Genomic DNA, 92,446 nt, shown 5'->3' on the forward strand with positions numbered 1-92,446 from the left:
CCTCCCCCTTTGCATCCCCCTCCCCTTGCTCCTCGCACCAGGACGCATGGGAAACCGGATGCTTACAGCTTCATCTCCCACCGAGGCGGCTTCGCTTCGCTGGCCGCCCGTTCGCAAGTGCAACTGACTTTGAGGCACCACCAAGTGCCTCAAAGTCATTCGGTTCGCGCTTCGCGCGGCGGGATTCGCTGCGCTCTCCCGCGAACGGGCGAGATGTTGCTCCCCGCACGGGACGCGAACTAAAAAGCTCGAGACACTTGGTGATGCCTCGAGCTTTAATCTTGCCACGGGTCACGGGCGAGCGAAGCGATGCCCGCTAGTGGGCCAAGGGGTCCAAATATCCGGTTTCCCTCGCGAACTGGAGCGAGGAAAAGAGATAGGGGTTCCAAAGGGGGAAGAGGAAGGGAAACTTCCCTTCCTCTTCCCCCTTTGATTAGTGTTGATGAATATCGATAGTCTCCGGGTCATACGACACTTCGCCGCGCGCAATCTCCTTGAACGCCATGGAGAGCGGCTTGGTGTTGTTCGCCTTGGCGATCTCCACAGCGCTCGAAAGTTCAATGGCGCGCTCGCGCTGACCGCGCATCATGTCGTTGATATCGTGGGCGCGTTTGGAAGCCAGGGCGCACAGCAGGAAACGGTCGTTGTCGGTCTCGTCCAACAGGACGTCGATCTTAGGGTCGATGATGCTCATGCTTATCTATTCCTCGTCTGTCTCAGCGGTTCGTTCGATGTAAGACACCAGCTCGTCGGTGCATTCATCGAGGTTGTCGTTCACGAAACGGATATCATACTCCATTTTGCGGCTCATCTCCAGCTTGGCATTGCTCATGCGCAGCGCGATAGACTCCTCGTCCTCGGTGCCGCGACTGCGCAGGCGCCGCTCCAGTTCCTCAAGCGAAGGCGGCTCAATGAACACCAGATGCGCCTCGGGAACGCGCTCGCGAACCTGAAACGCTCCCTGGACGTCAATCTCAAGGATGACCTGGCATCCCGCGTCCAGATGCTCCCTCACCAGCTGCGCCGGCGTGCCGTATTTATGGTCATGGACCTGCGCCCACTCGAGAAATCCGTCCTGGGCCGCAAGCTCATCGAAGCGCGCATCATCAAAGAACAGGTAGTGCACGCCGTCGATCTCGCCCTCGCGCGGATCGCGCGTGGTCACCGAGATGGAAAGCCATGCGTCGGGCACCCTCTCCATGATTCGGGACACAAGCGTTCCTTTGCCGGCGCCCGAAGGGCCGGAGATGACGAAGAGGTTTCCGCGGCGCATGGTATCGACAGCCTTCTACTAGCCCAGACGCTCGAGCAGAGCAGCCTCCTGGCGCTCGCCCAGACCCTTCAGACGGCGGCTCTCGGCGATCTTGAGCTCGCCCATGATCTTCTCGGCCTTGGCCTTGCCATAGCCGGGCATGGTCTCGATCAGAGTAGAGACCTTCATGCGGCCCACCACGGGATCGTCCTTCATGTCGAGGACTTCCTTGAGAGAAAGCTTGCCGGACTTGAGGTCGTCGCGGACCTGCGCACGCTTGATGCGAGCAGCCTTAGCCTTCTCGAGGGCGGCCTGACGTTCTTCAGCACTCAGTTGAGGGATAGCCATCGGTAGTTCACTCCTTCATAGTTCAGCCGCCCCATCTAGACGGCGATTGGCGATAATACCACACCAGACGCGTGTTTCAAGATTTTCATCCACATTGCGCGCGACGCTTTCAAAGATTGCGCAAAAATGCGCCACATTGCCCATGACCTGTGAATTTTCCGTGGTCAGAGCAAGGTTGCACGCCTTGCGCCCTACAGCTCGGCAGCGATGCGCTCGAACGCGGCCACGGGGTCGTCGGCCTGCGTGATAGGACGGCCCACCACGATATGCGACGCGCCCGCGTCAAAAGCGGCCTTAGGCGTCGCAACACGGCTCTGGTCGCCCAAATCGGCGCCGGCGGGGCGCACGCCCGGAGTAACGATGAGGGCGTCGGGGCCCAACAGCTCGCGCAGCATGGCGGCCTCCTGCGGAGAGGCGACCACGCCCGAAAGCCCTGCCTCCTGCGCGCAAAGAGCCAGTTGCTTGACCTGATCCTGCATGCCGCGCGTAACGCCGGTGGCGGCAAGGGTGGCGTCGTCCATGCTCGTGAGCACCGTGATGGCGAGCGTATCTGCGTCGGTCCCCGATTCGTCCACCGCGTTCTGGGCGGCCTCCATCATAGGCACGCCGCCCACCGCATGCATGGTGATCATGTCAGCGCCCGCCTCCACGGCAGACGCGGCGGCGCCGGCAACCTGGTGCGGAATGTCGTGGAACTTAAGGTCCAGAAACACCTTGTATCCCAGGAGCTTGAAGATCTCGACGATGGCGGGGCCTTCCGCGTAGTAGAGCGTCATGCCCACCTTGAGCCACTTGGCCTTGCCCTGGAGCTTTTTCGCCAGGTCGAGCGCCGTAGCGCGGTCGCAGTCGAGCGCCACGATCACGCGGTCGGCGCGCGGGGCGCTCTCGTATGCTGCTAGCATTGCAATCCTCCGATCAGCTCATTCACGTCGCTCACGCCAAAGCGCTCGCAGTATTCGATCATGCCGTCGAGCACGTCGTTGACGGCATGGGGGTTCACGAAGTTCGCCGTGCCCACCGCCACCGCCGTGGCACCGGCCAGCATGAACTCGATCGCATCCTCGCCCGTCATGATGCCGCCCATGCCGAGAATGGGAATCTTCACGGCGTTGTGGCACTGCCACACCATGCGCAGGGCCACGGGCTTGACCGCCGGGCCCGAAAGACCGCCCACCACGCGCGCCAGCTTGGGACGGCGCGTCTTGGCGTCGATCGCCATGCCCAGAAGCGTATTGATCAAAGAGATGGCATCGGCGCCCGAGGCCTCCGCTGCGCGAGCGATTTCGGTGATGTCGGTCACGTTGGGAGAGAGCTTGACGATCATGGGCTTGGTTGCGGCGACGCGACAGGCGCTCACCACGGCCTCTACGCTGGGCACATGCGTGCCGAAGGTAAGACCGCCCGCATCCACGTTGGGGCAGCTGATGTTGATCTCGTACGCATCCGCCTGCCCGTCGGCCTCGAGCGCCTCCACCACGGAAACGTATTCCTCGAGGCTGTGGCCCGACACGTTGACGATGGCGGGCACGCCCTGGCTCTTGATCCAGGGCAAATCAACCTCGCACAAATGCGCCACGCCAGGGTTCTGCAGGCCGATGGAGTTCAGCATGCCGCTGGGCGTCTCGGCGATGCGCGGGGCGTCGTTGCCCTCCCAGCCGTTGAGCGACACGCCCTTCGTGGTCACCGCGCCCATGCGGGAAACATCGCAGTATGCGGCGTACTCGCGCCCCGCGGCAAAGGTCCCCGAGGCGTCGGTAACCGGGTTGGGCATGATCAGGCCGCCCAGATTCACCTGCATGTTCACAGCCATTACCACACCACATCCTTTGCGTTGAACACGGGGCCGTCCACGCAGGAGCGGCGCTTGCCCTCATGCGTCTCGACCACGCAGGAAAGGCATGCGCCTACACCGCACGCCATGCGTTTTTCCATAGACACCCAGCAGGCCACGCCCGCCTCGCGAGCAATGCCCGCCACGGCGCGCATCAGCGGTTCGGGGCCGCAGCAGAACACGCCCGCATACTCTCCGGTAGCAAGCTGCGCGCGCACCGGCTCGGTGCAAAAGCCCGCATGGCCCACGCTGCCGTCATCGGTGGCAAGGACAGCCTCACGACCAAGAAGCGCCGCATAATCGCCGCGCGTCACCAGCATGCTCTCGGTCTGCGCGCCCAGCACCACCTCGAACGGGTGGCCGGATTTCGCAAGCTCCTCGGCGAACATGAACAAAGGCGCCGCTCCCACGCCGCCGCCCACGATGAGCAGCTTGCCGTCGCAGGGCTGCCAACCGTGGCCGAGCGGCCCCATGATGGAGCATTCGACGCCTGGCGCGTAGCCGGTCATGTAGTTCGTTCCCTCGCCAACCGTCTGATAGATGATCTCCACGGCCCCCGATTCGGGCAGCACGCGATAGACCGAGAACGGACGGCGCAGAATATGCGCTTCGAAACCGGTCAGCTGCATATGGACGAACTGTCCGGGGCGCACCGACCGCGCCATGCGAGGAGCGTCAAGCGTTATCTTGTAGAGACGCGGGCCCACCTGCTCGTTCCCCAGCACGCGGGCACGCTCGTCGAAGGCCTGGGCCTCGTCGGTCGTGCACATAGGCAACCACTCTCTTTCGTCACTTCGTCTTGCGCGCGACGCCGCGCCGCGCGCCCGGCACATGCCGGATACTGGCTATTGTACGCAAAAGGCGCCACGATTACGCGCGCGGGCGCAAAAAACGGGCCGCATGCCATGCATACGGCCCGTTTGCTCAGCGAGACGGCGAGCGCTCGCTAGTCGACAACCTTGCCGTCAACCATCGTGGCGACGCCGCCCACGTACACATCGGTGGCGCGACCGGTGAGAGCGGCCCCGATGAAGCCGGAGTTATGAGCCTTCGATTCGAAGCCCTCGCCGTCGACGGTCCACTCGATGGTCGGATCGAACACCGTGATGTCAGCCACGGAGCCCTCGGCGATCTTGACGGGCTCAAGGCCCAGAATCTCGCGCGGGGCGATAGCCATGACATCGACCATCTTGCCGTAGTCGATGATGCCCTTGCCCACCAGATTGGTGAGCACGAGCGCCAGGCTGGTCTCAAGACCGGTCATGCCGAAGGGCGCATATTCGAACTCGTGCGCCTTCTCCCAATCGGCGTGCGGAGCATGGTCGGTCACGATGCAGTCGATGGAGCCGTCGGCTACGCCCTCGATAAGCGCATCGCAGTCGGCCTGGGTGCGCAGCGGCGGATTGACCTTGAGCGAGGTGTTGTAGGTGCCGTCAAGCGCATCCTCGGAGAGGAACAGGTGGTGCGGCGTGACCTCGCAGGTCACGGGCAGGCCCTCTTCCTTGGCGGCGCGCACCAGGTCAAGGCCGCGGGCGGTGGTGATATGCTGGATGTGCAGCGGGCAGCCGGTGAGGCGGCACAGCGCGATGTCGCGAGCGATCTCGATCTCCTCGCCCTCGGCAGGCCATCCCAGAAGGCCCAGGCGAGTGGACACCACGCCCTCGTTCACCTGGCCGGCGCCCACCAGGCCGTCATCCTGGCAGTGGACCATCATAACCTTGCCGAACATCTTGCCGTAATCCATGACGCGGCGCATCATGCCGCTGTCCTGCACGCCGCGGCCGTCGTCGGTGAAGGCGACGGCACCCTGAGCCACCATGTCGCCCATCTCGGAGAGGATCTCGCCCTTGAGGCCCTTGCTCATGGCGCCAGCGGGGTATACGCGGCACTTGCCCACCTCGGCGGCTCGGGCGCGCACGTAGCCCACGGCCACGCCGTTGTCGCACACGGGATCGGTGTTGGGCATCGCGCACACGCCGGTGAATCCGCCGTGGGCCGCGGCGCGGGTGCCGCTCTCGATGTCCTCCTTGTGCTCGAACCCGGGCTCACGCAGATGCACATGCATGTCAACCAGGCCGGGCACGAGGTACTTGCCGGTCATGTCGCGCACCTCGGCGCCTTCGGCCTTAAGGCCCTCGCCTACGGCGGCGATCTTGCCGTCTTCGATCAGAACGTCGGCCACGCCGTCAAGCTCGACCACAGGGTCAACGATATGGGCGTTTTTAAGAAGCAAGGCCATTGTCGGCACCTCCCAAGAGCAGATACATCACGGCCATACGCACGCAGATGCCGGCGTAGACCTGTTCCAGAATGACCGAGCGCTGCGGATGGTCGGCCATGTAGCTGTCGAATTCCACGCCGCGGTTGATGGGGCCGGGGTGGCAGATGATGGCGTCGGGCTTCATGAGCTGCTCGCGGTTCTTGGTCAAACCGAACAGCTTATGGTACTCGCGCAAAGACGGGAACGGTGCCCCCTCGAGGCGCTCGCGCTGGATGCGCAGCATGTACACCACATCGAGCTCGGGCAGCGCAGCGTCCAGGTCGGCCGTCACGTGGTCGGCGCCCAGGACATCGGGGCGAGCGGGCATCAGCGTGGCGGGGCCGATAAGTGTGACCTCGGCGCCCATGATCTTGAGCGCAGGCACCAGCGAGCCGCACACGCGAGAGTGTCCGATATCGCCCACGATGCCCACCTTGAGGCCCTCGAAGTTCTGCTTGTGCTCCCAGATGGTGTAGAGGTCGAGCAGCGCCTGCGTGGGATGCTGATGCTTGCCATCACCGGCGTCGATAACGGCGGCGGGGCTATGCTGGGTGATGATGTGCGGCGCGCCCGCATGCTTGTCGCGCACGATGATCATATCGATCTTATAAGAATTAAGCGTGGCAACCGTGTCCACCAGGCTTTCGCCCTTCACCGTAGCGGTGGAGGAGCCGCCGAAATTCAGGCTGTCGGCGGAAAGGCGCTTCTCGGCCAGCTCGAAGGAAGAGCGGGTGCGGGTGGAGGGCTCGTTGAACATGTTGACGATGGTCTTGCCCTTAAGCGTAGGCACCTTCTTGATGGCGCGCTGGTTGACCTCGGAGAACGCCTTGGCGGTTTCCAGGATGGTCATGATGTCTTCACGGGAGTACTCCGTGATGTCGATCAGGTGCTTGTGGTTGAAAGCCATTGCGACTATTCACCTCCCAGAGGCGCCGAACCGGCACGGCTGCCCGGCGCTACGTCCAAAATCTCGACGGCGCTACGACCGTCCACTTCTTCAAGGAACAGACGAACGTTCTCGTCGTGCGCCGAAGGCACGTTCTTGCCCACGAAATCGGCGCGGATGGGCAGCTCGCGATGACCGCGATCAACCAGCACGGCCAGCTGGATGACGGAGGGGCGGCCAAGGTCCATGAGCGCGTCGAGCGCGGCGCGGATGGTGCGCCCGGTATAAAGGACGTCATCCACCAGCACGATATGCTTGCCGTCGATGTCAAAGGGAATGTGGGTCGCATGGACCGCAGGGGCGAAGTTGGTCATGAAATCGTCGCGATAGAAGCTGATGTCGAGGCTTCCCAGGTCGACCTTCACGCCCTCGATCTCTTCGATCTTCTCGACCAAGCGCTTGGCCAGAAGATCTCCTCGGGTGACGATGCCCACGATGGCCAGATTATCGGCACCATGGTTCGCCTCCAGGATCTGATGGGCGATACGCGTGAGCGAACGCTCGATCTCCGCGCCATCCATGACGACGGATTTCACCTGGCAGGTGTCTTTCATACACACTCTCCTCTCTTCGTGTACGAGTGCGTACAGACCCGACCTTGCCACCCGCGCGGCCCGTCTGGGGCTCTACGGGCTGCCTCCCGAATCAGGGCATAAAAAAACGCCTTGGCCAGGAGGCGAAGGCTTCATGTGTGGGCGCCTATGTGTGGTTCGCGTTCTTATGCGGCGCCGAACGCAACAGCCTTGCCGGTCTCTCTGTACCGTCTTAAAGGACTGCGGCCAGTATACACGCCCGTGCGCCAATGTCAAACCGGCAATTTAACCGAGTTTTCCTGTAGACAGAGGATAAACGTACGATTGAGGGCGCACGATTCCCCGCAAGCGATGGAGGAGACGCACGGTTGAAGATTCGGCACACGAAAGGAGTCTTCATGCTGCAGTTTTGCTAGCACCTCTCCAGTAGGACGCTTCAAGCTGAATCGTTTTCCCAGGTCACAATAGCCTGGACGCATTCGATACTTGCTCCCACCCGAAAAAACTGCAGCATGAACGACGCGCACGCATGTGGGACTCAACGACGGCAGCCTTTTCGACGGTGGCCTCAAGCGCGGCGTGCGCACTTCGATGCGCACTTCCTGCCGCCATGCGCACTTCCCCATGCGCCCGGTGCTGCCACTTCCTAGCTCGTACGCGTGGAGTTGCTGGGATCGATGGACATGCTCTGGAAATGATGCTCCATGAACTCGTTGTCGTAGTGGTCGGCCATGAACTGCTCCACCGCGTTCTGGATGGGGTCGCCCGCCACGCGCTGGTACCAGCAGTCCAGCGAAAGGAGCGTCATGCCCGCGTCGAAGATCATGAGCGCGGCGCACACGGTGGTCAGGCTGTATCGCCACTTCCACGGAATCATGTTCACCAGCTTGAGCAGGCGCGGAAGGATGAGCTTCACCCATACGCAGCCCAGAACGCCCCACATGCTCATGAACATGCCGTTCGTGCGGCCGCCGATGGAGAGGAACGTACCTGTGTAGTCCCACGCCACGATACCGAAAGCAAACTGCAGAAACCAGCTGACCAGATACTCGAACGCACCGCCGATAACGGCGCTCACCAGGAATATCACGATGAAGTTGGCCTTATGGAAGCGGTTGAGCGCCACGGTCATGAGCACCGCGCCCACGCCGTAGATCGGCGAGAACGGCCCCCACAGCATGCCGGTGCGATCCTGGTACACGCCCGGGTCCACCACTACCATGTGGTAGATGGTTTCGATGACAAGACCGAGCACGCTCGCCACCACAAAAATCCAGAACAGGTTGAAGAAGTCGAGCTCGATATAGCCTTTGCCTGTCTCGTCGCGCCCGAGCGTCCCCTCCTCGGCGCGTTCGCGGGTCTCCATGTCACGCAGCTTGCGCTTGAGCTGGCGCTCTTCCGAAAGCGAGGGATCGATATACACCATGAGCGCCACAGCGAAGACGATGCGCACCAGTGCCCAAATGTCGAGAGAAGAGAGACCCACAAGCATGATCTCTCGCACAGAAGCTGGGCTATTGAGAGCGTGATGGTCAGCTCTATAAGCTGACGGGCATAGCGACGCCTGTCGCGAAGCATGTTGACGCCCAGCAACACGTAGAGCACGCCGGTCACAAGCATGAGCACCAACTCTGCAACCACCAAGATGATGGTCATCGTGCCGTACGTCTCGCTCACCTGGCTGAACACGAAGGGCATGCCCACCACGACAAGAGCGATCAGCGGAACGGAGAGCACGCCGATGACAATCAGGATGACGGCCAGAATCTTAAGCAGAAGAGGCAGCTTCTGCTTGGGCGGCTGTACGAGCGACACGGGTTGTTCTTCAGACATGAATCCTCAATTCACAAAATCGACCCAGTGCTGCGACGGGCCACGGATGAAATCTACGCTTTCGCACAGCGCGCCAGCGATGCGCGATATGCGGCGAGCAAAAGAGGTCCGCATTGAAAACGGCTAATCGGAAATGGTACCGGACAAAAGCGCTCGGTAGGTGGCGAATAGGCAACAGTTCGACGAACTGCCCGAAGACGCCGCGGCGTATGGCGCCCCTACCCCATCGCAGCCAGCATCTCCGGATTGATGCACAGGTTGTAGTAAGTCGCAGCAGCAAGCGCAACCGCGGCAACAACAGCCATGGCGACAGCCCAGATTCGCTGACGTCGCAGATACGTCTCCTTCGAGATGCCCATATCCACCGCGCGGTGGAGCGCAAGCGGCTGCGAGATGATGGAGAACGCAAGCGTCATGGCGAAGAGCGCCACCGCCACAATCACGGCAAACGCAATCGAAAGCGGAGTGCGAGCGACAAATGCCCCCACGAAACAGTTGTCGGCCAGAAGCCACAAGGGGTAATAGAGAATGGTGACCCAGATACCGTGAGCAGGGCCCCAGATGGCGGGCATGAGAAACGCCGCGATGTTCACGCGCGGCACGCCCTTGAGGAACTTTTCCTCAGCGCGAATCTGCTCGTCGCTAAGCTCGGACACTTGTGCGGTTTGTTGCTTGGTTTTCTTCGACATGCGCTATCCCTCCACCGCGATCGAGGCGGGGCTGTTCGCAAATGAATCCGCGTTGCGGCAGGAACGCTCCGAAGCCGCCAGTTCCACCTCCGCGGAATCGCCGCACGAGACGGGGGCGGAATGCAGGCGCCCGCCGGATTCCGTAGGGGGAACAAACGGCGTCCCGTCGGCATTGTCAAAGGAAACGCCCCGCTCAATGAGATGCGCGAGCACGGCATCGCGCAACAATGGCAACGCGTCATACACCTTCGGCGTGAGCCCCTCGGTCACAACAGCGGGATTCATGTTGGCCACCTGCACGCCGAAGCACATGCCCTGCGCGTCAAAGCCCAGAAGCGCGGCGGCGTTGAGCAGGTCGATAAGGCGCATATCGTGCAGCGACTGCATAACGCCGTGTCCTGCGATATCCTCCGGCGAAAAGCGAAACACCGTGCCGGGCTCCTCGCCCGTGCCATCCACCGCATCGACGGTAATCAGATAGTCGTACGACTTGACCACCGGGAGCAAATCCATGGTCATGCAGCCCGCATCAATGAGGTTCACGTTGTCGGGAAAGCGATAGTTCGCGTTCAGCTCGTCGTAGATGGCGGGACCCGCGCCGTCATCGAGCATCAAACGGTTGCCCACGCAGATAATTGCTATCTTTTCGGTCGTATTCATGACGACCATTATACGGAAGCGCCCTGCACCCGCCCGAGCGCATCGCCCAGCGCCCCCAAAACCTCCGCAAGCGCAACGCGCATGGAGCGCATGCGCCCGTCGCACCCCGACCGGAACAACGGCTCCGCAGCACTCCGCCGAGGACGAAAAACCGCCAGTCGAGAAGCAGAAGCGCACCGCGGAGAATCGATTATCGCGCACAATCGGGGCGGCACGGACAACGTGGAGAAAATCAGCGGCCATTACCAGGTCTGCGGCAAAAGCTCATCTCCCAAAACGGCCATCGTATAGGTCGCCTTGAAAGCTATCTTTCCATCGGGCCTGGTCATAACCACCTCAATCACCATTGTACGGCGGCCCACATGCACCGCAGTAGCCTCAATGTCAAAGTAGTCCACGTCCACATCCACCGAGCGGAAGAAGTTCGCAGAAACGGTCATGGTCGCGTTTGATTTCCCGTAGCTATCTGCCGCGCCCGCCGCTGCCATGTCGGCCAACGCAAGTAGAAAGCCCCCGTGTACCGTACCCAGGTCGTTCACGCAGCCGCGGTCGGGATGGGCTCGCATAACGAAATGCCCCAATTCGACCGAGATGCATTCCGTGCGGTCGAATCCCTTCAGGTCGCGAATGTCGTTCTTGCAATACTGAACAATGAAATCATCAAGCATGGAGCACTCTCCCTCGTGTTCGGTGACGAATGGTTAAATTAACCCAAAACCGCGCAGACAATGCAATATGCCTATCGATGTTTTCTGCGGATGAAAAGGAGATACGCAAAAGATATCAGAACAAGCCGCAGGTGAATAGGAACTCGAGCGATTTGAGACGCGATCCCACATGCTCGCGAACCCACGCCTGGCACAAATGGAGCACCTCGAAGGTCAGTCGACGGCTTTCAGGGGTGGCCGCGATCTCCGCGAAGGTGGCATGGAGCAGGCGGTTTGCATGGTTCAGCACATCGGCCTGAATGCGGCGCGAATCTGAAAACAGCAAGCATCCAGAACATGCCACGCCGCCCTCGGCAGGCGAAAACGAAATGGCCCCGGATAAAGCCGAGGCGCCGGCGAGGTCGATGCGCGACCCGCACACCACGCAGCGGTCGAAGCTCGGGCGAAACCCCGCAAAGGAGAACGCCTTGAGCAGATGGGCCGCGCACAGCGCGAGAGCGGCCGACGCATCCGTTCGTTCCATGGCAGAGAGGACCGCCGAGGTGACCGCGAAAAGCCGCGGAGATTCGAGGTCGGGCTGGGCGAGCCGCGCCACAAGGTCCACTACGGGAGCGGCCGCAGCCGCATGCTCCACGTCCTCGCGCACGCCACGGTGCGCGTTTACCAGGCGCGCCTCTTTTACAATGTCGAGGCTCTTCCCCCGTACGAGCAGCAAATCCACCTCGCAGAACACGTCTAGACGCGCGGCGAAAGACGACGAAGGCTTGCGTGCGCCCTTCGCCACGGCCTTAAGCAGACGGCCATCTTCGGCAAGAAGGGTCACGATAAGGTCGGTCTCGCCCAGCTTTGTCTTGCGCAAGACCATCGCCCGTGCCGGATACGTTCCCGCAGCCATGTCGTCCCCTCCTTCGCTCGTTCTCATTCATATAATCAAAGGCCGCCGCCGCATAAGCGTTTCGCCGCCCCGCCGCGCTTAATGCGCGAAAGGAGCTTGGCCGCATGCAAAAAGCCGCCCTTTCGAGCGGCTTGTGGTCAATCCCAACGAAAAGCCGGTTAGCTCGGCGCCCTTATGCGCGCCGGAGCTCGGCACCTTTATGCGCGCTCGGCGATCTCCTTGGTGATCTGCGCGATGAATTCCTCCACCGCCATAGGCACGGTCTCGTTGCTGCGGTCGCGCACCGAGATATTGCCCGCCTCGGCTTCCTGCTCGCCCAGAATGAGCATGTAGGGAACGCGATCGACGCCGCGAGCCTCGCGAATCTTGTAGCCGATTTTCTCATCGCGGTCGTCCACCACCACGCGCACGCCGGCGGCCTCGAGCTTGTCGGCCACCTCGTGAGCATACGCACGCGACTTCTCGGACACGGGCAGCACCTTCACCTGGCACGGCGCGAGCCACGTGGGGAACTTGCCTGCAAAGTGCTCGATCAGGATGCCGATGAAGCGCTCAATGGAACCGAAGGCCACACGATGCAGCATGATAGGACGCTTTTTGGCGCCGTCGTGATCGGTGTACTCAAGGTCGAAATTGAGCGGCATCTGGAAGTCCAGCTGCACAGTGCCGCACTGCCAGGTGCGACCCAGCGAATCCTCGAGATGGAAGTCGATTTTGGGGCCGTAGAAGGCGCCGTCGCCCTCGTTGACCACGTAATCCTTGCCCAGTCGCTCAAGCGCCTCGCGCAGGCCCGCCTCGGCGGCAGCCCAGTCCTCGTCGGAGCCCATGGAATCCTCGGGGCGCGTGGAAAGCTCGAGATGGTAGGTGAAACCGAACTTCTGGTATACAGAGTCGATCAGGTTCACCACGCCCACGATCTCGTCGGTGAGCTGGTCGGGGCGCACGAACAGGTGGGCATCATCCTGGTTGAAGCAACGCACGCGGAACAGACCGTGCAACGCGCCGCGCATCTCGTGACGGTGCACCAGGCCGATCTCGCCGGCGCGAATGGGCAGCTCGCGATAGCTATGCGGCTTCGACTTGTACACAAGCACGCCGCCCGGGCAGTTCATAGGCTTGATGCAGTATTCCTCGCCATCGATCTGCGTGGAGTACATGTTGTCCTTGTAATGATCCCAGTGGCCGGAGGTGTGCCACAGCTCGGCGGACATGATCTGCGGCGTGGAGATTTCCACGTAGCCTGCCGCATGGTGAATCTCGCGCCAGTAGCTAAGCAGCTCGTTTTTGAGAATCATGCCGTTGGGCAAGAAGAACGGGAAGCCCGGAGCCTCGTCGCGCATCATGAACAGGTCCATCTCGCGGCCGATCTTGCGATGGTCGCGCTTCTTGGCCTCCTCGAGCACGCGCATGTGCTCCTCGAGCTCCTCCTTCGTGGCGAACGCGGTGCCGTTGATGCGGGTGAGCATCTTATTCGCCTTATCACCTTTCCAATAAGCACCCGACACCGCCGTGAGCGCAAAGGCCTTGAGCGCCTTGGTGTAGCAGATGTGGGGGCCTACGCACATGTCGATGTAGTCGCCCTGCTGGTAGAACGTGATGCGGGCGTCTTCGGGAAGGTCGCCGATATGCTCGACCTTGTACTTTTCGCCACGCTCCTCCATGAGAGCCACAGCCTCTTCGCGCGGAAGTTCGAACGTGGTGAACTTAAGGTTCTCCTTCACGATCTTTTTCATCTCGGCCTCGATGGCGGGAAGGTCTTCCTCGCTGAGCTTCGTGTCACCCAGGTCAACGTCGTAGTAAAAGCCGTTGTCGGTGGCGGGGCCGTAAGCGAAATCCGCCTGCGAGTACAGTCGCTTGATGGCCTGGGCCATGATATGCGCCGCGGAGTGGCGGACAACGTGCGTGACCTCTTCTTCAGGAAGCTCGGCGACGGTTCCGTCGTTGTATAGGGCCTTCATGGGAATATCTCCTCTCATTAGCACGTTCCTGACTGCTTCGCATTCAGAAACGCCTCGCGGGGCAAAGCCCGCTCCCGTTCGGGGATTCAGCATGTTCGAGAGCACGCCATCCCCTCGAATAATAAACAGATATCAAGGCAGAATCTAGATTCGGACAGTTCCATATAAGGGGGATTCGGCACCGCTCGCCTTACCGCGGAAAACCTCGCCCCACAAGCCTTTCGCCCGACATACCGCCGAACAAAAGGCAGGCCGCCCCAAGGGACGGCCTGCGAATGCGTGCCAGACGCGATCTATTGAGGGCGACGAGCGCCCTGTGCCTGGCCGGCCGCATCCGCACGTGCCGCCATGGCAGTCTGACGAGCAGGCTGCTGCTGCGGCCTGCCGGTAGTTCGAGCGCCACGAGGGGCTGCGCCGCCAACGGGCGTTGCGCAGTACGGGCACACCGTCCACGACGGATCGAGGGCGTGGCCGCACTTCGCACACTGGTTTTTCAGGCGCTGATGGCAATTGGGGCACAGGACGTAATCCGCCTCAACGGGATAGCCGCAGTTGGCGCACTCGCCGTACTGCATGAGCTGACGCTGCTTGAGCGCCACCTCGAGCTCCTGCTCATCTCGATCGATCTGCAACAGGGGCGGACGCAGCAGGCAATAGGCGATGACGCCCAGCAGGGGCACCAGGGCAACGATGGCCCAGATGTACCAGAACGTGCCGCGCAGATACGCGTCGCGCACCACCCATACGATGGAAAGCACGTACAGAACAACCAGAAACACGATGAACACCGTGAGCGCCATCTGGAGCTCAGGGGTCCAAAGCTGGGAAATAATCTCGTCCATGTCACATCCTTCTTACGCCCCGTCTTGCGGGTGATGCCTTGTGGCGCCGATACGCCGATTGCTCATTGTAGCAAAGATGCGCACGATGCGCCCGAAAACTCCCGATACGAACCGCACGCCATGAAATGCCCAGAAGCCATCTGCCCGTTGGCGGGCAGCTTACATCCGCAGGAAAGCCGGCGACCCGCCCCATCACCCGCATCCGCCCATACATGGATAATCTCGCGCTTTTGCTGCGAGCCGCTTCGCCTCGTCGGATGCACCCGCCCGTTCGTGGGCAGCTCGCACCTTCCGGCGAGGCGCACGAGGCTTTAACCCTCACGCGCGGTATCATTTTCCGAATATGCTTCGCGCCCTAAACGCCTCGGGCGCCGTCGGCTTTAAACGTCGTCCGAGGGGAAATGCGGCGAGCATTCCGGGCGACCAGAGGAGGCACCATGTCCATCATCCAGCCATTCACATCTGATTACGACGAATTCCTTCGCGACGAATCGCGTTCCGTGGGTACGGCGAGCTGCATCGCCTTCACCGAGAGCGAATCAGACGTGGCAGCCATCATGCGCGAGCTTCACGGACGGGGCACGTCCATCACCATCCAAGGATCGCGCACGGGCCTGGCGGCAGGAGCCGTACCCCAAGACGGCTGCATACTCAACCTTTCGCGCATGAACCGCTACCTTGGCATGCGGCGCGACGCGGAAGGGCGTTTCTTTCTGCGCGTGCAGCCAGGGCTTACCCTCATGGAGCTTAACGCCGCCCTGAGAACGCGCACCATCCCGTCCGAGGGCTGGGATGCCGAATCGCTCGACGTCCGCCAGGCCTTTCTCGATGCGCCGCTCCAGACGTTCCCCACCGACCCCACCGAGACTTCCGCGAGCATCGGCGGCATGGCCGCATGCAACGCCTCGGGCGCACGCAGCTATCGATTCGGCGCCATGCGCGGCCATGTGAATGCGGTTCGCCTGGTGCTCGCCGACGGCGACGTGGTTTCTGTAGCGCGCGGAGAGGTCGTGGCCCATAACGGGCTGCTGACGCTCGCGACGGAAGGCGGACGCACCGTACAGGCCCAGATCCCGTCGTATGCCATGCCGCACGCCAAATGCGCAAGCGGCTATTACGCAGCCGAAGGCATGGATGCCATCGACGCAATCGTGGGGTCCGACGGAACGCTCGGCGCGATTACGGAGCTCGAGCTAGAGCTCATGGAGGCTTCGCAGTCCGTATGGGACGTTGCGTGCTTTCTTCCCGATGAGCAATGCTCCCTGGATTTCGTGGCGCAGGCGCGCCGTGTCGAGCACGTGACCTCCATCGAGTACATCGACGACGCCGCGCTCGACGTCCTTCGCGACCGGGCAACAGGCGATGTTCCTCTGCCGCCCGACGGGCCCTGCTGCTGCGTTTCGATAGAGATCGGAGCCGATGACGACGAAGAGGCAATGGATTCGCTCGAAGCCTTAATGGAGGCGCTCGAGAAAGCCGGCGGTGACGCCGATGCCACCTGGGTGGCGTCCACCGTGGCGGAACGCGAAGGCCAGCGCGCGTTCCGCCACGCCGTGCCCGAGAGCGTGAACCGCATCATCGACGAGCGACGTCGCGAGCATCCCCGCATCACAAAGCTGGGCAGCGACATGTCGGTGCCGTTCGACCGCCTTCCCGAAGCCGTAGCGCTCTATCGCTCCACGCTTTCGCGCGAGCGTCTGCAGGCGGCCACCTGGGGGCACATCGGAGACGCCCACCTGCATGTGAACATCCTTCCGCGCGATATGGACGAATACGCGCGAGGCAAGGCGCTTTTCGCCGAATGGGCACATGAGATCACAGCCATGGGCGGCGCCGTTTCCGCCGAGCACGGCGTGGGCAAGCTCAAACGCGACTTCCTGGAAATCATGTACGGCAAAGACGCCATCCGAGAAATGGCTCGCTTCAAGCTTGCCTTCGACCCCAAGGCGCAGCTGGGACGAGGCAACTTCTTCAGCGAAACGCTGCTTGATTTGCTCAAAGATTAAATCAGCAGGACGGCGCAGCCGCCTGTCTAAAAAAAATCGTCCCCGTTTCCTGCACGCGAGGAACGGGGACGATTCACTTTGGAGGTATCGAGCGCTTCGCCGTTGATACGGCGCTACAGCCAGCCGGTCTTAGCCCAGCTCGGCGAGCTGCGTGGCGATGAGCTCAAGCTTCGCCGTAAACTCGTCACGCTTGGCCTTCTCCTTGGCGACCGCCTCGGGTTTTGCCTTAGAGATGAAGCCCTCGTTCGACAGCTTCTTCTCGGTCTTGGCGAGGTCAGCCTCGAGCTTATCGCGCTCCTTGGTCAGGCGCGCACGCTCGGCATCGAAATCGACCAGTCCGGCGAGCACGCAATACACCTCGCAGCCCTCGACCAACGCAGCCGCACTGCCCTCGGGTTTGACGAACGTGGGAGAATCCTCCACTACGGTCAGATTAACGCGCGCCATGGATTCGATGAGATCCTTCTGCGCAGTAAGCGCCTCCGCATTGGAAGCGGGCACTTTGGCGACCACCTCAAGCTCCTGCTTGGGCGAGATGCCAAAGCGGGCGCGGGCTGAGCGCACAGCCGAAACGGTGCCGCACACCATATCGATGGCGCGCTCGGCGGCCTCGTCGCTCCAGCAGGCAAGCGTTTCGGGCTCGGGCCACGCGGCCACCATGAGCGCCGGCGCTTCGTCGCTCTCGCGAGGCAGCTGCTCCCAGATGGCCTCGGTCACAAACGGCATAGCGGGATGCAGCAGGCGCAACGCGCAGTCGAGCACGTACACGAGGTTGCGCTGCGTCTGCAGGCGAACCTGCGCATCGGCGCCTTCGCGCAGACTGGCCTTGCAGAACTCGATATACCAGTCGCAGAACTCGTTCCAGAAGAACGCGTGCAGGGCACTTGCCACCTCGCCGAACTTATAGGTCTCGATGCCGCGGGTCACATCCTCGGCGAGGCCCGCCAAACGCGACAGAATCCACGCATCGGCGGGCGTCGCCGCCTTCGCAGGGCCGGGCACGAACCCTTCCAGATTGCCCAGGACGAAACGGCTTGCGTTCCAGATCTTGGTCACGAACGCGCGTGCCGCCTCGGTGCGTGGGCTGCCGATGAGTTCATGCGTCTTGGGGTCGATATCGGCGTCGAAGCGAACGTCCTGGTTATTGGTCACCAACGTGAGCAGGTTGAAGCGCATGGCATCGGCGCCGTACATGGCGATCAGATCCATGGGGTCGACGCCGTTGCCCTTGGATTTGGACATGCGGCTGCCGTCTTTGGCCAGGATCGTGGCGTAGATTACCACGTCGTGGAACGGAATCTCGTCCAGGAAGTACGTGGACGACATGACCATGCGGGCCACCCACAGCGCGATAATGTCGCGTGCGGTAACAAGGGCCGTAGTGGGATGATGCCCCTCGAGCAGCTCGGGATGGTCGGGCCAGCCCTGCGTGGCAAACGTCCACAGCTGGCTAGAGAACCAGGTATCGAGCACGTCCTCGTCCTGATGCACGTGACCGCCGCACTTGGGGCACTCGTGCACATCCTCCATGCACGCGTCCATCCAGCCGCACTCGTCGCAGTAGAACACCGGAATGCGATGGCCCCACCACAGCTGGCGCGAGATGCACCAATCCTTGAGGTTTTCCATCCAGGTGAGATAGGTCTGGGTCCAGCGCTCGGGATGGAACTTCACCGCTCCGCTGGTCACTGCCTCGGTGGCGGGGCCTTTGAGCTTGTCCACGGCAACGAACCACTGCTCGGACAGCCACGGCTCGAGCGCGCTCGGGCAGCGGTAGCAGTGCATAACGGAGTGCTTGTGCTCCTCCACGTGGTCGAGCAGACCGTGCTCCTCGAACCATGCAACCACCGCCTCGCGGCATTCTTCACGGCTCATGCCGCTGAACTGGCCGTAGCCTTCCACCACATGCGCGGTCTCGTCAAAAATGTTGATCTTTTCGAGGCCGTGGCGCTCCCCCATCGCGAAGTCGTTGGGGTCGTGAGCGGGCGTGACCTTCACAAAACCGCTTCCGAAGCCCGCGTCCACGTAGAAATCGCTGAAGATGGGGATCTCGCGATCCATGATGGGCAGCATGACGGTTTTGCCCACGAACTTATCTTTATCGTGATCTTTGGGGCTTACGGCAACGCCGGTATCGCCCAGCATGGTCTCGGGGCGCGTGGTGGCCACCACGATGTACTCCTGGCCGTCGACCGGCTCGGTGAGGGGGTAGCGCAGATGCCACAGATGGCCGTCCTCCTCCTGGTACTCCGCCTCGTCGTCGGAGATGGCGGTACCGCAGGTGGGGCACCAGTTCACGATGCGCTTGCCGCGATAGATGAGCCCGTCATGGTACCAGTCGCAAAACACCTTGCGAACGGCCTTGGCGTAATCAGGGTCCATGGTGAAGTGCTCGTCGGAAAAATCAACCGAACAGCCCATGCGCTTGATCTGCTCTTTGATGGTGCCGCCGTACTCACGCGTCCAATCCCAGCAAGCCTCGATGAACTTCTCGCGGCCAATCTCACGACGGGAGATGCCCTCGGCGGCCAGTTTCTTATCCACTTTGGTCTGCGTGGCGATACCGGCGTGATCAGTGCCCAGAATCCAGCGCGTAGACACGCCACGCATGCGGTTCATACGCACGAGCGTGTCTTGAATGGTATCGTCAAGCGCGTGCCCCATATGCAGCACGCCGGTCACGTTGGGAGGCGGAATGGTGACCGTGCAATCGCCTACGCCGGGGTTGCGGCGGTAGTATTCGCCGGCCATCCACTTGTCGAGCATCTGCTGCTCGATAGCGGCTGCATCATAGTTCTTGGAAAGCTCTCCCATGGCTTACCTTTCTTCTTGCGCTATCCCACCGCAAAGGCGCGAGGGCAGGGTTCCATATTCAAAAAAATCAATAGTACGTTCGCCCCACCACGTAGGCGTTCAACAAGCGTCCGCCGACGCGTCCTTTCAGGTGCAGAAATCAGGGACTAAACAGGCCACCGACCGCTCATCGTGCGGAACAGCGCGTGGAACCCTCCCTCGCGCCTCCGCTTCATATTTAGATATGCGCACGATAGCACAATCCATATATGAGAGCATTTCAAGAACTACGAAAGGCCCGTTGAACCAAATGAGTCGCCCACGCTCGCAGGACCCGGCGAATATTGCCGTCGCAGCCTGCGGGCGATGGGCGACCCGCTTCAAGAAGGACCCAAGGCTAAGCCGCGGGCTCCTCGTCGTTGAGGCGAACGATCTCCGGCTTCGTCTCGCCCGTAATGTCGGTGGCGCGCAACACCACGCGCGTGCCCGGCTCATGCTCGGGCAGGTCGAACATCACATCCTGCAGCACGCGCTCGCAGATGGAACGCAGTCCGCGGGCGCCGGTGCCGTGCTCCACGGCCTCATGTGCAATCGCACGGAGCGCCTCATCGGTGAACACGAGCTCGGAATCCTCGAACTCGAACATGCGCGTGTACTGCTTGACCAGCGCATTCTTCGGGTCGGTGAGGATATGCACCAGGTCGTCCTCGGTCAGCTCATCAAGCGAGCAGATGACCGGGATACGACCCACGAATTCGGGAATCATGCCGAACTTGTTCAGATCCTCGGGCAGAACCTTTGACAGGAGCTCGGCCTCGGCGTGCTTCTTGGATTCGGGCATGTCGTTGGTGAAGCCGATGCCCGTCTTGCCCACGCGCTGGCCGATGATGTCGGCCAGGCCCACGAACGCGCCGCCCAAGATGAACAGGATGTTCGTAGTGTCGATGTGGATGAGCTCCTGCTGGGGGTGCTTGCGCCCGCCCTGCGGAGGCACGGCAGCCTCGGTGCCCTCGACGATCTTGAGCAACGCCTGCTGTACGCCCTCGCCCGACACGTCACGCGTGATGGAGAGATTCTCCGCCTTACGGGCGATCTTATCGATCTCGTCGATGTAGATGATACCGATCTGGGCGCGCTCGATATCAAAGTCGGCGGCGGTAATCAGCTTAAGCAGGATGTTCTCCACATCCTCGCCCACATAGCCCGCCTCGGTCAAGGTGGTTGCGTCAGCGATGGCGAAAGGCACCTGCAAGGTGCGCGCCAGCGTCTGCGCAAGCAGCGTCTTGCCGGAGCCAGTGGGGCCCAGGAGCATGATATTGCTCTTGGCGAGCTCCACATCGCCCTCTTCGGCGGCAGCATCCAAGCTGATGCGCTTGTAGTGGTTGTACACGGCCACCGAAAGCGCTCGCTTGGCGGCATCCTGCCCCACCACGTGCTCGCTCAGTCGCTCATAGAGCTCATGAGGCGTGGGCAGATCGGCCAGCACCTGCTCGGCCGTAGGCACGTCATCCGCCGCGGGGGCCTGGGCGGCTTGAGCCGCATGGCGCCCGCGCAGCTCGCCGGGCTGCATGTAGCCGCCCTGCTCGAGCACATCGGAGCATACCTCGATGCATTCGCTGCAGATGCACACTCCATCGGGGCTTTGAATCATGCCGCCCACCTGGTCGGCCGTTTTGCCGCAGAACACGCAGCGCGCGTCTTTGGGGTCGATCGTTGAATTGCCGTCGTTACGCATGGCTTCTTATGCTTCCTTCTTGCTCACGGAGCGGGAGGTAATGATCTCGTCCACCAGGCCGTACGCGACGGCCTCTTCGGCGGTCATCCAGTGGTCGCGCTCGGAATCGCGGTGGATGGTCTCGATGGTCTGGCCGGTGTGCTTGGCCAGGATGCCCTCCAGTCGGTCGCGCGTCTTGCGCATCTCCTCGGCGAGGATCTGGAAATCGGTCTGCTGGGTGTGCTCGCCCGAACCGCCCATGGGCTGATGAATCATGATTTGCGAGTTGGGCGTGATGAAGCGCTTGCCCGGCGTGCCGCAGCAGGTGAGCACGGAGCCCATGGAAGCGGCCATGCCGATGCATACGGTGGACACATCGCAGCGGATGAACTGGATGGCGTCATAGATGGCCAGACCAGCCGACACGCTTCCTCCGGGAGAGTTGATATAGAGCGAGATGTCCTTATCGGGGTCGGCGCTTTCCAGGTGGAGCAGCTGCGCCACTACCACATTAGCCACGTTGTCATCGATCGCGCTGCCCAAGAAGATGATGCGGTCGTTGAGCAGACGGGAATAGATGTCATAGGAGCGTTCGCCGCGCGGCGACTGCTCAATGACGTAGGGAATGGTGTAATCGTTACGAAAATCCATGTCATACCCTCTTTCAGAAAATACAACCCTGGCTCGCCCCCGTGCGGCGGGAACGAGCCAGAGTACTGTATCACGCTATGCCGCGCACGCGGCCCGTGAGAGAACGCACGCTATCGTACGTCCATATATATCGCGTAGGAACGGCTCCACCGCGCGCTATTCGGCGGCAGGAGCCTCGGCGGCCTCCTCTGCGGGAGCCTCCTCCTTCTTAGCGGCCTTCTTCTTGGAGGTCTTCTTGGCGGGCTTCTCCTCTTCCTCGGCGGAGCTCAGCTTCTCGACCTCGACCACCTCGGCGTCGCGCAGAACGGCCTCGAGAGCCTTGCCGCGCAGGATGCCTTCGCGCACGATGTGCAGACGGCCCTGTGCCTTCCACTCAGCGTACATCTTCTCGGGCTCCTTGGCGCCGGAGGTCTTGAACTCCTCTTCGACCTCCTCGTCGGTCACAACGATGCCGTTCTTGCGAGCCCATGCGTCGAGCGCGAGGTTCTGCTTGACGGAATCGGCGGCCTGGAGCTTGATGTCCTCCTTGAACTTGTCGGGGGTGATGCCCTGCTGCTGCAGGTACACATCAAGCGTCATGCCCTGGCGCTGGAGCTGGGTGAAGAAGTTCTGCAGAAGCTCGCCCTCGGCCTCGTCCACCATGGATGCGGGGGCTTCGCCCTCAAGGCGCTTCTGAAGCTCGTACAGCGCGTTGTTCTCCAGGATGCGGGGGATCACGTCGCTCTTCTGGAGCTCGATCTCGGAGGCCACGCGCTCGCGCAGCTGCTCAACGGAATCGACGCCCAGCTTCTCCTTGGCCCACTCGTCGGTCACCTCGGGGACGATCTTCTTCTTGACGGCCACAACGGTGGCATCGAAGGTGATGGTCTTGGTCTTGTCCTTGAACATCTGGGTCATCATCGAGGAGTTCTCGGTGATGTCGACGGTCACCGTGGTGCTCTCGCCCTTCTTCAGACCCACGAGGGCCTCATCGAGGGCGGCAGGGAACAGGCCGCGACCGAGCTCGTAGATGCGCTCCTCGGCGGCGAGAACCGAAATCTCCTCGCCCTGATCGTCCTTTGCGGACAGGGTGATGTCGATGGTGCTATCCGGCTTGACCTTGGTGTTGGCCGGAGCGTTCTTGAAGTCATGGTAGTAGTCGGCAAGCGCGGCGACCTGCTCGTCGATCTCGGCCTCGGAAGCGGTCTTGAAGGGAATCTCCACATGCACGGGCGAGTAATCGGAAAGCTCCAGCTCAGGCTTGACCTCGAACTCGGCGGAGAAGGTGAAATCCTTGCCCTCCTCCACGAAGCCGTCGACGTCGCTGAACTTCGCCTGCGAAATGGGATTGAGGTCGCACTCGTCGATGGCCAGAGGGAACGACTCGTTGAGCATCTCCTCGGTCACCTGCTGACGCACGGCGTCCTTGCCCAGGTGGCTATCGATGACAGGACGGGGCACATGGCCGGGGCGGAAGCCCGGGAACTTGTACTTCGTGCCGAAGTCCTTGTACGTCTTCTTGATGCGGCGGTCGATGTCCGCGGCCTCGATGGTCACCGTGAGCTTGGTGGCACCGGACTCGAGAACCTCTACGTTCGTTTTCAACTGTATCCTCCATCATTCTTCTTCAGCCCGCCGCAGTCGCGACCGGCAGATTACCGAAAACAGGCCGCGCGTAAGCGGCGATGTTGGTGCGGGCGAAAGGACTTGAACCTTCACGGGGGTTACCCACCAGAACCTAAATCTGGCGCGTCTGCCAATTCCGCCACGCCCGCATATCAACATATTTCGCGAGCCACCTTGGACACGCAACGGTACATGATAGCAAAAACAAAGCCCGGGAAACAGACGGCATCTGCGAGAACACGAGATTGCCTACACCTTGTCCTCAAGATCGAGCTGCATGAGCGCCACGTTCTCTCTCATGTATTTGGCCATCGCGCGGCTGATGCGCCGGCTTTCATACATGCGCTGGATGTGCTCAAGCTCAAGAGCGTAGCCCAACCGCCTCACCTCGGTGGCGCGGTCCTCCACGCGCGCGACCGTGCCTATGTCGCGGCCGATGCGCTTGCAGCGGCGCAGATCACGCTGGACCTCCACCATGAGCGCGCTTACGTCCTCGGTGCGATACGCCGGGTCGTTGAGCAGCTCGCGCAGCTTGGACATGACGCTCTCCAGGCTTTTCGCCTGCAGCTCGCGCATTTCGCGCTCCTCGTCCGATGCGCTCATCATGGGCACCTTGTCCACCAGGAAACGCTTGATGGAGTGGACCTCCATGGAAATGCGGCGGCGCGCAACGCCGAGGAGCCATTTGATATCGCGGTTGTGGTTCATGAGGGCCTCGGTCTCGGCAAGGCGGTTGAGCATGCGATACCCCGTCATAGGCGACACCTCTTCGGCGTCGATCGCGTGCTGCACGAAATCGCGCTCCCATTTGAGCACCAGCCTGCGCATCTCGGCATCGTCCTCGTCCGGCTCGTCGTCAAGGCCTGACTTGATGCGGGCGATGCGATCGGAATACTGCTTCATGACCACCTGCGTGGCACGGCGGTTCTCCTTGGTTTGGCGCGCCGAAAGGTCCTCGATCACGGCGCGCAGCACGTCGATCACGGCCTGGGTGTCGGTCTCGAAGCCTTCCTCCTCCCGCTTGGGAAGAAGCAGCGGCAGAGCGAAGTTAGCAAGCAGCAACGTGAGCACGATGACGCCGCAGGCAAGGAATATCAGCAGATCGCGTTCGTGGAAATATTCCCCGCCCACCATGTACGGAAGCGTGAACATAATGGAAAGCGAGATGGCGCCCTTGGGCCCCGCCAGCGCCAGCGCGAACGCCTCGCGCAACGATTCACCGGTCACGAACTTCACGGATTTGAGCACAGCGCGCACCTGTTCAGGCGTGCCGCCGCTGTTCTTTTGCTCCTCGCGGGCACGCTGTTTCCGGCCGACGAAATTGATGCCCTGGAACCATATCGTGCGCATGATGATCGAGGCCGCGCTGATGGCGAGCACCAGCCCCACGAGCTCGAGATTGCCGATGGAGCGATCGGCCCAGCTGTCGCTCATCGCGAAGGGCAGCTGCATGCCCAGCAGCACGAACACGATGCCGTTGAGCACGAAGGTGACTACCTGCCATACGCTGGATGAGACGATTTCCATGCGGGCGACATCGGGACCGATCCGGTGGTTGAAAAACGACATGATGAGCCCGGCGGCCACTACGGCCAGGATGCCGGACACATGGACCGCCTCGGCAACCAGGAAGATAAAGAAGGGCGTGATTACGTCTACGAGCACATGGAACGTGGTGTCTTCCAGCCCTAGATCGCGCACGCGCGCGACGGCGAACGAGAGCACTGCCGCAAGCGCAAGCCCCAAAAGGATGCCGCCGAAGAAGCTCACGGCAAACGACGCCGAAGCGTCCACAAGCGAGAACGCGCCCGTGGTAAGCGCGGCAACCGCGAATTGGAACGACACGACACCCGATGCGTCGTTGATGAGCGATTCGCCGGAGAGGAGAATCTCTTGTCGTTTGTTCAAGCCGGCGCTCTGCCCCAACGCCGCCACGGCAACCGCATCGGTGGGGCCGAGCGCGGCGCCCAGCGCAAAGGCTGCAGCAAGCGGGATGGACGGCTGGATGGCGTTGAGAAGGAATCCCACCACCAGAATGGTCACAATCACCAGTCCGATGGCGAGCGACAGTATCATGATGCGGTTGGACCACAACGCAACCTTGTCCACCGAGCGGGCCTCCTGGTAGAGCAAGGGGGCGATAAACAGCACGAGGAACAGCTCTGAATCGACCTCGAAACCGGCGACGGTCACGCCGCACAGCGCGAGCACGGCCCCGATGGCGATTTGGATGAGCGGCATGGAAACGCCGCGTACGAGTTGGTCGAACACGGCCGATGCAAGCACGGCTGCGGCAAGGACGAGGCAGAAATACAGAAGGGTCATAGACGGGCCCTTTCACGAGCGAAGAGAACGGTCAAGGCTTGGGGGTCGGTGCGGATGTCGAACGTGGAGCCCTCGATGAGCTCGCCGTCGATCTGCACAGGAGGAGGACAATCGAATTCAAGGTGCAGGCGCTGCGGGCGGGCCAGAACGAGCGAACGCTTGGCAAGGCGCAGATGGCCTCCCTCTTTGGAGCTTAGGAGCATGAGCGCCGTTCTGAGAAACCCCATGGGCGGGCGGGCGATGCACACGTCGAAACGACCATCGGCAGGATCGGCATCGGGGCAGATCCTGAAGCCGCCGCCGTAGGTTGGCCCCACCTGCACGGCGAACAACAGCATACTCCCCTCCTGCGAAGCGCCGCCGTCGAACGAACAGACGTAATCGTATGCCGTACGGTTGCGCGCAAGCTGCGAAACGCCCTCTTCGACAAACAGGAGCGTTCCGCGCGTACCCGTGCGCCGACGGCGCTCGTGCGTGCCCAGCGCGATAGCGGCATCGAGTCCAAAAGAAAGCGTTTGCACGAAAGGCTCGCCGTTGCATAGCCCCACATCGACCGGACGAGCCTCGGCGAACACCAGCCTCGAGAGCGCATCGCGCCAATCGAGCCCCATGCCGAGCGTGCGGGCATAATCGTTGCCGTTGCCGCAAGGTATGACGCCTAGCGTAGGGCGCTCTTCGCGCGGTAGCTGCATGAGGCCGCCCACCGCCTCGTGAATCACGCCGTCGCCGCCCAAGACGAGCACCGTGTCGTATCCACGCGCTCCAGCGGCATCGCGGGTGGCCTGCCCGGGCGATTCCGTCATACGGAAATCGAAGGCCTCAGAGGAAAGCGTGGCTGAAGCAGAGCGCACGTACTCAGCCGCACGCTTACCTTCGCCGTTTCTTGCCGCCGGATTGGCAATGACAAGCACCTTCCCAAGATTCTGCACACACGCTCCTCTTCGCCGCATAGTTACCGCACAATGTCCGATACGTCACGTGATTATACCGACAACCCGCCCGAATTGACCTTATAACAAAAAAGGGCGCTATGCGCCCGGTTTGATTACTTCCCAGTTTTGAAGAAACGATTCGCTGCTTTCGTAGGGGCAACGGCACTTACCCTGACCATCGCTGACCTCGACCCAAAAGCCGTCGCGACCGAATTTGCGCTCCAGGGGATCAATTGTATAAATCTGACCCGGCTCGAGGCTCACGCCCGTCACCAGAGCGCGTTTACCAATGTAACGCATCGTTTCACTCATATCGAACCCTTTCGACGGGCGGCCGCCCCCTCCCCCGGGTTGCGCTTCCGCGATAGTCGGTTTCGCCCGAATGACATATCCGGTAATAAAAAAGGCCAGGACAAACCTGACCGAAAGTTTCATGGTGGACCGTCGGGGACTCGAACCCCGGACCTTGGGATTAAGAGTCCCCTGCTCTACCAACTAAGCTAACGGTCCAAGAAAAACTATGTAAAGGTGCTTTCCGAAAAAGCGCTTGGCTATTATACCAACCTCTTCGAGATTTGCAAGTGCTAATTTCGAAAAGTTTTTCGCGCTGGGGTGGGTGATCGGATTCGAACCGACGACCTCCAGAGCCACAATCTGGCGCCCTAACCAACTAGGCCACACCCACCGTGATGCGCGAGGAGATAGTATAGGATGCTTCTCCCTGTTGCGCAAGAGGGGATTTTTGAAATTTTCAAATATGTCGGTTCGCAAGGACAGCGCACCGATCCTTCGCTATAATGAACCGCGCTGTGCCCCCATGGCTCAATGGATAGAGCACCGGACTTCTAATCCGATGGTTGTGGGTTCGAATCCCGCTGGGGGCACCATACTTCATGACAGTCGATCCCGCGCCCAGCGGGATTCGAACCGATGAGGTGGAACCGCGTTTAGAAAACTGCCCAGTGGGCAATTTTTAGCGGTTCGCCCGAGGGCATAGGCCCGAGGGGCGGAGCGTCCGCCCAAGCGGACGCGGGAATCCCGCTGGGGGCACCATATTTCTACGCTTCCCACTCCATCAGATATTCCTCATGGCCCGTCGCTTCGTCGATTCGCGTTTGCACAACGGCAAATCCTTCACGAAGATACAACCTCGCCGCACGCTCGTTTTGCGCGTACACGCACAGCATGAGACGGTCTTGCCTCGATTTCGCCAGGTCAAGCAAGCGGGTGCCCACGCCCTGCGAGCGCGCTGAATCGCGCACGAACAGCCCTTCTATATGGTGGCCGGAAAGCCCGATGAATCCGAGGACCTCGCCCGCACGCTCGCACACGAACACATCCGCCTGCGGCAACGCCTCCCGCACAGCGGCAGCATTGCCCTCCCAATACGAAGCGTCCACGAACGGGTGCGCCTGCTTGTTCCCCTCGAGCCAAATGCCTATCACATCATCCAGATCGCCTGCCGCAAGAGGACGAATCGAGCAATCGGACATACAATCCCCCCTATCCCCGCCGCCTCTTATGCGCTTGACCGTTTGGCGGCGGAAAACTCAAAACCAAGAATGTTTACGCCATGCACATGCTTGACAATGCTGCCCCTGAGGACAAGCAAGAAGTCTGCTTCGGCCTCTTGCGGGCCACACGTCTGGCCTCTATTCATCTGCCGCGCCGCCGTCGGTGCGGCAGGGATGCCACATTTCGCAAGCCGCCTCTACGGCAGCTTGCGCGGCGAAACGTGCGGCATAGGCGGGAAAGCCCCGACGCTCGAATATCTCCGCAACCTCCGCAGCAAGGCTTTCCTCGTCAAGCATAGTGCCGCATGAAACATGCCCGCCCCGGGAAACCCCTGACCCGCAAGACGCTTCGCCGAACTCCCTCTTCTTGTCAAACGAGCCCTCAGACATATCGGGGCACGGCCCCGCAACCGATGCGCCCTCGAACGCGCACGCATCCCCGGCATCGCCGAAGCATGCGCCGCATCTCACGCAATCATCGCCGCACAGGAGCACCTCGTTGATGCGGGAAGCGGCAGGAGCGGGCTCAAACACGAGGCGGTCAGCCTGGTCGATAGATTCCTCGAACGAAAGCTCGCCCGCCTGACAGGGCGACCCTTCGGACGAAAAATCCACCTCGTCGATAGACTTCTCAAATGCGAACGTATCAATGCGCAGAAAAGCGCCGGAAGAATCCTCCTCCGGCGCCTTGTCCAACGCATGTGTCGCGGCGAGCCTCGACATGCCCGCTCCCCTATTCTCCGCCTGCGAGCACGCGCAGCATGAGCTGCGTTGCCTGGCAAGCATATTCGGACGCCTCATCGGCGTTTTGGGCATACGAATCGAAGCCCGAAAGCGCCGGCGTATCGGTGATGCAGCGCACCGCTATGAAAGGGATCCCGTTTGCTGTGCACGTCTGTGCCATCGCCGCCGTCTCCATATCCACGGAAAGCGGGTTGCAGCGCGCCACGATGCCATCGCGATTCGAGTCGTCCACGAAGCACTCGCCCGTGGCGGTGCGCCCGAACACAAATGGCTTGCTCCATTCAGCGGATGCTTTTTTTGCCGCCTTAAGCAGCACCTTATCGGAGGCGAACTCCTCGCCGTCGTAGTACGGATAGGAATCGGGGAGCACGAACCCGGGCACGTCGTGATGCACGCAGGTTTCAGACACCACCACGTCAAACAGCTCAAGGGAGGCATCGGCGGCGCCCGCGGCGCCCGCGTTGGCCACGCCCCACACTCGGTAGCTGTCGATAAGCTGCTGGGTGGCCATGGCAGCATTCACCTTGCCAACGCCCGCACACGCAACCACGACATCGCATCCCGCGAGTTCGCCCTCGAAGAACGATCGCGGGCCGCGCCTCACCTCTCGCTCCACCTTCATATGGCGCAAAAACGGAACCGTCTCGCCCCAGGTGGCAGTAAGGATGCCAAACGGCATGCCTCCCCTCATGCACCTGGCTGCATCAAGCGGCTCGGGCGGCTCGGCGTCGCACACGCCGGAATGTAGACGGCCGCTCTCCACGTCTTTCACCGCACCCTCGCCTTGGACGACGGATGCTTTCGATGCGGTTTCCACGCTAATCATAGAATGGGTCCTCCCCTTCATACGCAGGATGCCGGCCTCAGATATGCGAAAACCGGCATCTTCTGTCCCTCAAACAGGGAAATCTCTTGTAGCCCAGCCATCGGAGGAGTCCAACGGCCGATGGCGAATAGCCACCGCGAATGCGCGCCTAGCCTTCCTGGGACGCATCCCCCTCGGGCTCGAACGGCAATGTGGGCGCGTCGTTCCACACCTCTTCGAGGCGATAGTAATCGCGGCCCTCGGGCTGGAACACGTGCACCACGAAATCGCCGTAGTCCAAAAGCGCCCAGAAGCCCTCCTGCGCACCCTCGATACCGATAGGCTTTACACCCGCCTGTTTGATTTCCTGCTCCTCGATCTCGTCGATCACGGCTTCGATCTGACGATTGTTCTGCGCCGTCACGATCACGAAGAAATCGGTGACGCTCACCAGCTCGCGCACATCTTGGATGATGATGTCGACCGCCTTTTTGGAATCGGCCGCACGCGCCGCGATGAGCGCCTTTTCGGAGGAGGAAAGACCCTTGTCTTTTGCCATGTGGTTGAAAATCCTTTCACGTTCATGCCCCCGCGCAAACGCAGCGCCGCTCCGCTGGCACGAGAGGCTGAAATCCATTGCGGCTCGCGCAGGACGAGCCGTTATTCGATAGTGATGATGCGCGCGCCGTTCGGACGCACGTTGCGCACACAAGCCGCCTCGGAGGCGTCTGCAGAAGAGCCATCTGCCTTAGGGCTAGAAACCGCCTCGGGCGCCGCCGCTTCGTGAGCCGTCGCCCCAGCTGCCCCATCAGGCGCCGCAGCGGAGGGCGCAGCGTCGGCGGTAAGGGCCCGTCGGCCAACCGCCTCGGACGCTTCACTGGCATCGCCAGCGGAAACGCTACCGAAACAGCCGCCCTCGGACGCCTCGCGCTTCGCCACCCATGCGTTCCACGTGATGAGCGAATCGGGGTGAATGGCCTTGTCGTCTTCGAGCAGATAGATCATCGTAGCCTTATAGGTCATATAGAAGAGCTCTTCCAGGCTCACCTCGCCCACGGCCTCTCGCAAAGGCGCCACGTCGCCGAACGTGCGCCCCGGTTCGATGATGTCCGCGATAAAGACGACCATATCCAAATCGGCCATCTCAGGAGCGGCGCACGTATGACGCTCGATAGCCTGGAGCACCCCATCAGTCAGCTCGGGGAACTCCTTTTTCAGGGAATACGGCGCGGTATAGGCGTGCAGCACGCCGGGGATATTCTTGCGAACCGCCTTGGGCACCTTCGTGTGCTTTTTGGCGAGCTTGCGCAGCTGCTTGAACGAGAGCGCCTTGTCCCAATCGTGCAGAAGGCCCGCAACCGCGGCATCGTTCTCGTTCACGCCATAGATGCGCGCCAGCTGCTCCGCCGCCTGCGACACCCCCATGGAATGCGCATAGCGGGAAGGCTTCACGCGCGCCTGCAAGCGCTGCCTCATCTCTTCGAACCTGTCGGCGTCTACCAACGCGATCATCTCCTTGTCAAGCGGCGCGCACGCCGCGCATCTGCCATCGCCTCGAGCGCGTCAACCGCCCGACGCTCATTTCAAAATCGCCGCATGCCGGCCGTACGAGCGGCATCGCGGCCCTATCGCGCGCAACGGGAACGCGCGTGAAGCATGTCGGACGCATTGCACATTTCAGCAATGCGCCATCGGCCGCCGACCGCGCATCGCGTCTTGCGAGGCGAGAACGCCGCCTAGCGGTACAGCCCATGCTCTTCGATATAGTCTGCCACAACCTGGGGCACCAGATAGCGGATGGATTCGCCCATGCGCACTTTCTCCCTCAAATCAGTGGAAGAAACCGAGAGCGCCGTCACCTCCAGCTGATCGACGCGCAGGCCGGCCCCGAAAGCGCGCGCATACCGCTCGCGCGCCTCGTCGATTCTGTACCCCGGCCGCGTCACCGCTATCAGATGGGCGAGCTCCGCCACCTCCGTGGCATCGTGCCATTCAGAGATGCGAAGTATCGCATCGGCCCCCGAAAGGAAGTACAGCTCCACATTGGCGGGATAATGGCGCCGCAGCGCACGGAGCGTGTCGACGGTGTAGGTTTCACCGGCGCGATCCACTTCGAGACGGCTGGCATCGAAGCGCGGGTTATCCTGCACAGCAAGGCTCACCATGGCGAAACGGTCCTCTGCCGAGGCGAGCCTGCGCCCGTGCTTCATCCATGGATCGCCGGCGGGCATGAACACCACGCCGTCGAGGCGGCACGCCTCACGAGCCTGCTCTGCGCAAGCGAGATGCCCGATATGGATGGGGTCGAAGGTGCCGCCCATGATTCCCAGGCGGTACGCGCGTTCGGGATCCGCCATGCCCAAGTCGTCGAAGCGTTCGCACACAACGGGCGCGCAAGCTTGCCTGTTTCCCTCAAGCCCCACGTTACGGACGCACCTGCCCCTGGCCCGTGACCTGATACTTATGAGTGATGAGGCTCTCTGCCGCAAACGGGCCGCGCACATGCAGCTTCTGGGTGGAGATGCCGATTTCGGCACCCAGGCCGAAGCAACCGCCGTCGGTGAAGCGCGTGGAGGCGTTCACGTAAACAGCTGCAGCATCCACCTCGTCCAAAAAGCGCGCGGCAGGAGTGCCGTCGCTTGCGCACTCGGCGTAATCGGGCGAGGTCACAATGCACTCGGAATGCCCGGTTCCGTAAGAATTGACGTGCTCGATGGCTTCATCCACGCCGCTTACAACGTGCACCGCGATATCCATGGACAGGTATTCCGTCGCCCAATCCTCCTCGGTCGCATCCACGAAATGCGCAAGAACGGGCGCTTCGCCTGAAACTCCCTCGGCATCCGCCGCCGCAGCACACGCGCGCGCCGTCGCATCTCCATGGATGGTCACGCCGGCAGCCGCGAGCTCGGAAAGCATGCGCGGCAGGAAATCCTTCGCGATGGCCTCATCCACCAGCAGCGTTTCGGCGGCGTTGCACACGCCCACGCGCTGAGTCTTGGCGTTCATCACGATGCGGCGCGCCATATAGAATTCGGCGGACTCGTTCACGTAGATATGGCAGTTGCCCGTGCCCGTCTCGATGACCGGCACGAGCGAGGTTTCCACGCAGTGGCGAATAAGCCCCGCACCGCCGCGCGGCACGAGCACGTCCACGATGCCGCGCAGACGCATGAGCTCGTCGGTCGCGGCGCGATCGGTGGAATCGAGCAGGCAAACGCAATCGGCAGGAAGCCCCATCGCCTCAAGCGCGTCGCGCAAGATGGTCGCAATGGCGCGATTGGAATTGATGGCCTGCGATCCGCCGCGCAGCACGCACGCATTCCCCGAGCGCAAGCACGCGCCCGCGGCATCGGCCGTCACGTTGGGTCGCGCTTCGTACACCATGGCCACCACGCCTAGCGGGACCGGCGTGCGGGCGATGCGCAGCACGCCCTCGAGACCGGGGATGGTCGCATTGCCGATAGTGCGGACATCGGTCTGATCGGGCCCGAAGATATCCGGCGTAGCCGCCTGCGCCCTCAAGCCGTCCGCCATCCCTTTCACGCGGCCCTCGTCCAAACGCAGACGGTCGAGCAGGCCGGCCGACATGCCGGACGACTCCCCCGCCCTCATATCGAGCGCATTCGCCGCAAGAATCTCGGCGCTGCGCTTCTCCAGCGCGGCTGCCATGGCGCAAACCGCCTCACGCAGAGCGTCCTCGCCCATACCCGTCAGCTTGCGCGAGGCCTTCTTCGCCCGCAACGCCAGATTTCGAACATCTTCCTGCATGCCCATATCAACCCTCATCTCTTCTGGAGAACCCGCTAAGCGCATCGGAAACGGACGCAAAGCCAACGCACGCCTCGACGAATCCAATCGTTGAAAACCTCGTATGCTATACCCCGCCATTTTGACGCTCATGCAGCCTCCAAGAGAAAACATCATCGTCGAGGTGACGGGATTGTCGGCGAGACGACCGCCCGCACGTTCCCAAGCCCCAAGACGGCTTCGCCTCCGGCGGAAAGCATCGCCTACTCGAACACGATGAGCTCGTCGCGATGGATGGCGATGTCCTCGCCCGTGCGCATATCCCTCGCGTCGCAGCGGGCAAGGCCACGGGCGATCACATAGCCCGATTCGTCCAGCACATCCACCACGCCGCCCGCAACGAACTCTCCCTCGAAACGGCTTATCCCCACGAACAGAAGCGATTTGCCGCGCAGCGTGATAGCCTCCGCCGCCCCGTCATCCACCGTGATGCGCCCGCGCACCGCGTCTCCCAACGCGATCCACAGCTTGCGCGGAGTGATCTTGTGCCGGCGCTCCTTGGCGGTGAACAGCGTTCCGATAGGCTCGTCGTCAAGGGCGTGGAGCACGGCGCTTTCGGCCCTACCGTGGCAAATGACGAGCGGAATGCCCGCCGCCCCCAGCACGCGGGCGCTCGTGAGCTTGGTGATCATGCCGCCGCTTCCCACGGCGCTCCCCGCACCGGTGGCTCCCTCCATGATGGCGGGCGTGATGCGATCGACGCGCTTGATGAGCGTCGCATCGGGGTGCGTCTGGGGATTGGCCGTGAACAGCCCTTCGATATCGCTCAGGATTACCACGCGGTCCGCATCGGCCAGACACGCCACCAGCGCCGCCAACGTATCGTTATCGCCGAATTTGATCTGCTCCACCGACACGGTATCGTTCTCGTTCACGATGGGCACGCATCCCAGCTCCACCAGGCGATGGAACGTGTCGCGCGCATGCAGGTAGGCGGTGCGGTCGGCGGTGTCGCGCCGGGTGAGCAGCACGAGCGACGTCAGGATGCCGTAGGGAGAAAATACCTGGTCGTAAGCCGCAAGAAGCGCACGCATCCCCACGGACGCCGCCGCCTGAACGGTAGGCATGTGCTTGGGGCGCTCAAGCGGCATGCCCAGCGCCTCCAGGCCGCACGGTATCGACCCCGAGCTCACGATGATCACGTCCCACCCCGCCTTGCGGGCGCGGTTCACCTGGTAGGCCAGATCGGCCAGATAGGCGCGGTCCACGCGGCCCTCGCCGTCGGTCAGCGTGGATGAACCGAGCTTGACCACGGCGAGGCGGCGTCCGTTGCGCGTTGCGGCGTCGCTCATTAGATATCCAGCTCCTTATAGATGTCGTCATGGCCGGCAGACGACTCGAAATCAAACGCGCGGCCCACGATGCGAACCTCGTCGCCATCCACGGCGCCCGCCTTTATCAGGGCCTTCTCCAGTCCCAAGCGATTGAAGCGGTGCTGAAGGAACGAGATCGCCTCCTCGTTCTCCCAGTCGGTCTGCACCACCATGCGCTCGATCAGGCCGCCCTCCACGCGAAAGATGCCGTCGGAGAGCTTGCGCACGCGGAACTCCTTATCGCGCGCCTCGCGCTTATGCTCCCACACCTGGTCGTACTGGATCTCGGCGGCCTGACGGTCGCGCGCGGCCTCGCGCAGCTCATGCACCTTATCCGCCACGGCATGGATGAGGGAGTCCACGCCCATGCCGGTGAGCGCGCTCACCTTGAACACGCGCGAATTCTCCTCAACGCTGTCATCGAACTCGTTTCCGCCCGCAGCCGCGATGGCATCGCGGCGCACCTCCTCCTCGAGGCGGCGGATGGCGTCCTCGGTTCCGGGCACATCGCATTTGTTCGCAACCACGATGCGCGGACGAACGGCCAGCTCATGAGCGTAGAGCGCCAGCTCGCGGTTGATTATGCGGTAGTCCTCCACCGGGTCGCGCCCCTCGTAGCCGCCCGTCATATCCACCACATGGATGATGAGCGCGGTACGCTCGATATGGCGCAGGAACTCATGTCCCAGGCCGCGGCCCTCATGCGCGCCCTCGATCAGCCCGGGAACGTCGGCCACGACGAAGTTGTACTCGTCGCCTTTAACTACGCCCAGATTGGGCACGAGCGTGGTGAATGGGTAGTCGGCGATCTTGGGGCGCGCCGCACTCATGCGCGCGATCATGGAGCTCTTGCCTGCCGAAGGCACGCCCACGAGCGCCGCATCGGCCATGAGCTTCATCTCCAGCTCGATCCAGCATTCCTGCGCGGGTTCGCCCAGCTCCGCGAACGCGGGCGCGCGACGGGTGGAGGTGACGAAATGGATGTTGCCGCGGCCGCCCACGCCGCCGCGGGCCACCACCACGCGCTCGCCGTCTCGCGTGAGGTCGGCGATAAGCTCGCCCGTCTCCTGGCTTTCCTCGTTATACTCACGCACCACGGTACCCATGGGAACCTTGAGGATCAGGTCCTCGCCGTTGGCCCCATGCATGCGGCTGCCCTTGCCGTGCGTGCCGCGCGTGGCTTTGAAATGGTGCTTATAGCGGTAGTCGATGAGCGACGACACCGAGGCGTCGGCCTCAAGGATCACGTTGCCGCCATGGCCGCCATCGCCGCCGTCGGGGCCGCCCTTGGGCACGTGGGCCTCGCGCCGGAAGCTCATGCAGCCTGCTCCGCCGTCGCCGCCTTTCACAAAAATACGTACTTTATCGGTGAACATACGCGTCCAATCTTTCAGGGTTGCCATCAATTGATACTGCACTGATTGCGTGCGGCGTGGATTACCCAAAGGCGCCACGCGCGTCACACGTATGGGTTGCGCCGCATTATACGGCATAGATATGCGAAAGGGCCCGCCACACAGGCGAGCCCTTTCAACCCCTCCAATTGTGCAAGGCTATTCAGCCTCGAGCGGACGGACGTGCACCTTGCGCTTCATGCCCTTGGTGAACTCGACCGTGCCCTCGCACAGTGCGAACAGCGTGTCGTCCTTGCCGCGGCCCACGTTCTCACCGGGATGGAAGTGGGTGCCGCGCTGACGCACGATGATGTTGCCAGCGATCACATGCTCGCCGCCGTACTTCTTAACGCCCAGGCGCTGACCGCGGGAATCGCGGCCGTTGCGGGTAGAACCAAGACCTTTTTTATGAGCCATTTTCTGTACCTACCTTCTGAGTTATTCAGCCATCTTGGCGGAACCGACGCTCTGAATCTGAACGCGGGTCAGGTTCTGACGATGACCGCGCAGACGCTTGTAGTTCTTGCGCTTCTTGAACTTGAAGACCAGCTGCTTCTCGCCCTTGAACTGCTCGAGAACGGTAGCGACGACCTTGGTGTTGGCGGCGTCCTTCACGTCAACCTTGCCGTTGTCAACGACGCAGATGGCCTGAAGCTCGACCTGGGAACCGACTTCGGCGTCAAGCTTCTCGATGTTGAGCTTGTCGCCCGGGGCAACCTTATACTGCTTGCCGCCAGTTTTCACGATTGCGTACATGAATGCTCCTTGTTTACTCGCAAGGCGATAACTTTTGACGCCGCCGTAGCAAGTCCCTCGCGGGTTCGAATGCACAGCAGGCGTGTATCATCGCACTCTTCTTACGCCCCCTTTGGGCGCAACTTGATGTATGGTACCAGAAACTCGCAGCTTTGCAAGAAGAACCTGCAAGTTTCTTGAAATAGGTTTGGCATAGTAACCGAGGACGAATCCGCCGGCTGGAAGGCAGACGGACCCTCCCTAGTGCGCCTCGGCCCAGTTCTTGCCGGCGCTCACCTCCACGATCAGCGGCACCTTGAGCTCCACGACGCCGCTCATGACCTCGCTCACCATGGCCTCCAATCGATCGAGCTCATCCGCCGGCACGCTGAAGTCGAGCTCGTCGTGCACCTGCAGCATAAGCTGGCTCTTGAAGCCCTCTTCCGCCAGACGGCGGCGCACTTCGTTCATGGCAAGCTTGATGATGTCGGCCGCGCTGCCCTGCATGGGGTGGTTCATGGCCGTGCGCTCGCCGAACCCGCGCTGCACGGCGTTGCCTGCGCGCAGCTCCGGGATGTGACGCTTGCGGCCGAACATGGTCACCGCATAGCCGCACGCTTTGGCATCGGCCACCGTCTGGTCCAAGTACGCACGCACCTGCGGGTGCACCTCGAAGTAGCGGTCGATCATGTCTTGCGCCTCTTTGAAACCGATACCCAGCGACTGCGCCAAGCCGAACGCCTGCTGGCCGTATACGATGCCGAAGTTCACTGCCTTTGCACGGCTGCGCATTTGCGGCGTGACCTCCTCCACCGGCACGCCGAACACGCGGGCAGCCGTGGCGGCGTGGAAATCGGCGCCGCTGCAGAACGATTCGATCAGGCTCTCGTCGCCCGAGAGATGGGCAAGCAGCCTGAGCTCGATCTGCGAATAGTCGGCCGATACGAACAGCTCTCCCTCGTTGAGCGGCACGAAGCATTCGCGGATACGGCGGCCGAAATCGGTGCGCACGGGGATGTTCTGCAGGTTGGGATCGCTCGAGGAGAGGCGCCCGGTGGTGGTGACGGTCTGGTTGAAGCTCGTGTGCACGCGACCGTCGCCCGCACGCATGCGCGGCAGCGCGTCGATATAGGTGGACTTCATCTTGGCGAGCTCGCGGTAGCGCAGAACCTTATCGGCAATGGGGTGTTTGTCGCGCAGGCCCTGAAGCGTCTTGGCGTCGGTGGAATACCCCCGCTGATTCTTCTTACCCGTAGGCAGCCCCAATACCTCAAAGAGAATGTGCGCGAGCTGCTTGGGAGAATCGAGGTTGAACTCCTCGCCCGCCATCTCCACGATCTCGGCGCGGATGCCCTCGATCTCCTCCGCGGTGGCGCGTCCCATGGCGGCAAGTGCATCCACGTCGATGGCGGCTCCCACGCGCTCCATGGCGGCGAGCGTGGCAACGAGCGGCAGATCGATGTCTTCGTAGCAGCGCATGCTGCCATCGGCCTCGAGCGCATCGATCAGCACCTTGGCAAGGCGCGGCGCCACCACCGCATGCGCCGCGGCGGATTGCGCCCCGTCTTCGAATTCGGGCAGCGCGGCGCCCAGGTAGGTATCGCACAGAGGCGCGTAATCGTATTTAGTGGTTCCGGAATTGAGCAGATAGGCCGCAAGCCCGATGTCGAAATAGCGAGCCTGCGCCACATCGTCGTCGGCAAGCGAGGCGTCAAGGGAGCCGTCCGCAGGATACGCCTCCTGCAGCGCGTGCTTCACATCGAGCGCGCAGAAGCGTCCGCCGCGCACGATGGCAGAAAACGCCTCGGCTGCATCGTCCCCCGCGAACAACAGCACCGCATCCCCCGCGCCCACGAAGAGCTTGTGGGGCTCCGAGAACAGGCTTTCCTGCGCCTCGACCAAGAACTCGACCCCCAAAATGACGCCCTTGTCGATGGCATCCTTGAGCTGCGACCAGGCATCCGCCCCCTCCACGGGAGCAAAATCGGGAAGGTCCAACGTGGCGGGCGCTGCCAGCTCGGGAGAAGCCCCCGCAAGAGCGAGCACCTTCGACAGATGCGCGTTAAAGCGCACGGTGTGGAACGCCTCCGCCACCTTCGCCTCGTCGAAATCGGGGAACTTCGCGTCCTCGAGGTCGAGCGGGAAATCCAAATCGCGCACGATGGTGGCAACTTCGCGGCTCAAGTACGCCGCACCCTTATTCTCCTGAAGATTTTGCAGCTGCTTGCCCTTGAGCTTGTCGAGGTTCTCATAAATGCCATCGATGCTGCCATAGTTTTGCAGCAACTTGGCAGCGCTTTTGTCGCCGATGCCGGGCACGCCGGGGATGTTGTCGGACGAATCGCCCTTAAGCCCCAGAAAATCCACGAACTGCGCCGGGGTCACGCCGTAGCGCTCTTCCACCTCGGCAGGGCCGTAAATGGTCACGTCGGTGATGCCGCGCTTGGTGGTAACCACATGCGTGAGATCCGTCACCAGCTGATAGGCATCCTTGTCGCCGGTCACGAGCAGGGTCTCGTACCCCAGCTCCTCGTCGCGCGCCGAGATGGTGCCTAAAATGTCGTCGCCCTCCCAGCCTTTTACCTTGACCACGGGCACGTTCATCGCCTCGAGCAGGCTTTCAATCACCGGGAATTGCACGCGCAGCGCATCGTCCATGGGAGGACGCTGGGCCTTGTACTGCTCGAGCGCCTTCATGCGAAACTCCGGACGGCCGGCGTCAAAGGCGCAGATGACCGCATCCGGTCGGGCGTCTTCGTAGAACTTGAGGAACATCGACAGGAAGCCGAACACCGCGTTGGTGGGCGTTCCGTCGGGCGCGTTCATCGTGGGAGGCACCGCATGGTAGGCGCGATGCATAAGCGAGTTTCCGTCGATGACGGCGATTTTCTTTGGCATAATGTGTCCTTATTCACGTAATTCCGCAAGCCGAAAGGCTTGAAGTTAGTAAGTATACCAAGGGACCGGTCATGCTGAACATTCAACTATCCTGGCCCGTTGCCGTTGCGCTTATTGCATGCGTGGCGGCGTTGGCCTTCATCATCATACGCCGTGATTGGGTAAAGGAGCGCACGCAACGGGCTTTTACCCATGCGAAACCCATAGCGACGGCGCTCTGTCCCATTGCGGGGTTCATGCTTATGGAGCTTCCGTACAACGACAGGCTGCTTCATATGGATATGGGCAATATCGCTATCGGCGTGATTCTCTGTTCGGCGCTGTTCGCATTCGTCTACCTGGCCGGGCAGCGGTCGCGCGCCTCCATGCTGGCATTCCTTGTCGCGTGCCTCATCGTTGGCGTGGCAAACCATTACGTCGCCGCATTCAAGGGTCAGCCCATCCTCCCCTCCGACGTGGCGGCGCTCCAAACCGCCGCTGCCGTAGGCGGCGGATACACGTACGCGATTGACGACACGGTGGTCATCCCCCTTTTGATCGTGCTGCTGTTCGCATGCGTTCTGCTTCTTATGCCCGCTTCGCGCCCATCGCGCAGGACCGCAGCGGTGAACGCCGCCGTCGCCGTTGCGATCGCCGCCTGCTCATGCGCCTGGTTCCTTGCCGCCGACATCGAACGAGACCTGGACTGTACGGTCGACGTGTGGAGCAGCCTCGATTCGTATAAAGACCAAGGGTCGCTTCTATGCTTTTTGCAGCGGGCTCAAAAAATCCAGCCCACTGCGCCTGAAGGGTTCTCCCACGAGAGCGCCGTAGAGCTGCGCTCGAGCGCCTCGCCCCTGGGCTCCGTGGCATATGCCGCCGAGACCGGACAGCTCGATCGGCTGCCTTCCGTTGTGGTGGTCATGAATGAAACGTTCTCCGACATCTCCCGCTACGATGCCGTGGACGATTCGTATGCGACCCCCATGCATTACCAGGAGCTCGCGCGCGAATCCCTTGCCGCGGGCGATGTGTACGTCTCGGCCCTTGGAGGCGGCACCTGCAACAGCGAGTTCGAGTTCTTAACCGGGTCGAGCAGCGGGTTTCTCGGTGCAGGGGTGTACCCCTACATGCTCTATGATCTCGACGATGTGGACAATCTAGCTTCGTATTTAGGGTCGATAGGCTATTCGACCTGCGCCATCCACCCCGCTGAGGCGTCCAACTGGCGTCGCGACCGCGTTTACAGCCAGCTCGGCTTCGACGAGTTTTTAGATATCGAGCACTTCGACGGCGCCGAGACGCGACGCGGCATGGTGACCGACGCCGCAACCTACGATGTCATACTGGAGCGACTGAAAAACTCGGAAGGCCCCCAGTTCATCTTCGACGTTACGCTCGCCAGCCACGGAGGATACGATACGGGCCTCATCCCCGAAGACGAGCTCACCGAAGTGCTTGTTCAAGGAGAGCCCGATGCCGAAGCGAGCGAATACGCAAGCTGCATCGCGGCTTCCGACGAGGAGTTCGCCGCTTTTATCGACGCCCTCCGCGAGCTTGACCGACCGGTGGTGGTATGCATGTTCGGCGACCATCAGCCTGGATTCGCCGACAGGCTCGCCGAGGCGTCTTTTGGGGAGCAGGTGGGTCTCATGGGGATCGACCATATCCAGGAGCGATATGTGACCCCTTATCTCATCTGGACGAATTCGTGCGAGCTTTGCGAGGCGCATGGCGTGGGCAACACGCATGATCTCAGCTTGAACTACCTCGCGGCAACCATGTTGAACGCCGCCGGCATCCCCCTTGATGAGCAGCTCTCCTATCTTCTTGCCGCGCAGCAGCAGATCCCCGCCATCAACTTGAACGGATACCAAGACGCCAGCGGCACGTGGCATTGGCACGGCGAAGAAAGCGATGCCTCTGAAGCATACAAAGCGCTCGCGATCGTCCAGCACGACAACTTGTTCGACCACGAGGATTAAGGGCATCCGCACGCCGAGCAGGTCGCAAGGGAGACAAATATGCCATTCGGATAAGACGCTTTAGCGCGCAAAGCAGAAATTCCGGGGACCGCACCTTTTCACAAATTAGACCCCGAGGGCCGTTGGGGTGGCAATAATCCGCAGCACGATTCAAGGCATACACCCATGCTCCTGCTCTATTCCTGCCTTTTGCTTCATCTCTTGTCCATGCTCCTGCTCTATTCCTGCCTTTTGCTTCATCTCTTGTCCATGCTCCTGCCCTATTCCTGCCTTTTGCTGCCCTCCCAAACCGAGCGTTACACCACTTTCCGCGACACTCCCTTTGTCTCATCCCTCACCCTTGCTCCTGCTCTATTCCTGCCTTTTGCTTCATCTCTTGTCCGAAATTCGAGGAATAGAGCAACCCTTCTGCCTTTTTTAAAGTCGCATCGCCAAGCTGATTCCTCTGACCTGCGATTTTGTGATCGACGAATAGCGAATAAGCCGATTAGGGACGCGTGCGCTGCTCTATTTCCAGCATCTCGAACAGCTCATGCCCAAGAATCGAAGAAAAGAGCAAAACGGGCGGCGAGCCTACGCCCGCCGCCCGTTTTCGTTTCGTATGACGAATGGATTGCCGCCCGTTTTCGTTTCCTGTGGCGGATGGATTGCCGCCCGTTATCGTTTCGTGCGGCGAATGAATTTGCGGAGTTGCTTGCGACAGCAACTCCTTACGCCGAATGGCAAGCCGCCTTCGCAGCCCTTTAGCCCTTGATGGTAGCGAGGTCGGTCACCTTGCCGCCGTAGAGAGCCATGGACTCGAAGTGAATCTGGGCAACGCCCACGAGCGTGGTACCGTTTTCAGCGTTGTAGTTGTCCAAATAGGGCTGATGCTGGAAGTAGTTGGCATCAAGATCGCCTTCGGCAAGCGCGACATTGGGCTGCACGTAGTCGGAGTACTCGACCACCTCGAGCGTCCAGCCGGCAGCCTCGAGCAGCGGCTTGGCGGCATTGAGAATCTCGGCGTGAGGAGTGGGCGACGCGCCCACGGTGATGGTGGTGTCATCGCCGGTCGCCTGGGGGACCTCAGAGGCGACCTCGAACAGCGGAACCACGGTGCCGCTGTAGGTTTCCTCGATGAACGACTGGACATCGGCGCTCTCGACCGCGGCCACAAGCGCTTGAATCTTGGGCGAATCCTGGTTATCTTCGCGCGTAGCGATCACGTTGGGATATTCCTGGGCCGCCTCGGAGCTGGCGCCCTCGCTGGCAAGCGCGGTGGAGGGGTCGAGGCCCGCACCCAGCGCATAGTTGCCGTTGATCACGGCAAGATCCACGTCCTGCAGCATACGCGGCACGCTTGCTGCCTCGGTCTCCACGATCTCGATGTTGTAGGGGTTGTCGGTGATGTCGTTCTTGGTGGCGGTAAGGCCGGCGCCCTCGGAGAGCGTAATCAGGCCCTGGTCCTGCAAAAGCAGCAGGGCGCGCGCCTCGTTGGTGGCGTCGGAAGGCACAGCGACCTGATAGCCGGAGGATCCGGAACCGCCGCACGCGGTAAGCGCGACGGCCAGGCCGCACGTGGCCACCGCAGTGGCGGCGATGCGAGCAAGCTTGGTGAATTTCATGGCAATACCTTTCTATAATCTGATGGCGCACAGCGCGATGCGCGTGCGATTCGGAGGGTGCGCCGCACTATAGCGCAAGCGGGCACGCCTTCTGTTAGGGATGAGTTAAGAATTCGCGCACACATGCCCAATGGCACGCGAGCGGCGGGCAGACTTGGCGCTCGCCCTTCACGGGCCGAAAGTCGGCCTAGCAGCATCGCGAAGCCAGCGAACGGCAAGCGCCTCGACCCTGCCTATTTGACGCGATGGTCGATCTTTCGGGCGATCAGATTCGCCACGCTCTGCGCAACCTGCACGATGACCACGCACAGCACGATAGCGACAATCATCACATCGTCCTGGTAGCGCTGGTAGCCGTAGCGAATAGCGATGTCGCCGATACCGCCCGCGCCCACCGTGCCGGCCATGGCCACGAAGCCGAACAGCGTGATGAACGTAATGGACGCGCCGCGGATGAGCGACGGCAGGCTCTCAACCAAAAACACCTTGGTGATGATCTGCCATGTGCCGGCGCCAAAGCTCTGCGCCGCCTCCACCAGACCGCCATCGATTTCGGCCAGGCTCTGCTCGACCATGCGAGCCACGAACGGCGCGGCCGCCACCGTGAGGGGAACGATTGCGCCTCCCACGCCCAGCGACGTACCCACGATGGCACGCGTGAACGGAATCATGAACACAATCAGGATGATGAACGGGATGGAGCGCCCGATGTTGACGAGCCAGCCCAGCACGCTGTTGAACACACGATGCGGATGAAGACCGTCGGGCGCGGTCAAGATGAGCAACACGCCCAGAGGGATGCCGATCACGTAGGCAAACAGCGTGGACAGCACCGTCATCACGATGGTGTCCCACGTGCCCTGCGCCATAAGCAGGCCGTACTGATCAATGAACGCGGTGATTGCCTCCATTATTTATCCCCTCCCTTAGCCTCGCGCACCGGGTCGAGGATAGCTGCGGTACCGGCAGGATTGCCCGCCTCGACGGAACCGACGGCGTTGACGGCGCCCGCCGCCAGCACAGAAGCCGGCGTTTCGGGAACCTCCATGTACGGTTTGTGCTGCGCCGCGACGTATTCATCGAGAGAGAGACCCTTGTCCGCCGCAATCAGGCGGCGGGTGGCCTCGCTTTGGGGATTGCCGAACACCTCGGCGGTAGCCCCCTGCTCCACGATAATGCCCTCGTCGAGCACCGCCACCTTATTGCACACCTGCTGGGCGACGGAAAGCGAGTGCGTGATTACCACCATGGTGACGCCGAGCTCGCGGTTGATATCGCGCAGCAGATTGAGGATGGCATGCGTGGTCATGGTGTCGAGTGCGCTGGTGGCCTCGTCGCAGAGCATGATCTTGGGATTGTTCGCCAACGCGCGGGCGATGGCCACGCGCTGCTGCTGGCCGCCGGAAAGCTGAACCGGATAGCGATCGCCCTTGTCGGCCAAGCCCACAAGCTTCAAAAGCTCGAGCGCACGAGATTCCGCCTCGCGCTTGTTCGTATGGCGAAGCTCCAACGGAAACATCACATTACGCAGCACCGTGCGCTGCTGGAACAGACTGAAATTCTGAAAGATCATTCCGATGGACTCGCGAAGCTTGGCGAGCTCTTTGCCGCGATACGCCGTAACGTCCTTGCCGTCGATGAGCACGCGGCCCTCGGTGGGACGCTCGAGCAGGTTGATGCAGCGCACGAGCGTGGATTTGCCCGCGCCCGACTGCCCGATGATGCCGAACACGTCGCCGGCCTCGATATGCAGGTCGATACCGCGCAGCGCCTGATGCGTGCCCGTGCGACCGGAATAGGTTTTGGAAAGATGTTCGAGACGAATCATGGATGGTTTCCCTGTACATTACCGACATAGATAGAATGCGGCATAGCGCCGCCCGGAAGCTCAAGCCTGAGCGTCGACGCACACGCCGACGGACCCAGGCTTGGGCATGTGCATCATCATGTTGAGCATGGTATGTACGAATTCGAAACTCATAGCGCTTTACTATAGTGGATTGGAGCGACCTGTCAAGCAAAAATCGACCGACGACGCCGTTCCAGAGAGCTTCGACGCACACCCCTGCCTCATCACGTATGCACTCAAGCACCGCGCGAGAACCGAAAGAGGAAAGCCGTAAGCGCCTTGGACGTCACGACTCCCGTTGTGGCTGAGCGCTAGGATAGAGCTCGTCGTAGCGTGTGAGGTACTTGTTGGTGCCGCCCTCGTTGTTGCGAGCGAGCACCTCGAGAATCTCGTCCTCATGCTGAGAGGGCACGTCGTATTTCACGTCGACCTCCCACGCGTCGACCAGCGACTGCACGCGACCCATCTGGCAGCCGTAGAGCTCGATCACGCCTGCCGCGTCATCCGCATACGGCGATGCCGCCTCGATACGTAGATCCTCCAGATCGGTCAGCTCCTGCTCCAAATCGGACAAGAGAGTGTCGGCACGCTTCTTGGCCGCAGTGCGATCGTCCATGGAGCGCGCGAGGAACAGGTTGTTGAAATCGCTCACGCAGTCGCCGATGCGTTCGTTGTAGCCGGTCAAACGGTCGTATGCGCCATCAAGCGCCGCGAACACCTCGTCGTCGCTCATCTCTTCGCGTTCGGGCTCCTGCACGACTGCCTGTGATGCGCCGGACGCGTCGTTTTGGGATTCAGCCTGATCGAACGCCTGGTCGCCGTTCTGGGCGTCCGAATCCTCTTGAAGCTGCGTGACCTGAACGGACTCCGTGCTTTGCGCGCCGCCCATGACCTGCGCGGCCACGAGCACCGCCACAACGGCCGCCAGCACCACGATAAGGGCAATGCATACGATGAGTGCCGTGCGACTCTTCTTGGGGGCGCCCTCGAGCGTGAAGCGCTTCTGGGCATTATCGGTAGGAAGCACCAGCGTATCGGTGTCAGACGGGTCGCGCTCGCGGTCGAGCTTTGCCGTCTTGTCCGCGGGGATGGCCTCGCCGTCCACGATGTCGAACCCTCGCATCGGATCTACCGCGTCGGCGGAGCCGTCCACCTTCACGCTCTCCAGCACACGCGCGCCGCACTCGGGGCAATATCGCGCGCCGGGCTCGAGCGGAGAGCCGCACCAGGAGCAGAAATTTGCCATGGCTAGATGCCCTCCCCGTACCCGAAGCGGCGAATCTGGTTGAGGTCGCGGCGCCAGTTCTTCTTAACCTTGACCTGCAGATCCAAAAACACCTTGCAGCCCAACAGCTGTTCGAGGTCGGCGCGGGCCTCCACGCCCACCTGCTTGATGGCGCTGCCGCCCTTGCCGATGATGATACCCTTCTGACTGTCGCGCTCCACATACACCGTCGCATAGATGCGATACAGGTCGCGCTTGCGATCGTACTCGATTTGCTCGGCGTCCACGCCGATAGAATGAGGCACTTCGTCGCGATAGCTGCGCAGGATCTTCTCGCGAATGAACTCGGCTACGATGACCTCGAAGGGCTGGTCGGTGTCCATATCGTCGGGGAACCATTTGGGGCCTTCAGGCAGCCAGCGACCCACCGCATCCACAAAGCCGTCCACGTTGAAGCCGGTTTCGGCGGACAGCACGATCTCATCATCCCAGCGGCCGAGCGCACGCGCCGCCTCCAGCTGCTCAAGCGCCACGCCGCGATCGACCAGGTCGGCCTTGGATATGACCAGGATCTTTTTAGCGCCTCGAACCGCTCGCACCTGAGCGGCCACCCACTCGTCGCCCGTGCCCACCGGCTTGCTCGCGTCAATGAGGAACGCGATCACGTCCACATCCTCAAGCGCCTTGATTGCGGAAGTGTTGAGCTCTTCGCCCAACGCGTCGTGCGGCTTATGCAGACCCGGCGTGTCCACCATGATCATCTGCATATCATCGCGCGTGAGAATGGCGCGAAAGCGATGGCGAGTGGTTTGCGCCGTGTTGGACGTGATGGCCACCTTATGCCCCACCACTGCGTTGATGAGCGTGGACTTGCCCGCGTTGGGGCGCCCCACCAAAGTGACGAAACCGCTCTTAAACTTCTCGTTTTGCTTGGACATGAAAGTCTCCGTTCTATCATCGACGAACGCCCCTGTGCGTTCGCGCCTTGCAGTTTCTGCGTTGAGTGCGAAGGGGCCATGCTCGGGCAGCCCCGCTCGCACGAAAGCCACTGCGCCCTCTCGGACGCAAAAGGCCAAAAGGCAGGAACCAAAAGCCCGCTGGCCTGCCTGCCGTGCGGGGCCGCGCATGAAGCCTTCTTCGTTCTCCGCCCCACCCTGCGGCTCTACGGTGCATCAGCTGCGCTCGGCGGCCTTCTCATAGGCCTCCACAATGCGCGCGACAAGATTGTGCCGCACAACATCGCGCCCGGTCAACTCGCAAAATGCAATATCCTCCACATCCGCCAGAATCCGGCGCACGTGTTTAAGGCCGGACGCCCCGCGCGGAAGATCGATCTGCGTGGCATCGCCCGTGACCACCATCTTTGAGTTGAATCCCAATCGTGTGAGGAACATCTTCATCTGCTCGGGCGTAGTGTTTTGCGCCTCGTCCAGGATGATGAAGCTGTCGTTGAAGGTGCGGCCGCGCATGAACGCCAGCGGGGCGATCTCGATAACGCCGCCTTCGATGAGCTGCTTGGCGCGCTCCATGTCGGTCATGTCAAAGAGGGCGTCGTAGAGCGGCCTGATATAGGGGTCCACCTTTTCCGTGAGCGTGCCGGGCAGAAATCCCAGGCTCTCGCCGGCCTCCACCACGGGACGCGTGAGAATGATACGGCCTACCTCTTTGCGTTTGAGCGCCGCCACCGCCATGGCCATGGCCAGATAGGTCTTGCCCGTACCTGCGGGCCCGATGCCGAACGTCACCGTATTTTCGCGGATGGCGTCCACATAGCGCTTTTGCCCCGCAGTCTTGGGCCTGATGGCTCGCCCGCGATAGGTGAGCAGGATGTCCTCGCGCAGCATGGCGGGCGCAAACGCCCCCTGGCGCAGAAGTTCCACGGCGCGCCGGGCATCCTCCGCCGTGGGAGGAGTGCCCGAAGCCGCCATCTTGATAAAATCGCTGAACAATGCCGTAAGGCTTTGCACCTCGAGCGGATCCCCGGAAAGGCGCACGGTATTGCCCCGCACGGTGATGCGGGCGGCAAAGGCGCGCTGCACCTCGTGGAGGACGGAATCGGCAGGCCCCACGATAGAGGTCATCTCGACGTGTTCGGGCAAGGTGAGGGTGATTTGCGTATCGTTAGTCATGCGCATCATTGTACCAGAGGTTGGAAGCGCCCATGTATGGCCTGTGCAAACTCTCGGTTGAGGATGGCCGAGGGACGCGCCGCATCCGCTCGAATCGAAAAGCCAGTCAAGCGTCTGCCGGGCGAGGGTGGAACGTGTAGCACTGTCCATCCGGCGCGGCATGCCTGATGACGATTATGCGAAACGCCTCCTCAAGAAGGCCGCCCTCCGCCACGTCCGAAGGCGCGCCCTGGCCCATGAGACGCCCCTGAGCCATCACTGCGATCTCGTCGCAATAGCGAAGCGCCAGGTCCAAATCGTGCAGGACCGCCACCGCCGTGCGCCCCCCGTCGTGCACAACCCGACGAACCAATGAGAGCATCTCGTGCGCCGCGCCGATATCCAGCGCGCTCGTGGGCTCGTCCAAAAGCATCAGGCGCGCATCTTGCGAAAGAAGCATCGCCAGATAGGCGCGCTGGCGTTGGCCCCCTGAAAGCTCGCGCACCGGTCGATCCTTGAGGCGGAGCACGCCCGCCTCGTCCATGGCCGTATGCGCCGCACGAACATCGCGAGCGTCCATCGGGGCGAGCAGACGACGGTGGGCGTGGCGGCCGCACAGCGCGAGCTCCTCCACCGTCATATTGGGCAGCGGCATCCGCTGGGGAAGGTACGACACCTGGCGCGCCCGTTCGCGAGCGCTCAACGCGCCCACCGCGCAGGACCCGTCAAGCAAAAGCACCTCGCCCGCAGCCGGTGCGGCAAGCCCCGCAGCAAGCTTGAGCACGGTGGATTTACCCGAGCCGTTGGGCCCCACGATGCCCATGAGAATGCCGGAGGGAACTCCCAGATTGAACCCTTTCAGCACAGGCGCCTTTCCGTATGCGAAGTCCACGTCGCGCATCGTTAGCGCATACGGCAGACTGATCCTGCGCGCCTCGTCGGGCGATGCCGCGAACAGCCGCGCATCTGCCGCGAGCGCAGAGGCGCCCGCCTCGACCGCACCGCTCATTTTTCGTCCGCCTCACTCATTCGATGCGCCCTTCGCCTTGAGAACCAGGTAGATAAAAAACGGTCCGCCCAACAGCGCCATGAGAATGCCCACCGGCACTTCGTAGGGGGCGAAGGCCACGCGCGCCACCAAATCACACGCCACTACGAGAGAGGCGCCCGCAAGCGCGCTCGCCGCGATGACCACGCGGCTCGAGTGGCCAAAGAAATACCGAACCAGGTGGGGCACCACCAGCCCGACGAAACCCAGAAGCCCCGCGATGCTCACCGCCGAGCCCGCAAGGAGCGCCGCGACGGACAGGCACGCGAAGCGGCTTTGCGCCACGCCCACGCCGAGCGCATGCGCCGCGGCGTCGCCCAAGGAGAGGATATCGAGCCTACGCGCAAGCAGGAGCGAAGCGGCAAGCCCCGCGGCGATGCCCGCAGCGGGAGCTCCGAGCGCATCGATTCTCGTGCCCGCAACGCCGCCCACGAGAAACCCCGATGAGCCCACGTAGGCATCGGGATCCACGATAAGCACCGCGTTCATGCCGGCTCCGAATATCGCTGTGAGCGCCATGCCCGCAAGAATCACCGCGAGCTTCGAAGCCCCCGATCCCGCCGAAATCAGAAACACCGCCGTCGCCGCGGCAAGCGCCCCCATGAAGGCAGCCACAGGAGTCAGCATCGCCGCTGCGGGGAAAAGAGCGGCCGAAGCGAGCACAGCCAGGCCCGCGCCCGCGTTCACGCCGATAACGTTGGGGCTCGCGAGCGGATTGTTGAGCACCCCCTGGATGACCGCGCCCGCCGCCGCAAGCGCGCATCCCGCAAGCGCCGCAGCAGCCACGCGCGGCAGGCGAACGTTCACGAGGATATTGCGCGCGCCCTCATCGAGCGGCGCCCCGCACAACAGGGCGAACAGGTCGCTCGCATTCACATCGCTCGGCCCCATCACAGCCGCCGCGACGCACACGACCACAAGCAGCACAGTCAGAGCCGCAAAGCGCGGAGCGTATGAAGATCGGCATGAGACGCCCTCCCCCAGCGCCTCGCCCCGCGCACTGCGCCCGCTGCCGTGTTGCAAAGCAAACGACACGGCTACTCCTCGAATGCATCCGAGAGCGCCTTGTATGCCTCATCCCAATGCGCGTTAGGCTTGTAGAGGAAGAGCGCCTTGTCGAGCACGACGCAGTGCCCCTTCTTTACGGCCGAAAGCTCGGACCATGCCGGCACATCCATGGTTGCCGCCTTCAAGTTACGCTCGGCCGCCGCGTCGTCGTCGCCCATCGGCACAAGGAAGATATAGTCGGGATCGGTCTTGAGCAGGGCCTCGAGACCAAAATCGGAAAGAAGGCTCGGATTCTCGTCGGCGATATTGACGGCACCCAGATCGTTTAGAATGGCGCCCGCCGTGCTCGACGAGGGAAGCACTCTGATACCCTGAGAATACGTCGTCAGAAGCGCCACGCGCGCGCCTTGCGGAACGCTCTTCCTCCCGGCATCGATCGCGTCGGAGACCTTTGCCTTAAGGTCGTCGCCGTTGCTCGCATACAAATCGTCGCGCCCCGTGATGTCGCAGCAAACCCTCAACATGCGGAGATAATCGTCGAATGTTGTCACGTTGAAATACGCCACCGAAACGCCCGACGCCTCGAGCGCGTCTTTCAAATCGGTCTGGGCCACGCCGCCTCCCCGCCCCGAAGACGAGCCCGTCATGATCACGAAATCCGGATTGCACGCGAGAATGGATTCGAGGCTCAAGCCGCTGAAATCTCCCACCGACTGCACGTTCGCCTCATCGATGCCGTAGTCGGCGAACGCGTCCTGGCTCGCACCCACAAGGGTGCCTCCCGCAAGCTGCCACACATCCGCAAAGCTGCCCATGCAGGCCACCACGCGCTGGGGGTTATTCACCGTGACCTGATTGCCAAGGTCGTCGGTAAACGCATAGCCTTCCTGCGGCTGCGCAGCGGAAGATTCCTGAGAGCTCGAGCCCGCTTTTTCTCCGCCGCCCGAGCACCCCGCCAATGCAAAAGGCGCTATCAGACACAATGCCAATGATGCCGCCAATGTGACACGAGCCGCGCGCCATGCAGACGCGCCATGCCCGCCCCGCTCATCTCGCATGACGCCTTGCGACCCGCCATCGCGTGACGCGCTGCAGCCTTGCTCTGCACCGTTGCCGCGCTCACGTGCTGCGGAGCGCAGTTTTCCGCCGATTCGAGCCATCTTTATTCCTCTCTCTTTATGCAGTTCCTCATCGACGTGCTCTCAGGAGCGCGTCGCGCAGACGGGCCGCGCGTCAGCCGCGGCCCAAATATGCCACGGCAACGGCTCAAACGTCTGAAACTGAAACGCCCCTGATCGCCTTGAAGATAGCTAGATTGCAAGCTTCAAGCCATGGGCGCAGTAATCGTCTTGCGCCATGTAGTCGCCATCGTGATAGTACGCTGCGCGTGCTCGACATCCGCCGCATCCCTCGGCGTAGTCGCACGTGCCGCATGCCCCCGCATAGGCGCGGGTACGCAAACGCTGAAACACAGGGCTCTCGCGCCAGATTTCATCAAACGGACGCTCACGCACGTCCCCCGCTGCTTCTTCCATATAGGCGCAAGGACGAACGATGCCTTCGGCGCCCACGACGCAGTATGTGAGTCCCGCCAGGCACCCACGCGAGAAGCGCGTATTCACGTCAAGCTCCTGCGCGACACGGGTGAACTGAGGTGCGCAGGTGGGCTTTACGTCTATCGCGACCTCGGATTGCTTGCGCATAATGGCGCGCAGCAGCTCCTCGTTCTGGCGCACCTCGAGCGCCGTGTCGCCGATCATCTTGCCGCGACCCACGGGAATCAGAAAGAAGATGTAATGCCCCACGGCGCCGATGCGTTGAGCAAAATCAGTAATGTCGCATATCTCCTCGCGATTCCAATCGACCACCGTGGTGTGAATCTGAAACGGCAGCCCGGCCTTCTTGCAGCTCTCGATGCCCGCCATCGTTAGCTCGTGGGCGTGCTCCAGCCCGCGAAATCGATCGTGCTTGGCGAAATCCAGACTATCCACGCTGATACCCATCGCGCATGCGCCCGCCTCTTTGAGCCCACGCGCCACATCATCGGTCAGAAGCGTGCCGTTGGTGCCGAAAACCGGTCGAAGCCCCGCACGAGCGGCATGCTCCACCAGCTCGAAAATATCGGCGCGCAAAAGCGGCTCTCCCCCGCTGAAGATCATGATTTTGAAGCCAGCGGCGGCAATCTGGTCGATGAGCGCCTTGCCCTCCTCGGTGGAAAGCTCCCGCTGCTGCCGCACATCGGCATCTTGATAGCAATGCGCACAGCGCAAGTTGCACTCGTTGGTGGTCATCCAGGAAACGATCATCGGCAGATCCCCTTCGCGTCCTCGCCGCAAGGCGGGTATGACAGTGCATGAGCCCGAGCGAACCTCGTTCGGGTTTAAGCGGAGGATCGGCGCAATCGGCACCGCCACACTACATGGTGCTTTTCAGGAAGTTTGCACGTTGGAGGCGCCCCGGATGCCCAAACGGCCGCGAGCCCCACCCGATAACCGCATGCCTCGGGTGCCACGGAGGCTTCGTGGGACGCGCGCGACCCGCCGCACGCATGAGGTTACGGCACGACGCGGCGTCGCCGTCCACCCAGCCGAACGCAGATTCACACCATCGGCGCAGATATACCGCAACCGGCGCACTGACGCCGCGTCATCGCCGGCCGTTGATGGCATCACGCTCCGATTCGTTGGCTCCGTCTGCCTCGCTTGCTTTGCGAGCACAGTTTCTCCGCATGCCGCTATGCTTTGCCCGCTCCATCTGCCCGTGTCCCGCGCGATCCGCATGCCCCGTCTGCTCCACCTATCCGCGCGTCCCGCGCGCTCCGCATGCCTCGTCCGCCCCATCCATCCGCGTGTCCTGCGCGCTCCACATGCCTCGTCCGCCCATCCATCCGCGCGTCCCGCGCGCTCCGCATGCCTTGCCTATTCCGCCCATCTCACGCACTACGAACTCTTCGGTAGAAAAAAGCCCTTATTTGCTAACTTTTCGACCCTGCGGTAGAGAAACAGCGTTATATGTACGTCCCAAAGCGCACCGCGGGGAGCTGTAGCTATTATCTATAAAAGACGAGCAGGCATTTTAAGAATTGTTAGAGCCTCTTTGATACAAAGCGAGAGTCACCCATCGGCTCGAGAGCACAAATAACGCCATTTTGGGAAACGCATTCGCCATTCTTAGCAAATAATGCGTTTTTTGGAAATGGATCTCCCTGCGAAGCGCCATGAAGCGGCATCTCCTTGCGGCCGCGCCCAGCGCCTAGCGGTTCTCGATATGGCCGATGTTTTTGAGTTCGATAGAGATAAGCCCATTGGGCTCGCTGATAAACTCGATGAAATCAGGGTTGGTCGAGTATTCCGAGGGAAACGTGATCTCGATGCCGGTATCGGTGCGGATCTTGTGGTTGCGCGCCACGCGCTCCACGGCCTTCTTCTCCACGGGCACGCGCTCGGGCACCTCGGCAGCCACCGCCTCCTCGAAACGACGCTGCAGCGGCTCGTCGTCGAACACTTCGGCGCCCAAATCCCACGGCGCCAAATACTCCAACTCCTCCGTCGCCTCGCTCATCATGGCGGCCTTGGCCTTGGAAAGCGCAGCGGCACTGTTGGCCCCGTACTCGTCGGCCACTTCCTCCACGATGCGCACCACCGTATCAAGCACTTCCTTGCTGGACGCTTCGCTCGAGCATTGAAGCAGCCCGTCGGGAATGAGATAGCGCTCCTCGCCCGAAATCTCACGCGGCTTATCGGCGAAAGAGACCGCCAGCGTTTCGGCGTCCACGAGCGCATAGGACGACACCTTCTGCGACGGATTGGGAAGAATCGCGAAGTGACGCTTCACGTCCACACACGTGCCGCCCGTCTCGCCGGAACCGACCTCGTGCATGTACGCTTGACGGCTTTCGAGCAAAAACATGCCAAAGTGACGCTTTCCCTGCGCCTTATAGGCCGCCTCCATCTCCTCCTCAGTCGCGTCGGCAGGAGGCTTTGGCGCATCCTCTTCGAAATCTAGCACCAGAAGGTCGCAGGACTCCGGCTTTTCCATATGGCCTAGCTCCGCAGCGAGGAACTGCGCGACCTGAACCGAAAGATCGATGAAGTCGCGCTCTCCGCGGAAATACGAACGGAGCTCGCCCGCGAACATGCTGTCGTCGGCAAACGTGCCGCGCTTCGCGTCGATTGAGCCCAGCGCCTTTTTCGCATGGCTCACGCAGTATTTCTTGGCGTTCTTATTCGTCAGATCGAGCTCTTCCTCAGAGAACACGTTTACGCACGACACGAAATCAAACACGTGCAAAATGGCATGATTGATGCGAAACATGACAACCGCCTTCGCGATGGAGAATGAACAACGGCACGTAAGCATACCAAAAAAGAAGCCCGTCGAAGCGGGCTTCTTTGAATCTGTGGGTTGGCACATGAGCAGCACGAAAGTCCGACTCCCCTGATGACCAGGCCGCATGTCCGTCTGCCAAGCGCATTCAAGATCTGTGCGGCGCCGCCCTGGACAACAAAAAAGGAGCGCACCGCCGTCAATGCGGTGCGCTCCGAGATACGCATGCAGGCAGCTGGAAAGTCCGACCGTCGCGCGATGTCTCAACGAGAGGTTACGACGACCGCATGAGCCGCGTATCCATTTAGTGGGTCTCGTGACCCAGGTTGTCCTCGCCGGAGATGTTGTGCGTCTTCATGTCGTAGGTCAGACCGCCGTGCTCGATGCCAAAGAACATGAGCTTGGTGGGGGCCAGGCCTTCGATGTTGGCCAGGTACGCATGCAGCAGCGTGAAGCAGATGAACACGTACATCATGAAGTAGTGGATGATGCGCACGCTCATCGCGCCGCCGAAGAAGTTGATGCAGGCTTCGATGGCAGGCGTGTTGGCCGTGGGCGGCCACAGCATCAAGCCGGTGAAGAACATGAACGCGATCAGGATGGGAATCGCCAGGTAGGACAGCTTCTGCGGAACGCCAAGCTTGGCGGACAGCGGATGGTCCTTCTTCAGGAACAGGTAGTACTTGATCCATGCACCCAGCTGATGGCGGTTGTCCTTCTGAGGCAGCCACGTCTTGTAGTCGGTGACCACTTCGCGGGTACCGGCCGCCGGCGCGGACTTCACGAAGAACGCCAGCACGATACGCACGATGACGTTCAGCATGATCACGAAGCCGAAGAAGATATGCACGCCACGCGCCATACCCATGAATTCAGGGAAGAACGGGAAGTGGATGCAGAAGCCGGTGAAGATCAGCAGGATCATGGAGATGAGGTTCACCCAGTGCGTGACGCGGAACGGCGCCGGATGCGCTTCGCGGTAATGTGCGAGATGGGCCATCTTACTTCACCCCCCAAGGGCTCGTCACGGTTTCGAACTTCTTACCGGTCTTAGGCTCGACGATGTGCACGGCGCAAGCGGTGCAGGGGTCGAAGCTGTGGACCGTACGCAGAGCGTTGATGGGCTTCTCGATGTCGGCCACGGGCACGCCGATCAGGGCCTGCTCCATGGGGCCGTAGTTGCCCTCCGGGTCATGCGGCGCGAGGTTCCAGGTAGACGGAATGATGATCTGGTAATCGGTGATCTTGCCGTCCTTGACCTTCTCGGAGTGGTACAGGGCGCCACGCGGAGCCTCCCAGAAGCCGGTGCCTTCGCCGGTGGTCTGGGACGGTCCCTCGAAGTAGGTGCTGTCGCCGCCCTCGATGGCCTCGCACAGCTCGGTGACCCATTCCTTCATGAGGCCCGCGATGTAGAGGGTCTCGATCTGGCGGGCGCCGGTGCGTCCGAGCGTGTTCTGCAGCGCGGAGAGATCGCCCGGCTGAGCGCCCAGAGCCTCCAGCAGGCCGTCGATCTGCTCGACGATGAACGGAACGTTGCGCGCATACGCAACCAGCAAACGAGCGAAACCGCCGGTCTCAAGCGGCTTGCCGTCGTAGCGCGGGCACTTGTTCCAGGTGTAGCGGTCGTCCACGTTGTACTCGGTGAACGCGGGGTGCACGCCCTGCTCGAACGGAGGCAGGTCGGCGTCGCCCTCGTACCAGGAGCGGCCAACGTACTCGGTGATCTTCGACTCGTCCACATCGGACAGGTTGAAGTTCTCGTCCAGAACGCCGGCGGGCAGATAACGGTTGTTCATCTGGTCGGTGTAGGACGTAGAGGCGTCGAACGGACGCTCGAACACGCCCCATGCGCCATAGCGGCCGCAGCCCTTGCCGAACGTGGCGGCCTCGGGATAGAACTGAGCCACGGCGAGAGTGTCGGGGATCAGCGTGGAGGCAACCCAGTTGTACAGCTCGTCGACGAGGCCCTTGAGGTCATCGAGCTTCTCGGCGGTGGGCACGAAGGCGGTGCCGCCGGGAACGATGGTCATGATGTGGGGCATCTTGCCGCCCAGCAGGCCGGCGATCTCGGAGGCCTTGGCCTGCATCTGCAGGGCCTCGAGATAATGCGCGGTCAGGATGAGGTCGGCCTCGGGGGTCAGGTTGTACTCGCCGGTGTCGAACCAGTTGCCGCTGAAGATGGACAGCTGGCCGTTGTCGGCGAACTTCTGCAGGCGATCCTGCAGGCCAACGAAGTCGGCGGACGGAGTGCCCAGCTCGGTGGCCAGGTCATAGGCCGCCACGGGGTCGGCGGAAAGCGCGTTAAGCGGATTCACGTAGTCCAGGCCGGCCAGGTTGTAGAACCACAGGATGTGGCTGTGCAGGAACTGAGAGCCCTCGATCAGGTTGCGGATGATGCGGGCGTTGTTGGGAATGGTGATCCCGTAGGCCTTCTCAGCCGCGATGGAGGACGCATGCATGTGCGAAACGGGGCACACGCCGCAGATGCGCTGCACGATGAACGCGGCATCCTCGGGGGTGCGATCGCGGACGACGAGCTCCATGCCGCGGAAGCAGCCGCCGGAAATCCAGGCGTCGGTAACAACGCCGTCGGTGACTTCCATCTCAGCGCGAAGATGGCCTTCGATACGGGTAATGGGGTCGATGACGGAACGGGTCATTACTTATCGCCTCCCTTCTTGCTTGCGGCTTCCACGTCTTCCTTCTTGTACACGCCGATGGACTTATCGGGGTGCTTGGCATCCCATGCGCGCACCTTCTCGAACTCGGCGCCCTTAGGCACACGACCCGCGGCCTTCATGCCGAAGCCATGGATGACCAGGGCAACGGCCACAACGCCGGTCACAATGGGAGCGATGATCTCGGGCTGGATCAGGAAGTCGCCGACGCGCAGGTCGCGATGGCGCTTGAAGAACGGGGTGTTGACCTCGACCCAGTTCTGGCCCGGGTTCATCGGGTTGGCCTCGCAGCAACCGATGCAGGGGGCGCCGGCCTCGACGCACCAGCTGCGACGGTGGTTGTAGCGCACGATGCCGCAATTCGCCTTGGTCTGAGGGCCACGGCAACCGAGCGGATAGAGGCAATAGCCCTTGGCCTCCTCGGGGCTGCCGAACTGGTAGACGAACTCGCCGTTCTCGAAGTGGCCGCGACGCTGGCAGTTGTCATGGATGGTCTGGCCGAAGATCTGGGTGGGCTTGTTCTCGGCGTTGAGCTCGGGCAGGCGGTTGAGCAGCAGGTACTCGATGAGCACCGCGCACAGCCACTCGGGATTGGGCGGGCAGCCGGGGATGTTGATGACCGGCGTGCTGATGCCCTCTTCCTGCAGGAACTGCTGGACGCCCATGGCGTTGGACGGATTGGGGTGGGCAGCCATCCAACCGCCGTTGACGGCGCAGGAGCCGAGCGCGACCACGGCGGTAGCGTTTGCGGCAGCCTCGGTCAGATGCTCGTAGCCAGGCTTGTCGGCGACACGCAGCGCGTTGCCGTCCCAGCCCTTGAGCACAGCGCCCTCGTAGACCAGGATGTAGTTGCCGGCCTCGATGGTCTGAGCCTTTGCCTCCTCCATCGAATGGCCCGCGGCGGCGGAGAGCGTCTCGCTGTAGTTCAGCGAGATGAGCTCGAGCACGACCGTCGCGGCATCCGGGGCGTCGATCTGAGCGAACGCCTCGGTGCAGCCGGTGCAGGAAGCGCCCTCAATCCAGATAACGGGATACAGGTCGCCCTGGCTGGCGCCAATGACGGACTCCTCGAGGGCATGGGCCACGCGGGGCGCGGCGGCTTCACCCAAGCCTGCCATGACCGCGATGGTGCCGCACAGTTTCATGAAGCTGCGGCGCGAGACACCTCGCGACTCGAGCATGCCTTGAAACTCTGTGGCAGTGGCCTTGTTGTCCATACGTACACCTCCTATATAGATGTATGCTGAAGAAACTGACGGGTGGCATTATGCACCAAAATTAGTAACAAAAACGTTTGCGTTCCGTCACTTTCCGCACAGACTGGCCATATTCGCGGCAAAAGGCACGACTGTGTGAATAATAAAAGGGTTCGTAACACGATGTGCTACAAACCCAATCACCGGTAACACGTTTTTCTACCCAGAGAGAGCAAAAATGCCCGGGAAATCAATCCCGGGCATTTCATTCGCCTTAGTAGTTCTCGGCGCGAATCTCGAAGTGGGCCTGAGGATGCGCGCAAACGGGGCACACAAGCGGCGCCTCGGTGCCGATGTGGATATGGCCGCAGTTGTTGCACTTCCACGCGTGCACCTCGCCGCGCTTGAACACCTCGCCGGCGTTGATGCGCTCGATGAGCTTGCGATAGCGAGCCTCGTGCTCCTTCTCTACGGCAGCCACGCCCTCGAACAGGCGCGCGAGCTCGTCGAAGCCCTCATCTTTGGCGGTCTTAGCGAACTCGGCGTACATGTCGGTCCACTCATAGTTCTCACCGGCAGCCGCGTCGGCCAGGTTCTCCAACGTGGTAGGAATCTTGCCGCCATGCAGCGCCTTGAACCAGAGCTTGGCGTGCTCGGACTCGTTCTTGGCGGTCTCGGCGAAAATGTTCTGGATCTGAACGTAGCCGTCCTTTTTCGCCTGGGAGGCATAGTAAAGATACTTCGTGTGCGCCTGCGACTCGCCGGCGAACGCAGTCATGAGGTTCTTTTCGGTCTGGGTGCCCTTAAGCTCCATGGGTCGTCCCCCTTTCTCCCGTGGCATCGCGCCCGGGGTCGAAAAACATCGCGCAACATGCGCGCAACGGCCATGCCGTCATGCGCCAGCATACTCCTCTGCTAGCACGTTGTCTTCGGAGGAGCCGTAAACTACCGAAGAATCACCCACGATGCCGAAGCAAGCCCTCAAACCGAACGTTTCCGAGAAAGCGCGCCGCTAAAGCAAGCGCCAGCCCGCGCCGTCTCGCGCAAAGAACCCCTCGCGCTCCATATCAGCCATGATGGAATCGAAGGCGGCACGATCGATGCCGTCGCGCGCCGCCTCGCGTTCTGCTCGATTGAGGCGTGCGAACAGGTCGTCGCCGCTAATGCCCGGGCTTGCCATGACCTCACGCAGAAGCCACGAGCGCTTTTGGCGACGCGAGCCCTCAAACGCGCTCTGACGCGTATAGGCAGCGGCGCGACGACTGGGGTTCACCTGGGTTTTCTTAAGATACGCGCCCACGTCTAGCAGCGCGTAATACCACCCGCGCACGTCCTCTGCCGGACATGCGGCCTCGACAAGCGGCCGCAGCTGTTTGTCGGTCACGCGTTCGGCATCCGGGAAGAACCGATGGATGAACACGGCACGCACGTTGGTTTCGATATAGACGCAGGGCACATCGCGCGAGAACGCCGTGATGCCGGCGGCGGTGGCCTCGCCGATGCCGGGAAGCTTCATGAGCTCCTCCACCCCCTCGGGCATGCGGCCGCCGAACCGCTCGGAGCAAATGTCGGCCGCGCGCTTCAGGGCAAGCGCCCGCCGGTTGTAGCCCATGCCCTGCCACTCCTCCACCACATCGCCCGACGAGGCGGCGGCAAGGGCGTCAACGGTGGGGAACCGAGAAAGGAAGCGCTCCCAGCGGGTCAGCACGCGCGCCACCTGCGTTTGCTGCAGCATGACCTCCGAGATCCATATCTCGTACGGATCGCGCGTGTTGCGCCATGGGAGGTCGCGGTAGAGCTCTTTGCCCTGCGCCCGCACCTCGGCCACGAAAGCGTCCATATCGGCACGCGGCACCGTGAGCGCAGAGTGCGAAACCGCCCCGGACTTCGGGGCGGCAACGTTGCTTCTATGCTGTTGCGATGCGCTTCGATCGCAGTCGCCTGCGGAGCGAGCAGACCGGAGGGCATACATGTCCGGTCGGCCGTCACATGCACCGGCATCTCCGGTGCGCGCGACCATTAGGCGTGCCCCTTGGAGAACAGCGCGTCAAGCGTAATGGAGTCGAAAAAGTCGCGAAGAATGTTGTCAGCCTGCTTCCATACGCTGCGGAACTCGCACATGCCGCACTTCTCGCAATACTCGGGATTGTCGGCGCACGGGGACATCATGAGCGGCCCCTGCAGCGCCTCAAGCACCTCGAGCAATGTGGTAGTGGACGGATCGCATGCCAGCGTCAGACCGCCCTTGGCTCCACGCACGGTCTTGAGCAGACCGGCGCGCACCAGGTCATGCTGAATGCTGCGCGCGAACGCATAGGGAATCCCCTCTCGGTCGGCCACCTCGGACACCGACACGTACGCGTCCTTGCTCTCGTAGGCAGCGCGAATGATGCGGCACGCGTAATCGCTTCTGCGGGTCAGCTCCATCGCGCATCACCAGCCCATCGCATCGTCGGCGCCCAGGCGGCCGCCTTCGGCCTCGAACCGCTCGATCTGGGCGCGGAATTCCTTCACAACGGCATCCTCCAACTGGTGGTATTCATCGGAATCCAGCGGCTGGAAGTTAGAGATGTGCTCGTACATCATCTCCTGAGTCACCGGCACGTAGTGGCGCGACTTAAGACCCTGGCGATACGCATCCTCCACCGCCTCGCGTGCCGCGGTGGCGATGTCGGTGCGCGACAGATTGCGCGACAGGCGCGTAAGCCTGCTCAGGTCGAGCTGCCTGATAGACGGATGGTCAAGCGCCATGCAGTCCCAAATCGCGCGACGCTCGAGCTCGTCGGGCAAGTAGATATCCACGATATGCATAGGCTCCATAAGGTCATAGAGGTAGCCCTGATCGGGTGCATCGCCGGCCATGGATGCGAGCACGTAGATATCGGGGTTGGCAACAGCAGTACTGATGAGGGTGATCGCCTCGCGCGCGGCACGGGCCATATTGGCGAACATGATGCCCTCGCCGTCGGAGGCGGACGCCGCCTCGATGAGCGGCGCGCCCCACAGATCGATATCCTCGAGCACGAGCACACCCGGGGCGTCAAGCGTCATGCGCCCGGTCAGGCGCGGCTGGCGATCGGCAGACACGGTGACGCAGAGCACGGGCATGCCCTGCGGGCCGGGCTGCATCTGCACGCGCATCGCGGGAAGCCCCAGCTCGCCCACCACGGCCGTCATGAACACCGAGGCGTCTTCGCGCGACGAGGTGCGGTACACCACGGTGCCGTTGGCGGAAAGCTTATCGAGCCCATGTTGAGCGCGCAGCGTATCGATGAGCAGGCGATATGCCTCGTCCTGTTTGATGCCGATGCCCAATGCGCGGGTATCCTCGATGATGCCGTCGAAGCCCACCAGATCGCTGAAATCCATGGTGCGGCGCGGCGCCGTGCGCGTATCGGCGTCTTTACCCTTCGCCGATTTAAGCTTGCCTACGCCCACGATGCGCGCCTTGCTAGCAGCCGGCGCATCCGCCGAGGCGCTCTCCGTTGAAGAGGCTTCCCCTTCAACGACCGCATCGGACTGATCGCCCTGCTGCGCCTGAACCTCCAGCTCATCAAGCTGCCCTTCGGGCTGCTCCTCCCCCGCGCCGTCCTCGGACTCGGGATAGAGCGCCGAGACGATGGGGGTGATGCCTGAAATATGGGCATGCGCGCCGATTTCTTCCGAAATCAAATCAGCCATATCCTCCAGATCGGCTCGAGAAATGCCGAATTCGGAGAGCTTGTCCAGCGCCAAATCCTGCAGGCGGCGCGCGAACCGCTCGGTCTCATCACCGGTCAGATGCGGCTCAAGCTTGTCGAAAATGTATTCCGCCATGGAGCGCTCGCGCAAATCGCACGCGACCTCCCACGCCTCGCGCAGGGCGCCGATGGCGTCCATATCGGGCAGAGGGCTGCGCTTGCATGACTCCTCATAGGCGGTCATGTACAAATGCATCGCAAGCACCTTATCGCCCGCCCGTTTGGCTTCGCGGGCAGCGGAGAGATAATCGGCCCGAGGCTCGTGGGCGTCGGCTGGCTCCTGATGCTGATCGGCGAAATTGGATTCGTTGTCTTTGCTTTCGAACATGAGGGCCCACCTCCTTGGGAATTGTCAATGAAAAGGTATCAGTTAAAGTTTAGACAAGCGGAGGCGCACGCGCAAACCGCGTGGGAAAGATTTGAGCATTGCGCCCTTAATTCTTCACATCCTCGCTCCAGTCGAGCACGGTCCAGCCGCGGCGACGCGCCTCGCGCTCGAGCGGATTGTCTGGGCACACGGCAAAACCGCGCGTGGCGGCAGAAAGCAGCGGCGCATCCGAATGGTGGTCGCCGTAGGCCTCCACGAGCTCCCAGTTTCCAACGCCGTAACGGGCATCGGCGTAGGCGCGTATGCAGTTGACCTTCTCCTGGCCCTCTACGCACGGCCCATCAACATGGGTGGTATAGCAGCCGTGCTCATCCACCGCCATCTTGGTGGCGATGAATCCGTCGAACGGATGGAGCTCCTGGGCGCGTTGGATGATGGGCTCGAACGTGGCGGAAACCACAAGCACCTCTACGCCCTGTTCTCGCAGCGCGCGCATGGCGGCATCGGCCTGCGGGCGGAAGCGATCCTGCCCTGCGATCACCTCATCGTAAAACGCGCGCAGATACTCGTCGGCCTCGCGTTGCGGGAGCCCTTCGAACGCGGTGAACACAAGGCCCCTCACCCACGCCTCGTTCTGAGGCAGGCGCAGCTTGTAAGCGATGCCCCACGACGCGATTTTCGCGGTGACGCGTTTTCCCAGAAGTTTGTCGCGCAAAAGGTAGCGCACGAGCAGAACGGGGGAATTTCCCCTGATGGATGTGCCATCGAAATCGAAGGCGGCAATTTTATGTAGAGTGCTTCCAGACATATCTTTCTCAATCGCTCAGGCGCCGCCCCGCGCACGTCGCGAAAAGCGGCACCTGAAATTCTAACCTTCGCAGCGCCTATCGGCAAATCCGCGCACCAAAACGGGGGCGTTTATCTCTCGGCGCAATCGGTCGCCTCCGCATCGGCGAACTGCGAGTTATACAGCTCGGCATACGCTCCGCCAAGTTCGAGCAGCTGCGCGTGCGTGCCCTGCTCCACGATGTCGCCGTGGTTGAGCACCAGGATCAGATCGGCATTTCGAATCGTGGAGAGCCGGTGCGCGATCACGAACGACGTTCTGCCGCGCATCAGGTTATCCATCGCCATTTGGATGCGCTCCTCGGTGCGCGTGTCCACGCTCGAGGTGGCCTCGTCCAGAATAAGCATGCGGCGATCGGCCAACACGGCGCGCGCGATGGTGAGCAGCTGGCGCTGACCCTGGCTGATATTGCTCGCGTCCTCGTTGATCTCCATATCGTAGCCGCCGGGCAGCGTCGAGATGAAGTGGTCGGCGAACGCCGCCTTGGCAGCCGCCTCCACCTCGGCATCGGTCGCATCGAGACGCCCGTAGCGTATGTTCTCGCGAATGGTTCCCTTGAACAGCCACGTGTCCTGCAGCACCATGGCGAACTGCGCGCGCACCTCGTCGCGGCTCATGTCGCGGATGTCGCGCCCGCCGATTCGGATGGCACCTCCATCCACGTCGTAGAAGCGCATGAGCAGCTTCACCATGGTGGTTTTGCCGGCGCCCGTGGGACCCACCAGCGCCACCGTCTGGCCGGGGGCGACCTTCGCGGAGAAATCCTTGATGACGGGGGAGTCGGGATCGTAGCCGAAACGCACATGGTCGAACTCCACGCTCATGGGCGACTCGCCGCTTTCCGCGCCGGAGCGAGCAAGCGCGCTGCTCCCTGCGTCAACGCCGAAATGCGACGTCCCGCTTGCCGCATCGCACGCCTGCTTCGGCGCCACGGCGTCAGCGGCCGGAACCGCATCCTCCTCATCGGCGTCGAGGAACTCGAACACGCGCTCGGCTGCCGCAGCCATCTGCTGGAGCACATTGGACACCTGGGCAAGCTGCGTGATGGGCTGCGTGAAGTTTTTCACGTATTGGATGAACGCCTGGATGTCGCCCACGGTTATTGCCCCCTGAATGGCAAGCGCAGCGCCCGACACCGCAACGGCCACGTACCCAAGATTGCCCACCAGGTTCATAGCCGGCATCATGAGGCCCGAAAGGAACTGCGACTTCCAAGCCGATTCGTAGAGCTTCTCGTTGGTGGCTCGGAACTTTTCGAGCATCTGCTCCTCGCGACCGAACGCATGCACCACGGCGTGACCCGAGAACGTCTCTTCCACCTGGCCGTTGATGGCACCGAGGTTCTTCTGCTGGGCGCGGAAATGCTTCTGCGAATGCGACACCACCACACGCACCAGAACAAGGGACACCGGCACGATGAGCAGCACGATGAGCGTCATGGGCGCGTTTATGGAAAGCATCATGGCCACCACGCCCACGATGGTCACGGCGCTGGTCACAAGCTGCGTCACGCCCTGGTTGAGGCTCTGGCCGAGCGTGTCCACGTCGTTGGTGATGCGCGAAAGCACATCTCCCGTGCTCGTGCGCTCGAAATAGCCCATAGGCAGGCGGTCGATCTTCTCGGCAATGCGCTGACGAAGAATATAGCAGGTCTTTTGCGAGATATGGGTCATCTGCCAACCCTGCACAAACGAGCAGGCGGCAGATATGCAGTAAAGAGCGAGCGTGGTGGCGAGGATGGTTCCCACTGCGCCGAAGTCGATGCCGCCCGTGCCCGCGACCTTGGCCGCTATGCCCTCGAAAAGCTCGGTGGTGGCGGTGGAGAGCACTTTGGGACCCACGATGGTGAACACCGTGGATGCCACGGCAAACACGAGCAGCACGACAAGCGAAACCTTGAATGCCCCCATGAACGCCAGCAGCTTCTTCATCGTGCCCTTGAAGTCGGCCGCCTTCTCCCCCGGCATCATCGCACGGGGGCCGTGGCCCATAGGCCCGCGGCGAGGCGGGCGCGAAGAGGCCTGAGCGTGCGTGTCACGTGCGCTCATCGGACCCCACCTCCTTTCTGGGCATCCCCGCCTTGGGCGGCGCCTTTCTCCTGTGCGGCACCTTCCTCGCAGGCGGCGTTGTCGCACCGGACGGCACCATCCCCCTGCGAGAGCGTGCGCTCGATCTCGGCGGGCGAAAGCTGCGATTCGGCGATCTCGCGGTACGTTGGGCAGGTGCGCAAAAGTTGGGCGTGAGTGCCGCGGCCCACCATCTCGCCATCGTCAAGCACCACGATGGTGGTAGCGTCGAGCACCGTGGAGATACGTTGCGCCACGATGACCTTCGTGGCATCTCCCAACTTAGATGCGAGCGCCGCACGCAGGCGGGCGTCGGTCGCGTAGTCGAGCGCCGAAAAACTGTCATCGAAGAGATATGCCCGAGCGTCCGTAGCGATGGCGCGGGCAATCGAGAGACGTTGGCGCTGACCGCCCGATACGTTATCGCCGCCTTGCGACACGAACGACTCGGCGCCCTCTTCCTTCTCCCCCACGAAATCAGCCGCCTGCGCGATCTCAAGCGCGGCGCTCACGTCGTCGTCGCTTGCCTCGGGCGCGCCGAACCGCACGGTATCGGCGATGCTGCCCGAGAACAGAAACGCCTTTTGGGGTACGTAGCCCAAAAGCGAACGCAGGTCGTGCTGGCGCAGGGAGCGCACGTCCACGCCGTCGATGAGCACAGCGCCCGCCGACACGTCATAGAAGCGCTCGATCAGTTTGAGCACGGTAGACTTGCCGCATCCCGTTGGCCCGATGATCGCCAGCGTATCGCCCGGCTCGGCAATGAAGCTGATATGGCGCAGCACCGGCTCGCTCCCCTCGTCGTAGGCGAAGGTCACATCCTTGAACTCGATGCGCGCGCCGCGACGCTCCCCTGCGGCCCCAGAAGCAGGCAGCTCCACGGGGCGAGCGGGATCGTGGATGGAGCTTTCGGTAGAAAGGACCTCGTTCACGCGCTCGGCGGCGACATCGGCGCGCGGCAGCATGATCGCCATCATGCCGATGATCAAAAACGACATGATGATGACCATGGAATAGGTGATGAACGCGATCATGTCGCCTGTCTGGATGGTGCCGGAATCGATATAGGAGCCGCCCACCCATACGATGAGCACCGACACTCCGTTCATTACGAGCATCATCGCGGGCATCATGAAGGTCATCGCGCGGTTGGTGAACAGCTGCGTGCGATACAGGGCGGTGGACGCGTCGTCGAAGCGCTTGTATTCGAAATCCTGACGGCCGAAGGCGCGGATGACGGGCAAGCCGTTGAGCATCTCGCGCGCAACCAGATTCACGCGATCGATGAGCTTCTGCATGACCTTGAACTTGGGCAGCGCGATCGCCATGAGAATGCCGATGATCAGGAAGATCACCACCACGGCGAGCACGATGATCCAGCTCATAGAGGCATTGGTGCGCGACACCATGATGATGCCGCCGATGGCGAGGATGGGCGCGTAGAGCACCATGCGCAGCACCATGGTAAGCACCATCTGAATCTGCTGGATGTCGTTGGTACCGCGCGTAATCAGGGATGCAGCAGAGAAGCGTTGGACCTCGGCATCGGAAAACGAGAGCACTTTGGAGAACAGCCGCTCGCGCAGGCCGCGCGCCACCTTGGCGGCCGTGCGCGACGCAAGAAAGCCCACCGCCACCGAGACGATGGCCATGAGCGCCGCAACGCCGAGCATCTGGGCGCCGATGCGCAAAAGGCAGCCCATCTGGATTGCCCCCATGTCGAGCCCCAGCGCCTCGTACTCCGCCTTCACGGCCGCGATGGCCTGCTGGTCGACGAGCGAATCACTCACGCCAGAAAGGTGATCTTTGGCGGAATCCACCATGGAAAGCACGTCGTCCTTAGAAATCGAGCCGGCCTGGTACGCCTGGACGAGCTGCGCAAGGTCGAAGCCGTCCTGCATGAACGCCCCATTGGCAGAAGCCGACTCCTCTCCCGAGGATGCGGCGGCATCCCCTCCTGCGGCGCCCCCCGACGCGCGTGCGCCCTCCTCGGACGCCTGGTCGGCGAAGTACACGATGGCCATAGGCCAAGCCATAGCGTCATCGAGAGCCTCGCGCTGCTTGGAGCCCTCATCGGTGAGCGCATACGTGCCGTCATCGGATGAGGCATACGACGCGCGAATAAGGCTCTCCCCTTCCTCAGAGGCCAGCATGCACGTGGCTTCGAACGTGGACGCACGCATCTGGTCGGGCGAGGCATGCTCGATGCCGCTTTGCTGGATGCCGACATCGACCAGATCAGATGTGTAGCGCGGAAGCGACAGGTCGGCGAACGCCTGCACGATCAGCAACGCGACAATCAGCACAACCGCCATTTTCGAGTTCTTCAGATAACGTAATATGCGCACAAGACGCCTCCGTTCCTTGCTCTCGTGCGAATTGAATGCGCCGAAAAGGATTGAGCCCGCACGGCATTTGATGGAAAGCGTAAGTGTAGACCCCAGATTTGAATGAATCATGGGGCGCATGCCGTCAATATCCAATCGTTAATGATTCGTTGAAGAATCTGTTTCCTCTTGATGGAAGAAGCGCCGCGGGCGCCAGAGCGGGCCCCATCGAAAGTTCGTGGAGGTCCACGTCTTGCAGAAACGCCGCGGGCGCCAGAGCGGACCGCGCGCACGCTTTCGGAAAAAAATTTTAAAGAAGTTGAAAATTCTTCTTGCGCGTTGGATTGTTTCTCGGTACTATATGCGGGCTGCTTCAGAGAGCAGCGGTTGAAACTGATGGGGTGTTAGCTCAGTTGGTTAGAGCGCCGGCCTGTCACGTCGGAGGTCGCGAGTTCGAGTCTCGTACATCCCGCCATCATTTTCAACGCACTGGGGTGTTAGCTCAGTTGGTTAGAGCGCCGGCCTGTCACGTCGGAGGTCGCGAGTTCGAGTCTCGTACATCCCGCCATCTGATTTGCAAAGAGCCTCTAAGGGGGCTCTTTTTTTATTTCTCAAAGACCCGAATGAAACCCATCGAAGCGGATTCCACCCTGCCATGTGGTCAAAAATGCTTCCAATGGGCGAACAGGGCGCTCGTTTTCGACGGGCTGGTCAAATTCGCCCCGAATGGGCGATTGGCTCGTTCGCAGAACCGCAGACATCGCCCAATCTTGCCATCTCGGCGGCGCGAACGCCCGAAAACACCCGGAAAGCTGGGCGACGACACCGATTCTCGCCCTTTGAGCCGCCTCCCAGAGGCTGGGCGGGCCGCAGGGAACCCGCCCAGCGCCCATTTGAGGCGTTTTTGACCGCGGCGTACGCCAAACGCAAAAGACAACCCCGAAACGACACGTCGCAACGCCATGCGACTATTGCGTTAAATCCTCCTCGCGAAGCAGCTTGACGGGCAGGCAAACGTATAATGGCTCACGCATCATTGGGCTCGCCTCGGACGCATCCGCAATGCGACGATGGCGAGCGGAAGAAGCGTTAGGAGTCCCCATGACCGAACAGATCGGCACCACTTGCGTTCAGGGCGGCTATCGTCCGGGCGACGCTGAACCGCGCCAGATTCCCATCTATCAGTCCACCACGTGGAAATACGACACCTCCGAGCACATGGGCAAGCTCTTCGATCTCGAGGAGTCGGGCTATTTCTATACCCGCCTGCAAAACCCCACCAACGATGCCGTAGCGGCGAAAATCGCCGAGCTCGAAGGCGGCGCGGCAGGCATGCTGACCTCCTCGGGGCAGGCGGCTAACTTCTTCGCCGTGTTCAACATCGCAGGCTGCGGCGATCACGTGGTGGCAAGCTCTGCCATCTACGGCGGCACGTACAATCTGCTCGCCCACACCATGCGCCGCATGGGCCTGGAGTGCACTTTCGTTGCCCCCGACTGCTCCGACGAAGAGCTCGAGGCAGCTTTCCGCCCCAACACCAAATGCGTATTCGGCGAGACCATTGCCAACCCCGCGCTCGCCGTGCTCGACATCGAGCGCTTTGCCCAAGCCGCCCACGCCCATGGCGTACCGCTGATCGTTGACAACACCTTCCCCACGCCCGTCAACTGCCGACCCATCGAATGGGGCGCCGACATCGTGACGCATTCCACCACTAAATACATGGACGGCCATGGCGCGGCGGTCGGCGGCGCGATCGTCGACTCCGGCAATTTCGACTGGATGGCGCACGCGGACAAGTTCCCCGGCCTTACCACTCCGGACGAAACGTATCACGGCGTGGTATACGCGGAGAAGTTCGGCCAGGCAGGCGCATTCATCACCAAAGCAACCGCTCAGCTTATGCGCGACTTCGGATGCATCCAGAGCCCCCAGAACGCGTTCATCTTGAACCTGGGTCTGGAAAGCCTGCACGTGCGCATGCCGCAGCATTGCAAGAACGGCCAGGCGATGGCCGAGTTTTTGAGCCAGCATCCCAAGATCAGCTTCGTCAAATTCCCCGGCCTTCCCGGCGACAAGTACCATGAGCTTGCCAAGAAGTATTTGCCCAACGGGGGTTGCGGCGTAGTGAGCTTCGGCTTTGGGGGCGGGCGTCCCGCGGCAGAGACGTTCATGAAGAGCCTCAAGCTCGCCCAAATCGCCACGCATGTAGCCGACGCGCGCACCTGCGTGCTGCACCCCGCCAACGCCACGCATCGCCAGATGAACGACGAAGAGCTCGTGGCCTGCGGCATCAGCCCCGACATGGTGCGCCTGTCCTGCGGCATCGAGTCCACCGAGGACCTGATTGCCGACGTCGCCCAGGCGCTCGAGCAAATCTAGCGCCGCAAGCGCAACCGCGCACGGCAGCACACGTATCGCAGCCATACACCACGAAGGCGCCCGAGCAAGGGCGCCTTTTTCGTCTTTGCTCCCGGCCTGGTTTCCCTAGGCGCGCTCGCCTACCGCCTCGCACGATTCCGTATCGGACGCCTTGCGCGCGCCGGTCTTCCTCAGGATGGAATCGATGCGCTCGCACTTGATGCGCAAGTTCACGATATGGCCGGTCAGCGGCACATGCTTGTTGCAGAAATTGACCACATTGCCCACGAGCACCGCCGACACAAGCGTTCCTATGCCAATGCCGTTGAGGTAGCCGAAAAACGCAAACGAAAGCACGATCGCGATAGCTGCAAGCGTCGAGTCGAACGCGACCTTGCACGACCCGAAGCGCTTATGCGTAAAAATCGAGATGGCACGCACGGCGCCTTCGCCCGGCACCAGCAGCACATTCGGAGCCACCTCGATGCTTACGCCAAAGCCCAGCACCGCGCACCCCAGCAACAGAGCCGCCGCCTGCTCGAATATCGACACCGGCGTAAACCACGCGAGCAGAGCCATGCCCACATCGATAAACGCCGAGAAGGCGACGTTCACCAGTATCTGCAGCCATTGGAACGCCTTGAAGTCACCCCGCAGCAAAAGCGGTTGGATAAGAATGAAGAGCATGTTCATTACGAACGTGAATATGCCGAGCGTGAATGGAAACTCAAGGCTCAGCACATAGGCCACGCTGGAAATAGGAGAAGTGCCGAGCGCCGCCTTGGTTATGAGCGCGATGCCGAACGAGTTGATGAAGACGCCCACGATGAACCACGCCCAACGCTCTACGAGCATGCGTATACGCGCCGACTTCAGCTTCTTCATTCGCTCTTCCATGCAATCGCTCCTTCTATCGCTCGTATGCCGCTCATCGACCCATCCACTCGCAAAGCGCCGCAACGAAACAGCACGATCAAAACCCGAACCGGCTATTCTGTCGAAGCAAAGCGCCACAGCATGGCGATCGGCGCGCAAGCAGAATGCCCACGGAGAGCGACCATGCAAACGCCGTAATGTTCATCTGTAGAATGGGTTGCTCCTATTGTACGCCCGCACACGGCGCCGTCGCGCAATCAACAGATTCGCGACAGCAACCCGTTCGGCTGCTCTTGGTCGCATCGCCATGCACGGTCGCAGGCTCACGACCACGAGCACGGGCGCGGGCGCGGGCGTACAGGCATTTCATGGAGTCAGACAGACGTTGCCGCATTGTAAAATCCAGGTAAAGTCGCTCTGGTAGAATGCCGAGCATGTTCGAAACGATCACACATACCGACCTGGACATCCTGCACGCCATCAAGTCATCGCTCGCATCGCCGGCGATGGATTCGGTCATGGCGTTTATCACCACGCTGGGCGATATGGGCTTCATCTGGTTCGTCGTGGCGCTCACCGCCATCATGCTCAAGAAACACCGCACGTACGGCATCGCCATTATCGTGGCCATCGCCCTCGCTTACGTCATCGGCGACCTGGGCCTCAAGCACCTCTTCGAGCGCCCCCGCCCGTTCTTGGCGGATCCCACGCTCGCAACAAATCTCATCGAGCTTCCCAGCAGCTTCTCGTTTCCTTCGGGCCACACGTCGAGCTCGTTTGCCGCGGCAACGGTACTGTGCCTGACGCCTTTTGCGCACCGTTGGTTCAAGCCAGCCGCCGTGGCGGGCGCCGTGGCCATCGCGTTTTCACGTCTGTATTTATGCGTGCACTACCCCAGCGATGTGTGCGCCGGAGCGATCCTGGGAATCGTCTGCGGAATCCTGGCCGTACGCGTCGTAGGCATCCTCGCCGCCCGTCACGCAGACGCCAAGAGAGAAAAAACCCTGCATAAGCGGGGCTAGTCGGAGGAGGGAAAGGTCACCGCGCGAAGCGCGAACCGAGGGCACGAGGCATTTGGTGGTGCTCAAAGCCCAACCGCACTTGTGAGCGAGGCGGCCAGCGAAGCGCCGCCGCCCCCAGTGGGCGATGAAGCCCCAATCATCCGGTTTCCCATGCGCTCTGGAGCAGTAAACACGCCGGTGGCGTGTTTAGTCCCTGATTTCTGCGCGCGAGAGCGCGCCGGAGGTTCCAAAGGGGGAGGAGGGAAAGGACTCTTCCTTTCCCTCCTCCCCCCCTTATAGATCAGAACCCCCACATCTTCACTTCGGGCTCCAAGCGCACGCCGAACTCATCAAACACGCGATTCTGCACATCGACAATCAGCTGACGCACATCGGCCGCCGTAGCGTCCCCGGCGTTTACCACGAACCCGGTATGCTTGGTCGACACCTGCGCACCGCCTACGCGATAGCCGCGCAAGCCCGCATCCTGAATGAGCTTGCCGGCAAAATACCCCTCAGGTCGCTTGAACGTACTGCCGGCGCTAGGCATTTCGAGCGGCTGCTTCTCCTCGCGACGAGCCTTAAGATCGTCCATGCGGTCTTTGATAGCCGCCGCGTCATCGCGCGCCAGATCGAGCACCGCCTCAACAACAATGTAGCCCGCATCCCCCATCATCGAATGACGGTACGACCAGTCAGCCTCCTCGCGGCTCACGCGCACCGATTCGCCCGCAGGAGTCACGCACGCAAGCTCGACGCACACATCCTTGAACTCACCGCCATATGCGCCCGCATTCATGATGGACGCGCCGCCGATGGTGCCAGGAATGCCGCTCGCAAACTCGAATCCGGCGAGCCCCGCTTCGAGGGCCACACGCGCCACCTGGGCATTCGTCGCACCCGCCTGCGCGACGATGCGCGTATCCTCCACGCGCACGGAAGCCATGTTGTCCAGAATCTGCATCACCACGCATCGCAGTCCCGCATCGGCCACCAGAAGATCGCTTCCATTGCCCACCACGGCAAGCGGCGCGCCCGCTTCGTCGCACGCGCGGACAACCGCCGCCACCTCATCGGCGGTACGGGGCATCACATACGCATCGGCAGGGCCGCCGATTTTAAACGTGGTATGCGCGCTCATAGGCTCGTCTGCACGCACGTTTTCTTCTCCGACGATTCGTGCGAGCACTTGAATCAAATCAGGGCTTACGACAGCGTTCGCCATATTCTTCCTTTCAACCGAACTCATATGTCGAGCATACCGAACGAAAGGCGTCAAATGTACGGTAAAACGTCATTCAGGAAACGATTTCACCGTTACAATGACGTCCTTTCAAATAGAAAAAGGAGGCATCCTCGAGGACGTCCCTTGGGCACTCCTAGGAGTCCCTACAGCAAAGCCGCTTCCCACTCGGGCTCCTTAAAGCCCACGAGAACAAAGCCCTCGCCCACCACCAGCGGACGCTTGACCAGCATGCCGTCGGTTGCCAGAAGGTCAAAGCACTCCTCATCGGTCATGCCGGCATCCAACTTGGCCTTAATCCCCAGCTCACGATACTTCATACCGCTCGTGTTGAAGAAGCGGCGCACGGGAAGGCCGCTCGCCTTATGCCATGCGGCAAGCTCGGCCGCCGTAGGGTTCTCCTCCACGATATGGCGATCGACGTATTCCACGCCATGCTCGTCCAGCCACTTCTTTGCCTTTTTGCATGTGGAGCATTTGGGATACTCAACGAACAGTACGGTCATACACCGCTCCTTTCTTTCTTGAACGCCTGCATTACGGCCTCGGCAACACGCAGGCCGTCGGTCGCGGCGGACATGATGCCGCCCGCATAGCCCGCGCCCTCGCCGCACGGAAACACGCCGGAGCACAGAGCGCCGTTGGCAAAATGCGCCTGCAAGGTCTCCTTGTCGCGCACGATGCGCACCGGGCTCGAGCTACGCGCCTCGACGCCAGTCAAAATCGCATCGGGCGAGGCAAACCCGTGCAGACGCCTGTCGAACTGCGGAAGCGCCTCGGCGATCGAATCCGCCACGAACGCGGGCAGCACATCGCGCAAATCGCCCCAAGCGACTCCGCGAGCGTACGACGGGCGAACGGGATTGCGCGCTCCCGCATCCGAACTCGTTGCGCGGTGCGTCAGAAAGTCCCCCACGCGTTGGGCTGGCGCCGCATACGTTTTGCCGCTCGCGTCATACGCCGCGCGCTCCATGAGGCGTTGCAGCTCGACGCCGGCGAGCACGTCATCGCCCGGCAGGTCACGATCCTCAACGCCCACGAGCACCGCCGCATTGGCGTTCTCGCCGTCGCGCGCGAAACGGCTCATCCCGTTCACGCACACGCCGCCCTCCTCGGATGCCGCGCACACCACCTCGCCGCCGGGGCACATGCAAAACGTATACACCCCTCGTCCGTCAGGGAGATGCGCGGCAAGCTTGTAATCCGCCGCGCCGAGGGCGGGGTGATTGGCAGCCGCGCCGTATTGGGCGTGGTTTATGAGCTCCTGTGGATGCTCTATGCGCACGCCCACCGCGAACGGCTTGCGCTCCATGAGCAGCCCGGCATCGCGCACTTCTTCGAACGTGTCGCGGGCGGAATGCCCGCAGGCGAGCACGCACGCATTCGTTTTGATCGTGCGTTCCCCGCCCGATGGATCGGTCACACGCACGCCCGTAAGCATGGCGCCCTCGAAGCGAAATCCCTCGAAGCGCGTCCGAGGCATCACCTGGCCGCCCATGCGCTTGATTTGCTCGCGCAACGACGACACGATATCCACCAGGTTGTCGGTACCCAGATGCGGCTTCGCTTGCCACAGAATCTCCTCCGGTGCACCGGCATGAACGAAAATGCGTAACACGTCTTTGCAGCGCGGGTTCTTGATGTTGGTGGTCAGCTTGCCATCGGAGAACAGCCCCGCCCCGCCTTCGCCGAACTGGATATTGCATTCAGGATCAAGAGGGCCGCCCGCATTGAAACAATCGATGACCTGCATGCGCCTCTCGGCCAAATCGCCGCGCTCGAGCACGATGGGCTTCGCGCCGAATCGAGCAAGCGCCCACGCGCAGAACAAGCCGGCAGGGCCCGCGCCTACCACCACCGGGCGCGGCGGAACCTCGAAAGGCTTACCGAAGCGGTACTCGCCCAAAGAGCTGTTGAACCGGAGCGGGTGGAATGCATCGTCGCCATCGCCCAAATCCTTCAGACGTGCCTGCCCCTTCGCGCCGCGTGCAAGGACCGCCCTCTCCGTCTCGCCCGCCAGCTCCACTGCGAAGGCGGCGACGAAATGGACGTCGCTCTTTTTGCGCGCATCCACGCTGCGCTTTGTCAAGCGCATACGAACGATGTCGCTCGAATCCAGCCCCAGCGCATGCGCAACGGCATGCCTTTCCAAGCTTTCACCATCCGCCAGCCCCGCATCGAGGGGAAGGCGCACGTTGCTCACTTCAATCATCGGACACCTCTTAAAAGAGCCCGCCTCCACGCGAGACGGGCTGAAGGCCTTTTTGATACGCCGCGAACCGCGCTGCGTATGGCAGGCGGCACCTACTCAGCGAATGACTGCCAGGCGATGCCGGCAGCAGCGCGCCCTGCGAGCATGCCGCTCGTCCATGCCCAATGCAGGTTGTAGCCGCCGCAGCGCCCGTCCACATCGAGAGCCTCGCCGCACACGTACAAACCGGGGTGCGCGATGCACTCCATCGTATGGGGATCGAACTGCTTCACGGCGTAACCGCCGCGCATGACCTGGGCCTGCTTGGGGTCGGCTATGCCCTTGACCTCAAGCCCGAACGATTCGGACACCATGGCGAGCACCACGGCCTCTTGCTCGGCTATGATGGGCTCGTCGGGGTTGAGCCCGGCCGCAACCACCACCGCGCGCGCGACGCGTGACGGCAGCATGCCGGACATGACCTGGACCGCCGTGCGATCGGGATGCGCCATGGCGGTATCATAGATGAAGTCAACCTTCTCCTGCGGATCCATATCGGGAAGCAGGTCTATGAAAACCGTTTGGCCCGGGCGCACGTAGCGTGACATGTCGAACGCCGCTATGCCGGAAATACCGTAGTCGCGGAACAGAACCTCGCCGCGCGTCTCGGGGCCCACCGACACGTCATCGTGCTCGGGGTCGGCCACATCAAGCCAGGCATCGCGCAAATCCTGCGCATCGACATCCAGGTAGAGGCGCGCGCGGACGCGAATGCCCGAAAGCCCCTTGATGGCTCTCGTGTCGCACTTGAGCGCCGCAAGCACCGGACGCGCCTGCTTGCACGCAACATCAGACGGCAGCAAGCCCTTGGGGGGATTGCCCCCTACGCACACGACTACGGCGTCGAAGCGCTCCGTGGAGCCATCGTCCATACGAACATCCCACGAGCCGTCCTTCGCCGCTGCGACTGCGGCAACGCGCACGCCGCAGCGCTCAACCGCCCCCGCCTCGGATGCAGATAGCCTAAGCAGGTCGAGCACGGTGGCCGCCTTGCCGCTATACGGGTAGATGCGGCCCTCTTCCTCCTGGTAGCACAAAAGCCCCATTTCGGAGAAGAACAGCTGCACCTCCTCCGGAGGAAGCGTGTTCATGGCCTCCTGGACGAACGCGGGTCGATTGTAATCCTCTGCGAAAATATCCGCGTTGCTCAGGTTGCATCGGCCGTTTCCTGTGGCAAGAATCTTCTTGCCCGTGCGATCGGCTGCCTCAAGAATCTCCACCTGGGCGCCCGCGCGCGCCGCTTCTATGGCGCATGCCAGACCCGACGCTCCACCCCCGATAACGGCTATGCGCATGACTCGGCCTCCTTGATCGTGGGGCCATGCTGGATGAAGAACGTGCACGTACGGCAGATTTCCTTCACCGGCACGCTGCGATCGACATCGGGGTTGTCGAACATCGCCAGCCCGTACGCCACCTGGTGCGTCGGACGATCGCAGGCCGCAAAGTTGCAGTCAGGCGGACACGGCTCGCCGGGAGTGTTGTGGGGGCAGCGACTCTGCATCTCCTCGTCGCAGCCACGCAAATCCCAACAATGCGCCATGATGGTCCTCCTTCGGTCGAATTGCTTGCCGCCTCACATAATACGCGGAAGCGGCGCTCTGCTGCCAAATCACCACCGTATCGGCAGTTTTTCAAAGCGAATGAGTCATGCGCCAGAAAAGGGCGTTCGATGTCCCGCGCCCTGCCGCCGCCGATCCTCCAAAGACGGCGAGACGCGACGAGGCTCGAATCAGCCCCGCTGCATGGCTATGCGCATCGCGCGCTGCACCATGCCACGAGCGGCTAGATTCGACGCCTCGTCGCGTCGCAACGGCACAAGCGCCTTCGTGGCATCACAAATAAAACGCCGCCCACAGAGGACGGCGTTTAAATTAACCTGCGTTGACTACGCGCGTCACGCCCGGCACGTGCTCCTTGAGGATACGCTCAACGCCGGCGGTGAGCGTCATCTGGCTCATAGGGCATCCCTTGCAGTGGCCCTGCAGCTCAACCGTCACCACGCCGTCATCGGCCACGTCGATCAGCGCCACATCGCCGCCATCGGCCTGGAGGCTGGGGCGAATGAGGTTGAGAACCTCAGAAACCCTCTCTTTATCGATTGCCATGGGAGTTCTCCTTTTCTATCGCAGCGGCCTAAGCCGCCCGTTCAATACCGCACACATTGTAACGCACGCCGCCCCATCCCCGATGGAATGAAGGCGGCGTGCGCGAAAAACGGGAATTCGACCTGTTACAGTTCCTTGACCCACAGACCGTGCAGGTTGCAGTACTCGTACACCTTGACAGCGGCATCGCCCTCAGCCAGCTCGAAATTGGCAACGGGCTCATCGGACGCGGTCAGGCTGGCAACCTGATAGCCCTTATTGGTCACCAGGACGATGAACTGAATCAGGTGCGCCTCGGTCATGGGATGGGCGACCTCGCCCACCTGGACATGAACGTGCGAGCCCTCGACAGACACAGCGGGCACGTGCTTTTCGAGCGCGCCGTCGGTGGCGCCGGCAACCAGCTCAACCATACGCTCGCCGCAGCACATCATCGGAACGCCGGCGTCAACCACCTTGATGGCGATGTTTCCGCAGTGCTCGCACTTGTAAAACTTGATTTCCATAATATCCCCCTCTGAAGGACGGTCGGAAGGCTGGGCCCTCCTTGTAAATTCGGCGTCTGTCGCCGATTGGTACCATACTATCGCGCCGCGACGTAAACTCAAGCGATTCTGGCGAACCGTGCCCATATCGTAATGTGGATGCTGCACGAAAGCCGGTGGAGGCTTTCCTTGGCAGCTCGCTCGAAACGCGCCTGCATGCGCATCGCGATGCTTATATGTTACTGCTTTTGTTCCATTTCGGGAATACCCTGCTGAGGAAGCTTCATCTTAAGGGCATAAATGAGTATCGCGATGCCGGCTATCACCAGAGGCAACGAGAGGAGCTGCCCCATGGTGAGCCAACCGCCCCACAGATAACCCAGCTGCACGTCGGGCTCGCGGATGAATTCGACCAGGAAACGGAACGTGCCGTACATAATCAGGAACAATCCGAAATGCGTGCCGCGCGGCAGCGGTGGCTTTTTTCGGGAGAGCGCGAACAAAACCACGAAGATGACCACGCCCTCGAGCAGCGCCTCATAGAGCTGGGAGGGATGGCGCGCGACCTCGCCTGCGGCGCCGCCGAACACCACTCCCCATGGCAAATCGGTTGGTGCGCCCCACAGTTCGCCGTTGACGAAGTTGGCGCAGCGCCCGAAGAACAATCCGATGGCGGCACCCACGCACCCCATGTCTGCCAGCGTCAGGAACGGGATGCGCGTGATCTTGGCCGCGATCATGCCGCCCGCCAGCACGCCGATGAGGCCCCCATGGAAACTCATGCCGCCCTCGTTGAACGCAAGAATCTTTTCCGGATGCTGGAGATAGTACCCATCGCCGTAGAACAGCACGTATCCGAGGCGTCCGCCCAGAATCACGCCAATGATCACGGCGAACACGATAGTGAAGAACGAATCCTCGTCCACGCGCACCTTCCAGCGCTTGGCAAGGTTCGCTATAACCAGAAACGCGCAGATGAAGCCCGCGATATATGCGAGGCCGTACCAGCGCACCGCGAACGGCCCCACCTGAAACGCTATGGGGTCGAGCATCTGATAAAGATCGTTAAGCATTAAAAACCTTTCCGGCGTCCCCGTTGGCCGCCTATTGCCAATCGCTAGAGCGCCTCATCCGAGGAAGCCGCCGCGCCGCCATCGGAGGCGGCCTCATCATTCGCGCCGTCAGAAGAAGACGCGCCCTCATCGCCCGACTCCCAATCCGACCCGATGACCACCAGGACATCGGTGTCGAACGTGTAATGGATGGAATCCCACACCGCTCGCCCATGCCCCAGCAGGGCAACCACGGCGTTCGCCTGCTGCTCGAGCTCTTCATCCTTATAGATGACGAGCGTCTCATCGTAGACTTGCATATTGGCGTTGCCCACGGTGTCCACCTTGAATCCGCCGTCCTCGAGCATGCTCGCCGCCTGTGCGGCCGCGCCCTCGATTCCGCCGCCGTTGTTCACAGTGATAGTGAACGAATTGACATCCACCGATGCCACTACATCCTCGAGGGATTCCTTGGGAGTCTGACCCTGTTTGACGCGCTCCATCATGGAGGTCCAGGACTCCCGCTCGACCGATACCACCCGCACGCCGTTCGACGTGGACGACTGCACGGGCATGGCACCCGACATGACCGACCCGAGCTCAAGGCCGCGCAGCGATTGGACGAAGGAGCCCAACGCGCGCACGTTCATATCGGTTTTCAGGCAATTGGCGATCTTATCCATTTCGAGGTAGTAGCCTATGCCGTTAAGCGTCGACATCTTAGAGAGCATGCCCGCGGCCACTTGCGCCATGTGCGCCGCCCTGGTCTCGTCAGGCTGGTCGAAATCGTTGGCGCGACACAGGAAGAGCGCCTGCTGGCCATTGATGATCTGCGCACCCGCGGAAAGCATCATATCGCCCGCATCGGGGTCGGCCACATCGGAGTCGAGCGTCACGTTAACGCCGCCGAGCGCATCCACAAGCCCCTCGAGGCCCGCCGCATCGGTGCGTGCGTAATGGACCGCCTGGACGCCCGCCAGATTCTCGACCGCCTGCACCAAAGCCGCATCGCCGCCCTGGGCGTAGGCGTCAGAGAGCGTTTGCGTATCATCGGGCAGCGTCACGGCGCCCGGTATGGCGACCACCGTCGCCTGACCGCTTGCCGTATCGGTTCGTACGAGCGCCACCGCCTCGATGGCGCCGGGGTCGTCGAAGCTCGCAGCAAGCACGGTGTATTCCGCCGTACCCTGGGCATCCTCCGCAGGGGCGAGCGCGTCGCTAAGCGCTCCGCCATCGGATATAACGAGACGAGAGTCGATATTGCCCAAATACACGAAACAGGCGGCAACGCAGGCAACCACCAGCACGACGGCAGCAAGCGCTACGCCCACGATCGCCTTGCGGCGCCTGCCCGCGGCAACCGAGCGCTTCAGGTAATCGCGCTGCCCGATGCGGTTCTCGTATTGCCGGCGGCTCTCGCGCGTCGAGGTGCTGGGCAGCACCTGGTGAATCTCGCCGCGCTGGGCATTGCGGGCGCGACGCGTGTCGGAAAATTTCCGCTTACGCGAATAAAGCGACGAGGATTCGCTAGGAAGCTGGCTCTTAATCGTGGCCTGGCGCACCTGGCGCGAGGTCCGTTTGAATTGTGAGCTGGACGGTCGGCGTGTCACCATGGGCGACGCCTACCAGTCGATATCCTCATCGGGCTCGCGATGCAGACGCGCGCCCAAACCGGTCAATTTGCCCACGTAGTCCTCGTAGCCGCGATCGATGTGATGGATCTTATGCACGCGCGTGGTGCCCTCCGCAAAGATGCCCGCCAAGACGAGCGCCGCACCGCAGCGCAGGTCGGTAGCCTTGACATCGGTGCCTTGGAGCCTTTCCACGCCGCTCACGATAGCGTGATGATCCTCTATGGTCACCTCGGCACCCATGCGTCCGATCTCGTCGGCGAACATGAATCGATTCTCGAACACGTTTTCAGTGATCACGGAATTGCCATGGGCAACCGCCGCCAGCAGCATGAACTGCGCCTGGAGGTCCGTGGGGAACCCAGGATGCGGGAGCGTTTGGATGTCGATGGCGTGCAGGGGTCCCTTGCGTGACACGGTGATCCAGTCCTCGCCGATCTCCACCGCGCAGCCCATGGCGGAAAGCTTCATGAGCGCCATGCGCAAAAAGCTCGGCTCGATGCCGCGCACCGTTACCGGACCGCCCATCATGGCGCCGCCCACCAGGAAGGTGCCGGCCTCGATGCGATCGCCCACCGTAGTGTGCTCGCAGGGATGGAGGTCCTCAAGGGCCACCCCTTCAACGATGATGGTGGGCGAGCCGGCGCCGGAGACTTTGGCGCCCATGGCGTTGAGCATGTCGGCCAGGTCCTCAATCTCGGGTTCGCGCGCCGCGTTTTCGATGACGGTCTGGCCCTTGGCCGTTACGGCGCACATCATGGTGTTTTCGGTGGCGCCCACGCTGGGAAAATCGAGCGCAACATAGGCGCCGTGCAGGCCGTTAGGCGTGCTGGCGTTGATATAGCCGTGGTCGGTCTCAAAGTTCACGCCCAGGGCGTGCATGCCAATCATATGCATGTCAATCTTGCGGGCGCCCAGGTTGCAGCCGCCCGGCATAGCCACGCGCGCCTTGCCGAAACGGGCCACGAGCGGCCCCAAAACCGCGATGGAAGCGCGCATCTTGGACACCAGCTCATAGGGCGTTTCCCATGTGTCCACATGGGCGGTGTCCACCGTGAGCGTATGGCCCTCGCGCGACACGCGGGCACCCAGCTTTTCAAGCACCTTGGACATCACGGTTATGTCTGAAATCAGCGGGACGTTATGCAGCGTGGTTTCGCCCTGCCCCAGGATGGAGGCGGCGATCAGCTTGAGCGCGGAGTTCTTCGCGCCAGAAATCTTCACTTCGCCGGTGAGCGGGGTGCCGCCCTCGACGACGATCATCTCTTTGGCCATTGGGAATCCCCTTTCGAATCAAAGCGGCAAGGTGTGCGCCGAAAGACATTAACGCCGTCCGATACCGCCACGCGCAAGCGTGATCACTTCGCTCATGCCGAACTCGTTCATGCGCCTGAGCACACTCGAGCGGCTAGGAAGACGAAGGCGTGGATGCTCCGCGCGTGGGCAGATATACGCGACCGTCTGTCCACGCGGAGTTTGCCCAAATGAGCACCACGCACATAGACGGACATTGACACTCATTGCCGCCAAAATAGACCGTTGGCTATTTTCCCAAAAAAGAAAAGGAGGTTGAACCCCTGGAAGCCAACCTCCTCCAAAAACCATAGGGAGGTAGGCACAAGCGGCCACCGCAGCGCATCGAGCCGCGCGCTAAGCGAAAACCCTCCGCATGACGATGTGAGCTCAGCGCCAACTCCATCCTTAGCGCTAAGCCCGGGGCTTGCATCTATGCTCAGCCCCAAGCAAGAGCTCCAGCTCCAAGCTCCAACCCTGACGCACGAGGCAAATTCATTGCGTCGTCCACTGCGTTTCGCGCAGAGGACCCAACCCGCAAGGCACGAGGTGAACGGCAACGCCCATCCCCGCTCTCAGGCATAACTACGTAAGAAAGCTCACCTGTAAGGCGCGAAGCGAATGGCGACGCCCACCCTCGCTCCCAGGCAAGCTAAAGCTCAACCCACGAGGTGCGAAAGCGAACAATGACAGTTTCTCTAAGTATGTAACCCTCTGCGCGCTGCACCAAGGGGTACCGTGGCAATAATCCTGAGTACGTAATCCCCCGTCAAGCGATTTTGCGGATTATCGCACTCTCGCAGGCACAGTATTTGGACGCTCACGCTTCCCGATCAATTGAGCTCGACGAAACAGCAGGTCAAATGGTTGCCTACGTCCGCCCAATATCAGCAACAAGCATTTTTCATGTAGACACGGGTTACATACTTCGAATAACTGACCGACTTACCTATTTTTATAATAAGTTGGATTACATACTTCGATTTTTTGCCACCCAGAGACAAAACCCTGCCCTTTCGTACTGAGGCTTACAGGGTAAGGCAGTGGAGACAGCCGTTCTTTCGGCAAGCAATGGCGGCAACTGCTTTTGCTCATCGCATCGCGCAATTCGCTAATCAATGAAAGGACTCCCTATGGAATTCAGAGCCATGCGACGCATAAAACAAGAACTCGATCGCGATTCAGCTTCCGAGATCTTTAAGCGAGGAACGTCGGGCGTGCTGGCGGTGGCGGGAGACGACGGCTACCCGTATGCCGTGCCGCTGAGTTATGCGTACGATGAGGGAAAGGGGCGCCTCATTTTCCATAGCGCCACAAAAGGCCACAAAGTCGATGCGTTGCTGCGCGAACCCAAGGCTTCGTTCTGCGTTATTGGGCAAGACGACGTAAGACCCGAGGAATTCACCACGTATTTCCGCAGCGTTATCGCATTCGGACATGTGCGCATGCTCGAGGCCGATGACGAAAAACGCGAGGCCGCCCGGCTGCTCAGCCGCCGCTATGCCCCCGATATGCCGTTGGAGGCTGAAACGGCCGAAATAGAGCGATTCTGGAAGGCGTTGCTCATGTTCGAGCTGCGCATAGAGCATCTCACCGGCAAAGAGGCCATCGAGCTCGTACACGTGAGAAAGAACCGTTAGCAGAGGTATCGGCCGAAACAGCCCGGCGCTCCCCTGCCTGCCGTCCCAATCAGCGAGACATCGGCACAGTCTTATCGTCCGAAGCGCAAGATTCCGAATGCGAATAGAAAAGGCATGCTCATCGCGTAAGCGCATCGGTCATTCCCGCAAAAAAGAAGGGGCCGTGAGGCCCCTTCTGCATGTCGCGCTTCCATGCGCGGTTGGCGCGCGCCCGATTGTACTTGGTATCGCCATGCGCGCCGTGCCCGCATGCGAACCCGTTGTAGCGCGGCTTCTTGGCAAGCGTCACCTCCTCGGCAGACAGATGCCACACCGCCCCGCGCTTAGGCACGCGCTTCGCCTTCCTAGACATGACCCCACCTCCCTTCGAATCAATCCCCACATAACACGCCAAATTTATCGAATTATGAACTCCCTGTACAACATATTTGATGAAAAACGCCATTATTTTCGAGTTGCGAACTCCCATTGATCAACGCAGAATCCTTACGAAGGTCAATTGCATTCGAAACCGTGTTATTAGCGTTGTATCGACGCGTCAAAGGGATAGTCACCCGCCGAAGCGCCTTCAAAGCGCCTCCAAAGCGCCTCCAAAGCGCCTCCAAAGCCCGCTCAACGAAGGAAGTCCTTTGTACGTAAAGCTCGCAACTCAAAATAATTGGCGTTTTTCAAATAAATACGTGTACATGCACCAGAATCGACCCGACAAGCGACGAGAAGTAATCTCCGGCGCCATCAAAAACAACGAGACGCAACAAGGTGCCGAAGGTAGCCCCGTCATGCGGCCAAGCGATTTCATTCGCAAGCTCCCAAGGCATCAATAGGCAGATGACCGGGGCTTCTAGCCGCGAGGCACAGAACGACACAGCGAGGACAGTGCTGATGCCAAAGGTTCATGGGATTGGAGGTAGCGCACACTGCGTACGCGAGGCTGCGAGTGCAAGAAAGCGTTCTAACCTTGCAGAATCGGAATGAAACGACAAAAAGCCGTCCGGAACCTCAGATAGGCATGATGGCGCGAGCAGCGCAGCGCATTCCACTACGTCATCTCGCGCCGTCACGGCCGGATGGGCGCCCGACGGTCTTGCAACGTCGAGCGCTTAATACGAAAAAGGCCGTTCTTCCGAACGGCCCTAAAAACTACTCACCCAGAGCGAAACGCTTGAAGTCGACGACCTTGATGGTGCCGCCGAGCTTCTTGGCGACCTCATCGGTGTACTGAGACACAGTCTGGTCGGGGTTCTTGACGAACGCCTGCTCGGTCAGGCACTGCTCCTTGTAGAACTTCTCCAGGCGGCCGGTGGCCATCTTCTCCTGAATGGCCTCGGGCTTGCCGGACTCGGCGGCCTGAGCCTTATAGATGCTCATCTCATGCTCGACCACAGCAGGATCGACCTGGTCGCGGTTAGCGGCAATCGGGGAAACAGCGGCAACCTGCATAGCAACGTCGCGGCCGTACTGCTTGAACTCGTCGGAAGCCACATCGATGCCGTCGACGTCGAAGGCGACCAGAACGCCGATCTTGCCACCCATATGGATGTAGGAAGAAACAGCGCCGGCCTCTTCCACGGCGAAACGAGCAAGCTGGGTGTTCTCGCCCATCACATGGATGCAGTCGGTGACCACGGCCTCAACGGTCTCGCCGTCGACCTCGGCAGCCTTGAGGGCGTCCATGTCGGCGGGCTTGGCAGCGATGGCAGCGCGGGCAATCTTCTCGGCGTAGGCCTTGAACTTCTCGTTCATGCCCACGAAGTCGGTCTCGCAGTTGAGCTCGACCACGGCGCCAGTCTTGCCGTCCTCGGAGACCAGAGCCATGACGGTGCCCTCGTTGGTGGCACGACCGGCCTTCTTGGCGACGGCGGCCAGACCGCGGGTGCGGAGCACGTCGACGGCCTTGTCCATATCGCCTTCGGCCTCGGTGAGCGCCTTTTTGCACTCCATCATGCCGGCACCGGTCATCTCGCGCAGTTCCTTAACCATAGCGGCGGTAATAGCCATGTTTGGATTCCTTTTCTCTTCGAAAAATTACGCGGGCTTTTCTCAAACAAGCCGCTCAGCCAAAAGCCGAGCGGCATAAGTCACAGATGTATCGCCTGTTGGCGGCTGCGCCTATTCGGCAGCGGGAGCCTCAGCGGCCGCCTCAGCCTCGCCAGCCTGGGCAAGCATCTCTTCCTCGAGCACGGGAGCACCGGTGGCGGCGATCACGGCGTCGGCGATGAAGGTGGACAGCAGCTTGACGGAACGAATGGCGTCGTCGTTGGCGGGGATGCCATACTCGACGTCATCGGGGTCGCAGTTGGTGTCCAGAGTGCCCACCACGGGGATACCCAGACGCTTGGCCTCCTTGATGGCCAGCTGCTCACGGTTGGTGTCCACGACGAAGATGGCGTCGGGGATCTTCTTCATGTTGCGGATGCCGTTGAGGTTGGTCTGCAGCTTGGCGAGCTCCTTGCGCAGAATGATCTGCTCCTTCTTGGGCAGAACCTCCATGCGGCCGTCGGTCTCCATGGCCTCAAGCTCCTCCATGCGGGCCACGCGGGAGCGGATGGTCACGAAGTTGGTGAGCATGCCGCCCAGCCAACGGGCGTTCACATAGGGCATACCGCAGCGGTCGGCCTCGGCGGCGATGGCCTCCTGGGCCTGCTTCTTGGTGCCCACGAACAGCACGGTGCCACCCTTGGCAGCGGTCTGCTCCACAAAGGTGTAGGCCTGGTCCATGCCGATGAGGGTCTGCTTGAGATCGAGAATGTAGATATCGCCGCGGCTGCCGAAGATGTACGGCTTCATTTTGGGGTTCCAGCGGCGGGTCTGATGACCGAAGTGGGCGCCTGCCTCGAGCAGGGTCTTGATGCTGACTTTCGTCATTGCACTCTCCATTCGTTAAGCCTCTGCCTGCGGTCTTCCCTGTGCTCGCAGCCTTTTTCGAGTGGCCACTCGCGAGCGCCAGGTCGCGCAAGCATGTGATAAATAGAAACCGTTGCATTATAGCGCCTGACCGCGCGGGCGCAAGAGGGAATTTTGCGGCTTTACAGGGACTTCGCATGCGCCGAGCGATTTGCATATGCAACACGCTTCGCGCGTTCGGCTTCGCGCACCCGCCCTTGCGTCCTCGGCCCTTCCCCGCATGGAAAGGCCTCCGCCTACTCTGCAACCGTCGTTTGCCCCGTTCCGTTCCTCATCTATATAACAAAGAGAATCGCGTACAGACCAAGCATCGCCGCAAGCCCTGCCACGTTGGCGGCGGCGAACTCCTTCATGAACGCGCCGGCCTGCGCACCGGGCGTATGCATGTACAGCCTAAACGCGATGAGGCTCGCGAGCGAAGCGATGGGCGTGCCCAGACCGCCCAGGTCAACGCCCAGAAGCAGCGAATGCCAGTTGTCGGTGAACCCCGCGAGCAGCACGGCGGCGGGAACGTTGCTTATGACCTGGCTCGCCGCCACGCTGGTGAGCAGCGGATGGATGTCCATGAGCCCGCGCAGGAAATCGGCCACCGCCGGAATGTGCGCGATGTTGCCCGAGAACACGAAGAAGCACACGAACGTACCCAGAAGCCCGTAATCGACCCGCTTGAACGTCTTGCGGTCGAACGCGAGCAGGGCCACGAGCACCACGACGAGCAAGGCTTCGTGCGGCAGGACGCGCGCCACGCACAGCAAGCAAAGCGCGAACAGCGTCAGGTGAAACGCGAAACGCCTCTTGGCAATGCGCGTCTCGTCGAAGGGAATGCGCACGCTCACGGGGCCCTTCCCCAACGCCAGGCACGCCGCAGCAAGCAGGACGAACGTGAGCAGCGCAAACGGCAGCAGCGCCGCGAAGAAATCGACAAGCCCGATGCCGAAGCGCGTATATATAAAGAGGTTCTGCGGATTGCCAACCGGCGTGACCATGCCTCCCAGGTTGGCGGCGATCGCCTGCAACACGCACACGCGCACGATGAGATCGGCCCTGCCGGCGGCGCCGAGCGCCATGATGGCGAAAGGCACGAACGCTATGAGCGCCACGTCGTTGGTCACGAGCATGGAGGCGAAAAACGGCAGCATCACAAGAATGAACGCCACAATACGCACCGATCCGCCTCGAGCGAGCAGCTTGGCCGCGCACCATGAGAACAAGCCGCAGTCTTTAAGGCCCGCAACGGCGGCCATGAGGCAGAACAGGAGCACGATGACACGCGCATCGATGGAGGCTGCCACTTGAGCAGCGTCGAACGGCACGAACGCGAACGAAACGGCAGCGCACAGAAAAGCGATGCACAGCACCGCTTCGCGTCGTAAGAATGAAATGATCCCGTCTAGCATGCCGAGCATTATATATAAGAAAACGCCCCGATGCTCAAAGGATGCCGACAAACCGGCTCCGGGCTCAACGCCTCCTACCTCCATGTTTTCCTGACGGAAACACAGCCGTTCCTCGCTGGAAACATGCTCGTCACCCGCACGAAACGGAATCGTCCCCCTTCTGCAACAAGCGCGCAACTGCGGCGAAACAGGCCGCGCATAAGCTGATACCAAGCGGGTCATACATATGAAGCAGAGAAAGGACCGTCCATGACTGCATTAGAGGAGCGCTTCGGCACCATGGTCTTCTCGGACCACATGATGAAGAAGTATCTGCCATCGGATGTGTACAAACAGCTCAACCGCACCATCAAGGAGGGCGAACCGCTCGCGCTCGATGTGGCGAACGCCGTGGCGCACGCCATGAAGGAATGGGCACTCGAACGCGGGGCCACGCATTACGCGCACTGGTTCCAGCCGCTCTCGTGCATCACATCCGAAAAGCACGACGGGTTCCTTGAGCCCGTTGGCGACGGCACCGCGATCGCCAAATTCAGCGGCAAGGAGCTGGTGCAGGGCGAGCCCGACGCGTCGAGCTTCCCCAACGGCGGCCTGCGCGCTACCTTCGAGGCGCGCGGATACACCGCATGGGACCCCACTTCGCCGGCGTTCATCAAGGACGAGGTGCTGTGCATTCCCACGGCGTTCTGCTCCTACACCGGCGAGGCCCTCGACAAAAAGACTCCGCTCTTGCGTTCCATGGCGGCCGTCGACGCGCAGGCGAAGCGCGTGCTGGCGCTGTTCGGCAAGCACCCGCGGTCGGTCACGCCCACCATCGGCAACGAGCAGGAATATTTCCTGATTCCCGAGGACGCCTACGCCAAGCGCCAGGACCTGATCATGTGCGGTCGCACGCTGTTCGGCGCGCCGCCGTGCAAGGGCCAGGAGCTCGAGGAGCACTACTTTGGCGCCATTCGCCCAACGGTGAACGCCTTCATGAAGGAGCTCGACGACGCGCTGTGGGCCATTGGCATTCCCGCAAAGACCAAGCACAACGAGGTCGCGCCCGCCCAGCACGAGCTGGCGCCGGTGTTCGCCAACGCCAACGTTGCCGTCGACCAGAACCTCCTCATCATGGAGGAAATGCGCCTTCTCGCCAGCCATCACGGCCTGGTGTGCCTGCAGCACGAGAAGCCGTTCGAAGGCATAAATGGGTCGGGCAAGCATAACAACTGGTCGCTTGCCACCGAAAACGCCAACCTGCTGGACCCCGGCGACACGCCCGAGGACAACGTGCAGTTCCTGGTGTTTCTCGCATGTGTGATCGAAGCCGTGGACGATTACCAGGATCTGCTGCGCATGAGCGTCGCTACCTGCGGAAACGACCATCGTCTGGGCGCTAACGAGGCACCGCCTGCCATCATCTCGATCTTTTTGGGCGACCAACTGCAGGAGATCGTCGACCGGATTATCGCCGGAGAGCATGCCGCACATGCCACGCAGTCGCTCATCGACTTCGGCGTGGACGTGCTGCCCACCCTGGACCGCGACGCCACCGACCGCAATCGCACCAGCCCCTTCGCCTTCACGGGCAACAAGTTCGAGTTCCGCATGCCGGGATCGGCCGTGAACGTGTCCGATGCGAACATGGTGCTCGACGCCGCGGTGGCGAAGTCGCTCAAGAGCTTCGCCGACGCCATGGAGGAAGTGCCCGCCGACGAATTCGCCTCGGCGGCCCTCGCCTACATAAAGCAAACGCTCACCGATCACCAACGCATCCTCTTTGGCGGCGATGGCTATTCGGAAGAGTGGCATCAGGAAGCCGCCCGCCGCGGACTGGCCAACCTGCCCACCACGGCTGATGCGCTGCCGTGCTTCGTAGCACCCAAGAATTTGGCGCTCTTCGAGGAGATGGGCGTGCTCTCCGAAACCGAGGCGAGAAGCCGTTACGAGGTCAAGCTGGAAAAATACTGCAAGCGCATGAACATCGAGGCAAACACGATGGAGCGCATGGCGCGGCGCACCTATCTGCCGCAGGTAAGCGCCTATGCGAACAAGGTGGCGAAGGGCATCGCCATAGTGACCGAAGTCGCCCCCGATGTTCCCATGGAAGATGAGCGCGGCGAACTGGCTACGTTAGCCGAAGGCGTGCATGAGATATATGTGAGCCTCGAGGCCCTTTCGAAAGCCCATTCCGATGCCGAGAGCCTTGGCGATTTCCAGGAGCGAGCGAACGCCTACGCCCACGACGTGACGCCCGCCATGGAAGCGCTGCGCGCCGCCGTGGACGCAATGGAGCCCATCGTGGCTCGCGACTACTGGCCCGTTCCCACCTACGACGACATGCTGTTTTACTGCTAGGCGCCGCTGCTAGAGTCCACCGCAGGGTTCCACCGCTAGGCTTCACCGCAGGGTTCCACTGCAAGTTCTACGGCTGGGTTCCACTGCAAGGTTTCACTACAAGGTTTCACTGCAAGCATGGCTTCCGTCGCAAGCAATAACGTCTTGCCGCAAGTAACCATACGCCATCGAGGCCGGAGCATTGCGCTCCGGCCTCTTTTTCTTCCATGCGCCAGCCCGACAAAGAGGCGCTTCGTTTGCGTACGCAAAGGCGCCATTACGCCTCTCCGCGTCAGGATCTTTTTGCGCGCACTCAGACATGGAACGGTCTTCGTCGCCTGAGAAGATGCGCTGTATCGCACGAGCTTTGAGCGAGACTCGCCCCAAATGGGTCTTCTGCCCGCATGCGGCCGCGGCGTTTCATGGGTTCTACGTATCGGGTCACCTCGCACGGCGCATTCACGTAGCTCATGGAAGCCCGAAGCACCCCAAGGGTCGCGGAATCATCGTTCACCACAAGAAGAAGTCGCTTGAATCGACCCACGTGAACAAAACGCCCGTAACGTCTCTCCTCGAGACAACGATCGATTGCCATTCGCGCTCGAGTTTCATAGACGGCTTGCCTGTCGCTGATTCGGCGCTCGCACGTTTGGGCATAAGCTACGCCAATTCATCGACCTCATAGAGTCGAGCAACCAGCGCGGAACACGAAGGGCCCTTGCGACAGCAAAGCACGCCGACAATTCTGGCTCCGCTCCCGCTGCTGCCGCGTCGCTCTGGCGAACCCGTCGCGCCGGCGCTCACGGGGCGCCCGAAGCGCGGAGCTTAGAAACAAACGGCGATTTGCTGCAGTTTTTGAGGGATGCCCCGAGTACACCGCCGTTGAGCTTCGCGTTTTCCCAGTTCACGGCCTCGCGCCGATTGGGCTACTTTGGGAGACGCGAGAAAACTGCAGCAAATCGCCGTTTGTTTGCGGGACGGATTTTACGCGGTTGCGGAATGACGTTTATGCGGCGGCAAATCGGCGTTTGTTTGTGGGGGCGACGTTTACGCGGTTGCAGAGCGACGTTCATGCGTCAGCAAATCGCCGTTTGTTTGAGGAACGACTTTTATGCGGTTGCGAAACGACGCTTGTGCTGCAGCAAATCGCCGTGTTTTTGCAGAGCGACGTTTGTTCTGCAGCAAATAGGCGTTCTCTGCATCCGGGCGCCGGGATCCGCCCCTCGCCGACTCTGGAGGCGGCGCCGAAGTTCAGACACCCTGCCCCGCGTCCGCTGCCGCCGGCCCGCCGCCGCGTCCGCCGGCATCGCGTTACTCTGGCGAATCCGCCGTGCTGACGCCTGGGGGCGCCTGCCCCTGACTCGTCTTATGAAGCATCACGGCGTCTCGCACGTTACCTGAAGAGACTCTCGTCGCACGTTTAATCGCGCGATATAGCTCAAATACAAAGGACGTCAAATTTACGGTGATTCTGCCCGCGCGAGGCTGCTGGGGGTGCGGCAGAAATCCTGGAAGGCGGGGTGGGCGGGAAGGAGCCCGGATGTTTTCCGAGGAGCAGAAGAGGGCGGCGCTCGAGCTCTACGACGAGCTCGGCAGCGCCGGGAGGACCGTCGAGAG

Annotated in this window: 78 protein-coding genes and 6 tRNA genes; 10 read left to right on the forward strand and 74 right to left on the reverse strand. The window is 61.6% G+C overall.

Annotation, left to right across the window (positions count from 1 at the left end):
• Positions 1-433: 433 nt before the first annotated feature.
• The 16 genes from DMP06_RS06390 to DMP06_RS06465 all read right to left on the reverse strand — a co-directional run bounded on the left by DMP06_RS06390 (position 434) and on the right by DMP06_RS06465 (position 14,715).
• On the reverse strand, positions 434-694 hold the full coding sequence (locus DMP06_RS06390) for a DNA-directed RNA polymerase subunit omega (RefSeq protein ID WP_123208921.1): 261 nt from the start codon (positions 692-694) through the stop codon (positions 434-436).
• A 6-nt stretch (positions 695-700) separates the two neighbouring features.
• Complete coding sequence (gene gmk, locus DMP06_RS06395; protein ID WP_123208922.1) at positions 701-1,273, reverse strand: guanylate kinase; 573 nt, start codon at positions 1,271-1,273, stop codon at positions 701-703.
• A gap of 18 nt (positions 1,274-1,291) precedes the next feature.
• Complete coding sequence (gene mihF, locus DMP06_RS06400; RefSeq protein ID WP_123208923.1) at positions 1,292-1,600, reverse strand: integration host factor, actinobacterial type; 309 nt, start codon at positions 1,598-1,600, stop codon at positions 1,292-1,294.
• 191 nt (positions 1,601-1,791) lie between these two features.
• Complete coding sequence (pyrF, locus tag DMP06_RS06405) at positions 1,792-2,502, reverse strand: orotidine-5'-phosphate decarboxylase (RefSeq protein WP_123208924.1); 711 nt, start codon at positions 2,500-2,502, stop codon at positions 1,792-1,794.
• Positions 2,496-3,410, reverse strand: a complete 915-nt coding sequence (locus DMP06_RS06410) for a dihydroorotate dehydrogenase (protein WP_123208925.1) — start codon at positions 3,408-3,410, stop codon at positions 2,496-2,498. The genes pyrF and DMP06_RS06410 overlap by 7 nt, the downstream gene beginning before the upstream one ends.
• Positions 3,410-4,201 carry a dihydroorotate dehydrogenase electron transfer subunit gene (locus DMP06_RS06415; protein WP_123208926.1) on the reverse strand — a complete coding sequence of 264 codons (792 nt, stop codon included), beginning with the start codon at positions 4,199-4,201 and terminating at the stop codon, positions 3,410-3,412. The genes DMP06_RS06410 and DMP06_RS06415 overlap by 1 nt, the downstream gene beginning before the upstream one ends.
• A 176-nt stretch (positions 4,202-4,377) precedes the next feature.
• The gene (locus DMP06_RS06420) at positions 4,378-5,670 is read right to left on the reverse strand and encodes a dihydroorotase (RefSeq protein WP_123208927.1); all 1,293 of its coding nucleotides are present in this window, start codon (positions 5,668-5,670) and stop codon (positions 4,378-4,380) included.
• Positions 5,654-6,598 (reverse strand): aspartate carbamoyltransferase catalytic subunit, encoded by a 945-nt coding sequence (locus DMP06_RS06425; protein ID WP_123208928.1) that lies wholly within the window; start codon positions 6,596-6,598, stop codon positions 5,654-5,656. The genes DMP06_RS06420 and DMP06_RS06425 overlap by 17 nt, the downstream gene beginning before the upstream one ends.
• Before the next feature lie 5 nt (positions 6,599-6,603).
• Positions 6,604-7,191: a bifunctional pyr operon transcriptional regulator/uracil phosphoribosyltransferase PyrR gene (gene pyrR, locus DMP06_RS06430; RefSeq protein ID WP_123208929.1), complete on the reverse strand. Its 588-nt coding sequence runs from the start codon at positions 7,189-7,191 to the stop codon at positions 6,604-6,606.
• A 625-nt stretch (positions 7,192-7,816) separates the two neighbouring features.
• On the reverse strand, positions 7,817-8,656 hold the full coding sequence (locus DMP06_RS06435) for a putative ABC transporter permease (protein ID WP_245962410.1): 840 nt from the start codon (positions 8,654-8,656) through the stop codon (positions 7,817-7,819).
• 565 nt (positions 8,657-9,221) lie between these two features.
• Positions 9,222-9,692: a viscotoxin-A3 gene (locus DMP06_RS06440; RefSeq protein WP_181443029.1), complete on the reverse strand. Its 471-nt coding sequence runs from the start codon at positions 9,690-9,692 to the stop codon at positions 9,222-9,224.
• Between the two features lie 3 nt (positions 9,693-9,695).
• A complete protein-coding gene (locus tag DMP06_RS06445) occupies positions 9,696-10,352 on the reverse strand; it encodes a hydrogenase maturation protease (RefSeq protein ID WP_123208986.1) in 657 nt (218 codons plus the stop codon).
• Between the two features lie 242 nt (positions 10,353-10,594).
• Positions 10,595-11,020 (reverse strand): PaaI family thioesterase, encoded by a 426-nt coding sequence (locus tag DMP06_RS06450; protein WP_123208930.1) that lies wholly within the window; start codon positions 11,018-11,020, stop codon positions 10,595-10,597.
• Between the two features lie 115 nt (positions 11,021-11,135).
• A complete protein-coding gene (gene recO / locus DMP06_RS06455; RefSeq protein ID WP_123208931.1) occupies positions 11,136-11,915 on the reverse strand; it encodes a DNA repair protein RecO in 780 nt (259 codons plus the stop codon).
• Between the two features lie 197 nt (positions 11,916-12,112).
• Positions 12,113-13,873 carry a threonine--tRNA ligase gene (thrS, locus tag DMP06_RS06460; protein WP_123208932.1) on the reverse strand — a complete coding sequence of 587 codons (1,761 nt, stop codon included), beginning with the start codon at positions 13,871-13,873 and terminating at the stop codon, positions 12,113-12,115.
• A gap of 293 nt (positions 13,874-14,166) precedes the next feature.
• Positions 14,167-14,715 (reverse strand): zinc ribbon domain-containing protein, encoded by a 549-nt coding sequence (locus DMP06_RS06465; RefSeq protein ID WP_123208933.1) that lies wholly within the window; start codon positions 14,713-14,715, stop codon positions 14,167-14,169.
• A 437-nt stretch (positions 14,716-15,152) separates the two neighbouring features.
• Between DMP06_RS06465 and DMP06_RS06470 the strand changes: the two genes are divergently transcribed.
• Positions 15,153-16,721 carry an FAD-binding oxidoreductase gene (locus DMP06_RS06470; protein WP_123208934.1) on the forward strand — a complete coding sequence of 523 codons (1,569 nt, stop codon included), beginning with the start codon at positions 15,153-15,155 and terminating at the stop codon, positions 16,719-16,721.
• A gap of 129 nt (positions 16,722-16,850) precedes the next feature.
• On the opposite strand, the gene DMP06_RS06475 is transcribed toward DMP06_RS06470, so the two are convergent.
• The 10 genes from DMP06_RS06475 to DMP06_RS06520 form a co-directional block, all read right to left on the reverse strand.
• A complete protein-coding gene (locus DMP06_RS06475; RefSeq protein ID WP_123208935.1) occupies positions 16,851-19,535 on the reverse strand; it encodes a valine--tRNA ligase in 2,685 nt (894 codons plus the stop codon).
• A gap of 376 nt (positions 19,536-19,911) precedes the next feature.
• Positions 19,912-21,249, reverse strand: a complete 1,338-nt coding sequence (clpX, locus tag DMP06_RS06480) for an ATP-dependent Clp protease ATP-binding subunit ClpX (RefSeq protein ID WP_123208936.1) — start codon at positions 21,247-21,249, stop codon at positions 19,912-19,914.
• A 6-nt stretch (positions 21,250-21,255) separates the two neighbouring features.
• Positions 21,256-21,879 carry an ATP-dependent Clp protease proteolytic subunit gene (locus DMP06_RS06485; protein WP_123208937.1) on the reverse strand — a complete coding sequence of 208 codons (624 nt, stop codon included), beginning with the start codon at positions 21,877-21,879 and terminating at the stop codon, positions 21,256-21,258.
• A gap of 156 nt (positions 21,880-22,035) precedes the next feature.
• Positions 22,036-23,463, reverse strand: coding sequence for a trigger factor (gene tig, locus DMP06_RS06490; RefSeq protein WP_123208938.1), 1,428 nt, complete (start codon positions 23,461-23,463; stop codon positions 22,036-22,038).
• An 84-nt stretch (positions 23,464-23,547) separates the two neighbouring features.
• Positions 23,548-23,633: transfer RNA gene (locus tag DMP06_RS06495), tRNA-Leu, on the reverse strand.
• Between the two features lie 100 nt (positions 23,634-23,733).
• Positions 23,734-25,809 carry a cation:proton antiporter gene (locus tag DMP06_RS06500; RefSeq protein WP_123208939.1) on the reverse strand — a complete coding sequence of 692 codons (2,076 nt, stop codon included), beginning with the start codon at positions 25,807-25,809 and terminating at the stop codon, positions 23,734-23,736.
• Complete coding sequence (locus tag DMP06_RS06505) at positions 25,806-26,738, reverse strand: diacylglycerol/lipid kinase family protein (RefSeq protein ID WP_245962411.1); 933 nt, start codon at positions 26,736-26,738, stop codon at positions 25,806-25,808. Before DMP06_RS06505 ends, DMP06_RS06500 begins: the two co-directional genes overlap by 4 nt.
• A gap of 99 nt (positions 26,739-26,837) precedes the next feature.
• On the reverse strand, positions 26,838-27,053 hold the full coding sequence (locus DMP06_RS06510) for a hypothetical protein (protein WP_123208941.1): 216 nt from the start codon (positions 27,051-27,053) through the stop codon (positions 26,838-26,840).
• 122 nt (positions 27,054-27,175) lie between these two features.
• Positions 27,176-27,251, reverse strand: a tRNA-Lys gene (locus DMP06_RS06515).
• A 98-nt stretch (positions 27,252-27,349) separates the two neighbouring features.
• Positions 27,350-27,426, reverse strand: a tRNA-His gene (locus tag DMP06_RS06520).
• Positions 27,427-27,552: 126 nt separating this feature from the next.
• On the opposite strand from DMP06_RS06520, the gene DMP06_RS06525 reads away from it, so the two are divergent.
• Positions 27,553-27,628: transfer RNA gene (locus DMP06_RS06525), tRNA-Arg, on the forward strand.
• A 171-nt stretch (positions 27,629-27,799) separates the two neighbouring features.
• On the opposite strand, the gene DMP06_RS06530 is transcribed toward DMP06_RS06525, so the two are convergent.
• From DMP06_RS06530 to polA, 12 genes are all read right to left on the reverse strand, one after another.
• On the reverse strand, positions 27,800-28,234 hold the full coding sequence (locus DMP06_RS06530; RefSeq protein ID WP_123208942.1) for a GNAT family N-acetyltransferase: 435 nt from the start codon (positions 28,232-28,234) through the stop codon (positions 27,800-27,802).
• Between the two features lie 159 nt (positions 28,235-28,393).
• Positions 28,394-28,978 carry a hypothetical protein gene (locus DMP06_RS06535; protein WP_123208943.1) on the reverse strand — a complete coding sequence of 195 codons (585 nt, stop codon included), beginning with the start codon at positions 28,976-28,978 and terminating at the stop codon, positions 28,394-28,396.
• Between the two features lie 10 nt (positions 28,979-28,988).
• On the reverse strand, positions 28,989-29,825 hold the full coding sequence (gene mtnN / locus DMP06_RS06540) for a 5'-methylthioadenosine/S-adenosylhomocysteine nucleosidase (RefSeq protein ID WP_161957852.1): 837 nt from the start codon (positions 29,823-29,825) through the stop codon (positions 28,989-28,991).
• A 148-nt stretch (positions 29,826-29,973) separates the two neighbouring features.
• Positions 29,974-30,363, reverse strand: a complete 390-nt coding sequence (gene rsfS / locus DMP06_RS06545) for a ribosome silencing factor (protein WP_123208945.1) — start codon at positions 30,361-30,363, stop codon at positions 29,974-29,976.
• 101 nt (positions 30,364-30,464) lie between these two features.
• Positions 30,465-31,316 (reverse strand): bis(5'-nucleosyl)-tetraphosphatase (symmetrical) YqeK, encoded by an 852-nt coding sequence (gene yqeK, locus DMP06_RS06550; protein ID WP_245962412.1) that lies wholly within the window; start codon positions 31,314-31,316, stop codon positions 30,465-30,467.
• Positions 31,317-31,540: 224 nt separating this feature from the next.
• Positions 31,541-32,227, reverse strand: coding sequence for a nicotinate-nucleotide adenylyltransferase (nadD, locus tag DMP06_RS06555; RefSeq protein ID WP_338056808.1), 687 nt, complete (start codon positions 32,225-32,227; stop codon positions 31,541-31,543).
• 1 nt (position 32,228) lies between these two features.
• A complete protein-coding gene (locus DMP06_RS06560) occupies positions 32,229-33,581 on the reverse strand; it encodes a glutamate-5-semialdehyde dehydrogenase (protein WP_245962413.1) in 1,353 nt (450 codons plus the stop codon).
• A 236-nt stretch (positions 33,582-33,817) separates the two neighbouring features.
• Entirely contained in the window at positions 33,818-34,906 is a 1,089-nt protein-coding gene (gene proB, locus DMP06_RS06565) for a glutamate 5-kinase (RefSeq protein ID WP_123208947.1), read from the reverse strand.
• Entirely contained in the window at positions 34,906-36,303 is a 1,398-nt protein-coding gene (obgE, locus tag DMP06_RS06570) for a GTPase ObgE (protein ID WP_123208948.1), read from the reverse strand. The genes proB and obgE overlap by 1 nt, the downstream gene beginning before the upstream one ends.
• Before the next feature lie 177 nt (positions 36,304-36,480).
• Complete coding sequence (gene rpmA, locus DMP06_RS06575) at positions 36,481-36,738, reverse strand: 50S ribosomal protein L27 (RefSeq protein WP_123208949.1); 258 nt, start codon at positions 36,736-36,738, stop codon at positions 36,481-36,483.
• Between the two features lie 21 nt (positions 36,739-36,759).
• Positions 36,760-37,077: a 50S ribosomal protein L21 gene (rplU, locus tag DMP06_RS06580; RefSeq protein WP_123208950.1), complete on the reverse strand. Its 318-nt coding sequence runs from the start codon at positions 37,075-37,077 to the stop codon at positions 36,760-36,762.
• 240 nt (positions 37,078-37,317) lie between these two features.
• The gene (gene polA / locus DMP06_RS06585) at positions 37,318-39,954 is read right to left on the reverse strand and encodes a DNA polymerase I (protein WP_123208951.1); all 2,637 of its coding nucleotides are present in this window, start codon (positions 39,952-39,954) and stop codon (positions 37,318-37,320) included.
• Positions 39,955-40,025: 71 nt separating this feature from the next.
• On the opposite strand from polA, the gene DMP06_RS06590 reads away from it, so the two are divergent.
• Positions 40,026-41,918, forward strand: coding sequence for a sulfatase-like hydrolase/transferase (locus DMP06_RS06590; protein ID WP_123208952.1), 1,893 nt, complete (start codon positions 40,026-40,028; stop codon positions 41,916-41,918).
• Between the two features lie 165 nt (positions 41,919-42,083).
• Positions 42,084-42,665 carry a hypothetical protein gene (locus tag DMP06_RS11340; RefSeq protein ID WP_148042504.1) on the forward strand — a complete coding sequence of 194 codons (582 nt, stop codon included), beginning with the start codon at positions 42,084-42,086 and terminating at the stop codon, positions 42,663-42,665.
• Here DMP06_RS11340 and DMP06_RS11835 read toward each other — a convergent pair.
• From DMP06_RS11835 to DMP06_RS06695, 21 genes are all read right to left on the reverse strand, one after another.
• A complete protein-coding gene (locus DMP06_RS11835) occupies positions 42,662-43,522 on the reverse strand; it encodes a MetQ/NlpA family ABC transporter substrate-binding protein (protein WP_123208953.1) in 861 nt (286 codons plus the stop codon). The genes DMP06_RS11340 and DMP06_RS11835 overlap by 4 nt on opposite strands.
• 233 nt (positions 43,523-43,755) lie before the next feature.
• On the reverse strand, positions 43,756-44,433 hold the full coding sequence (locus tag DMP06_RS06600; protein ID WP_123208954.1) for a methionine ABC transporter permease: 678 nt from the start codon (positions 44,431-44,433) through the stop codon (positions 43,756-43,758).
• The gene (locus tag DMP06_RS06605) at positions 44,433-45,350 is read right to left on the reverse strand and encodes a methionine ABC transporter ATP-binding protein (protein ID WP_123208955.1); all 918 of its coding nucleotides are present in this window, start codon (positions 45,348-45,350) and stop codon (positions 44,433-44,435) included. The genes DMP06_RS06600 and DMP06_RS06605 overlap by 1 nt, the downstream gene beginning before the upstream one ends.
• A gap of 307 nt (positions 45,351-45,657) precedes the next feature.
• A complete protein-coding gene (locus DMP06_RS06610) occupies positions 45,658-46,617 on the reverse strand; it encodes a zinc ribbon domain-containing protein (RefSeq protein ID WP_123208956.1) in 960 nt (319 codons plus the stop codon).
• A 2-nt stretch (positions 46,618-46,619) separates the two neighbouring features.
• A complete protein-coding gene (gene era, locus DMP06_RS06615; protein WP_123208989.1) occupies positions 46,620-47,534 on the reverse strand; it encodes a GTPase Era in 915 nt (304 codons plus the stop codon).
• Positions 47,535-47,768: 234 nt separating this feature from the next.
• On the reverse strand, positions 47,769-48,725 hold the full coding sequence (locus DMP06_RS06620; RefSeq protein ID WP_123208990.1) for a PhoH family protein: 957 nt from the start codon (positions 48,723-48,725) through the stop codon (positions 47,769-47,771).
• Positions 48,726-48,831: 106 nt separating this feature from the next.
• Positions 48,832-49,713, reverse strand: a complete 882-nt coding sequence (locus DMP06_RS06625) for an ABC transporter ATP-binding protein (RefSeq protein WP_123208957.1) — start codon at positions 49,711-49,713, stop codon at positions 48,832-48,834.
• 12 nt (positions 49,714-49,725) lie between these two features.
• On the reverse strand, positions 49,726-50,787 hold the full coding sequence (locus DMP06_RS06630; protein ID WP_245962414.1) for a FecCD family ABC transporter permease: 1,062 nt from the start codon (positions 50,785-50,787) through the stop codon (positions 49,726-49,728).
• Between the two features lie 2 nt (positions 50,788-50,789).
• Positions 50,790-51,920: an ABC transporter substrate-binding protein gene (locus DMP06_RS06635; RefSeq protein ID WP_245962415.1), complete on the reverse strand. Its 1,131-nt coding sequence runs from the start codon at positions 51,918-51,920 to the stop codon at positions 50,790-50,792.
• Between the two features lie 150 nt (positions 51,921-52,070).
• Positions 52,071-53,066, reverse strand: a complete 996-nt coding sequence (gene nirJ2, locus DMP06_RS06640; RefSeq protein WP_123208958.1) for a putative heme d1 biosynthesis radical SAM protein NirJ2 — start codon at positions 53,064-53,066, stop codon at positions 52,071-52,073.
• Between the two features lie 946 nt (positions 53,067-54,012).
• Positions 54,013-55,074, reverse strand: a complete 1,062-nt coding sequence (locus tag DMP06_RS06645; RefSeq protein ID WP_123208959.1) for a nucleoid-associated protein — start codon at positions 55,072-55,074, stop codon at positions 54,013-54,015.
• A 316-nt stretch (positions 55,075-55,390) separates the two neighbouring features.
• Entirely contained in the window at positions 55,391-56,086 is a 696-nt protein-coding gene (locus DMP06_RS06650) for a cytochrome b/b6 domain-containing protein (RefSeq protein WP_123208960.1), read from the reverse strand.
• A 1-nt stretch (position 56,087) separates the two neighbouring features.
• On the reverse strand, positions 56,088-57,746 hold the full coding sequence (locus DMP06_RS06655) for a nickel-dependent hydrogenase large subunit (protein ID WP_123208961.1): 1,659 nt from the start codon (positions 57,744-57,746) through the stop codon (positions 56,088-56,090).
• A complete protein-coding gene (locus tag DMP06_RS06660) occupies positions 57,746-58,981 on the reverse strand; it encodes a hydrogenase small subunit (RefSeq protein ID WP_123208962.1) in 1,236 nt (411 codons plus the stop codon). Before DMP06_RS06660 ends, DMP06_RS06655 begins: the two co-directional genes overlap by 1 nt.
• A gap of 253 nt (positions 58,982-59,234) precedes the next feature.
• Positions 59,235-59,774, reverse strand: a complete 540-nt coding sequence (gene rbr / locus DMP06_RS06665) for a rubrerythrin (protein ID WP_123208963.1) — start codon at positions 59,772-59,774, stop codon at positions 59,235-59,237.
• Positions 59,775-59,972: 198 nt separating this feature from the next.
• On the reverse strand, positions 59,973-60,800 hold the full coding sequence (locus DMP06_RS06670; RefSeq protein ID WP_181443030.1) for an HhH-GPD family protein: 828 nt from the start codon (positions 60,798-60,800) through the stop codon (positions 59,973-59,975).
• Positions 60,801-60,979: 179 nt separating this feature from the next.
• Positions 60,980-61,387 carry an RrF2 family transcriptional regulator gene (locus DMP06_RS06675; protein ID WP_123208964.1) on the reverse strand — a complete coding sequence of 136 codons (408 nt, stop codon included), beginning with the start codon at positions 61,385-61,387 and terminating at the stop codon, positions 60,980-60,982.
• 6 nt (positions 61,388-61,393) lie between these two features.
• Complete coding sequence (locus tag DMP06_RS06680; RefSeq protein ID WP_123208965.1) at positions 61,394-63,028, reverse strand: hypothetical protein; 1,635 nt, start codon at positions 63,026-63,028, stop codon at positions 61,394-61,396.
• A 106-nt stretch (positions 63,029-63,134) separates the two neighbouring features.
• Positions 63,135-63,836 carry an HAD family hydrolase gene (locus DMP06_RS06685; protein ID WP_123208966.1) on the reverse strand — a complete coding sequence of 234 codons (702 nt, stop codon included), beginning with the start codon at positions 63,834-63,836 and terminating at the stop codon, positions 63,135-63,137.
• A 110-nt stretch (positions 63,837-63,946) separates the two neighbouring features.
• Positions 63,947-65,923 carry an ABC transporter ATP-binding protein gene (locus DMP06_RS06690; protein ID WP_123208967.1) on the reverse strand — a complete coding sequence of 659 codons (1,977 nt, stop codon included), beginning with the start codon at positions 65,921-65,923 and terminating at the stop codon, positions 63,947-63,949.
• The gene (locus tag DMP06_RS06695; RefSeq protein WP_123208994.1) at positions 65,920-68,289 is read right to left on the reverse strand and encodes an ABC transporter ATP-binding protein; all 2,370 of its coding nucleotides are present in this window, start codon (positions 68,287-68,289) and stop codon (positions 65,920-65,922) included. The genes DMP06_RS06690 and DMP06_RS06695 overlap by 4 nt, the downstream gene beginning before the upstream one ends.
• Before the next feature lie 377 nt (positions 68,290-68,666).
• On the opposite strand from DMP06_RS06695, the gene DMP06_RS06700 reads away from it, so the two are divergent.
• The 3 genes from DMP06_RS06700 to DMP06_RS06710 all read left to right on the forward strand — a co-directional run bounded on the left by DMP06_RS06700 (position 68,667) and on the right by DMP06_RS06710 (position 70,650).
• A tRNA-Asp gene (locus tag DMP06_RS06700) sits at positions 68,667-68,743 on the forward strand.
• Between the two features lie 16 nt (positions 68,744-68,759).
• Positions 68,760-68,836 (forward strand) — tRNA-Asp (locus DMP06_RS06705).
• Between the two features lie 533 nt (positions 68,837-69,369).
• On the forward strand, positions 69,370-70,650 hold the full coding sequence (locus DMP06_RS06710; RefSeq protein WP_123208968.1) for an O-acetylhomoserine aminocarboxypropyltransferase/cysteine synthase family protein: 1,281 nt from the start codon (positions 69,370-69,372) through the stop codon (positions 70,648-70,650).
• A 105-nt stretch (positions 70,651-70,755) separates the two neighbouring features.
• Here DMP06_RS06710 and DMP06_RS06715 read toward each other — a convergent pair whose 3' ends face one another.
• The gene (locus tag DMP06_RS06715; protein ID WP_220092545.1) at positions 70,756-71,526 is read right to left on the reverse strand and encodes a YczE/YyaS/YitT family protein; all 771 of its coding nucleotides are present in this window, start codon (positions 71,524-71,526) and stop codon (positions 70,756-70,758) included.
• 413 nt (positions 71,527-71,939) lie between these two features.
• On the opposite strand from DMP06_RS06715, the gene DMP06_RS06720 reads away from it, so the two are divergent.
• Positions 71,940-72,527: a phosphatase PAP2 family protein gene (locus DMP06_RS06720; protein WP_161957853.1), complete on the forward strand. Its 588-nt coding sequence runs from the start codon at positions 71,940-71,942 to the stop codon at positions 72,525-72,527.
• A 280-nt stretch (positions 72,528-72,807) separates the two neighbouring features.
• Here DMP06_RS06720 and murB read toward each other — a convergent pair whose 3' ends face one another.
• The 10 genes from murB to murA form a co-directional block, all read right to left on the reverse strand.
• A complete protein-coding gene (gene murB / locus DMP06_RS06725; RefSeq protein ID WP_123208970.1) occupies positions 72,808-73,731 on the reverse strand; it encodes a UDP-N-acetylmuramate dehydrogenase in 924 nt (307 codons plus the stop codon).
• Between the two features lie 164 nt (positions 73,732-73,895).
• Complete coding sequence (locus DMP06_RS06730) at positions 73,896-74,255, reverse strand: arsenate reductase family protein (RefSeq protein ID WP_123208971.1); 360 nt, start codon at positions 74,253-74,255, stop codon at positions 73,896-73,898.
• On the reverse strand, positions 74,252-75,961 hold the full coding sequence (locus tag DMP06_RS06735; protein ID WP_123208972.1) for an FAD-dependent protein: 1,710 nt from the start codon (positions 75,959-75,961) through the stop codon (positions 74,252-74,254). Before DMP06_RS06735 ends, DMP06_RS06730 begins: the two co-directional genes overlap by 4 nt.
• A gap of 92 nt (positions 75,962-76,053) precedes the next feature.
• Entirely contained in the window at positions 76,054-77,295 is a 1,242-nt protein-coding gene (locus DMP06_RS06740) for an aminoacetone oxidase family FAD-binding enzyme (protein ID WP_123208973.1), read from the reverse strand.
• A complete protein-coding gene (locus DMP06_RS06745) occupies positions 77,286-77,543 on the reverse strand; it encodes a hypothetical protein (protein WP_123208974.1) in 258 nt (85 codons plus the stop codon). The genes DMP06_RS06740 and DMP06_RS06745 overlap by 10 nt, the downstream gene beginning before the upstream one ends.
• Positions 77,544-77,874: 331 nt before the next feature.
• On the reverse strand, positions 77,875-78,108 hold the full coding sequence (locus DMP06_RS06750; protein WP_123208975.1) for a NifU family protein: 234 nt from the start codon (positions 78,106-78,108) through the stop codon (positions 77,875-77,877).
• 125 nt (positions 78,109-78,233) lie between these two features.
• Positions 78,234-78,614: a desulfoferrodoxin family protein gene (locus DMP06_RS06755; RefSeq protein WP_123208976.1), complete on the reverse strand. Its 381-nt coding sequence runs from the start codon at positions 78,612-78,614 to the stop codon at positions 78,234-78,236.
• A 218-nt stretch (positions 78,615-78,832) separates the two neighbouring features.
• Positions 78,833-79,666 carry a prolipoprotein diacylglyceryl transferase gene (gene lgt, locus DMP06_RS06760; RefSeq protein ID WP_123208977.1) on the reverse strand — a complete coding sequence of 278 codons (834 nt, stop codon included), beginning with the start codon at positions 79,664-79,666 and terminating at the stop codon, positions 78,833-78,835.
• 44 nt (positions 79,667-79,710) lie between these two features.
• Positions 79,711-81,207 carry an LCP family protein gene (locus tag DMP06_RS06765; protein WP_161957854.1) on the reverse strand — a complete coding sequence of 499 codons (1,497 nt, stop codon included), beginning with the start codon at positions 81,205-81,207 and terminating at the stop codon, positions 79,711-79,713.
• Between the two features lie 60 nt (positions 81,208-81,267).
• The gene (murA, locus tag DMP06_RS06770; protein ID WP_123208979.1) at positions 81,268-82,551 is read right to left on the reverse strand and encodes a UDP-N-acetylglucosamine 1-carboxyvinyltransferase; all 1,284 of its coding nucleotides are present in this window, start codon (positions 82,549-82,551) and stop codon (positions 81,268-81,270) included.
• 1,151 nt (positions 82,552-83,702) lie between these two features.
• On the opposite strand from murA, the gene DMP06_RS06775 reads away from it, so the two are divergent.
• Positions 83,703-84,209 (forward strand): pyridoxamine 5'-phosphate oxidase family protein, encoded by a 507-nt coding sequence (locus tag DMP06_RS06775; RefSeq protein ID WP_123208980.1) that lies wholly within the window; start codon positions 83,703-83,705, stop codon positions 84,207-84,209.
• A 118-nt stretch (positions 84,210-84,327) separates the two neighbouring features.
• Here the strand turns inward: DMP06_RS06775 and DMP06_RS06780 are convergent, their stop codons facing one another.
• The 4 genes from DMP06_RS06780 to DMP06_RS06795 form a co-directional block, all read right to left on the reverse strand.
• Positions 84,328-84,561 carry a hypothetical protein gene (locus tag DMP06_RS06780; protein ID WP_123208981.1) on the reverse strand — a complete coding sequence of 78 codons (234 nt, stop codon included), beginning with the start codon at positions 84,559-84,561 and terminating at the stop codon, positions 84,328-84,330.
• 788 nt (positions 84,562-85,349) lie between these two features.
• Positions 85,350-86,207, reverse strand: coding sequence for a translation elongation factor Ts (gene tsf, locus DMP06_RS06785; protein ID WP_123208982.1), 858 nt, complete (start codon positions 86,205-86,207; stop codon positions 85,350-85,352).
• A gap of 111 nt (positions 86,208-86,318) precedes the next feature.
• Entirely contained in the window at positions 86,319-87,074 is a 756-nt protein-coding gene (rpsB, locus tag DMP06_RS06790; RefSeq protein WP_123208983.1) for a 30S ribosomal protein S2, read from the reverse strand.
• 314 nt (positions 87,075-87,388) lie between these two features.
• On the reverse strand, positions 87,389-88,510 hold the full coding sequence (locus DMP06_RS06795) for an SLC13 family permease (RefSeq protein WP_123208995.1): 1,122 nt from the start codon (positions 88,508-88,510) through the stop codon (positions 87,389-87,391).
• 249 nt (positions 88,511-88,759) lie between these two features.
• On the opposite strand from DMP06_RS06795, the gene DMP06_RS06800 reads away from it, so the two are divergent.
• Positions 88,760-90,850: a glutamine synthetase III family protein gene (locus DMP06_RS06800; RefSeq protein ID WP_123208984.1), complete on the forward strand. Its 2,091-nt coding sequence runs from the start codon at positions 88,760-88,762 to the stop codon at positions 90,848-90,850.
• Positions 90,851-92,446 lie beyond the last annotated feature (1,596 nt).

It is taken from the genome of Slackia equolifaciens, from assembly GCF_003725995.1.
Lineage (GTDB): Bacteria > Actinomycetota > Coriobacteriia > Coriobacteriales > Eggerthellaceae > Slackia > Slackia equolifaciens.

Bases quoted from the DNA above. Each gene is read 5' to 3' on its own strand.
- rsfS (WP_123208945.1), bottom strand. From the start codon at position 30,363: ATGGCAAAAGACAAGGGTCTTTCCTCCTCCGAAAAGGCGCTCATCGCG.
- DMP06_RS11835 (WP_123208953.1), bottom strand. From the start codon at position 43,522: ATGAAATTCACCAAGCTTGCTCGCATCGCCGCCACTGCGGTGGCCACG.
- DMP06_RS06485 (WP_123208937.1), bottom strand. From the start codon at position 21,879: ATGGATTTTCGTAACGATTACACCATTCCCTACGTCATTGAGCAGTCG.
- DMP06_RS06720 (WP_161957853.1), top strand. From the start codon at position 71,940: ATGTTCGAAACGATCACACATACCGACCTGGACATCCTGCACGCCATC.
- DMP06_RS06655 (WP_123208961.1), bottom strand. From the start codon at position 57,746: ATGACCCGTTCCGTCATCGACCCCATTACCCGTATCGAAGGCCATCTT.
- DMP06_RS06510 (WP_123208941.1), bottom strand. From the start codon at position 27,053: ATGAGTGAAACGATGCGTTACATTGGTAAACGCGCTCTGGTGACGGGC.
- DMP06_RS06440 (WP_181443029.1), bottom strand. From the start codon at position 9,692: ATGTCGAAGAAAACCAAGCAACAAACCGCACAAGTGTCCGAGCTTAGC.
- DMP06_RS06465 (WP_123208933.1), bottom strand. From the start codon at position 14,715: ATGGACGAGATTATTTCCCAGCTTTGGACCCCTGAGCTCCAGATGGCG.
- rplU (WP_123208950.1), bottom strand. From the start codon at position 37,077: ATGTACGCAATCGTGAAAACTGGCGGCAAGCAGTATAAGGTTGCCCCG.
- rpmA (WP_123208949.1), bottom strand. From the start codon at position 36,738: ATGGCTCATAAAAAAGGTCTTGGTTCTACCCGCAACGGCCGCGATTCC.
- mihF (WP_123208923.1), bottom strand. From the start codon at position 1,600: ATGGCTATCCCTCAACTGAGTGCTGAAGAACGTCAGGCCGCCCTCGAG.
- DMP06_RS06620 (WP_123208990.1), bottom strand. From the start codon at position 48,725: ATGACTAACGATACGCAAATCACCCTCACCTTGCCCGAACACGTCGAG.
- DMP06_RS06500 (WP_123208939.1), bottom strand. From the start codon at position 25,809: ATGACCCTTCTGTATTTCTGCCTCGTCCTTGCCGCAGCCGTGCTTGCA.
- DMP06_RS06685 (WP_123208966.1), bottom strand. From the start codon at position 63,836: ATGTCTGGAAGCACTCTACATAAAATTGCCGCCTTCGATTTCGATGGC.
- lgt (WP_123208977.1), bottom strand. From the start codon at position 79,666: ATGCTTAACGATCTTTATCAGATGCTCGACCCCATAGCGTTTCAGGTG.
- DMP06_RS06390 (WP_123208921.1), bottom strand. From the start codon at position 694: ATGAGCATCATCGACCCTAAGATCGACGTCCTGTTGGACGAGACCGAC.
- DMP06_RS06645 (WP_123208959.1), bottom strand. From the start codon at position 55,074: ATGTTTCGCATCAATCATGCCATTTTGCACGTGTTTGATTTCGTGTCG.
- DMP06_RS06445 (WP_123208986.1), bottom strand. From the start codon at position 10,352: ATGAATACGACCGAAAAGATAGCAATTATCTGCGTGGGCAACCGTTTG.
- thrS (WP_123208932.1), bottom strand. From the start codon at position 13,873: ATGAAGGCCCTATACAACGACGGAACCGTCGCCGAGCTTCCTGAAGAA.
- DMP06_RS06410 (WP_123208925.1), bottom strand. From the start codon at position 3,410: ATGGCTGTGAACATGCAGGTGAATCTGGGCGGCCTGATCATGCCCAAC.
- DMP06_RS06775 (WP_123208980.1), top strand. From the start codon at position 83,703: ATGGAATTCAGAGCCATGCGACGCATAAAACAAGAACTCGATCGCGAT.
- DMP06_RS06590 (WP_123208952.1), top strand. From the start codon at position 40,026: ATGCTGAACATTCAACTATCCTGGCCCGTTGCCGTTGCGCTTATTGCA.
- DMP06_RS06745 (WP_123208974.1), bottom strand. From the start codon at position 77,543: ATGGCGCATTGTTGGGATTTGCGTGGCTGCGACGAGGAGATGCAGAGT.
- DMP06_RS06635 (WP_245962415.1), bottom strand. From the start codon at position 51,920: ATGGCTCGAATCGGCGGAAAACTGCGCTCCGCAGCACGTGAGCGCGGC.
- DMP06_RS11340 (WP_148042504.1), top strand. From the start codon at position 42,084: ATGCTCCTGCTCTATTCCTGCCTTTTGCTTCATCTCTTGTCCATGCTC.
- DMP06_RS06670 (WP_181443030.1), bottom strand. From the start codon at position 60,800: ATGGACGCTTTCGTGGCCGAGGTGCGGGCGCAGGGCAAAGAGCTCTAC.
- gmk (WP_123208922.1), bottom strand. From the start codon at position 1,273: ATGCGCCGCGGAAACCTCTTCGTCATCTCCGGCCCTTCGGGCGCCGGC.
- DMP06_RS06755 (WP_123208976.1), bottom strand. From the start codon at position 78,614: ATGGAAATCAAGTTTTACAAGTGCGAGCACTGCGGAAACATCGCCATC.
- DMP06_RS06690 (WP_123208967.1), bottom strand. From the start codon at position 65,923: ATGAGCGCACGTGACACGCACGCTCAGGCCTCTTCGCGCCCGCCTCGC.
- DMP06_RS06530 (WP_123208942.1), bottom strand. From the start codon at position 28,234: ATGTCCGATTGCTCGATTCGTCCTCTTGCGGCAGGCGATCTGGATGAT.
- polA (WP_123208951.1), bottom strand. From the start codon at position 39,954: ATGCCAAAGAAAATCGCCGTCATCGACGGAAACTCGCTTATGCATCGC.
- DMP06_RS06710 (WP_123208968.1), top strand. From the start codon at position 69,370: ATGACCGAACAGATCGGCACCACTTGCGTTCAGGGCGGCTATCGTCCG.
- pyrF (WP_123208924.1), bottom strand. From the start codon at position 2,502: ATGCTAGCAGCATACGAGAGCGCCCCGCGCGCCGACCGCGTGATCGTG.
- yqeK (WP_245962412.1), bottom strand. From the start codon at position 31,316: ATGATCGCGTTGGTAGACGCCGACAGGTTCGAAGAGATGAGGCAGCGC.
- DMP06_RS06800 (WP_123208984.1), top strand. From the start codon at position 88,760: ATGACTGCATTAGAGGAGCGCTTCGGCACCATGGTCTTCTCGGACCAC.
- DMP06_RS06740 (WP_123208973.1), bottom strand. From the start codon at position 77,295: ATGCGCATAGCCGTTATCGGGGGTGGAGCGTCGGGTCTGGCATGCGCC.
- DMP06_RS06675 (WP_123208964.1), bottom strand. From the start codon at position 61,387: ATGGAGCTGACCCGCAGAAGCGATTACGCGTGCCGCATCATTCGCGCT.
- DMP06_RS06605 (WP_123208955.1), bottom strand. From the start codon at position 45,350: ATGATTCGTCTCGAACATCTTTCCAAAACCTATTCCGGTCGCACGGGC.
- DMP06_RS06470 (WP_123208934.1), top strand. From the start codon at position 15,153: ATGTCCATCATCCAGCCATTCACATCTGATTACGACGAATTCCTTCGC.
- DMP06_RS06610 (WP_123208956.1), bottom strand. From the start codon at position 46,617: ATGGCAAATTTCTGCTCCTGGTGCGGCTCTCCGCTCGAGCCCGGCGCG.
- DMP06_RS06560 (WP_245962413.1), bottom strand. From the start codon at position 33,581: ATGGGCATGCAGGAAGATGTTCGAAATCTGGCGTTGCGGGCGAAGAAG.
- DMP06_RS06450 (WP_123208930.1), bottom strand. From the start codon at position 11,020: ATGCTTGATGATTTCATTGTTCAGTATTGCAAGAACGACATTCGCGAC.
- DMP06_RS06535 (WP_123208943.1), bottom strand. From the start codon at position 28,978: ATGTCGAGGCTCGCCGCGACACATGCGTTGGACAAGGCGCCGGAGGAG.
- murB (WP_123208970.1), bottom strand. From the start codon at position 73,731: ATGGCGAACGCTGTCGTAAGCCCTGATTTGATTCAAGTGCTCGCACGA.
- murA (WP_123208979.1), bottom strand. From the start codon at position 82,551: ATGGCCAAAGAGATGATCGTCGTCGAGGGCGGCACCCCGCTCACCGGC.
- DMP06_RS06780 (WP_123208981.1), bottom strand. From the start codon at position 84,561: ATGTCTAGGAAGGCGAAGCGCGTGCCTAAGCGCGGGGCGGTGTGGCAT.
- DMP06_RS06660 (WP_123208962.1), bottom strand. From the start codon at position 58,981: ATGGACAACAAGGCCACTGCCACAGAGTTTCAAGGCATGCTCGAGTCG.
- rpsB (WP_123208983.1), bottom strand. From the start codon at position 87,074: ATGACGAAAGTCAGCATCAAGACCCTGCTCGAGGCAGGCGCCCACTTC.
- pyrR (WP_123208929.1), bottom strand. From the start codon at position 7,191: ATGAAAGACACCTGCCAGGTGAAATCCGTCGTCATGGATGGCGCGGAG.
- mtnN (WP_161957852.1), bottom strand. From the start codon at position 29,825: ATGATTAGCGTGGAAACCGCATCGAAAGCATCCGTCGTCCAAGGCGAG.
- DMP06_RS06715 (WP_220092545.1), bottom strand. From the start codon at position 71,526: ATGGAAGAGCGAATGAAGAAGCTGAAGTCGGCGCGTATACGCATGCTC.
- DMP06_RS06750 (WP_123208975.1), bottom strand. From the start codon at position 78,108: ATGGCAATCGATAAAGAGAGGGTTTCTGAGGTTCTCAACCTCATTCGC.
- DMP06_RS06600 (WP_123208954.1), bottom strand. From the start codon at position 44,433: ATGGAGGCAATCACCGCGTTCATTGATCAGTACGGCCTGCTTATGGCG.
- DMP06_RS06420 (WP_123208927.1), bottom strand. From the start codon at position 5,670: ATGGCCTTGCTTCTTAAAAACGCCCATATCGTTGACCCTGTGGTCGAG.
- clpX (WP_123208936.1), bottom strand. From the start codon at position 21,249: ATGCGTAACGACGGCAATTCAACGATCGACCCCAAAGACGCGCGCTGC.
- obgE (WP_123208948.1), bottom strand. From the start codon at position 36,303: ATGTTCACCGATAAAGTACGTATTTTTGTGAAAGGCGGCGACGGCGGA.
- rbr (WP_123208963.1), bottom strand. From the start codon at position 59,774: ATGGAGCTTAAGGGCACCCAGACCGAAAAGAACCTCATGACTGCGTTC.
- recO (WP_123208931.1), bottom strand. From the start codon at position 11,915: ATGGCTGCGGGAACGTATCCGGCACGGGCGATGGTCTTGCGCAAGACA.
- DMP06_RS06795 (WP_123208995.1), bottom strand. From the start codon at position 88,510: ATGCTAGACGGGATCATTTCATTCTTACGACGCGAAGCGGTGCTGTGC.
- DMP06_RS06425 (WP_123208928.1), bottom strand. From the start codon at position 6,598: ATGGCTTTCAACCACAAGCACCTGATCGACATCACGGAGTACTCCCGT.
- DMP06_RS06650 (WP_123208960.1), bottom strand. From the start codon at position 56,086: ATGGCCCATCTCGCACATTACCGCGAAGCGCATCCGGCGCCGTTCCGC.
- proB (WP_123208947.1), bottom strand. From the start codon at position 34,906: ATGAGCGACGCCGCAACGCGCAACGGACGCCGCCTCGCCGTGGTCAAG.
- DMP06_RS06730 (WP_123208971.1), bottom strand. From the start codon at position 74,255: ATGACCGTACTGTTCGTTGAGTATCCCAAATGCTCCACATGCAAAAAG.
- DMP06_RS06625 (WP_123208957.1), bottom strand. From the start codon at position 49,713: ATGAGCGGTGCGGTCGAGGCGGGCGCCTCTGCGCTCGCGGCAGATGCG.
- era (WP_123208989.1), bottom strand. From the start codon at position 47,534: ATGTCCAAGCAAAACGAGAAGTTTAAGAGCGGTTTCGTCACTTTGGTG.
- tsf (WP_123208982.1), bottom strand. From the start codon at position 86,207: ATGGCTATTACCGCCGCTATGGTTAAGGAACTGCGCGAGATGACCGGT.
- nirJ2 (WP_123208958.1), bottom strand. From the start codon at position 53,066: ATGATCGTTTCCTGGATGACCACCAACGAGTGCAACTTGCGCTGTGCG.
- DMP06_RS06680 (WP_123208965.1), bottom strand. From the start codon at position 63,028: ATGTTCGAAAGCAAAGACAACGAATCCAATTTCGCCGATCAGCATCAG.
- DMP06_RS06475 (WP_123208935.1), bottom strand. From the start codon at position 19,535: ATGGGAGAGCTTTCCAAGAACTATGATGCAGCCGCTATCGAGCAGCAG.
- DMP06_RS06735 (WP_123208972.1), bottom strand. From the start codon at position 75,961: ATGATTGAAGTGAGCAACGTGCGCCTTCCCCTCGATGCGGGGCTGGCG.
- DMP06_RS06415 (WP_123208926.1), bottom strand. From the start codon at position 4,201: ATGTGCACGACCGACGAGGCCCAGGCCTTCGACGAGCGTGCCCGCGTG.